We start from the raw sequence: 82,472 nt of genomic DNA on the forward strand, positions 1-82,472 counted from the left end.
CAGGTACGTCTGTCAGGGCAGAGGTACTTCGAAGTGCACGACCGACTGGCCGCCGCCGGGTTCCTCGCGCTCGTCGTGGACCGCCTTGCCCAGCGCACGCCAGAACGCCTCGGCGCCGGGCACCGCCGGGTCGGTGTGCAGATAGACGGAGCGATAGCCGCCGTCGGCCGCCGCGAAGCCGAGCAGCCCTCCGACGAGCCGCCGGGCCAGACCCTGCCTGCGGTTCTCGGGGCGGACGTACACCCGGCGCAGCTGGGCGGTCTCGCCGGAGGGGTAACGCTCGGCGACGTGGCGCGGGTTCGGCGGATGGGCCGGGCCGCGGGAGTCGAGCGCCGCGGTCGCGGCGACCGTCCCGTCCCGCTGGTCCACCGCGACCAGCAGGGTGTGGCGGGCGGGCGCGAGGTAGGCGCCGTGCAGGTCGATGATGTCCTGGTGCCAGCGAGGTACGTACCCGGTGCCGAAGTCCCGGTACACGGTGTCGAGCATCACGGATCGGGCGCCGTCGACGTCGTCGGGGGTCGCCTCTCTTATGCAGTATTCACGCACTTGCGCATCATATGCATTAAGGCTGGACGGGCCGGTGCGGGGTCAGATCTTGCGGGGTCAGATCTTGCGGGGCCGGGTCGTCCGAGGTCGGGGCGTCCCGGGGCGGGCCGTACGGCGTCAGGCCGTCCGGCGCCACGATCCCTTCCACACGACCCATACGTGGCCGTCGGGGCCGTGGTGCACGTTCAGTCCGTCGACGACGGCGAGCAGCGGCAGGTTCTTGGCGTCGACCTGTTCGCCCGCGTCCAGCGAGACCGCGACATCGTCGGTGGCCGCGACGGTGATGCCGGAAGGGTCCGCCGTGAGAACGATCCGGCAGGCGTCGGCGGCGCTGCGCGCCAGCAGGCATTTACTCGTGGAACAGCCCGCGTCGAGGACCGGGGAGACGAACGACAGCGGGGCGTCGATCACCCGCGTCACCGCCACGGCGGCCGCCTGGGCCGCGAACTCGCCGTCCGCGCGCGAGAAACGGGCCGTGAACTCCATCTCCCGGACGGGCTCCATGACCCCGTGCTCGGTGAGCAGCGGAGGGCCGTCCGAGGAAGCGTGTACGGGCGTTCCCACCGCCAACCCTCCTTGGCCAGACAGTCGTACGTACGAAGGTGCGGCCGGGGACTGAGGCAGCACGGCGACTGTACGGCCACAACCTGCCCATGAACAGGGCACGTTGCCCAAACACAAAGACCAAAAGTCAACAGCTACAGCCGAAATTCACTGAGTCGAGTGAACTGGATATTTCTCCTGAATATGCCCTGCCGGGTCTGCCGCGCCTGGCGACCCGGCAGGGCTCCAGACGACTCCTGGCGACTCCTGGCGACTCCTGGCGACAACGCCTCGCGACGACGCCAGGGCCGGCGGAGACGGCCCCACTCCGTCTCCGCCGGCCCCTGTTACGAGATCGCGTGGCACTCCGCGACGGGACTCGCACTCCCCATCCGCATCCGCGGGCCTCCGTCGACGCACTCGGAGAGCCGCGCGACCCCGGTCTCTCAGAACGTGAAGACGCTTGTCCCGTAGGAGTTCTTCACGCACTCGTTGGAGAAGGTCCGCTCATAGGAGACCCGCCGGCCCTGCCAGACGCCGTCGACCGTGACGACGACGGGATCGTGTTCGCGGGTGCACATGACGTCGGCTCCGGCCGACAGGGCGTCGAAGTCCCCGCCGGCCGCCCGCAGTTCGCCGCAGGCGGCGGTCGCGGCCGGGTGGGTCCCCGAAGCCGTCGGCGCACAGCTCAGGGTGACCGCGCGGTCAGGTGTGGCCTCGGCCGCGATCTCACCGTGCCCCGTGGTGAGCACCAGGGACGAGGGCGCGTACAGCGTGGGCGGCGCAGGGGTGGCGAGCGCGGTCCCGGTGAGGGGACCGCAGACGGCGGTGGCCGTCAGTGTGATCGTCGCTGCCCAGCGCGCGGTGTTCGGCATCGTGTGCATCCTTCCGCTCGGTCGGTCGCCGTACCGGCTCGGTGGTGCCGGTACGGCGAGCGCGAGTCTGCCGAGTTCGCGGCGCGAAGACACGTCGACCCCACGCGTTTCGGTAACCTTGCGTATTGAATCAGTGGCTTGAAGTGACGGAATTCGAACGTGCGAGCCTTGGAGCTGCGCGGGCTCCGAGCCGCCGCGGGGACTCGCTGGCCGAATATCCCCTGCTCAGCAATAGGCCGGAAACATTCCGCTGCCGGCGGCAACCGACCACGGCCATGGGTCACGCACGGCCGACGGCATCCTCCGTGATCTCCGTGATCTCCGTGATCTCCGTTCCGGCGGCTTCCGGTGACTCCGACGGCGAAAACCGGACAGCTCCCGCCGCACGGGCCGTCCGGGAACGCGGTCTTCGTAGACTGCCCCGCCATGGGAGAGATCTACGGGCTGGGCGAGATCACCTGTCCGTCCGGTGAGTTGGTGATCGTCGACGGTGGTCACCTCGGCATGTGGAGCGGGGAGGGTTCACCCGCGCTGGTGGACCCGGCGGCGTTCGGCGTCCGGGAGCCGGCGGTCGCCGCCGATGTGAGCGCGGCGACCGACTTCGTGGTCACCGGCCCCGACGCCGACACCGCGGCCCACTCCTTCGACCGGCAGCCCGGCCGGACGCTGCACGACATCCCGGCGTCCGGGGTCACGCGGCTGACCGAGCTCTTCGACGCGCACTGCCGGGAGCACGGCCTCGACGCCGCACTCGAAGCCTGTGCCGAGCGCGTACCGCACCGGGAACGGGTGCGGCGGTGCGCGGAGCGGGGCGGAGGCTGCTTCCTGATGCACGGCGTGCCGGTCGTGGCCCTCGGCGGACTGCCCCGGGACCGGCCGCTGCCGGTGCTGGCGACCGGCGCCGGCATCGTGGTCTCCGTCGACCCCGCCTCCGCCTCCGTCACCAAGTCCGTGGAGCTCGGGGAGATCCGCGTCGACTGGGCCCGCCTGCTCTTCGGGGACGCCGACGCGCTGACCGCGTGGCGGCACGACGAACCCGTCGACGGGCTGGCCGACGTCGCGTTCTGGGGCGCCGCCGAGGAGGCAGCCGCCGCGGAGTTCGCGGCTCCCGAGCTGGGCGAGCCCGGCGAGGACGGGGTGAAGGGATGGACGGGTCTGCCGATGCCGGACGCGATGCGGCTGGCCGGCGCGCTCTTCGACTGGAAGGACGCGGACCCGCGGCGGCGGCTGATGGTGGACTTCCGCCCGCACTCCCACCACTGGCAGGTCATGCGCGCGGTCCGCGCCTCCCCGGCGGAGGCCGGGACCGTCGAGGTCGGCGGCGCGCGCGTGCTGTGCGCGATGACCGGTCAGGGCGACGGCTGGTTCCCGGTGTCGGCGGAGCTCGACCCGACGGGCCGGCTGGTCGCCGTGCGCGTGTCGTTCCCGGCCTGACTGTCCGCCCGGACGAACCGCGCGCCCACAGTGGACGGATCTTGTCCCGCTCGTCAGGATCGTCGCAGCGACGACGTGGTGTCCGGCGGAAACAGGGCAGGCCGGGTGGCGGGACCGAGTGCGAGAGACGGGACGTACGGATGACGAAGCACTGGGCGGACTTCCAGTACGAGATCTATCTGAACGGGATGACGGGCACGGTGCCCCGGCTGCCCACCGATCTGACCCGGCTGGAGGAGCTGACCGAACAGCGGCTGGGGCCCGGCCCGGTGGGCTATGTGGCGGGCAGCGCCGGCAACGGCAGTACGGCGCGGGCCAACCGGGCCGCGCTGGAGCGCCGCCGGATCGTGCCGCGCATGCTGCGCGACGTCCACGAACGCGACCTGTCCGTAGAGGTGCTGGGCCGCCCGCTGCCCGCGCCCCTCGCGCTCGCACCGGTCGGCGTCCTGTCGATCATGCACCCGGACGCCGAGCCGGCCGCCGCCCGGGCAGCCGCCGCGCAGGGCGTGCCGTACATCCTGTCGTCGGCGTCCAGTACGCCGATGGAGCAGGTCGCGGAGGCGATGGGCGACGGGGAGCGCTGGTTCCAGCTGTACTGGGCCAAGGACCGCGAGGTCACGAAGAGTTTCCTGGACCGGGCGAAGGCGTCCGGGTTCACCGCGCTGTTCGTCACGCTGGACACGCCCCTGCTGGCCTGGCGGCCACGCGACCTGGACCAGGCGTACCTGCCGTTCCTGCACGGTGTGGGCACCGCCAACTACTTCTCCGACCCGGCGTTCCTGGCGGGCCTGGCCAAGCCGGTGCACGAGGACCCGAACGCGGCGGTCATGCACTTCGTCGGGATGTTCGCGGACCCCGCGAAGACGTGGCCCGACCTGGAGTTCCTGCGGGAGAGCTGGGACGGCCCGATCGTCCTGAAGGGTGTCCTCCACCCGGACGACGCCCGGCGGGCCGTCAACGCCGGGATGGACGGCGTGGTCGTCTCCAACCACGGCGGACGTCAGGTGGCCGGCGCCGTCGCCGCCGCCGACGCGCTGCCCAGGGTGGTCGAGGCCGCCGGGGACCGGCTGACCGTCTTCTTCGACAGCGGGATCCGCACGGGCGACGACATCTTCAAGGCCCTGGCGCTGGGCGCCGAGGCGGTGCTCGTCGGACGTCCGTACGCCTATGGGCTCGGCCTCGACGGACAGGCGGGCGTCGAGCACGTCATCCGCTGCCTGCTCGCCGAACTCGACCTCACCCTCGCCCTGTCGGGACACTCCGGCCCGGCGAGCGTCGGCGCCGAGGACCTGGAGGAGGAGCCCGCGTGAACGCCGTCTCAACACGCCGAGCGTGGTGTTGTCCGGTCACAGACCGAGGCCGGTGACCGGCCCGGCCGGCGGCGGGGGCAACGGCGTGGCGGAAGGCGGGCCGGTGCGCGGGCCGGCCGCCGCCGGGTCGGCGAACCGCGCGTCCCTGCCCGCTATCGACAGCGACTCGGGGGTCGCCTCGGCGGCGTCGGTGAGCCAGCGCTGCGCGTCTCCCCCGTCGCGGATCTTCACCACCACATCCGCCTCCGCCTCGTTCGAGGAGGGCGCGACGGCGAGTCCCGCCTGCCGGCGGGGCAGCAACTCGCCCTGCACGGTGAGGTCGTAGCGCACGTCGTCACCCCGCTCGGCGGACGCGCCGACGCAGCGGCCCAGGACGATCACACCGGCGTCCGCGTGGGAGTCCAGGCACAGCCCGGGGTCGGCGGCGCTGCGCAGCAGCCCGTCCTTCTCGTACGTCCACTTCTGGGTCCCGGCCGCCGAGCACGTGTCCAGCTCGGCGCCGACGCCGGCCTTCGCCGTGCCGCCCTTGATGTCGAGACAGAGGTCGGCGGCGAGATTGCGCAGCCGGGTCCGGACCGGTCCGTCGGGAAGTCCCACCGAGCCGGGCGGGGCCGACGACCTGGCGGGCGGTGCCTGCCCGCCGGGGGCGAGGCTGCCGGACGCCCCGACGGTGGCCGAGGGGCCGGTGCCTTCGTCGTCCCCCGACCCCAGCCCTGCGACCAGCACGGCCGCGAGCAGGGCCACCGAGACCAGTCCCGCGCCGGTGAGGAGCAGCTTCGAGCGCCGTGGGCCCGAGGAGGAGTGCCGCCCCTGCCCGGCGGCGAACCGGGGCAGCAGACGGGAGCGTCCGCCGCTGCCCCGGCGCCTGCTGCCGTAGCGGGTGGCACGGACTCCCGAGTGGCCACGGCTCGGCCGTGATTCGAGATAGCGACGGCCGCCCCAGCCGAGCACGCCTTCGGCGAGCAGACCACCGAGACCGCCTTCGAAATGGCTCAGCTGTTCGGCCGCATAACGGCAGAAACGGCACGCCAGCAGATGCTGCTGCACATCGGGGAGCAAGGCGCCGCCGCGCCGAATCGGAACATCCAGCAGACGGTTGTAGTGACGGCATTCCTTGTTCGGTGCGAGTTCACGGTGGGCCCGTACACAGCCCTCGCGGAATTTCTCGCGGGCCTGCTCCAGTGTCAGCGCCGCGGTGTCGGCATCCATACCCAGAAGACCAGCCGGTACGGAAATGTGCTCTGCCTCGACCTCGGTGTGCCAGAGCACGCACTGGGCGAGTCCCGGAAGGGCCTGGAAGGAACGTTCCGCGAGCTTGCGGTTTTCCGGTGTCATGGACTTCGTCACGCGCATACCGCGGCCGCCGGCCGGTTTCCGGAGATCGGGCAGCACCTCGGATATCCGGTCCTGCGCGGACCACACCGTGATGATGTCCCGTACGGCCACCAGGAACTGGGGGCGCAGCGCGGCGGTGGACCCGGCGCGCCGGAGGCGTGCCAGTACCTGCTGGAACGCGGCCGCGGTGACCATCGAGGCGACGTTCGCCGAGGAGGCGAGGCAGATGACCGCGTAGTCGTGGGTCGGCTGCCAGTGGCGTGCGAGCAACAGCGCGACGGAGTGGGTGAGTTCGCTCTCCGGCTGGGCCCTGAGGAGGGCCGCGAGGCTCTCGTCGGATTCTTCCGGAGCGGCACCGGAGCCAGGCGGATATGGCGGACGAGGGGGGTGAGGGGTGTGCACTGAGCGGTTTCCTTCCAAGGCACAAGGTGGCACACAGGAGTTCTGACCGCCGAAAAAGAAGCTCCTGGTTGGTGCGTACCTTTTGGGCTTGGCGCACGGAAAGCGGCCGGGACTTCGACCACTCGACATCCGTCGGCCGTGGGCTTTTTGGGCCCGGCGGCACGCTGAAATCCCGAACACCGAATCAGACCTGGCCATTGGCCATGTGCGGGGAGTTCACCCTTGCACATCACGCTCAGGCCCAACAAGGCACTTGAGCCACTTCGACGACATCCGCGTATTGACGGAAAGTCAGTGGTCATCGAGGTCGGTGACCGTCTCGGGCAAATGTTCACGCACACGTCTGTTTTCGGCATGCCATTTCCCGTCCTCGGCCGGCGGCCTTGAGGACGGGTCGGCGGAACGGCTCAGATCTGCCAGCCGCGCAGCCGGTCGGCGGCCACGAAGACGTCCGCCTTGCCGGACATCAGATCGCGGGCGAGGTCGACGAGGGCCCCGTACGGAGGGTCGATCCCGACACCGCTCACGAACATGTAAGAGACCGCCGCCGCGCAGGCGAACCGGGCGTTGGCGGAGGGCAGCGGCTTCAGCAGGGCCAGGGTGTGCAGCAGCGCGGCGGCACGCCAGGCCGGGTCCGAGTCCACACCGAGCCGGGGCGGGTCCACCCGGTGCCGGGCCACCGCGGCCACGAAGACCGAGAAGTCGTTGACGGTCGGCTGGTCGGGCAGCACCTCTTCATGGCGCTGGAGCAGCCAGGGCACGTCGATGTGAATCATGGGGGCCATGGGTCAGGCGGCCCGCCCTTCGCCCTTGGCGGGTGGTTCGTCGTCGGGGAAGGCCGCGGCGAACTCCTCGGCGTGTGCCGCGAAGAACCGGCGGAAGACGTCCGCGCCCTCCTGCAGCGCCCGGTGCCGCACGATGTCGGCCGCGGCCGCCTCACGCACCAGGGCTTTCATCGACGTACCGCGCTCCTTGGCGATCTGCCGCAGGTCCTCTAGCTCACGCTCGCTGAACTCCACGTTGAGAGCTGGCATGCCCTCACGGTACCGCGCGGGTACTCGCTGGTAAATACCGGCAGGTCAGGGCCGACAGCCGCCGGTACCGGAGGACGGTTTCCACACCGGCCCGCCGTTCCGGGGCGCACTGAGACCTGTGTCACATTCCGGCGCGGGCTGTCACATCCCGGGCCCCCGGAGCCCTCGCAGTAGTGAGCGCGCTACGGGAGGCACAGGCATGTCCGACATTCACCCACGTACACCCGGCGGAGAAGGAGGCGGACGCGTGACGACCACCGAACGGCCCGGCACGAAGGCGTCCTCCGGTCAGCGGGTCGCCGACTGGTTCGACGGCCGGCTCGGCACCCACACCATCGGCAGGAAGTACCTGCGCAAGGTCTTCCCGGACCACTGGTCGTTCCTGCTCGGGGAGATCTGCCTCTACAGCTTCGTCGTCCTGATCCTGACGGGCGTCTATCTGACCCTGTTCTTCCACCCGTCGATGAACGAGGTGACGTACCAAGGCAGTTACGTCCCGCTGAACGGCATACGGATGTCGGAGGCGTACGCGTCCACGCTGGACATCAGCTTCGACGTGCGGGGCGGTCTGCTGATCCGGCAGATCCACCACTGGGCGGCGCTGATCTTCATCGCCGGGATGCTCATGCACATGATGCGGCACTTCTTCACGGGCTCGTTCCGCAGGCCCCGTGAGATCAACTGGCTGTTCGGCTGGACGCTGCTGTTGCTCGGTCTGTTCGAGGGGCTCTTCGGCTACTCGCTGCCGGACGATCTGCTGTCCGGCACCGGCATGCGGTTCGTGGACGGCGCGATCCTGTCGGTGCCGATCGTCGGCACGTACCTGTCGTTCTTCCTGTTCGGCGGCGAGTACCCCGGGCACGACATCATCGCGCGCTTCTACTCGCTGCACATCCTGGTGATTCCCGGGATCATGGCGGCTCTGGTGGTCGCGCACCTGATCCTCGTCGTGTACCACAAGCACACCCAGTTCCCCGGGCCGGGAAAGACCGAACAGAACGTCGTGGGCACGCCGTTCATGCCGGTCTACCTGGCCAAGGCGGGCGGTTTCTTCTTCCTGGTGTTCGGGGCGATCACGCTCATCTCGGCGATCGCGTCGATCAACCCGGTCTGGTCGTACGGCCCCTACCGCGCCGACCAGGTCTCCACGGGCGCCCAGCCGGACTGGTATCTGGGCTTCGCCGAGGGGCTGGTACGCGTCATGCCGGGGTGGGAGATCACCGCGGCCGGGCACACCCTGGTCCTCGGCGTGCTGATCCCGATCGTCGTCTTTCCCCTGCTGCTGGTCTTCATCGGCGTGTATCCGTTCCTGGAGTCCTGGGTCACCGGCGACCGACGCGAGCACCATCTCCTGGACCGTCCGCGCAACCGGCCGATCCGTACGTCCATCGGCACCGCGTGGATCAGCCTCTATCTCGTCCTGCTCGCGGGCGGCGGCAACGACATCGTGGCCACCCGCTTCCATCTGTCGATCAACACGGTCACCTGGGCCGTACGGATCGCGTTCTTCGCCGTCCCGGTGATCACCTTCGTCGTCACCCGGCGCGTCTGCCTCGCCCTCCAGCTCCGGGACCGCGACCTGGTGCTGCACGGCCGCGAGACCGGCGTCGTCAAGCGGCTCCCGCACGGCGAGTACGTGGAACTGCACCGGCCCCTCTCCCCCGCCGAGCTGCACACCCTCACCCAGCACGAGCAGCCCCGGCCGCTCGACCCCGGCCCGGCCGAGGACGCGAACGGCGTGCCGAGCCCGAACCGACGGGTGCCGATCCTGCGGACCCGGCTCTCCCGGGCGCTGTACGGCGACGGCACCCAGGTGGCGAAGCCGACGGCCGAGGAGTACCGGGCGGCCCACCCCGAAGCCTGAGGCGTAAGCCCTTAGGCTGGAGGACCCAAGGCGTACGAATCCGGCAATCACCTCTTCAAGGAACGTCCCCTGAGCTCCACACTCGCGACCGTTCTCTCCGCCGTGCTGCTCGTGGCGGTCCTGGCCGGCGCCGTGGTCCGGCCGTTCGGCCTGCCGGAGGCCACCGTGGCCGTCCCGGCCGCCGGTCTGGTGCTGGCCACCGGCGCCATCTCCCTCGACCACGCGCGGGCCGAGGCCGAGCTGCTCGGTCCGGTCGTGGGCTTTCTCGCGGCGGTGCTCGTGCTCGCCAAGCTCTGCGACGACGAGGGGCTCTTCCAGGCCTGCGGCGCCTGGCTGGCCCGTACGTCGAGAGGCCGGCCGCAGCGCCTGCTGGCCGCCGACTTCCTGCTCGCGTCGGTCATCACGGCCGTACTGAGCCTGGACGCCACGGTCGTGCTGCTGACCCCGGTGGTGTTCGCGACCGTGGGCCGTCTCGGCGCCCGCCCCAAGCCCCATGTGTACGCGTGCGCCCATCTGTCGAACACGGCGTCGCTGCTGCTGCCCGTCTCCAACCTCACTAACCTGCTCGCCTTCACGGCCAGCAGTCTGAGCTTCCCCCGGTTCGCCCTGCTGATGGGTCCCGCGTGGACCGTCGCGGTCGCCGCCGAGTACCTGGTCTTCCGGCGCTTCTTCGCCGACGACCTGTTGGACGGCTCCCCGGGACGGTCCAGAGCCGGAACCAAAGCCGGAGCCGAGACCGAGGCCGAACCCGTCGACACGCCCGTGTTCGCGCTGGCCACGGTCGCCTGCACCCTCGCGGGCTTCGTCGTCGCGTCCGCGCTCGGTGTCGAACCGGCCTGGGCGGCGTTCGCGGGAGCCCTCGTCCTGGCCGGCCGCGCACTGGTCCGCGGGCGCACCACCCCGCTCGCCGTCGCACGGGCCACCTCGCTGCCGTTCCTCGCCTTCGTCCTGGCCCTGGGCATCGTGGTGCGGGCCGTGGTCGACAACGGTCTCTCGGACGCGCTCGGCCACCTGGTCCCGCACTCGGCGACCCTGCCCGCGCTGCTCGGCCTCGCGGTCCTCGCCGCGGCGCTGGCGAACCTCATCAACAACCTCCCGGCGGTCCTGGTCCTGCTGCCCCTGGCCGCGCCGGCGGGACCCGGGCCGATCCTCGCCGTCCTGCTCGGGGTGAACATCGGCCCCAACCTCACCTACGCCGGTTCGCTGGCGACCCTGCTGTGGCGGCGGATCGTCCACCGGCACGCCCACACCGTCGATCTCGGCGAGTTCACCCGCCTCGGTCTGCTCACCGTGCCCGCCACGCTGATCCCGGCCGTGGCGGCCCTCTGGGTCTCGCTGAGTGTGTTCGGGACCTGACGCACGCGCGGCTCGGCGAGGGCGCGCGCGGAGCATTGACGCTGTGGCATGGCCATGCAATGCTCCCGACCGGTGGGAGCGCTCCCACCGATCCCGTCCGACCGCTCCAGCCGGCATCCAGGACCCCATTCCAGGCACCGGGAGGCGCTCCATGCTCACGTTCCCGCACCCGCACCACCGCCGCAGCGCCCGCACGCGGCGCCGTACCGGAAGACGCGCCACGGCCGGCCTGCTGACAGCCGCCCTGCTGTCGGGCGGGCTGGTCCTCGCGCCGGGCGCGGCCGGGGCCCAGTCCGCCGCCCGCGATCTCGCCACCGCTGCTGCCGCCGCCGCGATCACACCCGTACGGGTCAACCAGGCGGGCTATCTCCCCGACGGCCCCAAGCGCGCCACCGTGGTCAGCGCGGCCACCGAGCCATTGACCTGGCAGTTGCGCGGCGCGTCGGGCGCCGTGGCCGCTGCCGGCCGGACCGTCGTACGCGGCGCGGACGCGGCCTCGGGCGAGGCGACCCACCTGGCGGACTTCTCCGCGTACCGCGGGACGGGCCCGGGTTACGTCCTGGTGGTCGACGGGCGGAGCAGCGCGCCCTTCGACATCCGCGCGGACCTCTACGACGGCCTGCGCTCCGACGCCATGGCCTTCTTCTACCACCAGCGCAGCGGCACCCCGATCGAGGCGTCACTGGTGGGGCCCGCCCACGCGCGGCCGGCCGGGCATGTCGGCATCGCCCCGAACCAGGGCGACACGAACGTGCCGTGCCAGGCGGGCGTGTGCGACTACACCCAGGACGTACGGGGCGGCTGGTACGACGCCGGGGACCACGGCAAGTACGTCGTCAACGGCGGGATCTCCGCCTGGCTGCTCGTCGACTCGTTCGCGCGGGCCCGGCGGGCGGGTACCGCGTCCGCGCTCGGCGACTCGACCCTGCGGATTCCCGAGCGCGGCAACGGCGTACCCGACGTCCTGGACGAGGCGCGCTGGGAGCTCGACTTCCTGATGCGGATGCAGGTGCCCGCGGGCAGGCCCTACGCCGGTATGGCCTTCCACAAGATCCATGACGCGGCCTGGACGGGCCTGCCGACCCGGCCCGAACTGGACGCCCAGCCGCGCGAGTTGCACCGCCCGTCCACCGCGGCCACGCTCAACCTCGCCGCGACGGCGGCCCAGTGCGCGCGGGTCTTCGCACCGTACGACTCCGCGTACGCGAAGCGGTGCCTGAGCGTGGCCCGCACGGCGTGGACCGCGGCACAGGCGAACCCCGCGCTGTACGCGCCGGACTCGGACAGCACGGGCGGTGGCGCCTACAACGACACGCAGGTCACCGACGACTTCTACTGGGCGGCGAGCGAGTTGTACGCGGCGACCGGGGAACGCGCCTACCGCGACGCGGTCACCTCCTCGCCCTGGCACACCTCGTCCGACGCGCTCACGCCGACCGGCTTCAACTGGGCCGACAGCGCGGCCCTCGGCCGGCTGACCCTGGCGACCGTCCCGAACAAACTGCCCGCCGCCGACATCGGGCGCGTACGGGCGTCAGTGACGGCCGCGGCCGACGGCCACCTCGCCACGATGGCCGGACAGGGCTACGCCGTGCCCATCCCCGCGAACGGATATGTGTGGGGCTCCAACAGCCAGGTCACCAACAACGCGATCGTCATGGCCACCGCCTACGCGCTGACCGGGCAACAGCGGTACCGGGCCGGGGTGTTGGAGACGATGGACTACCTGCTGGGCCGTAACACCCTGGATCTCTCGTACGTCACCGGCTACGGCGACACGTACGCCCGCAACCAGCACCACCGGTTCTGGGCGCACCAGTACGACACCTCGCTGCCGAACCCGCCGGCGGGCTCCCTCGCGGGCGGCCCCAACAGCGGTCTGCAGGATCCGGTGGCGCAGGAGCGGCTGGCCGGGTGCTCCCCCGCGGCCTGCTACATCGACGACATCGGCTCGTACTCCACCAACGAGGTGACGGTCAACTGGAACGCCCCGCTGGCCTGGCTGGCGGCGTTCGCCGCCGAGCGGCGCGCACCCAAGTCCTGACCCAGGTCCTGACCCGGAGCTTTTCGTCAGTGCCGCAGCAGTTCCGCCGCGCCCAGGTCGAGTACGCCGTCGTGCCAGGTCAGCCCGCGCAGATCGCGTACGACGACCGGGGCGTCGGTGTCCAGGCCGCGCGGCCCGACGCCGATTGCGTACGCACCGGCCGCGGCCCCCGCCGTGGCGCCCGCGGCGCTGTCCTCCAGGACGACGGTCCGTGCCGGGTCCACGCCGAGCCTGCCGGCCGCCGCGCGGTAGCCGTCGGGGGCGGGTTTGCCGTGGCTGACGTCGTCCGCGGTGATGAGCACCGGCGGCAGGGGCAGACCCGCGGCGGCGAGACGGGCCCGGGCCAGACCGGTGACCCCGGAGGTCACGACGGCCCAACTGCCGTGCGGCAGGCTCGTCAGGAGGTCTAGGGCCCCGGGCAACGCGGTCGTCGTGGCCGCCACCTCGATCTCCAGGCGGTCGATCTCGGCGAGGGCGGCGGGCCGTTCCCCGGCGTCGGTCACCAGCAGTGCCACGGTGTCGGCGGAGCGCCGTCCGTGCACCATCTCCGTGACGTGCTCGGCGGAAAGTCCGCGGGTCCGGGCCCACCGGCTCCACGCCTGGTCGACGCCGAGGTCGGAGTCGACCAGGACGCCGTCGTTGTCGAAGAGGAGGCCTTCGCAGGGGATCTTCATGTCGGGATGTCGGGCCCTTCAGGTGACGGGACGGTTGCGGTAGCGGCCGACGAGCTCACGGGCGGCGGTCTGCATACGGGCGGGCGGCAGCCCCTGGGCCAGCAGTGTCAGGTCGTCGACGACCATGTCGCCGATGCTCAGGAAGGCGTCGGGGATGCCGCCCGCGCGGTGGGCGGAGAGCACCAGGCCTTCCAGTGCGCGGGCCGGGTCGTCGGCGGTGACGGGTTCGTCGGGCCAGACGTCGATCCCCGCGAGGAGGCGGCCCTCGGCGACCCGGGCGAGCAGTGCGGGGAAGTCCACGACGGGTGCCCGGCTGACGAGGACCAGCCGGGCGCCGTCGGGCAGCAGTGCCAGTTCGCGCTCGCCGAGCAGATGGCGGCTGTCGTCGGTGACGGTGGCGAGCACGAAGACGAACGTGCTGCGGGCCAGGGTCTCGTCGAGCGTGGCCGGCACGAGTCCCTGCTCGCGCAGGACGGCGGGCGGCAGCCAGGGGTCGTACACCCGCAGGGTCGGGCGGAAGGGCGCGAGGAGCGGGTGGAGGCTCCGCCCGAGGTTCCCGAATCCGATGAGGCCGACGTCCGCGCCGCGCAGCAGTACGGCGTCGGCGTTGCCGTCGGACACGTACCGCTCCCGTCCCGCGCGGAAGGCACGGTCCTCGCGGCTGATGCCGCGGGCCAGGTCGAGGGCGAGCCCGAGGGCGTACTCGGCGACGGCCTGGGCGTAGGCGGGTCCGCAGCCCAGCACGTGGATGCCGCGCCGGAAGCACACCTCGTAGTCGACGTTCGGGAAGAAGTTGCCCTCGATGTTGAGCAGCGCCCTCAACTCGCCCGCGCGGGCCAGGCGTTCGGCAGGCAGGTCGGGCTGGCCGACGACGGCGAAGGCGTCCGGCAGGGCCCGGTCGAGGGCTTCCTCGGTGTCCGGCTCGACGACGGTGAAGCGGTCGTGGAGCCGGGCGAGGGCGTCCGGACGGAAGATGCGTTCCGGGGGATGCGGGTCGGCGCGCAGGATCACGAGCGGCTTGTGCGGGGTGCTCACGGCTCTCCTTGCATCCGACACGGTTGTCCAGGCATCCGTACCCGGCGGAAGTGTCCGTACGCGGCAGGCGCGCCCCGGCGCCACAGGTACGGCAGCACGGCCGGCCGGCATCCGCACTCGGGGATCGGGAACCTCTCACAGTGAGCGGTGAGCGGTGAAGCCGATTTGACGTGCGGCTTTTCGCAGGCTTTGATCACGACGTGCCGAGGCGCGCAGCCCGGCACCAGAGGTGCGCCCAGCCGACAGCGGACAAGGTTCTCCGCCCGGCCGAAGTCGCCAGGACCGGCACAGGGGTCCGAGGCGGGGTCGTACTCGCGAATCGATGGAGCGGACATGCCCGCCAAGCGAGACCCCCGCGCGGGATTTCTGAGGGCGGTCGCCGCCCTGGTCACCCTCGCGGCCCTGGCCTCCTGCACGTCGGACGGGGACGACAAGGGCCCCGACGACACCACGAAGCCGAGCCCCACGGCCGTGCGCCTACCGCCCGTGCACTCCGGTTTCGACTACCAGATCGGCGGCCCCTACGCCCCGCCGTCCGGTGTCCGCGTCGTCGCCCGCGACCGCGGCGCCGACCCCGCGCGCGGCCTCTACAACATCTGTTACGTCAACGCCTTCCAGGCCCAGCCCGGCGAACGGGACGACTGGCCCGACGACCTGCTGCTGCGGGACAAGAAGGGCAAGGTCGTGATCGACGCCGACTGGGACGAGCCGCTGCTCGACATCGGCACACCCGGCAAGCGCAAGCGGGTCGCGGCCCGGGTCGACCAGTGGATCGACGGCTGCGCGGACAAGGGTTACGACGCCGTCGAGCCGGACAACTACGACAGCTACTCCCGTTCCCATGGGCTGCTGAGCGCGGACGACGCCCTGTCCTTCATCAAGCTGCTCTCGGCACACGCGCATGCGCGGGGGCTGGCCATCGCCCAGAAGAACACCGTGGAACTGGCCGGGCAGCGCTCCCGCGCCGGGCTCGACTTCGCCGTGGTGGAGGAGTGCGGCGCGTACGACGAGTGCGGTGAGTACGCCGACGCGTTCGACGACCGGGTCGTGGTCGTGGAGTACACCGACAGCGGTATGAAGAAGGCGCTCGCGGGCTTCGGTGACCGGCTGAGCATCGTGCGCCGTGATGTGCAGGTGTCGACGCCGGACAGCGCCGACTACGTCCGCAGGACCCGCTGAGCCGACCGCGTCAGCGGGGCGGCGGACCCAGCAGGTCCAGTGCCTGTTCCCAGCGGAACCCGCCCTGCTCCGGACCGCCGAAGGCGTGCTCCCCGAACCGGACCCCCATCCCGCGCAGCCGTGCCAGGCTGTCCTGGTAGGCGGGGTGGGCCGTCAGCGCCTCGCTGACACAGGGCAGTACGGAGATCGGCACGCCCATTCCGTAGGCCTCGCAGAGCGTGCCGAGGGCGAGCGTGTCGGAGATCCCGGCCGCCCACTTGTTGAGGGTGTTGAAGGTCGCGGGCGCCACCGCGACGGCGTCCGGGTCCGGGAACGGACGCGGGTCCCCGGGCGACCGCCAGGCGGACCTGATGGGCCGGCCGGTCTGCGCCTCGACCGCCGCCGTGTCGAAGAAGCCCGTCGCGACCGGGGTCGCGACGACACCGACGTCCCAGTTCCGCTCCAGTGCCAGGGTGATCAACTCGCCGACGCCGTCGGCGACTCCGGCCGCGCAGACGACGACGTGGAGAAAGGGTTTCCGGGCCTGTTCAGTCACCCCGGGAACCCTACTGAACGGGGAACGACCCGCCTCGCTCGGACTCCGGCCGCGGGCCCCGGATGCGGCGCTCCTTCTCCTCGATCGCCACGTCGTTGATGCTGGCCTCGCGCCGGGCCATCAGACCGTGCTCGTCGAACTCCCAGAGCTCGTTGCCGTAACTGCGCCACCACTGGCCGTCGGCGTCACGGCACTCGTACTGGAAGCGGACGGCGATGCGGTTGCCGTCGAAGGCCCAGAGGTCCTTGCGCAGGGCGTACTCCTGCTCCCGGCGCCACTTCGCGGTGAGCAGTTCCACGATCCGGGCGCGGCCGGTGACGAAGGTGTCGCGGTTCCGCCAGACCGAGTCCTCCGTATAGGCGAGCGAGACCTTGTGCGGATCGCGGGTGTTCCAGGCGTCCTCGGCCGCCTGGACCTTCTGGGCGGCGGTCTCACGGGTGAAGGGCGGCAGGGGCGGTCGGTCGGTCATGACGGTTCCCTCGTGGACTCGGGCTGAGAACGTGCGTTCTCCGCGGTGGCTGTTAACGTAGAGAACGGTGGTTCTCACGTCAAGGCGGCAGGGAGTGAGCGGGTAGATGGACAGCGCGGTCGCCAGGGAACAGGCCCTGGACGCGGCGGAGACCCTGTTCTACGGGCGCGGCATACAGTCCGTCGGCATGGACGACATCCGAGGCACCTCGGGGGTCTCGCTCAAGCGGCTCTACCAGCTGTTCCCCGCGAAGGAGCACCTGGTGGTGGCCTATCTGGAGCGGCGCGACATCCGCTGGCGGCAGCGGCTCGCCGAGTACGTGGACGGAGACGTGCACGCGGACGGCGCCGGCCACGCGGGCGGTCACGAAGACCCGCGGCGGCGCGTCCTCGCGGTCTTCGACTGGCTGGGCCGGTGGTTCCGCGAGCCCGGTTTCCGCGGCTGCGCCTGGATCAACTCGTACGGCGAGCTCGGCGCCACGTCGGAGCCGGTCGCCGGCCAGGTCCGCGCCCACAAGCGGGCCTTCAAGGAATATCTGGCGGGGCTGGTGGGCGACGCCGGGCTGCCCGCGGAGTTGAGCGAGCAGCTGTATCTGCTGGCGGAGGGCGCCATGGTCACCGCCGCCGTCGAGCAGAGCGCGGAACCGGCCGCCCGGGCCGGGCGAGCGGCTCGCATCCTGGTCGACTCGTACGGTGCCACGGCCGGCGATTGACGGGGGGTGCGTCGGGTTGCAGACTCCCATCGAATACTTGACGGATAATTGTTCACCAGGCGAACGCGCGCGGTTCCATTCGCGCACCGTGTCGCGTCGCACGACGGGAAGAGCCGCGCATGACCCTCCATCGTGACCTGCTGATCGGCGGCAAGGACCTGCCCGCGGCCTCGGGCCGCACCGCCGAGGACGTGAACCCCTACAGCTCGCAGGTGTACGCCACGGTCGCCGCGGCCGGCGTCGAGGACGTCACCCGGGCCGTGGACGCGGCGGACGCCGCGTTCGCGGGCTGGGCCGCGCTCGGCCCGGCACAGCGCCGCAAGATCTTCCTCACCGCGGCCGACCTCCTGGAGTCCCGCACCGACGACGCGGTACGGATCATGGCGGGCGAGGTCGGCGGCACCCGGCCCTGGGCCATGTTCAACGTCGGTCTCGCCGCGAACATCCTCCGCGAGGCCGCCGCCGCGGTGACCGCGCCGCGCGGTGAGGTGTTGAGCGCGCAGGAGGAGGGCGCGCTGGGACTCGCGATCCGCGAACCCGTCGGTGTCGTGGCCGCCTTCTCGCCCTGGAACGCGCCGGTCATCCTGGGCGTCCGGGCCGTCGCCGCGCCGCTCGCCGCCGGCAACACCGTGGTGATGAAGCCGAGCGAGGACGCGCCGATCGCGTGCGGTCTGTTCATCGCGGACATCCTGCGCGAGGCGGGCCTGCCCGACGGCGTCCTGAACGTGATCACGAACGCCCCCGAGGACGCCGCGGCCGTCGCCGAGGCGCTGGTCGCCGACACGCGCGTACGGGCCGTCAACTTCACCGGCTCCACGGGCGTCGGCCGGATCATCGGCGTGCACGCGGCCCGGCACCTGAAGCCCGCTGTCCTCGAACTGGGCGGAAAGAACTCGGTGATCGTGCTGGACGACGCCGACGTCGACTACGCGGTCGACGCCGCCGTCTTCTCCGTCTTCATGAACTCCGGCCAGATCTGCATGTCCGCCGACCGGATCCTCGTGCACGAGAGCCTGGCCGAGGAGTTCACGGCCAAGTTCACCGCGAAGACCGAGTCGCTGGCGTCCGGTGACCCGGCCGACCCGCACACCGTCGTCGGCCCGCTCGTCACCCGGGACGCCGCCCACCGGGTCGCGGCGCTCGTGGCGGACGCCGTCGCCAAGGGCGCGACCGTCCTCACCGGCGGCGGCGCCCCCGACGGAGCCGTACATCCGGCGACCGTCCTGACCGACCTGCCGGAGGAGGCCGACCTGTACCGGGGCGAGGCCTTCGGCCCGCTCGCCGTGATCAGCACGTTCACCACGGACGACGAGGCCGTCTCCTTCGCCAACGCCACGGAGCACGGGCTGACCTGCGGGGTCATCACCGAGAACGGCACCCATGGGCTCAGGGTCGCCCGCCGGATCCGTACCGGCATCGTGCACGTCAACGACCAGTCCGTCGCCGACGAACCGAACGCGCCCTTCGGCGGATTCAAGAGCAGCGGGTACGGGCGGTTCGGCGGACGCTGGGGCATCGAGGCGTTCAGCAACACCCGCTGGGTGACGCTGGCCACGCAGCAGGCGCACTTCCCGTTCTGAGCAACCGGGCGCACCTGGGCAGGCGTGCGGGTGAAACGGCTCGTACGGGATGAACGGCTGGGGCCGACGTGTTGAATCCTTGAGTCCGTACGACGCATCGCACGCAACGACGACCGATGGGATGGATGCCATGCCTCTTGAGGGTGAGTACGAGCCCAGCCCCGCGCAGCAGGTACGCGAACAGGTGGAACTGTACGAGCGCTCCGGCGGTACCGAGGGAACGACGATGCGGGGGATGCCCGTGATCGTGCTGACCACCCGGGGCGCCAAGAGCGGCAAGATCCGCAAAACGCCGCTCATGCGCGTCGAGCACGAGGGCAGTTACGCCGTCGTCGCCTCGCTCGGCGGTGCCCCCAAGCACCCTGTCTGGTACCACAATGTCGTCGGCGACCCCCACGTGGAGCTCCAGGACGGACCGACGCGCCAGGACATGACCGCGCGGGAGGTGACCGGCGAGGAGAAGGCCCTGTGGTGGCAGCGCGCCGTCGCCGCGTACCCGGACTACGCCGACTACCAGAAGAACACCGACCGCGAGATCCCGGTCTTCGTCCTGGAGCCCGTCACCGGCGAGTAGTCCGCCGGAAAACAGTGTGCATGACCCGGGGAGCGCCGGGCACCCGATGTTCAGGTCCCGCCGCGCTCCCCCGTCGTGGCGGGGCCGCTCTCGTGTGCCGCGGCGCGGCGCGCGAGGCGGGCGTCCGTCACGTCGAGGTAGATCTGGTCGGCCGCCGGGACCAGGTGGGAGACGGACGCCTTGATGCGTACGGCGACGAGTTCCACCTCCTCGCTGTCCAGGCCGGGCGTGAGGTCGATACGGGCGGCCACCAGCGTCGAGTCGGGGCCCAGCTGCATGGTCAGCAGGGACTCCACGGAGTCGATCTCCGGCTGCGCGTCCAGCAGGGCGCGGATGCGGCCGCTCGACTCCTCGTCGGTGGCCTGGCCGATCAGCTGGTCGCGCGCGTCACGGCCCAGCCGGTACGCCACGTGGACGAGCAGCACCCCGATGGCCATCGAGGCCGAGGCCTCCCAGACGACCTGGCCGGTCACCATGTGAAGGGCCATGCCGGCGATCGCGAGGAGCACGCCCAGTACGGCGGTGCTGTCCTCCGCGACGACGGTACGCAGGGCCGGGTCGCGGACCCCGGCGAAGCCGCCACCCTGCTGGTGGACCTGGTGGAGCGCGCGCAGCAGGGACCCGCCCTCCGCGAGGAGAGCCACGCCCAGGACCACGAGCCCCGCCACGTATCCGCTGTGGGACTCCGAGGTCTCGCTGCCCAGGGCTTCGAAGCCCTGGAAGAAGGAGAAGCAGCCGCCCATCAGGAAGATGCCCACGGCGGCCAGCAGGGACCAGAAGAAGCGTTCCTTTCCGTAGCCGAAGGGGTGGCGGCGGTCGGCGGGCCGTCGGCTGCGGCGCAGGGCGGCCAGCAGGAAGACCTCGTTCAGGCTGTCGGCCACCGAGTGCGCCGCCTCCGAGAGCAGCGCGGGCGATCCGGCGAAGACGCCGCCCACGGCCTTGGCCACGGCGATGACGAGGTTGGCGGCCAGCGCCACCAGCACGGTGACGCGGGTCCGGCGGTCCGAAGGGGAGGAGGGCTTACGTCTCACCCCCGCCGACTGCCCCGTTCCCCCTGCCTCACACGAGGTGACAGGGGATTTAGGGGAACAACAACTCTCACCGAAGCACACGTACGGGTACGTAAGGACGACGTACGGAAGGGAGACGCGTCATGAGCGACACCGAGGGCGACAGCGCGGCCGAGGGCAACGCCGCGTACGGAAAGAAGTCCTTCAAGCGGTCGAAGAGCCACTTCTCGGACCGGGTGACGGCCGACGGGCGGGACGGCTGGCCGGTCGAGGCGGGGCGCTACCGGCTGGTCGTCAGCCGGGCCTGTCCCTGGGCGAGCCGCGCGGTGATCTCGCGGCGGCTGCTGGGTCTTGAGGAGGCCCTGCCGATGGCGATCACGGACCCGATCCAGGACGACCGCAGCTGGCGGTTCACGCTGGATCCCGGCGGGCTCGATCCCGTACTGGGCATCCGGTACCTCGCCGAGGCGTACGAGGCCCGGGAGCCGGGCCATCCGGGCGGCGTCAGTGTGCCCGCGGTGGTGGACGTACCCAGCGGGCGCCTGGTGACCAACGACTACCAGCAGCTCACCCTGGACCTCGCCACCGAGTGGCGGGACCTGCACCGCGAAGGGGCACCCGACCTCTATCCGGAAGCGCTCCGCGACGAGATCGACGAGGTCGCGGCGGGGGTGTACGAGGACGTGAACAACGGTGTGTACCGGGCCGGGTTCGCGACCGGCCAGAAGGAGTACGCGGCGGCCTGCGAGGGCGTGTTCGGCCGGCTGGAGCTGCTGTCGCAACGGCTGGCGCGGCGGCGGTACCTGGTCGGGGACACAATCACGGAGGCGGACATCCGGCTGTTCACGACGCTGGTCCGCTTCGACGCCGTCTATCACGGCCATTTCAAGTGCAACCGCCACAAGTTGACGGAGGATCAGGTCCTGTGGGCGTACGCCCGTGATCTTTACCAGACGCCCGGGTTCGGGGACACCGTCGACTTCGACCACATCAAACGGCACTACTACCAGGTGCACGAGGGCATCAACCCGACCCGCATCGTGCCGCTCGGTCCCGACCTCTCCGGCTGGCTGACCTCGCACGGCCGCGAGGAACTGGGCGGGCGCCCGTTCGGGGACGGGAGCCCGCCGGGTCCCGTCCCCGAAGGCGAAGAGGTACCGCCGGCGGGCCGGCCCTGAACCCGGCGGGCCCCCGACACCGGGCCGGGCGGGCGGAACAGCTCGCGGCCGGCCGCGTATCCGCCGTTGAACTGGACACTCGCCAGGGGCCCGCGAGAACACGAGCCGAAGGAGAGCCAGTGCAGAAGAAGAAGCTGCCCGTCGTCTACAAGCCGATCGGATTCCTGCTCGGCTGGACGAGCGGAACTCTCGCCGGGATGGCGTTCCGGGCGACCTGGAAGGCGATCCGCCACGAGGACGACGCGCCCGACGCGCTGGACAAGGACCGCGGCTGGGGCGAGGTGCTGTTCGCCGCGGCCGTGCAGGGCGCGATCTTCGCCGTCGTGCGCAGCGCGGTGGACCGTACGGGTGCGACAGCCATAGAGCGGTCCACCGGAGTGTGGCCCTCCGGTGAGAAGGGGGGCCGCGACTGACTCCCTTACGGTCCCGTACGGTTGGCCTTCACACAGGTGGCCGACAGGCATGGGCCGACAGGCACGAGCTGACAGTCAGGGGAGCCGGTCGTGACGAACCAGGCAGTGGTGGGCGACACCGTCGAGGACTTCACTCTCCCCGACGAGACCGGCACGCCCCGGCAGCTCTCGGAGCTGCTGGGCGAAGGGCCCGTCGTGCTGTTCTTCTACCCGGCGGCGCTGTCCGCGGGCTGCACCGCCGAGGCCTGTCACTTCCGCGACCTGGCCGCCGAGTTCGCGGCTGCCGGGGCGCGGCCGGTGGGGATCAGCGGCGACACCGTCGAGCGCCAGCAGGAGTTCGCGGACAAGCACACCCTCGGGTTTCCGCTGCTGGCCGACCCGGACGGCGCGGTCCGCGAGCGGTTCGGGGTGAAGCGCGGCCTCTCGCTCGCGCCCACCAAGCGGGTCACCTTCGTGATCGCCGAGGACCGGAGGGTACTAGAGGTGGTGCGCAGCGAGATCCGGATGAGCACGCACGCGGACCGCGCCCTGGCGGCCCTGCGCGCGCACCGCGGCTGAGCCGTCCGGCGGCCCGCCGAGGGCGACCGTCCCGACCGCGGCCGAGCCGTCCGGGGCGACGTGCGGGTGGTTCAGCCCTGCTTGGGAGCGGTGTCCGGCTCCAGGCGCAGGGTGAACGAGTGGCCGGACGGGTCGGCGTACCCCCGCTCCTCGTACGGGCTGCCCGGGTCCTTGGTCTCCAGCGGCCGTCCGCCGAGTCCGACGACCTTGCGTTCGGCCGTGTCCAGGTCCTCGACGCGGAAGTCCAGGTGGGTCTGGAGGGAGTTCTCGGGGCGCGGCCAGCTGGGCGGGGTGGCGTTCACGTCCCGCCGGAACGCCATCCTCATTCCCCCGGCTCCCTTGATCTCGACCCGGTTCGCCGTCGCGTCGGTCTCCTCGCCGTCGAGGAACTCCTTGTAGAACGCGGCGAGTTTCTCGGGCTCGGAACAGTCCAGGACCACGACGCCTGCCACTATCAGTGCCATATCTCCTCCGTAGGCCGACCGAGCGCGAACGGCGGTCCGCCCACTGCTCCGACGACCGGGTACCCCGTCCCGCGGAATCAGCACGTGAAAGCGCCCGAACAGGAGCCGACGCCCCGGATGTGACGCGAGGTCACCTCATGTCCGGCCCGAGACGGGCGACCGCAGCCCCCCGGGACGGCACGCGGCCCGCCGAGGTGACGCTCACAGCGGCTGCCCGAGCGTGAGTGCGCGCGGACCGAAGCCGTTGCGCTCGTAGAAGCGGACAGCGTCCTCGTTGGCCGCATAGGCCGTCACCTCCGCCTGCTGGGCGCCCTGTTCCCGCGCCCAGTCGAGAAACCCGGCCACGAGCCGCGCCCCGACCAGGGTGCCGCGATGCGCCGTGCGCACGTACAGGCTGAGCAGAGTGGCGACCTTCACGGGACGCACCGCGGAGCCCTCCGCGACCGTGCCCGCGAGATGACCCACGACCTCGCCCTCGTACTCGGCCACGAGCAGCAGCCGCGCCGGGTCGTCGAGCCCCGAGGCGAAGCGCTCCGCCCCGTGCGCGAGCGGCCAGTCGACGTCGACCGTCGGGTCGCGGGTTCCCGCGTCCTCGGCGAACAGGGCCGCGCTGGAGGCGACGAGCGCCGGGACGTCCTGCGGGCGGGCCCTGCGGACGGCTGTCTGGTCGTGGTTGTCGCTCATGGGGCGACGTTAGCGAGCGGGTCCGACAGTGGCTCGGTGACTTTCTGGACAGGTGTCCATGTATATTGGGCACCTGTCCAGGAAATCACCGAAGGAGATCACCTCGATGCAGACGCTCGCGAACGTACTGGTCGGGCTCGTCGCCGTCCTGCACGCGTACATCCTTGTTCTGGAGATGTTTCTGTGGGAGCGCAAGCCGGGGCGCGGGCTGCACGGGTTCGACGCGGAGATGGCGCGGGCCACCGCTCCGCTCGCCGCCAACCAGGGGCTCTACAACGGGTTTCTCGCGGCCGGGCTCGTCTGGGGTCTGATCGCCGGCGAGCCGACCGGTTTCCGCGCCCAGGTCTTCTTCCTCGTGTGCGTGGTCGTCGCGGGTGTGTACGGGACGGTCACCGCGAACCGGCGCATCCTGTTCGCGCAGGCCCTGCCCGGCGCGCTCGCCCTCGCCGCCGTCCTCGTCGCCCGGTGACCTCCGACCCCCGGGCCGAGCGCACCCGGGCCAAGCTGCGCCGGGCCCTCCTCGACGAGTGCGCCCGGCGGCCGCTCGCGGAGGTCGGCGTCGCGGCGCTGGCACGCGCCGCCGGGGTCGGCCGGGCCACGTTCTACCTCCACTACGCCGGCCTTGAGGCACTGGCCGTCGACGCCTGCGCCGATGTCGTACGCGACGCCGTGGACGCCCTGCACGCGTGGCGGGGCCGGCCCGACCCCACGTCGGCACCGGACGCGCTACTCGTGTTCTTCGCCGGGCTGCCACCGCATGCCCCGCTGTACCGTGCCCTGTTGAGTCCGGGCGGCGGCGGTCCGCTCGGCCGCGTGCTCCATCAGGACCTGCGCGCCCGCAGCCTCGCCGAACGCGAACTCGTCGGCGCGCCCCAGGCTCCCGTCGTCGCGTCCGCCGTCGCCGCGACCTTCGCGGGCGTCCTCGCCGACTGGCTGCACGGGCTCGTCGAGGGCACGCCCGAGGAGATCGCCCACACGGTGTGGCGCCTGCTCGTGGCCCTGCACGCCGTCCGGTGGGAGGCCACCCCGTAGGACAACCGGGGCACCTACGGGAGGAGTCATGGCCGGCGGCTCGCGTGGAACGTACGCCGGTACGCCTGCGGTGACACCCCGATCGCCGCGTGCAGATGCTGTCGCAGCGAGGTGCCCGTGGCGAAGCCGACCTCGCCCGCGATCTGGTCCACCGGCAGATCGCTGGATTCGAGCAACTGCCGTGCCCGCTCGACGCGTTGCTGGATGAGCCAGCGGCCGGGGCTCATCCCGACCTCGTCGCTGAAGCGGCGGGCGAAGGTCCGCAGGCTCATCCGGGCGTGGTCGGCCAGACCGGCCAGGGTCAGCGGCTCACCGAGGCGCTCCAGCGCCCAGTGCCGGGTGGCCGCGGTGCTCGTCGCCGTGGGTCCGGGCACAGGCTGCTCGATGTACTGCGCCTGGCCGCCCTCCCGCCAGGGCGGCACCACACAGGTACGTGCCACCCGGTTGGCCAGTTCGCTGCCGTGGTCCTTGCGCACGAGGTGCAGGCAGACGTCCACGCCCGACGCGGCGCCCGCCGAGGTGAGGAGATTGTCCTCGTCGACGAACAGCACGTCCGCGTCGAGGTCCACGTCCGGGTACATCTGCCGGAACAGTCCGGCCAGGCACCAGTGCGTGGTCGCCCGGCGGCCGGCCAGCATCCCGGCCGCCGCCAGTACGAAGGCACCCGTACAGATGGAGACGATCCGGGTGCCGGGACCGATGGCCTTGAGCGCCTCGGCCACCGCGTCGGGCAGGCCGGCGACGATGTGCGACACCGCGAAGGGCGGGATGACCACGGTGTCGGCCGTACGCAGCACTTCGGGGCCGTGCTCGACGGTGATCGAGAAGTCCGAGTCGCTGCGGACCGGCTGCCCGTCGACCGTGCAGGTCAGCACCTCGTACCGGCCCTCTGCGGAGCCGAACACACGCTGGGGGATGCCCAGTTCGAAGGGGTAGACCCCGTCCAGGGCGAGCACGACGACTCGCTCCACGGGTCCGTCGTATGTCTGCGGCATGGCACGATCCTATCGGACGATGGCAATCATGCCATTTCCCGGTCCGCCGGAATCGGGCAGGCTGAGTCACATGAGCACTGCGAACACGATGCGCGCGATCAGTCAGGACGTCCTCGGCGGTCCCGAGGTCCTCAAGGAAGTGGAGCGGGAGATCCCGAAGCCGGGGCCGAGCGAGGTGCTGGTCCGGGTGCACGCGGCGGGCCTGAACCCGACCGACTGGAAGCACCGGGCGCACGGCAACTTCCTCAAGCCCCCGTTCGTCCTCGGCTGGGACGTCTCCGGCGTCGTCGAGGCCGTCGGTCTCGGCGTCGTCATCCACGAGCCGGGCGACGAGGTCTTCGGCATGCTGCCTTACCCGTTCGGCGTAGGGGCGCACGCCGAATACGTCACCGCGCCCGCGCGGGCCTTCGCCCGCAAGCCGGCCGAGGTCGACCACACGCAGGCGGGAGCCCTGCCGCTCGCGGCGCTCACCGCCTGGCAGGCGCTGGTCGACACGGCGGACGTGCGGCCGGGACAGCGGGTGCTGATCCATGCCGCGGCCGGCGGGGTGGGGCACCTGGCCGTCCAGATCGCCAAGGCGCGGGGGGCGTATGTGATCGGTACGGCGAGCTCCGGGAAGCACGAGTTCGTGCGCGGACTGGGCGCCGACGAGCTCATCGACTACCGGGAGACCGACTTCACCGAGGCCGTGGGGGACGTCGACGTCGTCCTGGACACGGTCGGGGGCGACTACCGCTCGCGTTCGCTGCGGACGCTGCGTCCCGGCGGGCTGCTGGTGACGCTCCTGGTGTCCGGGACCTCGGAGCTCGCGGAGGAGGCGGAGGGGCTCGGGGTGCGGGCGGTGGAGATGCTCGTGGAGGCCGATCAGACCGGGATGCGGGCGATCGCCGAGCTTGTTGCCGAGGGGAAGTTGCGGGCCACTGTCGCGGAGGTGTTCCCGTTGGCCGACGCGGCGAAGGCGCATGCGGCGGGTGACACCGGGAGGACTGTGGGGAAGCTGGTTCTTCAGGTGCGGTAGGTCTTCGGGGTGCGTCTTCGGGGTGCCTCGCTCACATCCTGGGGGATGTGGACGGGGCACCCCTGCGTTGGTCGGCCGCGTTGTGTGGCTGCGTTGTTCGGCTGCGGGTTCGTCGTGGCTTGTCGCGCAGTTCCCCGCGCCCCTTAAGAGATGGGGGCGCCGGAGGTGTTGGGCCGCGAGCTCGTCGTGGCTTGTCGCGCAGTTCCCCGCGCCCCTGAAGAGGTGGGCGGGGTGGCCTTTCTTAAATCGTCGACATATGTCAATCGAACATGCTGAAATTCGCTCTAACGGGGGTAGCTTGCAGGGTGAGGGACGGGGCAGTGTTCGGGCCCTGGTGGCCCTTATGGAGGTGATGCGTCGTGGGTGGCAGCTCCAGACCGCTCTCCCCGCACCTGCGTGTCCACGAGGACCGCGGCCACACCGTGCTCGAATTCCACGGCGAGATCGACATCCTCGCCTCGCTGGACATCATCCCCGTGCTGGACGCGGCGACGGGACGCCCGGCCGCCGACGTCGTCCTGGACCTGCGGCACATCGAGTTCTTCGACTGCTCGGGCCTGCGTCTGCTGCACCGGGCCCGGCGCCGGGTCCTCGCCCGGGGCGGGCAGGTGCACCTGGTCTGCACCCATCCGCTGACCCTGCGCATCCTGCGCGTGACCGAACTCGCCGGGGTCATGCCACCGCTGGCGAGCATGGACGAAGCCCTCGGCCACCCCTCGACCGCCTCGGGCCTCAGGGGCCGGTGACCAGTTGCAGGTCCGTCTCGATACCGGCGGCGCACGCCTGGAGCCTGGGCACCATGTCCCGCAGCTCGTCGAGGCTGCGCATCCCCGCCCCGACGGCGATGTTCGCCGCGGCGATGACGGCACCCGAGCGGTCGTGCACCGGGACGGCCACTGCCCGCAGGCCCTGGTTCAGCTCCTGGTCCGCCACACAGAAACCGCTCTTGCGGGTCGCCTCGATGATCGTACGGAGTTCCGCGGTGTCGCGGACCGTCCGGTCGGTCAGCGGCTGGAGGTCGACCCGGCCCAGGTAGTCCAGGAAGGCGTCCTCCCCCAGGCCGGCGAGCAGTACCCGCCCCATGGCCGTGGCGTAGGCCGGGAAACGGGACCCCACGTTGATCGACACGGTGATGACGCCGCGCGCCGGCACGCGCGCCACGTGCACCACGTGGTCACCGTCGAGCACGGACAGCGCCGTGGTCTCCTGCACGTCGTGCATCAGGTCCTTGAGATGGGGCTCGGCGATCTGCGGGGTGGAGAGCGCCCGTAGATAGGCGTGTCCCAGTTCGAGGATCTTCGGGGTGAGCCCGAACAGCGCCCCCTCGCTGCGCACATAGCCCAGCTTCAGCAAGGTCAGCAGCGAGCGCCGGGTCGCGGCGCGCGAGAGTCCCGCCGCCCGCGCCACATCACTGAGCGACCGGGCCGGATGATCCGCGTCGAAGACCTTGATCACTTCCAGTCCGCGTGCCAGCGACTGGACGAAGTCCGGTTCTGTCGGCCCGACTTCGAGCGGTTCCATGTGCCATCTCCTGTCTCGGCGCGGTCGCGGCGCCCACTGTCCCACATTCCGTCGAGGCCGTGCGATCAGCAGTGTACGCACAGCGAACGATTGTGCGTGCGTCTAGCGCACACGTGTTCAGAAATGTATGGTCGCTCCCATCGCACCTCGGGTCCGGTCTTCCGGGCCCCCTTCCAGTGGAGGAACGATGGAGTTCCCGATCATGCGGAGAAGGACGGCTCTGGCCGCCGCGGCAGGGCTGGCCCTGTCACTCACCGCCTGCGGCAACGGCGGTTCCTCGACCGGTCTTGACCCCTCGTCCAAGACACCGGTGACCGTGCGGGCCGGGTTCATCCCGGTCATCGACGTGGCCGCGCTCTACCTGGGGCAGAAGCAGGGCTTCTTCGCCGACCACGGCATCAAGCTGGACATCAAGACCGCCCAGGGCGGTGCGGCTCTGGTGCCGCCGGTGGTCAGCGGTGAGTACCAGTTCGCCTTCAGCAACATCGTCTCGGTCCTGGCCGCCCGCGACAAAGGCCTGCCGTTGAAGGTCATCGCCTCCGGGTCCAACTCCACCGGCCACGCCGGCAAGGACGTCACGATGATCCGGGTCCCGAAGGACAGCCCGATCCGGTCGGCCGCGGATCTCGCCGGCAAGAAGGTCAGTGTCAACACGCTCAACAACCTGCTGCAGATGCTGGGCGAGGTGGCCGTCACCGCGGACGGCGGTGACCCGGACAAGGTCAAGTTCGTCGAGCTGCCGTTCCCGGACGCGGTCACCGCGCTGGGCAAGGGCGACATCGACGCCATGGTCACCGCCGAGCCGTTCGACACCATCGCCGCGGGTGCCGACACCAGGGTCGTCGCCTCGCCCTATCTGGAGATGGCGAAGACCAGCCTGACGACGTCGGTCTACTTCACCTCGGAAGACCAGCTGAAGAAGAACCCCAAGCTGTTCACCGCGCTGAAGGCCGCCATCGACGAGTCGCTCGCCTACGCGGAGGCCCACCCCCGCGAGACCAGGGCCCAGCTGGCGTCATTCATGAAGATCGAGCCGGGGGTGGCCCAGAAGGTCACCCTGCCCACGTTCTCGCCGACGATTCCGCAGTCGTCGGTCGAGGCGTTCGTCAAGGCCGCCCGCAGCCACGGCCTGCTCGACGGCGACATCTCCTACGACGACCTCGTGTGGTCGGGAACGGCCGGCTGACATGAGGACCACACTCCGCAGCGACCTGCCGGTGGGCAGCTCCCGCTGGGCCGTCCGCCGGGCCCAGTGGCGTTCCCTCGGCATCTCCGACGAGGAGATGACCCGGCCCAAGATCGCCATCGTCAACTCCTCGTCCGACCTCGCCGCCTGCTTCGCCCACCTCGACGACATCGTGCCGGTGCTCAAGGAAGCCATCCGCAAGGCGGGCGGACTGCCCTTCGAGATCCGCACCGCCGCCCCGGCCGACTTCATCACCAGCGCCGGCGCCGGCGGCCGGTACGTGCTTCCCACCCGCGACCTCATCGTCAACGACATAGAGGTCGTCGTGGAAGGCGCCCTGCTCGACGGCATGGTGTGTCTCAGCTCGTGCGACAAGACCGCGCCCGCCCACATGATGGCGGGCGGCAGGCTCGACGTACCCACTCTGATCGTCGCGTGCGGCTATCAGCGCAGCGCCCTGCACGAGGACGGCGGCGCCGACATCGAGGACGTCTTCCTGCACGCCGGCCACACCGCCCTGGGCCGTACGTCCGCCGAGGACCTGCTCGCCATGTCCGAGGACGCCATCCGCGGCCCCGGGGTCTGCGCGGGAATGGGCACCGCCAACACCATGCACATGGCCGCCGAGGCACTCGGCATGGCACTTCCCGGCACCACGCCGACCCGGGCCGACGGCGCCGTCATGTGGGACGCGGTCCGGGCGGCCGGCCGCGGCATCGTGGACATGGTCCACGAGGGACGGACGGCACGGTCGGTACTCACACCGGCCGCGATCCGCAACGCCGTCACCGTGATGCTCGCGATCGGCGGCTCGATCAACTCCGTCAAGCACCTCCAGGCCGTCGCCGTCGAGGCCGGTCTCGACGTCGACGTGTGGCGGACGTACGAGGAACTGGCCGACCGGGTCCCCGTCATCACCGCGGTACGGCCCAACGGCCCGCACCTCATCGAGCAGCTCGACGACGCCGGCGGCACCCGCGGCGTCCTCGCGGCCCTGGCTCCCCTGCTGGACCTGGACACCGTCGGGGTCACCGGCCGCCCGCTCGGCGAACTCGTCGCCGAGACACCGGCGCCCGGTGCGGAGTTCATCCGCCCACTCGCCGATCCGTTCACCCGCCGGCCCTCGATCGTGATCCTGCGCGGCTCCCTGGCCGCCGAGGGATCCATCGTCAAGCTGCCCGCCGACGAGGAACGGCCCACCGGATTCCGCGGCCCGGCCCGCTGCTACCCCTCCCGGGAGGCGGCCATCGCCGGCCTCGCGGCGGGTGAGGTGCGGGCCGGTGACGTGGTGGTGCTGCGCGGCATGGGGCTGCACGGCGGCCCCGGCATGGCCATGGCGTCGGCCTTCGTGTTCGCCCTCGACGGCGCCGAGCTCGGCGAGAAGGTCGCGGTCGTCACCGACGGCCAGCTCTCCGGTCTTGTCAACAAGGGCATCGTGGTCGGCGAGGTCTCCCCCGAGGCCGCCGTCGGCGGACCGCTCGGCCGGGTCCACGACGGCGACCTGATCAGCATCGACCTCACCACCCGCACCATCGACCTGGAGGTCGACCCGGACACCCTGGCCGGCCGCGAGCCCGTCGCCGCGGAGACCGTCCGTACCCCGGGATGGCTGGCCGCCTACGACCGGACCGTCACCAGCCCCGCCTGCGGCGCCGTACTCGCCCGCGAAGGCTGCGCGAACACCTGCGGCGGCGGGCGGGGCCACGGAAGCACCCGGACGTGGGGAGACGTACAGGCTCCCGACCAAGGCGCCCGGACCCACGGAGACGTACAGATCCGCGAAGACGTCCAGACACCCGGAGACGTCCAGGCCCGCGGAGGTGTCCGGTGAAAGTGCTCGACGCGACACGGCCGGGCAAGGCTCCGGCCGCCCCGGCCCCGCGCCGCCGCGCGGCCCGGCCCCGTATCGCCCCGCTGGTCGGCATCGTCCTCGCCGCACTCGCCGCCGAGATCGTTCCCCGTACGGGGCTGATCGCGGGCGACGCGCTGCCCCCGCTCAGCTCCGTCCTGGCCGAGCTCGGCCGGCAGGCGGGCGACGCCGCCCTGTGGGAGGCCCTGGGCCGCACGGTCCGTACCTGGGCCGTCGGCCTTGTGGTCGCCGTCGTCGCCGGCGTGGTGGTCGGCGTGCTCATCGGACTGGTGCCGATACTGCGCGCGATCACCGCGTCCACGGTGGAGTTCCTGCGCCCCATCCCCTCCGTGGCCCTGATCCCCGCGGTCATCCTGGTCTTCGGCACCGGCTTCGAGTCCGGAGTGGTGCTCATCGTCTACGCCGGTTTCTGGCAGGTGCTCGTGCAGGTGCTCTACGGCGTCCAGGACATCGACCCGGTCGCGCACGACACCGCCCGCTCCTACCGCTTCAGTGTCTGGGGCCGGGTGCGGTACGTCATCTGGCCGACCGCGCTGCCCTTCGTGTTCACCGGGATCCGGCTGGCCGCCTCGGTCGCGCTCGTCCTGGCCATCACCGGCGAGCTGGTGATCGGCACCCCGGGGATCGGGCAGCTCATCTCGGTGGCGCAGAGCAGCGGCGCGACGACCGAGATGTTCGCGCTCGTCCTGGTCACCGGTGTCCTCGGTGTCCTGGTCAACACGGGATTCCGGTACGCGGAGCGGGCCGTGCTCGGCTGGCATCCCTCGGTCCGGCGATCGGCGGGTGCGCGATGAACATCCTGAACTTCCTGCGCCGCGTCCTGTACGCGCTCGGTCTGCCCGCGGCTCTCGTGGCCCTGTGGTGGGTCACCAGCGTCAACAGCACCAGCTACTACTTCCCGCCGCTGCCGGACGTCCTCGACCAGTTCGGCCGGCTGTGGCTCGCCGGCCGGTTCGCCGACGACGTGGTGCCCAGCCTGGTCCGGCTGCTCACCGGGTTCCTCGTCTCCGCCGTGATCGGCGTGGCGCTGGGCGTCGCCCTCGGCCTGACCGACGTGCTGCGGCGCGGCGCCGAGCCGGTCCTCGAATTCCTCCGGGCGCTCCCGCCGACCGTGCTCGTACCGGTCATCGCGATCGTCGCAGGCATCGGCGACGGGGCGAAGATCCTGGTCATCGTCTCCGGCTGTGTGTGGCCGGTCCTGCTGAACACCGTCGAGGGCGTACGCGCCGCCGACGACGTCATGATCGACACCTGCCGCACCTACGGCATCACCCGCGGCGCGCGGCTGCGTCACATGGTGCTCCCCGCCGCCGCCCCGCAGATCGCGGCCGGACTGCGGCAGGCCCTGTCGATCGGGCTGATCCTGATGGTCATCGGCGAGATGTTCGCCGCCACCAACGGTCTCGGCTTCAGCATCGTGCAGTTCCAGCGGACCTTCGCGATCCCGCAGATGTGGAGCGGCATCATCCTGCTCGGCCTCATCGGATTCGCCCTCTCCGCGTTGTTCACCGTTGTCGAGAAGCGGGTCCTGGGCTGGTACCTGGGCCTGCGCGAGTCGCAGAAGAGGAACGGCTGATGACAGACATGGTCTCCGTCAAGGGCCTCAACAAGGTCTACGAGTCCGCCGGCCGCCGGGTGGAGGCGATAGGCGACATCACGTTCTCCGTGGCCCGGGGCGAGTTCGCCTGCATCGTGGGCCCCTCGGGCGCGGGCAAGACGACACTGCTGAAGTGCCTGGCAGGTCTCCTCACCCCCACGGCGGGCGAGGTGCTGCTCGACGGCGTCCCCGTGACCGGGCCGCCCCCCGGTATGGCCGTGGTGTTCCAGGAGTACGGCCGCAGCCTGTTCCCCTGGAAGACCGTGCGGCAGAACATCGACCTGCCGCTGCGGCAGAAGAAGCTGCCCCGCGCCGAGCGCGACCGGCTGGTCACCGACTCCCTGGGCGCGGTCGGACTCGCCGACGCCGGCGACGCGTACCCCTGGCAGCTCTCGGGCGGTATGCAGCAGCGGGTCGCCATCGCCCGGGCCGTCGCCTACGAGCCGCAGGTGCTGCTCATGGACGAGCCCTTCGCGGCCGTCGACGCGCAGACCCGGGCCGACCTCGAAGACCTCGTCCGGTCGCTGTGGCGGTCGCTGGGCATCACGACGCTGTTCGTCACCCACGACATCGACGAGGCGGTCTACCTCGGCGAGCGGGTCCTGGTCCTGTCCGCCTCGCCCACCTGTGTCCTGGACGACGTCCCCATCGGGCTGCCGGCCGAACGCGACCAGGTCACCAGCCGTTCGACGAGCGCCTTCGCCGAGCTGCGCACCCGGGTGCACCGCGGCATCCAGGACGCCAAGGCCGGCCGCCGCACCTCCGGGGCCGCCGCGTGACCGCGTACACCGACGAGGGCTCCGGACGGCCGGTCCTCCTCTCGGCCTCGCTCGGCACCACCGCCGCGATGTGGGCGCCGCAGCGCGCACGCCTGCGCGCCGGACGCCGGGTGATCGCGTACGACCACCGCGGGCACGGCGCCTCCCCGGCGCCCCCGGGACCGTACGACCTCGCCGGCCTGGTCCACGACGCCGTCACCCTGCTCGACACGCTGGAGATCGAATCCGCCGACGTCGTGGGAGTGAGCCTCGGTGGCACCGTCGGGCTCGCTCTCGCGGCCGACCACCCCGGGCGGGTACGCAGCCTCGTCACCGTCAACGCGCCCGTCGTCGCGGACGACCCCGGCTTCTGGCGGCGACGCGCCGCGGCGGTCCGCGAACAGGGCATGGCGGTGGCCACCTCGGGCCTGCTGGGCCGCTGGTACGCCCCCGCCGTGGCGGACGCACCACCACCGCTGGTGACGGACACCGTCGGCGGCGTCGGACGCCTCGACCCCGAGGGGTACGCGGCCTGTTGCGAAGCCATCGCCGGAACGGATCTCCGCGACCGGCTGGCCGGCATCCGGTGCCCCGTCCTCGTGGTGAACGGGCTCGCGGACGCCGTCGTACCCGCCCACCACGCGCGGACCGTCGCCGACACCGTGCCCGGCGCCCGGCACGTCGCCCTGCCCGGCGCCGGACACCTGCTGACCCAGGAGATCCCCGACCGGTTCCACGCGCTGCTGACCGAACACTGGACCGCCACCGTCGAGCGAAAGGCCACCCCGTGAACAGCTACGTCACCGAACCCACCCGGCAGACCCCGGTGCTCGGCGAGTGGGAAGTGGTCGTCCTCGGCGGAGGCCCCGCCGGGCTGGCCGCGGCCACCGCCGCCGCCCGCGCCGGTCGCAGCACCCTGCTGGTGGAGAAGGGCGGATACCTCGGCGGCGCCGGTACCGGCGGCGGCCTCTCCACCTTCTGCGGCATGTACTCCAACGTCCACGGCGAGCACGTCCTCACCGTCCGCGGGCACGCCACCGAACTCCTGGAGCGCATCGACCGCCTCGGCGGGCTGCGCGCCCCGCACCTGTCCTTCGCCGACCGCATCCAGGCGCAGGCCTACGACATCCCGGCCTACCGCAGCGCCGCCGACGAACACGTCCTCGCCGCCGGGGCCCAACTGCTCTACCACGCCTTCGCGGTGGGCGCGATCACCGGCCCGTCGGGGATCGAGGCGGTCGTCGTGGAGTCCAAGTCCGGCCGTGGCGTCCTGCGCGGCCAGGTCTTCATCGACTCCTCCGGGGACGGTGACCTGATGGCCTGGTCCGGTACGGGACACGAGAAGGCCGATCCGTACGGCGACATGCTCTTCCCGTCCACCATGTTCCGTATCAACGCGGTGGACGACGAGCGCGCCGGGCCCGCGTGGAAGACGCTGCCCCGGCTCATGGACGAGGCGGTCGCGGCCGGCCGGCCCCGCTTCCCCCGGCGCGGCGCCATCGTGCGCCCCCAGCGGGACGCCATCGAGTGGCGGGCCAACGCGACCCAGCTGCGCAACCCGGACGGCAGCGCCGTCGACGGCACCGACGTCTGGCAGCTCACCCACGGTGAGGTGCAGGGCCGCGCACAGGCCCAGGAGGTGTTCGGCTTCATACGCGAGAACCATCCCGGCTTCGAGCGGTCCTACATCGTCGACATCGGCCCCGAGATCGGTATCCGCGAGACCCGCCGGCTCCTCGGCCGGTACGTCCTCACCGAGGACGACGTCCGCTCGTGTGCCCGCTTCGAGGACTCGATCGGCCTCAACGGCTGGCCGGTGGAGGCCCATGTCGACGGCGACCTCGACATCCGCTGGCCCTACGGCGACGACCCGGTGGGCTACAACCAGCTGCCCTATCGCGTGCTCGTCCCCTCCGAAGGACCCGGGAACCTGCTGGTCGCCGGGCGCTGTGCGTCGATGACCCACGGCGGCCAGTCCGCCGCCCGCGTCGCGGGCCCCTGCTTCGCCATGGGACAGGCCGCGGGCACGGCCGCCCACCTGGCGCTCAAGGCCCGGAGCACGGTCGCCGAGGTCGACACCGGCGAGCTGCGCGCCGAACTCGAAGAGGAGGGCGCATGTCTGACGCTGTGAGGTCCTCATGATGCTGAGCCCCGCCGACGAGCGCATGCTGGCCGGCGAACAGGGCCCGGCGGTCGCCGCCCTCGAACTCCTGGTGAAGTACGGCGACCTGATGGGCGCGGAACACCTCATCGACACGGACAACGTGTGCGGCGCCAACCTGTTCGGGCCCCGGCACTCCCGGGTGCTGGGCACCACCGACCCGGCCGCGCTGTTCTCCCGCTTCTCGCTCGACCTGGAGGAGACGGTCGACGTGCCGCCGTTCCGCGCGCACAGCTGCCAGCTCATCGGGCCCCGGGACCGCGACCAGTGGGAGCTGCAGGGCATCGCGCCCACCGACGCCACCGCGATGGAGGACAGCGAACGCTATCTGGCGGACCGGGGCGTCGACCTGCTCTCCACCTGTACTCCGTACCAGGTGGGCAACGTGCCCCGGTTCGGCGAGCACTGCGCGTGGATGGAGTCCTCCGCGGTGGTGTACATCAACTCCGTGCTCGGGGCCCGCACCAACACCGAGGGCCGCGAGTCCTCGGCCGCCTCCATGCTGACCGGCCGGACCCCGTACTGCGGCTATCACCTGGACGCGCACCGGCGTGCCACGCACCTGATCGAGGTACGGCACCCCGTCGTGACCACCGAGGACTGGAACATCCTCGGCTACTGGGTGGGAGAGCAGGTGCAGGACGCCGTACCGGTACTCACCGGTCCCGGGCTCGCACAGGCACCGGGGGCGCCGACCCCGGTGCGGCTCAAGCAGTTCGGCGCGGCCGCCGCCTCCTCCGGGGACGTGGAGATGTACCACCTCCCCGGTGTCACCCCGGAGGCCCGGACGGTGGAGGAGGCGCTGGGCGGGCGGCGGCCCGCGGCGGTCTCGGTCTTCGACGCCGCCACGCGCGCCGCGACCGTGGCCTCGCTGTGCCGGACCGCGGTCGACCGCGAGGTGGACTTCGTGATGATCGGCTGCCCGCACGCCTCGCTGGAACAGGTCCGTGAGGTCGCCCGTCTGCTGGACGGACGGCGCCTCGCGGACTCCACGGCCCTGTGGGTGTTCACCCCCAGGGCGCTGCGCACGGTGGCCGAGCGCAGCGGCTACGTCGCGACCATCGAAAGGGCCGGCGGGCGCGTGCTGTCCGACACCTGTCCGGCGATCGGGCAGTTCCTGCCGCCCGGCACGAAGGTGTTCGCGACCGACTCGGCGAAGCAGGCGCACTACCTGCCGGCGATCACCGGTGTGCAGGGCTGGTTCGGCAGCGTACGGACCTGCGTCACGGCGGCTCTGGACGGCCGGTGGCCCGATGCCTGAGCTGCTCCGGGGCCGCGGCGTCGTCGCCGGACGGGCGAGCGGACCCGTGCTGCTGTGCACGGCGCCGGTGTCGGGCTGGGGCGGTATCGACCCGAGGACCGGCGTCATCGTGGAGAACCGTCACCCCCAGCACGGGCAGAGCGTCGCCGGCACCGTGCTGGTGCTGCCCGGCGCCAAGGGGTCGTCCGGCTGGTCGGGGCAGTTCCACCTCGCCAAACTGCAGGGCACCGCGCCCTGCGCCATTGTGTTCACGCGAATGAACAGCAAGCTCGCACTCGGCCTCGTCGTCCTGAACGTTCCGGCGGTGACCGGCCTCGAAACGACCGGCACGCTGCGTACCGGAGTCGTGGTGGACGTCGACGGGACGGCCGGCACCGTGCTCATCGAGCCGTGCTGATCACCGTGCTGATCAAACCGTGCTGATTCGAAGGGAAGACTGATCGATGGACACTCTGCACATCGACGGACAGGTGGTGCTGGTGACCGGCGCGGGCAGCGGCATCGGCCATGCCATCGCCCGTGCCTGCGTCGCCGAGGGCGCCACGGTGCACCTCGCGGACGTCTCGGACACCGTCCATGACGCGGCCGGGAAACTGGCCGAGGAATCGACCGGGGCCGGAACTGTGGTCTCGCACGTCTGTGACGTGCGGGACAAGGACGCGGTCCGCGTCCTCCTGGACGATGTCGTCGCGGCTTCCGGCCGTCTCGACATCTCCTTCCTGAACGCCGGCATCAACGGCGTGCCCTCCCTCCTCCAACCCGGCGGCGCGATCGACGAGTTGTCGTTCGAGGCGTGGCGAGGGGTCATGGACGTCAACCTGGACGGACTCTTCCACTCCCTCCAGCACAGTGCCCGGGTCATGAAGAAGCAGCGGTCCGGCAGCATCGTCGTCACCGCCTCCACCGCGGGCCTGCGCGCGGAGCCCCGCGTCAGTTATCCCTACGTCGCGTCGAAGTCCGCCGTGGTCGGCCTGGTGCGCCAGGCCTCGCTGGAACTCGCACGGTTCAACGTCCGGATCAACGCCCTGGCGCCGGGTCCGGTGGTCACCAACATCGGTGGCACGGGGCCCCGGCCCGCCGCCGCCGTGGCCGCCTGGGAGGACTCCGTCCCGATGCGTCGCTGGGGCCGGCCCGACGACGTCGCGGGGCTGGCACTCCTGCTGGCTTCCGGCGCCTCGTCGTGGATGACCGGCGGCATCCACGTCGTGGACGGCGGCGCGTCGGCTCTCACCCAGATCCCCAGCGCCGCGCTCCCCGCTCCCGACACCACCGCACTGTAAGTGGCCGTACCGGCGACGGCCGCGGGGCGAAATTCGGTTGCGGCCGGCCCGTACGCACGGGACATGATGGCCACGGACCACTCCCGAACCCTCGCAGGAGCTCGCATGCGCCGATTCCTCGGAACCTCTCGCCCCCACCGGACGACCGTTCTTGAGGACTCGACCACTCATGCACTTCCTGAACACCGCGCGCCCTTCGCGCACCCTGAACATCGGCATCCTGGCGCACGTCGACGCGGGTAAGACCAGCCTCACCGAGCGGCTGCTCTTCGACTCCGGCGTCATCGACCGGCTCGGCAGCGTCGACGCCGGTGACACCCGTACGGACGACGGCGCGATCGAGCGGCAGCGCGGGATCACCATCCGTTCGGCCGTCGCCGCCTTCACCGCCGGGGACGTACAGATCAACCTCATCGACACCCCCGGGCACTCCGACTTCATCGCCGAGGTCGAACGTGCCCTGGAGGTCCTCGACGGAGCGGTGCTGCTGCTGTCCGCAGTGGAGGGCGTACAGGCCCAGACCCGGGTGCTGATGAAGACCCTGCGGCGGCTCAGGCTGCCCACGCTCGTCTTCGTGAACAAGATCGACCGCGCGGGCGCACGGGAGGAGGGCCTGCTCGACGACATCCGGCGGCGGCTGACTGGGCACATCGTCCCGCTCACGGGCGTACGCGGCATCGGCACCGCGCACGCCGAAGTCGTACCGCGTCCCCTGGACGCACCGCGTACGACGGAGACGCTCGCCGAGGCCGACTCCGGCATCCTCGCGGCGGTCGTGGACGGCCCGCCGCCGACTCCGGACGCACTGCGCGCGGCGCTGGCCGCCCGGACCGCCGACGGCTCCCTGCATCCGGTCCTCTTCGGGTCGGCGCTCGGCGGCCAGGGCATCGCCGAACTCGTCGAGGCCCTGCCCCGGTTGATCCCCGTATCCGGGGTGAGCACCTCGCCGGTCCCGGTCGAGCCACGCGGCACGGTCTTCGCCGTACGCACCCGGCCCGACGGTGCGCGAACGGCCTATCTCCGTTTGTTCGAGGGGGCGGTGACGCAACGTCAGCGCCTCACCTTCCTGCGGCGGGAGGCGGACGGCCGGGAGTCGGTGGTGCCGGGGCGGGCTCTCGGGCTCGACGTGGTGGGCCGGGCGGGACCTCTCACCGCCGGGAACATCGCCGCGGTGACCGGACTGCACAACATCCGGGTCGGCGACCGGCTCGGCCGGGGCCCGGACCGCGCCCCGCAGTTCGCCGCTCCCACCCTGGAAACACTGGTCCGGGCCCGGGAGTCCGACCGGGCGGCGCCGCTGCGCTCCGCCCTGCTGGCCCTGGCGGACCAGGACCCGTTGATCCACGCGCGGCCCGGCCCGTCCGGCAGCACCGCGCTGCTCCTGTACGGCGAGGTGCAGAAGGAGGTCCTCGCCGCGACGCTCACCCAGGACTTCGGCATCGAGGCCGAGTTCGAGCCGAGCCGCGTCCGATGTCTGGAACGTCCGGTGGGCACGGGCGAGGCGTACGAGGAGATCCAGCGGCACGGCCACACCGGGTTCTGGGCGACGATCGGCCTTCGTGTCGAGCCGGGGCCGCACGGCCGCGGCACGGTCTTCGCGTACGAGACCGAACTCGGCGCCCTGCCCCGCGCGTTCCACCAGGCCGTCGAGGACACGGTGCACGCCACGCTGCTGGGCGGCGGCCCGCACGGTTGGCCCGTGACGGACTGCCTCGTCACACTCGTCCGCTCCGGTTTCGTCGCGCCGACGAGCACGGCGGGCGACTTCCGGGGGCTCACGCCGGTGGTGTTGCGCCGCGCCTTGGAGCACGCGGGAACGCGGGTGTACGAGCCGTACCACTCCTTCGAGACCGAGCTGCCCCTCGACGCGCTCGCCGCCGTCACCGCCCGACTCGCCGCCTGCGGAGCGGAGTTCGGGGAGACGACGGGCGGCGACGCCTCGTGGCTGGTCACGGGCGAGGTCCCCGCTCGCCACGTGCGCGACCTCGAACTGCGGCTGCCCGGTCTGACCCACGGCGAGGGCGTCTGGTGGTCGCGGCCCTCGGGGGACCGTCCGGTCCGGTAGCCGGCCACTCGCCCGACAAGGCTGTCTGTTCCGGTATTTGAGGGGCATGAGGAAGGAGGAAGGAGGACGGTCCACATGACGACGTCCCTTGAGCGCCTGCCCGGATGGGCGAAGATCGTGAGTGCCGTCGTACTGGTCCTGGCAGTGCTCTTCGCCGGTCTGCGGTGGAGCCTGCTGCCCGGCCTTGGCGACGTGTTCCGCGAGGACACCCACGACCGGACGGGGCCCACGCTCCTCAAGTCCATCCAGGACATCAGCCGTTACGACGCCGCCTCGGGCAACTTCCAGGTGGTGGTCGATCTGGAGAAGGACACCAAGTACCTGCCGGACGCGGTCCGCGGCACCCGCACCCTGTACGTGGGCGCGGGCACCGTCGACTCCTACGTCGACCTCGCGAAGATCCGTGACAAGGACGTGAAGGTCGACAAGGACCGCACGTCGGCCACGCTCAGGCTGCCCCACGCCGCCCTGGGCAAGCCCGCACTCGACCCCGACCACTCGTACGCCGTCTCCAAGCAGCGCGGTCTCCTCGACCGGCTCGGCGATGTCTTCTCGGACAACCCGAACGACGAGCGGGCCGTGCAGCGGCTCGCCGCCCGGCACATCGGTGACGCCGCGAAGGACAGCGAACTGACCGCCCGCGCCGAGGAGAACACCACCGGCATGCTCAAAGGGCTGCTGGGCTCGCTCGGGTTCAAGGAGGTGCACGTGACCTACGGGACCTGAGCCTCCGGCAACGACGGAGGCTGAGCCCACACCCGGACGGAGCCCATGTCCAGCAGGGCCGACGCCCTGGGCAGGGGACGCGCCCGCGAGCAGCCGAGCAGTCGAGCGCGGCTCGCGGGCGCGCCCCTGCAAGGCGATTGCCGGCGGCATCTTCGGCCACTCCCCGGGTAACCGGCTTGCACCGGACCACAGTTGAACACTGGAGGGTTACATGGCACGCGAAGCGCTACGTCCTCGTACCGCCTTTCGTTTCCGCTCCGCGTCGGGCTCCGGCGCCAAGAAGTCGAACCCTCGCAGCACCGAGCCGCGCCCGCGCGGCGGGACGTCCGGCCGTCGCTCGGCCAAGGCTCCGCGCGAACGGCAGCGGCCCCCCTTCGTCGTACGCCTGCTGGTCACGCTCCTCGCCTTCGCCGCCATGGTGGCGTTCGCCGCCGTACTGGCCCGGCTCACGCTCCAGCCGTCACCCGCCTCCGAGGCGCTGACGCACAGCAATCTGCATCCGGGCCGCTCCCTGCGTGCCTATCTGGATCAGCCCGAACTGCGCGACGCGGTCAAGCAGATCGGCGGCAATCTCGTCCTGGGCATCCCCTTCGGCATACTGCTGCCCCTCCTCGTACCGGGGACGCGCGGCATTCTGCGGGTGATCCTGCTGACCGCGGCAACCATGCTGCTGGTCGAACTGGTGCAGGGGGCGCTGGTCACCGGGCGCGCCTTCGACATCGACGACGTCATCCTCAACACCACCGGGGCCCTGATCGGCTATCTGCTCCTCGGCCGACGCCTGAGCCAGGCGGTGCATCCACGCCGGCGCGACCGCAAGGCTGAGGCGTGAGGCCCAAGATGTGAACGGATGGTCCGGACCAAGGTCTTGACGCCTTCTTACTTCACTTCTTAAATCAAGAGTCGAAGCACGCACCCCCCACATCAGTCGGCTCCTCCCCCACGAGGATCCGCCGGAAGGGAGAGACGTGGCCTCACCACGCCTGCTCCGCAGTTGTCTTTTCGCCGCCCTGTCCTCCGTGCTCCTCGCATCCGCCGCGGTCGGACCCGCGCAAGCGGATCCGGTGCGCGCGGACCGCACACAGGCGGCCCCCGCACCGAGTGCCGCCGCGGCGGTGACGTTCTCGGACACCTTCGACGGGCCCGCCGGCTCGGCCGTCGACTCCTCGAAATGGCAGATCGAGACCGGCGACAACGTCAACAACCACGAGCGCCAGTACTACACGGCGGGCAACAACAACGCGGCCCTGGACGGCCAGGGCAACCTGGTGATCACGGCCCGCCGCGAAAACCCGAACAACTACCAGTGCTGGTACGGGCGTTGCGAGTACACCTCGGCCCGCCTCAACACCTCCGGCAAGTTCACCACGACCTACGGACGGGTCGAGGCCCGGCTGAAGGTTCCGCGCGGGCAGGGCATGTGGCCCGCCTTCTGGATGCTCGGCAACGACATCGGACAGGTCGGCTGGCCGAACTCGGGTGAGATCGACGTCATGGAGAACGTCGGCTTCGAGCCCTCGACCGTGCACGGCACCCTGCACGGCCCCGGCTACTCCGGCTCCGGCGGCATCGGCGCCGGCTACTCGCTGCCCGGCGGACAGGCCTTCGCCGACGGCTTCCACACCTTCGCCGTCGACTGGTCGCCCGACGCGGTCACCTGGTCCGTGGACGGCACGGTCTACCAGCGGCGGACGCCCGCCGACCTGAACGGCAACCAGTGGGTGTTCAACAAGCCGTTCTTCCTGATCCTCAACCTCGCGGTGGGCGGTTACTGGCCGGGCGACCCGGACGGTTCGACCACCTTCCCGCAGCAGCTCGTCGTGGACGAGGTGAAGGTGACGACGGGCTGACGCGGCCCACCACGCGTGTTCGGTCGGCCGAGTGGGCAGGACGCACGACCGAACGCGGGAACAGCCGGCCGACGCGGAAGGCCGGCTGCGGAAGAGCCCGGCCGGGGCCACCCTGCCGGGCTCTGCTCGTTCCTGCTCCCGCGGCACGCACCACCGTGGCCCGTGTGTCACGCGGCACGCCCGCCTCCGTCGGGCGTGCCACTCCCCTCCTCGGGCCCCCGGGTCATACACCCGCCGCGGGTCCGGACGCTGCCAGCCGTTCTGTCAGCAGTCCGTCAGCAGTTCATCGCCCAGGTGTGGGAGTCCCCGCGATCGTTGGCCACGCCGTTGTAGTCGACCTCCTGACCCGGGCTGAGACAGATCGTCATGTCGCCGCCCTGCCAGGCGTCCTCGTACACCCGGACGTGGTCCTTGACGCCGGGGCCCGAGATGCCGTGGTTGGCCCAGGAGGAGTCGGAGTCGGCGATCCAGCCCTCCCACCAGCCGTCGTCACCCGACCAGTTGGCCCGCTGACCGGCGAAGTTCGCGTTCTCCCAGACGCAGAACTCACCGCTGGGGCAGTCCGCGGCGCCGGCGGGCGCGGCCAGGGCCAGGCCGCCGCTCAGGGCGAGGAATGCCGCGGCGGCGGAGACTGCGAAGCGCTTGATGATCACGAAGGGGTACTGCCTTTCTCTCGGTTCTTCTGAACGGTCCGTGCGGCGTACAGATCCGCCGCACGGTGCAGTGCGCGTGTGCGCAGCTGCCGGTAGGTGGTCAACTGGTCGCGCCGCTCGGTGCGGACCCGGGCCAGCAGGACCGGTTCGAGCCGGGCGCGCACCGTGTCGAGGCCGCTCTCCCGGGCACACCGTGCCGCCGTTTCCGGGTCGGGGCGCTCGGGCCTGGGCCCGTCGGCCGGTGTGACGCAGCGGACCCAACGGCCGTGTGCCACGCGGTAGTCGGGGTCGTGCTTCATCCGCTGCCGGGCCTCCGTACGGAGGTTGTCGACGACGACCTGGGTACGGAACCAGCGCCGCTCGTCCCCGTACAGCTCGCGTCGGGCGGCGGCCAGGCAGCCGTCGGTGTGTGCCTTGACCGTGTAGCCGGTGGGGAGGGTGACGGCCAGCTCGGCACGGCCCCTGCCGAAGAGGGCGCCCTGGAGCCGCCGGTCCTCGGCACCGGGCCCCTTCGAGGACAGTCCCTGCCCGGCCAGGCACCGTTCGACGAGCACCTGTTGGGCAGCCTTGACGAGGTCGTCCCGCTGCCGCTCGCCGCTCGGCAGGGAGGGGCCCGCGCGGGCGGCATCCGTCGTGGTGCCACATCCGCCGAGCGCCGGCACGGCCAGCACGAGCAACGCGGCCAGCACGACCGGCGCGGCGGCGCGCAAGGTGCGCAGGGTGCGCAAGGTGCGGGAAGGTCGCACGGCTCGCACGGCTCAGCCGACCTCGCAGCCCATCGTGGTGTCGGACACCCCGTCGAGTCTGGCGCCCCAGGCCCAGTTGTCGGCCAGGTCGTGCGCGCGGATCAGGCGGTGGTAACAGGTGTCGCGGGCCCAGTCGATGGCGTACACGGCGGTGTCCGCGTCCGACCGGAAGGAGGCCGCCTTGTCGTGGAGGAACTCCGGAACGTCCGTATAACCGGGTGGTGTGTAGCACCAGGACGTGCCGTGCTGCCCGGCGCCGGTCCAGAAGCACACGGAGCCCGCGGCGGGGGCGGCCGCCGCGGGGGCGGTGCCCAGGGCGGCGACGGCGGCGAGCAGGGCCGCGGGCAGGGCGAGGCGGCGGAACATGACGACTCCTGTCGTACGAGGGAGGGACAAGCCGTGGAGGAGCTGGCCGGGACGTGGTCACCGGCGACCGGCAAGATCAAACTTCCCTCGTGGAGACGGCCCCATGCGCGGCCGTGCTCGATTCCCGGAGTACGACGATGCGTGGGCCCGCGCCGTGCGCGACGGCTCACCACGGCGCGAAAGTGCAGGTCAACGCGCCCCCCACGCGATTCACCCGAACGTGCCGTCAGCGCACCGGAGCGCCGGGTGGACGGCTCACCGCGGCGGCTGAGGTCGGCCGTCCCCCGCCCGGAAGGACCGGCGCAGATGCCAGGTGAGTTTGTCGCCGCCGACCCAGCGGACCACGGCCGGGTCGTCGGCGTCGTGCACCGGAATGCCGTACGCCGCGGCGGCCATCAGGACGTCCGTGAAACTCCTGGCCTCGCCGATGACGGCACCGTCGATCTCCACGAGGCGGAAGGGCGGATCGCCGGGCTGCACGCCCAGGACGGTGATCCGCGGGTACGAGATGTGCGGGCTGGCGCTTTCAGTCATGGTCCCACCGGTTCCACACGCGTGCCGCCGATAAGCCTGCCCGGGCGGCGCGGTATTACGAGGTTCGCAGTTCATGGTGGCACAGGGCGCCCTCGTCCGCCGCCGTGCGGAGCCGGGCGGGCTGGGCCACGCTGGAGGCATGGACCCGGCCGAGGCCCTGGACCGTATCGCCTTCCTGCTGGAGCGGTCCCAGGCGCCCACCTATCGCGTACGGGCGTTCCGCACGGCGGCGGACGTCGTGACGGGACTGCCCGCCGACGAGGTGGCCCGGAGGTCTGCCGAGCGGTCGCTGGAGTCGCTGAAGGGCGTCGGGCCGAAGACCGCCCAGGTGGTGCGCGAGGTGCTGGCCGGAGAGGTCCCCGGCTATCTGGAGAAGCTGGAGCAGGAGGCCGCGGGCCCCCTCGTCCAGGGTGGCGAGGAGCTGACGGCCCTGCTGCGCGGTGACTGCCATCTGCACTCGGACTGGTCGGACGGTGGCAGCCCCATCGAGGAGATGGGCCGTACCGCGGCGCGGCTCGGCCACGAGTGGGCGGTCCTCACGGATCACTCGCCGCGGCTCACGGTGGCCCGCGGCCTGTCTCCCGAGCGGCTGCGGGAGCAGTTGGACGTGGTGGCGGAACTGAACGAGCGCTGGGCTCCGTTCCGGCTGCTCACCGGCATCGAGTGCGACATCCTCGACGACGGTTCGCTGGACCAGGAGCCGGCACTGCTGGACCGGCTCGACGTCGTGGTGGCGTCGGTGCACTCCAAGCTGCGGATGGACGCGGCCGCGATGACACGCCGGATGGTCGCCGCCGTACGCGATCCCCGGTCCGACGTACTGGGGCACTGCACGGGGCGGCTGGTCACCGGACGGGGCCGGCCCGAGTCGGAGTTCGACGCGGACGCGGTGTTCGAGGCCTGCGCCGAAACGGGCACGGCGGTCGAGATCAACAGCCGCCCCGAACGGCTCGATCCGCCACGCCGGCTGCTCCGCCGGGCCGTCGCGGCGGGTGTGCTGTTCTCCGTGGACACCGACGCGCACGCACCCGGACAGCTCGGCTGGCAGGCGTACGGATGTGCGCGGGCCGAGGAGTGCGGGGTGCCGCCGGAGCGTGTGGTCACTACTTGGTCGGTGGAGGAGCTGCTGGCCTGGACACGCGATCGCGTGACTCCGCCGGGCGTGCGGGCTCCGTGACGCGGTACTCGGAGACGCCGTACTCGGGGACAGCGCGGTGCCCGCCACCGTGACACCGCGCGACATCGCTGCGAAGGGACGACGTATGGAGCGGGCGGCCGTGTTCGACGTGGACGGCACTCTTGCCGACACCAATCACCTTCATGTGACGGCCTGGTGGGAGGCGTTCCGGCAGGCGGGACACGACGTGTCGATGCACGCCGTGCACCGGGCGGTCGGCCTCGGTTCCAGTGACCTGATCGCGCATCTGCTGGGCGACAAACGGGATACCGAGGAGGACGACACGATCAGCGCCGCGCACAAGGCCGTGTACGGCACGTACTTCGAGCGGCTGAAGCCGTTGCCTGGCGCCGGGGATCTGCTGCGGCGTCTCGACCGCGACGGGTGGATGGTCGTGCTCGCCACCTCCGCCGGCGGACCGGAGCTGACGGCGCTCCGGCGGGCCATCGACGCCGACGACGTCATCAGGGCGACGGCGAGCGCCGACGACGTGGACGCCGGGAAACCCGCGCCCGATCCCGTGGAGCACGCCCTGGAACTCGTCGGGGCCGTCGCCGAGCACTCGGTCTTCGTCGGTGACACGGTCTGGGACATGCGCGCGGGCACCCGGGCGGGCATCCCCTGCGTGGGGGTGCTGTGCGGCGGCATCCCGCGCGCGGACCTGGAGGCGGCCGGGGCGAGCGCCGTCTACCGGGACCCGGCCCACCTCCTCGCGTCACTGTCGGGAAGCCCCCTCGCGTAAGCCAATTGCATATAGGTAAAGCATGCCTTAACGAGCATGCACTTGTTGTTAAGTCTCCTGGTCACTAGCCTTTTCCGCATGGACCTCATCATTCTCGCGGCGTCCGGCAGGACCGGGCTCGCGATCACTCGGCAGGCGCTGGAGCGCGGCCACACCGTCACCGCGATAGCGCGTGACCCCGAACGCGTCACCCTTCCCGGCCACGCCGCGCTGCGTGTGGTGGCGGGCGACGTGCACGATCCCGCGAGCATCGCGGCCGTCATCGACGCGGATTCCGTCGTGCTGTCCGCCCTCGGCACCGAGCAGGCGGGCGTGCTGCTCGCCGGCGCCGAGGCGGTCGTCGCCGCCGGGCCGGGGCGCGTCATCTGGCTCGGCGCGTACGGCACGGGCAGGTCCGCCGCGGTGGCGGGAGAGGCAGCGGGCATCCTCGGGAAGCTGCTGGGCGACCGGCTGGCGGACAAGGTCGCGGCCGACGACATCGTGCTCGCGGCGGGCGGCACCGCCTTCCATGCCGGGGTGCTCGCCGACGGACCGGAGAGCCCGGCCCGTCGCACGGTCGGCCTGGAAGCCGCGCCCCCGTTCGACCTCACCGCGACGGTCACCCGTGACACGGTGGCGGCGGCCATGCTCGACGAGGCGGAGACGCCCCGCTTCACCGGCACCGTGGCCCTGCCGCTGACCGGCTGAACCAACCAGCTGACTCCAACCGTCCAACCGGCTAACCGGCTAACCGGCGAGGATCTCCGCGAACACGGCCTGGACCTGGGTGCGGAGCCAGGCGTGGGCGACATCGGAGTCGTAGCGCTGGTGCCAGTTGCAGTTGATGACCGCCGCCGGAAAATCGACGGGCAGCGGCCGGGTGACCAGACCGAACGCTTCGACGAGCGGGCGGCTGAGCAGCGCCGTGGTCGTGACCAGCACATCGCGTCGGCTCGCCACCTGGAGGGCCATCGGGACGGTCGCCACGGCCGCGACGACCCGGCGGCGCAGGCCTTCGGCGGCCAGCACGTCGTCGATCGGCGCGCTGAGACGGCCTCGCCGGGAGACGAGCACATGCGGCCACGACGCGTACGAGCGCAGATCAAGGCTGTCGGCACAGGGATGGCCGGGCCGCATCGCCACGACGAGGGAATCGTGGCCGAGGGTCTCGGACCGGAACTCGGGAAGGCTCGGTCTGTCTCCGCTGAGTTCGAGGTCGACCTGACCGTGGCGCAAGCCGTCGGTGTCGGTGGAGGTCTCGGCCAGCACCCGTAGCTGCACGCCCGGGGCCTGCTCCTGGATCCTGTCGATCAACGCGGGTACGAGCGACGCGGCCAGCGCGTCATGGCACTGGAGCGTGAACGTACGGTCCAGCCCGTCGAGGTCCAGCTCGCGGCTCGGCGAGAGCACCTCGTTGCCCTGCCTGACCAGCCGGTGGACGTCGTCGCGGATCGCCGCCGCGTACGGCGTGGGGGTCATGGTGTGGCCGGTGCGCACGAGGATGTCGTCGCCGGTCAGCCTGCGGAGCCGGCCGAGCGTACGGCTGACCGCCGGTGACGACACGTGCAGCCGCTCGGCCGCGCCCATCACGCTGCCCTCTTCCAGCAGGGCGTCGAGCACCGTCAGAAGGTTCAGATCCACTTGCACGCCAGTAAACCCCGACCACGCCTAGTTCCACGTTCCACCGAATCGATCAGGAGAACATGATGACAGTGCTGGGAAACGAAGCGCACGGAGACGAAGTACTCGCGGCCGCGGGAGATGCCATCCGTCGCGCCGGCACGCTGCTGCTGAAGCGCTACTCCACAGAGAACCGCCCGGCCGGGCTCAGCGAGCTCCTCGCGGACGTCGGCGCCCATCACGTGGCCGTCACCGACGTGCTGCGGCCGGCCCTGACCGAGATCCTGCCGAGCGCGGGCTGGCTCGACGACGAACACGGGGCGGGTGCGCTGGCCGGGGGCGAATGGTGGCTCATCGACCCCATCGGCGGCAACGTCAACGCCGTGCACGGCATGACGGACTGGAACGTCGGCGTCAGTCTGGTGCGGGACGGACGTCCGGTGCTGGCTGTGCTCTACTTCCCGCTGCTCGACGAGATGTTCACGGCCACGGCGGGCGGCGGGGCGTTCCTCAACGGCGTCCCGCTGCGGGTGTCCGCCAAGACGTCGCTGGACGGCGCGATGGTCGGTACCGGCCAGGCGAAACCCGGCCAGAGCACCGCTGTCCTGGAGCGGATCGGCTCTTCCTTCACGGCGATGATGAAGGAAGTCATCTATGTACGGATCTCCGTCCCGGTGACCCACCAGCTCGCCCAGGTCGCCGCGGGCCGCATGGATCTGCACTGGCAGTTCGACAACGTGCGCGCTCATGTGGCCGGCGTGCTGCTGGTCCGGGAGGCGGGCGGTGTCGTCACCGACCTCGACGGCGAACCGTGGAAGGTGACCAGCGAGAGCTACCTCGCCGCCGCACCCGGCGTGCACGCCGCCGCGCTCGCCGTACTCACCGCCTGACCCCGGAGGCCGGGGCCCGTGACGTCCTGCCGCAGCGAGCCGTGACGCAGATCACGACTAGCACCTTCCCGACCAGGGAACACCCGCCAGTAGTTTCCCGTTAAATCGACTGTGGGTGCGGATGGGACAGTGTCCCCGGGCCTCACCTTCCGCCCACAGGGACGATCGTTCGGCTGAAGCCCTGTGGAGCATTCCGCCGAGAGGCGACCGCCCATCCGTGGCCACCCACAAACGGCCCCGACCGTGATTCCCCCGTCCGGTCGGGGCCTTTCCCTTGCCCGGCTCAAGTCCGTCTGCCCCGCTCAGGCGGGCGACTCCTCCGGTCCCGGGTCCTCCGGGTGCACGGTGCTCGTATGCGGGGCGCCCTGCCTGCCGGTGCCCGCCTCGTCGGTGTCGGGGACGTCCGCGGCGTCGGCGTCGGCGTCGGTGTCCTGCTCCGACTCCGGGGCGTCCTCGTCCGAGCCCTCGCGCCGCCCGGTCACGGCCGGCGCGACGTCCCAGGGGTCCTCGCCTTCCCGCACCTGCTGGTCCGGCAGGTCCCGGGGCACGGGGCCGTCGTTCTCCTCGGGCGTCGTCCTGCTCCCGTAGTCACTCACGATGTGCACCCCTCCTCTGCGGGCGAAAACTCCTTGTCGGACAGGGTCCGGGTACCTGCCGGGACGCCTCGGCAAACCCGCGCAGGGCGTCAATGAGGGGCGCGTTCCTCCAGAGCCGCGCGCCAGGCGGGAAGCGGCGCGTCCCCCGATCCGGAGCCCGATCCCCCGCCCGAGCCCACGCCCGTGCCCACGCCCGGACGTCGTCCACCGCGTGCGAAGAAGTCGGCCAGCGGCAGGATCGCCGCGCCGACCGTCACCGCGTCGGGGCCGAGGGCGCCGAGCTCGATGGTGACCCGCTCGGCCGGGTGGCGCAGCGCGTACGAGACGGCGTGGGCGCGGACGGCGGGCAGGAAGCGGGAGCCCAGCTGGAGTCCTGCCCAGCCGCCGATGAGGATGCGTTCCGGCTGGAAGAGGTTGATCAGGTCGGAGAGACCCGCGCCCAGGTACTCGGCCGTCTCCTCCAGCACGGCCAGCGCCACGGGGTCGGGCACCGGATCGGTCACGGGATCGGTCACGGGGCCGGCCAGCGGGTCGGCCCCGGCGCCGTCGGCGGAGGGCGCAGAGTACGCGGAGCTCGTGGAGTGCGCTGGGTAGGCGGCGGCCAGCATCGCCGTGAGCGCGGTCTCCTCGTCGACCCCCTTCGGCGGTCGTCCCCCCGCCTCCTCCCAGCGCTCAAGGAGCGCCTCCGCCCCGGCGTACGCCTCCAGACAGCCGAGCGCACCGCAGCGGCAGCGGCGCCCCCTGACCCGTACCGTGAGGTGGCCCCATTCCACCGCCCGGCCCAGTTCCACGTCGTCCGAGACGAGGCTGGCGCCGACGCCCGAGCCGAAGAGGACCACGACCGCGTTGTGCGCGCCCCGTCCGGCGCCGAACCACATCTCGGCCTGGCCGAGGGTCTTGGCGCCGTTGTCGGTGAAGTACGGGACGGAGTCCGGGAGCCCGCAGGCGGCACGCAGCAGGGACTCCAGCGGGACGGACGGCCAGCCGATGGTCTGGCCGTGCACCACGGCGCCCTCGGTCTCGGTGCGTTCCACGATGCCGGGCACGCCGATGCCCACCCCGAGCAGCCGCTCGGCGGCGATGCCGGCGGCGGCGAGGACCTCGGCGACGCCGTCGCGGATGTGGCCGACGATGACGCCGACGTCGTAGTCCTGGTGCTCCAAGGGCCGTTCCGTGCGGGCGAGTTCGGTCAGGGCCAGGTCGAAGAGCTCGACGCGGACGCGGGTCTCGCCGACGTCCACGCCGATCATGTGGCCGCTGGCGGGGGCGACCCGGAGCAGGGTGCGGGGCCGGCCGCCGTCCGACTCGACGCTGCCCGCCTCCTCCACCAGACCGTCCGCGACGAGTTCGGCGACCACGTTGCTGACGGAACCGGAACTCAGTCCGGTGGCAGGACCGAGTTCGAACCGGCTCATCGGTCCGTCGAAGTACAGCCTCCTCAGCACGGCGGTGCGATTGCCCCGCCGCAGGTCACGCACCGTGCGCCCGTTCCGCCCCGCCATGTGGTTCCTTCCCGCCGGACCCCCGACCTGCAAGATACCGCTGCGCCATCCCTTGACGCGACTTTCTTCCGGGTCTTAACTCACGTCCTAAATTAAGCCGTGAGTAAGTCGTGGGAGTCGTTCGGGAAATGAACGCACGACGCCTCCCGGCCTGCCCTCCGGAAGGGACGCCTGACGTCATGCGCAGAACCCGAGCCGCTGCCGCGAGCGCGGTCACTGTCTCCCTGCTGGCCGCCGTGACCGCCTGCGGCGGTGGCTCGTCGACGGACGGCGGGTCCAACGACTCGCCGAAGACGCTCACCTACTGGGCCTCCAACCAGGGCGCGAGCATCGAGGCCGACAAGAAGATCCTCACGCCCGAGCTGAAGAAGTTCGAGGAACAGACCGGCATCAAGGTCAAGTTGGAGGTCATCCCCTGGTCCGACCTGCTCAACCGCATTCTGGCCGCGGCCACTTCGGGCCAGGGCCCGGACGTCCTCAACATCGGCAACACCTGGTCCGCCTCGCTGCAGGCGACGGGGGCCCTGCTGCCCTGGGACGCCAAGAACTTCGGCAAGATCGGCGGCAAGGACCGGTTCGTCGAGTCGGCGCTCGGCTCGGCGGGTGCGACCGGCTCCGACCCGGCGGCGGTCCCGCTGTACTCGATGGCGTACGCGCTCTACTACAACAAGAAGATGTTCGAGGACGCGGGGATATCCGGACCGCCCGCCACCTGGGACGAACTGGTCGCCGACGGGAAGAAGATCTCCAAGGACGACAAGTGGGCGCTGGGCGCCGAGGGTGCGAACCCGTCGGAGAACATCCACCATGTCTTCGTCCTCGGCAAGCAGCACGGCGCCGACTTCTTCGACGCCGACGGCAAGCCCGACTTCACCTCCGACGGGGCCGTGGCGGCGGTCAAGCAGTACGTCGACCTGATGGGCAAGGACAAGGTCGTCGCGCCCGGCAACGCCGAGTACGCGCAGAACCAGTCCCTCCAGGACTTCGCCAAGGACAAGACGTCGATGGTGCTGTGGCAGACGGCCTCGGCCACGCTCAAGGCCCACGGCATGAGCGACGACGAGTGGGGCGTCGCGCCGGTACCGGTCCAGTCCGGTACCCCGGGCGCCGGTGAGGCCGTCAACTCGATGGTGGCGGGCATCAACATGGCCGTCTTCAAGAACACCGACAACATCGACGGCGCCCTGAAGTTCGTCAAGTTCATGACGAGCGACGCCGAGCAGAAGGCGCTCAACAAGACCTACGGGTCCATCCCTTCGGTCAAGGCCGCCCAGGAGGACCCCGCCTTCAACACGCCCGCGCTGAAGGTGATCCGCGAGACGCTCGCGAAGAGCGCGGCCCCGCTGCCGCAGGTGCCGAACGAGTCGCAGTTCGAGACCGCGGTCGGCACGGCCGTCAAGGAGCTCTTCGCGGAGGCGGCGGCCGGCCGGCCGGTGTCCACGGCCGCGGTCAAGGAGAAGCTCGACGAGGCCCAGCAGCAGATGCCGAAGAAGTGAGCGTTCGATGACCGTGACCGCCAGTCCCGCGGTCGGGAAGGAGACACCGCCCGGTGCCACGGGGCCTGCCCCGCGCCGCCGCACCGGGCGGGTACGTCGGATCGCCCTGCCGTATCTGCTCCTGCTGCCCGCCCTGCTCCTCGAACTCCTCGTCCATCTGGTGCCGATGGTGATCGGCATCGTCATGAGCTTCAAGGAGCTCACGCAGTTCTACATCCGGGACTGGGGCGCCGCGCCCTGGACCGCCTTCGACAACTACAGCCTGTCCGTGGACTTCGACGCGCCCATCGGCAAGGCGCTGCTCCACTCGTTCTTCGTCACCTGCGCGTTCACCGTGCTCTCCGTGGGCCTGTGCTGGCTGCTGGGTACGACGGCCGCGGTGTACATGCAGGAGAACTTCCGCGGGCGTGGGTTCCTGCGTGCCGTGTTCCTCGTCCCGTACGCGCTTCCGGTGTACGCGGCCGTCATCACCTGGGCGTTCATGTTCCAGCGGGACAACGGCCTGGTGAACCATGTGCTGCACGACCAGCTGGGCCTCACCGACAGCCCGTCCTTCTGGCTGATCGGCGACAACAGCTTCGTCGCGCTGCTCGTCGTGTCGGTGTGGAAGGGCTGGCCGTTCGCCTTCCTCATCGTGATGGCGGGTTTGCAGAACATCCCCAAGGAGCTGTACGAGGCGGCGGCGATCGACGGGGCCGGGCTGCTCCAGCAACTGCGCCGCATCACCCTGCCGTCGCTGCGCCCGGTCAACCAGGTGCTGGTGCTCGTGCTCTTCCTGTGGACGTTCAACGACTTCAACACGCCGTACGTGCTGTTCGGCAAGTCGGCGCCGGAAGCCGCCGACCTGATCTCGATCCATATCTACCAGGCGTCGTTCGTGACGTGGAACTTCGGGACAGGATCCGCGATGTCCGTACTGCTCCTGCTGTTCCTGCTGGTCGTGACGGGCGCCTACCTCGCCCTGACCTCACGCGGACGGAGGGCCGCCGATGTCTAGGACCCTGACGGCGACGCGGCGGTCGCCGATGGCCGCGCCGCGTTCCTTCGTCTGGTCGCGCCGGATCTTCCTCACCCTGCTCACCGGCTTCGTCCTGCTGCCGGTGTACGTGATGCTGTCCAGCTCGCTGAAGCCGCTGGAGGACGTGTCGGGCAAGTTCCGCTGGTGGCCCAGCGGGCTGACGATCCGTCCCTACATCGACATCTGGTCGACCGTTCCGCTGGCGAAGTACTTCCTCAACTCGCTGATCGTGGCGGGCGCGGCGACGGTCTGCTCGGTGGTGATCGCGATCTTCGCCGCGTACGGGGTGAGCCGCTACCGCTTCCGCGGCAAGCGCCTGTTCACCGTGACCGTGCTCTCCACCCAGATGTTCCCCGGTATCCTCTTCCTGCTTCCGCTGTTCCTCATCTACGTGAACATCGGCAACTCCACGGGCATCGCGCTCTTCGGCTCGCGGCTCGGCCTGATCCTCACGTATCTGACGTTCTCGCTGCCGTTCTCCATCTGGATGCTGATCGGGTACTTCGAGTCGGTGCCGCGCGATCTGGACGAGGCGGCGATGGTGGACGGCTGCGGGCCGCTCGGCGCGCTCTTCCGGGTCGTGGTGCCCGCCGCGGTACCCGGCATCGTCGCGGTCGCGGTGTACGCGTTCATGACGGCGTGGGGCGAGGTGCTGTTCGCGTCGGTGATGACCAACGACACCACCCGCACCCTCGCCATCGGCCTCCAGGGCTACGCCACCCAGAACGACGTGTACTGGAACCAGGTCATGGCCGCCTCACTCGTGGTGAGCGTTCCCGTGGTCGCCGGCTTCCTGCTGCTCCAGCGCTATCTGGTCGCCGGACTCACCGCCGGCGCCGTCAAGTGACCACTCCACTCCCTTCTCACTGCCCAACTCCCCCGGACCGGAAAGGACTTCTGTGACCATCGATCTCGCCGCACTCCCCCAGGACTTCGTGTGGGGCACGGCCACCTCGGCGTACCAGATCGAAGGTGCCGTGGCCGAGGACGGCCGTTCGCCCTCCATCTGGGACACCTTCTCGCACACACCGGGGAAGGTGGACGGCGACGACCACGGGGATGCCGCCTGCGACCACTACCACCGGTGGCGCGAGGACATCGCCCTGATGAAGGAGCTGGGCACCAACGCGTACCGGCTGTCGATCGCCTGGCCGCGGGTCGTGCCGGGCGGCGAAGGACCGGTGAACGCCAAGGGGCTCGACTTCTACGACGCGTTGATCGACGGCCTGCTGGCGGCCGGCATCACACCGTCGGTGACGCTCTACCACTGGGACCTTCCGCAGGTGCTGCAGGACCGGGGCGGCTGGGCCGAGCGCGACACGGCGTACCACCTGGCGGCGTACGCGGCGGTCGTGGCCGAACGCCTCGGCGACCGCGTCCAGCACTGGACGACCCTCAACGAACCGCTGTGCTCGGCCTGGATCGGTCACCTGGAGGGCCGGATGGCCCCGGGCCTGACCGACCTCCCGACAGCGGTACGCGCCTCCTACCACCTGCTCCTCGGCCACGGCCTCACCACCCAGGCGATCCGCGCCGCGGCGCCCGGCGCCCAGGTCGGCATCGTCAACAACCTGTCCTACGTCGAGGCGGCCACCGAGCGCCCCGAGGACGTCGCGGCGGCCCGGCGCATGGACGGCCACTCCAACCGCTGGTGGCTCGACCCGGTCCACGGCCGGGGCTTCCCGGCGGACATGCGCGAGGTGTACGGCGTCGAACTCCCCGAGCGGGAGGGGGATTTGGCGACCATGGCCCAGCCACTCGACTGGCTGGGGCTCAACTACTACTTCCCTTCGGCCATCGCGGACGACCCGAGCGGACCGGCCCCGTACGCCGCCGCCGTCCACCGGCACGGTGTGCCGCGCACGGCCATGGACTGGGAGGTCGACGCCGCCGGGATCGAGAGCCTGCTGCTGCGCCTCACGGACGACTACGGCGCCCGGAGGCTGTACGTCACCGAGAACGGCTCGGCCTACCCGGACGTCGTACGCCCGGACGGCACGGTCCACGATCCCGAGCGCACGCGGTACCTCGAACAGCACCTGGCGGCGTGCGCCTCCGCGGTACGCAAGGGGGCTCCCCTCGCGGGCTACTTCGCCTGGTCGCTGCTGGACAACTTCGAGTGGGCGTACGGCTACGACAAGCGGTTCGGCCTCGTCCACGTCGACTACGAGACGCAGCGGCGCACGGTGAAGGGGAGCGGGCGCCGGTACGCGGAGATCATCCGGGAGCACGGCGGCAGGGCGCGCAGGGCCGCCTGAGACTCAGCGGGCCGCGCCGAGGGGGCCCAGTTCGTCCAGGGCCGCGACGAGCTCCGGGGCCACCACGTCCCGGAGCCAGGCGGCATGCCGCTCCCCCATGTCGCGCGGGATCGTCTCGATGAGCATGATCAGGTAGAGATAGCTGCGGTAGAGGGCGAGACGAAGGCGGGCCGAGCGGCCGAACTCGGCTCGCCCGCCCGCCTCCTGATAGCCACTCAGAAAGTCGCGGTCCTTCTCGATGTCGTCGAGCACCGCCAGGGACACGAAGTCCGCCAGGGGGTCGCCCCAGAACATCCGCTCACCGTCGACCAGCCCGCCGATCCTGGGCTCACGACCGCTCTCCGGGCCGCCTCCCGGGCGTTCGACCATGATGTTCCCCCGCCACAGGTCGAAGTGCACCAGGCACGGGACGACCACCTCGTCGAGGGCGTCGTACGCGGACGCGGCCGTGCGGGCCACCTCGTCCACCGGGCGGGGCAGCCACGCACCGTACCGCCGGGCGTCGTCCAGGACGGCGGCGTACATGGCGGTGAAGGCCGAACGCCAGTCGGCGGACAGCGGCCCGAGCGCGCCGGACGGATATCCGAAGCCGGGGCCGGTCACTTGGTGGAGGCGGGCCACGTGGCGCCCCAACTCCTCGCGGAGGCAGGCCTGTTCGTCCGCCGTGTAGCGGCCGTCCCACATGTCGCCGGGACAGGCCGTCATCAGCAGATGCCGACCCGTCGGCGCGGACGCCGCGAAGGAGACGGCCACCACGCGCGGCACGGGCACGTCGACCGTGGCGGCGGCACGGTAGAACTCGACCTCGGCGACGAGAAGATCACGCTCGTGGCTCAGACCGGGGGCGTCCGCCGGAGGCGGGGTCTTCAGTACGTACCGGTCGTGCCGGCCGCCGTCGATGAGGAGCAGCTCCTCGACGGTGTTGTACGTCCCGCCGCTGAGCGCACGGCAGCGCACGAGGCGGCCCGCCGAAATCCCGGCCGCCTCCAGAACCCGCCCGACCCGCTCCTCCGGCACGCCCCCACCCCCGTCTCGCCACGCGCCGCCAGCGTACGGACCACCAAGGGCGACGGGCAACGGCGCGGTCTTTCGCCTGTAAGGGGCGCGGGGAACTGCGCGTCCAGCCCCCACCAACCCGCGCCGGGCCCGCTACGCCCGCTCCCACCAATCCGCCCCCGACCCGCAACGCCCGCTCCCCATCCGCGAACAAGCCGACCGCATAAGCTCCCCGCATGGAACAGAGCGAGATCATCCTCCGAGCGATCGGCGTCCTGACCGAGACCCAGGAAATGGTACGCAGGCTCAACGGCGACGCCGAGGTCGACATAGACGCCGGCGAGGCCCAGCTGGGCAGGCTGGTGACCGAGGTCTTCCCGGCGGTCGAGGTCCCCGGCGACGCGACCCCCGCCGAGGCGGGCCAGGCCGTCGTCGACTCGCTGATGCCCGCGGCCATCTCCCTGGTGGGCGCGTTCGCCTTCCTGTTCTCCGAACTCGCCGACATCCACGACACGGGCCGTTCCGAGATCAAGAGCACCGAACTTCTGCGCACTCTCGCCCTCCGCCTGTCGAACACCGACTCGAACGACGGCCCCGACTCGGACCTCGACGACGACGCGTAGCACTCCTCAAGCGCCTCACACATACCTCCCCAGCGCCCCCGAAGGCCTCCCCCGGAAATCCATTGGCTCTCCCCAGATCGGCTACGTAGCCTAGGCCATAACCTAGTAACCCTAGGTTTGGCTTTTTTCGCTGCCCGGCCCACATCCGTCAGGAGACACCCATGAAGCCGCTCACCGAACAGGACATCCGCAGCTCCTTCGTCAATTGCTCCAAGGGGGAGGCCAAACGGCTGGCCGTGCCGCGCGACCTGGCGGACCGGCCCTGGGCGGACCTGGACTTCCTCGGCTGGCGTGATCCGGGGGCGCCCGACCGCAGCTATCTGGTGACCGAGCGGTCCGGCCGGCCCGTCGGCGTGACCCTGCGCTTCCCCTCCCAGCAGCGGGGCTTCCTGCACCGCAGCATGTGCTCGCTCTGTCTGACCACCCACCCGGGAAACGGCGTCTCCCTGATGACGGCCCGCAAGGTGGGCCCGGCAGGCCGCGAGGGCAACTCGGTCGGCGTCTACATGTGCGCCGACCTCGCCTGCTCCCTCTACGTACGCGGCAAGAAGCTCCCCGAGTCCGGGTCCCGGTTCGAGGAGAGCCTCACCGTGGAGGAGCAGATCGCCCGTACGACCGGTCATCTGGCGGCCTTCCTGGACCGTCTGCACGCCTGACCCGCCACCGGACGGTACGAGCGGTACGAGCCGCCGGCGCAGCCGCACCCTCCGGATGTGTTCGACGGGGCTGCCGAACGGGAAGTGGCCAAGGATGCGAGATGTACGTGAGGCCTGGGCCGCCGGTACTGCCCAGGTGAGGAAGTGGCGCGGGCAGCCCGTGATCGTCCAGACGGTCCGGGCGGCGGCGGCCGCGACGGTGGCGTACGTGGTGGCGCTGCGCTTCAGCCCCGAGGCCGCCCCCCTCACCGCTCCCCTGACCGCGCTCCTCGTCGTCCAGGTCACGCTCTACTCCACCCTCACCACCGGCATACGGCGTGTGAACGCCGTGGTGGCCGGCGTCCTCGTGGCCATCGGTTTCAGCGTCCTGGTGGGGCTGACCTGGTGGAGCCTGGGACTGCTCATCCTGGCCTCGCTGGCCGTCGGACACCTCGTACGGGTCAGCGAGTTCGTGCCCGAGGTGGCGATCAGCGCCATGCTGGTCCTCGGCGTCACCCGGATCGGGGACACGGCCTGGGCACGCATCCTGGAGACGGTGATCGGCGCCGTGGTCGGGCTGGCCTGCAATCTGCTGCTCGCCCCGCCGGTGTGGGTCGGCGCGGCCGGTGAGTCCATCGAGGATCTGGCGCGCCGGATGCGACGTCTGATGCGGCGCGTCGGCGAGGAGGCGGCCGACCGCACACCCGTGACCGTCACGGCCGACCGACTCCACGAGGCGCGGCGGCTCGACCACGACATCGTCGACGTGGACGCGGCCCTCACCCAGGCCGAGGACAGCCTGCGGCTCAATCCGCGCGTACGGGAAGGGCTGCTGCACCGGGTCGTCCTGCGCACCGGGCTCGACACCCTGGAGATCTGCACGGTGGTCCTGCGGGTGCTCACCCGCACCCTCACCGACCTCGCCAGGACGCGACACCAGGAGCCACTGTTCGCGTCCCACATCGGTGTGACGTTCGAGCGGCTCCTGTCCGAGGTCGGTGACGCCGTGGTCAGCTTCGCCGTGCTGGTCACCACCGACGTCAGCCGGAGCGCCGAGTCGGCCGAGTCCCGGCTCGCCTCGGAGCTCACCGCCGCGACGGCCACCCGCGACAAGCTCGCCCAGCTCCTGCTGGAGGAAGTACAGCGGGACGCGCACCAGTGGCAGCTGTACGGTGCCATGGTGACCGAGGTCACCCGGATACTCGACGAACTCGACATGGAGCACCGCTCCCGCCGGCTTCTGGAGGAGCTGGACCGCTGCACGCGCGAACAGCGTGAGCGCATGCCGCGGCTCGACCGGCTGAACCGACGCCTGCGCTCCGCGCGACGGAACCGCTCGGCCCCCGAGAGTCGTGCTGAGTGACGTACCGGGCGTCGTGCGGCCCACCGACACGGCGACGGCAGGGCGACAGAGGGAGTTCGGATGGGGATGGCCGGCGGCACCGTGCGGATCGACGGGGATTCACTGCTTCTGCCGGGCGGTGTGCGGGTGCGGTTCATCCGTACCCTGCGCCTGCCCGAGACGGGCACGCACGCGCTGCCTCCGGGGCTCGGCACGTTCCCGCTGCGGCGCGTGGAGGACTACCCGGACACGGTGCCCGCCGAGTGGTCGGCCCGCGGCGGAGTGCTGCTGCCGGTCCACCTGCGCGAGGCGATGTGGCTGAGCTTCGGCGGCACGACGCAGCCGGCGGCCCTGCAAGTGGGCGTCGGCAAGGTGTGCGCGGTGTCCGGCAAGCCGTGGAGTCCCCGGCCGGCGCGGGAGCCGCAGAACTACGTGGTGCTGCCCCGTCAGCCGTGGCTCGACGGCATCAACTCCGGGAAGGGCACGGTCCGTCAGTTCGTGGCGGTTCCGCTCGGTCTTGGTGCCACGGTCGAGGGCCAGGTCACCGGCGAGGAGGTGTGGGGCGGCGTACAGCTGCAGTCGTTCCCGCTGACCGACGTCGCGCTGCGCGCGTGGCGCGAGGAGCAGCGCCTGCTGGCGGAGGCGGCGCGGCGCAACCGGAGCGGGACGGCCTACGGCGCCGCGGCTCCGATGATGTCCGCGTCCGGGGCGGCGCCGCAGCCGGGCGGTGCGGTGCCGCCACCGGCTGCCGCGCCCCGGGCCTCGGCGGCGATGGGCCTGGGGGTGGGCGGTTCGATGCGCCAGGAGGTCTACCAGGACGACCGCCCGCTGTCCGACTGGTCGACCACCGCGGCCGGGCGGGTCTTCGTCCATCTCGTGACGCCGCCCGAGTGGCGGCGCATCACGGGTGAGGCTCCCCCGCCGTCGCCGGTCGACCGCGCGGCGTACACGCGCGCCGGGCTGCCCTGGTTCGACTACTACGACAACGACGCCGCGGATCTCGATCCCACGGAGGCGCTCGGCGCGGTGAAGCCGGTCGGTGACTGGATCGGTGACGACCACACACCGTGGCAGCCGCCCTCGCCCGGCCAGGTGAAGCCGCTGGGCGACTCACCGGGCGAGCCGGTCGGTGACGGGGACTGGTGAGCGAGCCCGGCCCCGGTTCGGGGCGGGCGCGTCGGGCGCATGGGCGCGCTGGGCTCAGCCGTCGCCTTCCGTGCGCCGGCGCTGACTCTGTCCCTGCCGCTGTCGTTGTCGCTGAAATGTGCGCGGGCAGTTCGCGGCGCTCGCCTGGGTGAGCAGGACGTGCATGCGCTCGGTGAGCTGTCCGACGTCGTCCGCGGGCCGGTGGAAGGGCAGTCGTACGTCGCCGTGGCCGCGGGCCTGCTCGATGCGCAGGGTCAGCCCGTGGCGGTCGACGGCGAGCGGCTGCACCCGGACGGCGCCGTGCAGGCTCTCCGGCTCGACGAGGCGGGTCAGCCGCCCGACGGCGTCCGGGTGGGCGTCGGCGAGGTGGGTGAGCAGTTGCGCCTCCGCGAGGGCCAGCGGGTCGGGCTCGGCGGCGGCGTACTCGTCGAGGTCGACGACGACGGCCCCGCCGGGCTCGCGCAGCACGGCGCGGGTCGGATGGAACGTCAGGTGTCCGTCCCCTGGCGCGAACCAGCCCGCCATCCACAGGCGCGCGCGGATACGGTTGCGTACGGGGACGGGCGCGACGTCGGCGAACTCCAGTACGGCGGACGGCTCCCCGCGGGGCGCGCAGATCGCGGCCGTGGTGAGCATGCTGTCGTCCGGCAGGTGCAGCAGCACCCGGCCGTCCTCCGCGACGGTGTGTACGCCGATGAACTCCTCCCGGCCGCCTTCCGCGGTCACCGCGCAGGACCATGCCGCGGCGAGCACCGACCGGGCACGTTGTGCCGTGGCCGGCGCGGCCGTCCAACTGTGATGGTCACCCATCCGAACCTCCATTAGGTAAGCCTTGCCTAACCTATCGAAGATCGGGGTGTACGCCAACCACGCGGCGTCGGTCACGACACCTTTGTGCCGGCGAGTTCACGCCGTCCAGTGACCGGGGCGGGTGAACGACGCCGGAAGCCTGGTGCCGGCGCTGCCCTTGGCCGCGTTCAGCTGCGGCTGGGTGAGGAAGAGGACGCCGGTCAGGTCGGCGTCCGTGAGGTCGGTGTCCCGCAGGTCGGCGCCGATCAGATCCGCGCCGCGCAGGTCGGCGCCCGTCAGGTCGGCCGCGATGAGGAAGGCGCCGCGGAGATTGGCGCCCCGCAGATCGGCGCCCTTGAGCCGGGCACCCATCAGGTCGGCGCCCCGGCGCTCCTTCTTCCTGCCCCGGCCGAGACCGGCACGGGCCAGCTCACTGGTGCGCAGCAGCAGGACGTTGACGTCGCCACGGACCGCCGCCACGTCCAGCTCGGCGAGTTCCTCCGGGGCCCGGCGGGTGAGCGCCTCGGTACGGTCGAGAGCGCGGCGCAGCTCGGCATGGACGGGGCGGGCCGCCGGCAGGTCGAGCGCCTCGGTGAGGTACCGGAGCAGCTCCTGCAGTTGCCGTACGACGGGGAACACGTCGAACATCAGCCGGGCGCGGTCCCCGGAGCCCGAGCGCCAGTTCTCGCCGCCGAAGGTGATCTGCGAGACCTTCTGGCCCGCGCCGAAGCAGTCGTACACCGTGCAGCCGTTGAAGCCCCGCTGCCGCAGCTCCGTGTGGATGCCGCAGCCGAAGTCGGTGCGCAGGTTGCGGCACGGGCTGCCGGCGGCCTTGTCGACCGCGAAGTCCGCCGAGGCGGCGAAGGGCAGCGCGACACAGCACAGCCCGAAACACCGGGCACAGTCCGCCTGCAGTTCACTACGGGCGGGCGCCGCGCCACCGGGTTCGTCTCGCATGTCCCCCACCCTACGCAGCACCCACCCGTACCGATGACCGGCCACTCGCCCGGCCCCACGGCCGCCGCCCCGCCCTACGACATGGAGCGGAGCATCGCCAGGTTGCTCACCAGCAGACCGCCGTCGACCGGCAGTGTCACTCCGGTGATCCAGGCCGCGTCCGCCGAGGCGAGGAAGGCGACGGCGGAAGCGATGTCGTCGGGTTCACCGACCCGCCCCAACGGGTAATGGGCGGCGGCGCGTTCGAGAGCGTCGTGCCGGCCGTCCCAGGCGTTGGTGCGGACGGTGCCGGGCTCGACGAGGTTCACCCGGACTCCCCTCGGGGCGGACTCGACGGCGAGGGTGCGGGTGAGCGAGGCCAGTGCGGCCTTCGCCGCGCTGTACGCCTGGGCGCCGAAGTGCTGCTCGGCGTTGACCGAGCCGATGTTGACGATCGCGCCTCGACCGCCGGCCGCCACCAGATGCGGCAGGGCGGCGCGGATGCAGCGGTACGCGCCGTGCAGCGTGATCTCGAAGTCCTCGTACCAGGGCCCGTCCTCGTACTCCTCGAAGGCAGCGGGATCGGCATGGCACGCGCACGCGTTGTTGACCAGCACGTCCAGGCCGCCGAAGGAGTCCACCGCCCGGGCGACGGCCGCCTCGACCGCGGCGCGATCGGCGACGTCGCACGCGTACGGTTCGGCCGTGCCGCCGCTCGCACGGATCGCGTCGGCCACCCGCGTGGCACGTGGCAGGTCGCGGTCCGTGACGAGCACGGACGCGCCCTCTGCGGCGAAGCGGCGGGCGGTCGCCTCGCCGATGCCCTGGCCGGCACCCGTGATCAGTACTCCGTAGCCGTCGAATCGCGTCATGGACTCACCCCGAGCATTCTTGATCCGCGGGTCCGTCAGGCCTCGTCGCGTGCCAGGGCGAGGAGGCGGTCCAGGACTCGTGGGCCGCCCGCTCGTACGCCGTCGTGCTCGAACTCGTCGGTGACGTACGTGCGCAGGCCGCGGATCGTGCGGGCCGTGTGCAGGGAGTGCTCGGTGTCGACGTACATGTCGTCGTGGTAGACGGCCGCGGCGACGGGGACCTCGTTGGCGGCGAGGCGGGCCGGGTCGTAGAGCGGGGCCCAGTCGGTGCGCTCGGCGAGGAGGTCCGCGGTGTCGCGCAGAGGGCGCAGGGCGGGGTCGCAGTCGAAGGTCCAGGGGTGGACGGTCTCACCGGTGAACAGGACGGGGCCGTCGCCCGCGAGGGACTTGGCCGCGTCGAACTGGGGGAAGTCCGCGCGGACCCGCTCGGCGGACCAGGCGGTGGGGCGGTCGCCCTGCGCGTAGCAGGCCTCGTGGACCAGCGCGTACAGGGGATGCCCGGCATAGGAGAGGAGGGCCTGGACGTCCTCCTGGAAGGCGTCGGAGAGGGCCGGGCCCTGGGCGGTGCGGACGAACGCGTGCTCCAGGAGGTAGTGCAGGCGGTGGCTGCCGTCGCCCCTGCCGAGCATGGTGCCCAGCGACTGGAAGGCCTCGACGGTGAGCCGGTAACCACCGTTCAGGACGGGCTCGTTGCCCAGGACGTACTCGGCGATCCGCCGGGCCCGCTCGATGTCCTGGGGGTAACGCGCGTAGTGTGCGACGACTTTGCGCTCCATGCGCGGGTACGCGGCCCGGTAGACGTCGTCGGCGTGCCGGTCGAGGGTGGGCAGTCCGCCGGTGATCAGGGCCGTGCTGAGGCCCTCGGGCGCGGTGGAGAGGTAGTTCGTCGCGCAGAAACCGCCGAAGCTCTGGCCGAGGACCGCCCAGGGGGCACCGCCCGTGACGGCCGGGCGGATCGCCTCGCAGTCGCGGACGATGGAGTCGGCGCGGAACAGCGCGAGGTGGTCGGCCTGTTCGCGGGGCCCGCCGCGCAGCGGGAGCGTCTGCCGGTTGACGGGCGTGGAGCTGCCGGTGCCGCGCTGGTCGAGGAGCAGGACGCGGTAGTCCTCCAGGGCGCGGCCGAGCCAGGCCTCCTTGCCGACGAAGCGGTTGGCGCCGAAGCCGGGCCCTCCCTGGAGGTACACCAGCCAGGGCAGGTCCCGGTCCACCCGGTCACTCGCGGCCACTTCACGGGCGTACAGCTCGATCGTCTCCCCGGTGGGGGCGTCGTGATCGAGGGGCACGGTGAACCGGCGGTCGCTGAGGACGACACCGGGCTGACGGTAACTGGTGCTCAAAAGAGGCTCCTGAGACGGACGGATTCCTGACCGCGAACCAGTTCAACACAAGTTCTCCGGTGAGCCGAGCCCGGGAATCAAGAAAACCGTACTGACCGGCCGATCAGGCCGGGCAGCTCGAACGTACTGAACGACCGCTCAGCGCGGCGGGAGGCTGGAGCGCCGCACCACCAGTTCCGGCTGGAGCACCACGCGCCGGTGCGCGTGCGCGACGGGCGCCGTGTCGGCCTCGGTCTCCTCCAGGAGGAGTTCCGCGGCGAGCGCGCCCATGGTCACCGCGGGCTGCCGGACCGAGGTCAGCGGGACGGCCGCCGCGGCCGCGAACTCGATGTCGTCGTAGCCGACGATCGCGAGGTCGTCCGGGACACTCACGCCGGCCGCGAACATCGCCTGCAGTACGCCGAGGGCGAGCAGGTCGTTGGCGCAGAAGACGGCGGTCGGGCGGTCGGCGAGGCCGAGCAGCCGGGCTCCCGCGTCGCGGCCCGCGGCCACGTCGAGGCGCTCGGTGGGCAGCTCGCGCAGCCGCTCAGGACCGAGTCCCGCCTCGTCGAGGGCGTTCAGGGCGCCCGTGCGGCGGTCGATGACCTGGTTGAGTCCGGGCGGCCCGCTCACGTACGCGATGGACCGGTGACCCGCGTCGATGAGATGCCGTACGGCCAGGGCGCCGCCCGCCACGTCGTCGACGGACACCGAGCACTCGGTGGTGCCCTCGGCGACCCGGTCCACGAGGATGAAGGGGATGCCATGGCGGCGGAACGCGTCTATGTTGCGGCCGGTCGCGTCGGCCGGGGTCAACAGGACGCCCCGTACGCGCTGCTCGGCGAAGAGCGACAGGTAGTCGGCCTCCTCGCCGGGGCTCTGCGCGCTGTTGCAGACCATCACACCGAGTCCGGCCTCGCGGGCCGCCCGCTCGGCGCCGCGCGCCACGTCGACGAAGAAGGGGTTGCCCATGTCGAGGACCAGCAGGCCCACGATGCGGCTGCGGCCGACGCGCAGCTGCCGTGCCGACTCGCTGCGGACGTAGCCGAGACTCTCGATGACCGACTGCACCCGCCGGCGGGTCTCCTCGGAGACCATGTCGGGCCGGTTGATCACGTTCGAGACCGTTCCCACCGACACCCCGGCGTGTCGTGCCACGTCCTTGATGCCGACCATGTGTCTCACGTGCTCCGTCCTGCCGTCCTGCCCCTTCGGGCCGAGAGTGCCAGCGTATCCGCGTGGCAGCCCGCCACGCCCCTTCCCGTGGGAAGCGGTCAGCCGGTCACCTCCACCAGTTCCAGGTTCGTGAGCTCCGCGACGGCCCGCAGCTCCGGCAGCAGACTGCCGGTGGCCAGAGCCCAGTGGTGGCCGACGCCGCTCGCGCTCCACGCGTCGGTCCACTCGCCCGGGTCCACGCCGAAGTCGACGCGCGAGGTGGTGTTGCCGATCTTCAGCAGCGGTCCCCCGACGACCTGGCCCTCGGACGCGATCAGCTTGTACCGGCCGTCGCGGGTCTGGCCCAGGCCGATCAGCGTCACCGGTCCGTGCCTGACGTCGAACTCGACGGACACGCCCCAGCCCCGCTTGCCGTGGTAGACGCCCAGCCCGCGCAGCAGGGGCTTGCGTTCGCTGATGGCGAGGTGGCCCGGCCCGTCGTGCCCCATCTCGACCACGCCGTCACGGAAGTTGAGGGCCTGCAGCTCGGTGAAGGAGCCGCCCGCGCCGAGCCGGTCGGCGATCAGCATGGCCAGCGACGTACGCAACTCGTACTCGCCACAGGCCGGGATGCCCCGTGCGGTGAGCAGCGACGAGCCGAGGATCATGCCGGCGCCGAGCCGTTCGTGGACCTCGCCGTCGAGGCCCCGGTGGTAGTAGGCCAGCGAGTCCAGGTCGAAGTCGGCGACGAGCTGGTCGAGTCCGGCGGAGACCCGGGCCGCCCAGACCAGGTCGTCCTCGACGACGGAGTCCGCGAGTTCGAAGGTCTCGCGGGTCTCGGCGAGCTTCGCCGCCACCTGGTCGTCCCCGACCTTCTCGACCCGGACCCGCAGGTCGTCGAACTCCAGGACCTCGACGTGGCCGCCCGTGTTGCCGGTCACCATGGTCAGGTCGGTGGAGACGTCGTACATGCCGGGATACAGGTGCCCCATCAGACCGTGCCGGCCGTGGTTCAGCACCGACCGGACACCCGCGGCGCGGATCCAGCGGCCGATGCGCTGCCAGGCCCGCTCGTCCTCCACGTACCCGGACACCGAGCGGAAGGGGACGCCGACCCGCTCGAAGGCGTTGGCCATCTCGGGCAGCGGACAGGCACCGCAGTACGCGAGCCAGGCACCGGTGTCGAAGGAGGCGTGGTCCATCGACTCGGTGGGCTGGAGGTTGATGAGCAGCACGGGAGCGCCGCTGCGCCGGGCGATCGGGACCAGCATGGTCGCGGTCATGTACGTGGTGAGGAAACCGACGATGAGGTCGCAGTCGGCCGCGCGCAGCTTCTCGGCGGCGGCGGCGCCCTCCTCGGCGTCGGAGACGAAGCCCACGTCGATGACCTCGGCGTCGAACTCCCGCATCCGTTCGGTGACCCGGGCGGCGGACCGCTGGAGTTGCGGCAGCAGTTCGGGGAACTGGGGCCAGTAGGCGCCGAGTCCGCCCGCGACGAGCCCGATACGGGGCTTGCGGGCGACGGCGGGGGTGCGTACGGCGGTCATGGTGGTCCCTCCGGTCACGGGGCCGTTCGGTCGGGCAGGTCAGGACGTGTGCGATGCGTGGGACGACCTTGCCACTGCGGGGTGGTCGATCGGCGATCCTGCTGACCGCCGGGTGGTGGCCACCACCGCGGCGGTCAGGGATCGTCTTCTCGTGCTCGTGCTCGTGCTCCGGTGCGGGGGAACACGGGCGACGCGAACCCCTCGGTCAGGCGAGGTGGAACACCTCGGTGAGCGGTTTCATCGCCTCGTCGGGGCGGACCCCGTCGAGCGCTTCGAAGAAGCCGGCCATCTCGGCCTGCCAGCGGGCGTTGACCTCGGTCCCCGCCATGGCGGCCTGCGCCTCGGCGAAGTCCTCGGTCTCCAGGTGGCCCACCAGCAGGCCGTCCTCACGCAGGAACAGCGAGTAGTTGTGCCAGCCGCTGGCGGAGAGCGCGTCGAGCATCTCGGGCCAGACGGCCGCATGCCGTTCGCGGTACTCCGCCAGGCGGTCCTGCCGGACCTTCAGCAGGAAGCAGATACGTTGCATGGTGCGGTGCTCCCGGACAGGGCCTAGAAGTCGAAGTCGTCGACGTTGTCCTTGTTGAAGACGGTGGGCGGGCCGAGGATGACCTCGCCGTCCTTGCCGACCGTGTAGTCACCGAGCTCGCCGGCCTTGAACTTCTCGCCCTCGGCGCCGGTGATCTGACCGGACGCCAGGGCCGCCGCCGCGTACGCGCCGAGGTAGCCGAGCTTCTTCGGGTCCCACAGCGAGAACTGCTCGACGGTGCCGTCCTTGACGTACTTCTTCATCTGGTTGGGCGTGCCGAGGCCGTTGACGACGACCTTGCCCTTGTACGAGGAGGAGCTGATGTAGCGGGCGGCGGCGGCAATGCCGACCGTGGTGGGCGAGATGATGCCCTTGAGCTTCGGGTACGCCTTCAGCAGGCCCTGGGTCTCCTGGAAGGACTTCTGGTCGTCGTCGTCACCGTAGGCGACCTTGACCAGCTTCATGTTCTTGTAGGCGGGCTTCTTCAGCTCGTCCTTCATGAAGTCGATCCAGGTGTTCTGGTTGGTCGCGTTCTGGGTGGCCGACAGGATCGCGATCTCGCCCTTGTTGCCGAGCTGCTTGGCGATGTGCTGGACCTGGCTGCGGCCGATTTCCTCGGAGCTGGCCTGGTTGATGAAGAGCTGGCGGCAGTCCTTGGCGGTGTCCGAGTCGTAGGCGACGACCTTGATGTTCTGCTTCATCGCGTTCTTCAGCGGGGTGCAGACCGCGTTGGGGTCGTTGGCCGCGATCAGGATGGCGTCCTGCCGCTGCTGGATCAGGGTGTTGATGTACGAGACCTGGGAGGAGGCGCTGGAGTCGGAGGGCCCGACCTCCTTGCCGGTGCCACCGAACTCCTTGGTGGCCGCGATGCCGGCGTCGTCGACGATCTTCTCGTAGGGGTTGTTGATCTGCTTGGGCAGGAAGGCCAGCTTGAGGTCCTTCTTCAGCTCCGCGTCGGGGTTCGCCTTCGCGTTGCTGCCCTTGGACTTCGTGTCGCTCTTCGCGGAGTCCTTGGTGGTGCCGCTGCACCCGGCCAGGGTGATGGTGAGTGCGCAGACGGCGGAGGCGGCGGCGAGCACGCGGCCTCGGGTACGGGCGTGGAGTTGCATCAGGGTGCCTTTCAAGGACGTACGACGGTGTACGAGGTGGAAAAAGCGCGGCCTATGAAACGGGTTGTGAGGCTTTGGGACCCGGTGTCGTCGCGGCACGCCGATGTCGGCGTTCGGAGACCACGGAGACGATGCGCGGGGTCAGTACCGAGGCGATGAGGAGCAGCCCGGTGACCACGACCTGGATCTCGCTGGAGATGTCGTTGAGGGTGAGCAGATTGCGCAGCAGCCCGATGAGCAGGACGCCGGCGACCGCGCCGCCGAGGGTGCCCTTGCCGCCGTCGAAGTCGATGCCGCCGAGCAGGACGGAGGCGATGACGACGAGTTCGAGACCGAGGCCGTTGTCGGCGCGGGCGCTTCCGTACCGCAGGGTGTAGACGATTCCGGCGAAGGAGGCGACCACTCCGGAGACGACGAACAGCGCCAGCTTGATGCGCTTGACCCGGATGCCGGCGAAATAGGCGGCGTCCTCCTGGGCGCCGATGGCGAACAGGGAGCGCCCGAAGCCGGTGCAGTGCAGCACCACCGCGGTGATCACCGCGAGCACGATGAACAGGGCGACCGGGTACGGGATGAACGTGCCGGGCACGGTCTCGGTGTACGTGGCCCACTGGGCGTACGTCTCCGGGAAGTCGGCGACGGCCTTGGTGCCGAGGACCACCGAGGCCAGGCCCCGGAAGAGGGCGAGGGTACCGATGGTGACGGCGAGGGAGGGCAGTCCGACGCGGGTGACCAGCCAGCCGTTGAGCAGTCCGCCGAGCGCGCCGACCAGCAGACAGATCGGCACGACCATCTCGAAGGCGTAACCCGCGTCCCACAGCGAGCCCGCCAGGGCGCTGGACAGGCCCAGCATCGAGGCGACGGACAGGTCCACCTGCCCGGCGACGACCAGCAGGGTCATCGGCAGGGCGATCAGGGCGACTTCGGCGATGTCGTTGAGCGCGGCGGAGAGGTTGGCGGTTTCCGCGAAGCCCTCGGTGCTGCCGGTGCCGACGAGGAACACGGAGATCAGCAGGATGCCGACGACGCTGTCCCAGCGCAAGAACTTGGTGAGCGCGGTCATCGCCTGCTCCTCTTCCTCAGGGCGTTGGTGGTGCGGACCTGCACGAGACGGTCGGCGGTGATGGCGAGGATCAGCAGGGCGCCGGTGATGGCCTGCTCCCAGAAGGGGTCGACCTTCAGGACGATCAGGGCGCCGGAGATGGTGGTGAGCAGCAGGGCGCCGAGCGCCGCGCCCCACACCGAGCCGACGCCGCCGGTGATCGCCACGCCGCCGACGACGACGGCGCTGACCACGGTGAGTTCCCAGCCGCTGGCCGCGTTGGCGACGACGGTGCCGAAGCGGGCGAGCCACAGCGCTCCGGCGAGGCCGGCGATGGCGCCCGAGAACACGTAGGCGACGAGGACCCGGCGGCGGATCGGGATGCCGGCGAGCCGGGCGGCCTCGGGGCTCGACCCGATGGCGTACAGCTCACGGCCGCTGCGGTAGGTCCGCAGGAAGTAGGCGGTGGCCGCGAGTACGGCGACCGAGATCAGCGGCAGGTAGGGGATGCCGAGGATGCTGCCGCTGCCGAGCGAGAGCACCGGGTCGGGCAGGTTGACGGCGTTGATCTGGCCGCCGTCCGCCAGGGCGTAGTCGATGCCCTGGACGACGTACAGCATGCCGAGGGTGACGACCAGCGCGGGCACTTTGCCGATGCTGACGAGGGCGCCGCTGACGAGGCCGCACAGGGCTCCGATGGCGATGCCCAGGAGCATCACGGTCAGTGGTCCGTGGCTGGTGCCGGAGACGAAGTCGCCGCAGGTGAAGGCGGTAAGGCCGACGACGGAGCCGACCGACAGGTCGATGTTGCGGGTCGCCACGACGACGGACTGGCCGACGGCGAGGAGTACCAGGATCGAGGAGTTGAGCAGGAGGTCCTTGACGCCCTGGCTGTCCAGGAAGGAATGGTTGGTGAGCCAGGTGCCCAGGATCAGCAGGACGAGCGCGCCGCCGATGCTGAGCTCGCGGGCCCGGAAGACCGCGTCGACGAGATTGCGGGCGTCGCTCTTCTCCGGAGCCGGGGCGGCGGAGGGTTTTTCGAGTGCCGACAGTGCCGTCTTCATGCCGCCCTCTCCTTTCCGTTACGTCCTGTCGCCGCGGCCATCACGGATTCCTCGGTGGCCTCGGTGCGGGGGAGCTCGGCGACGAGCCGGCCCTCGTGCATGACGAGGACGCGGTCTGCCATGCCGAGGACTTCGGGCAGATCGGAGGAGACCATCAGCACGGCGAGCCCCTCCGCGGCGAGTGAGGAGAGCAGCCGGTGCACCTCGGCCTTGGTGCCGACGTCGATGCCGCGGGTGGGCTCGTCGACGATGAGCACGGAGGGCTCGGTGGCGAGCCACTTGGCGAGGACGACCTTCTGCTGGTTGCCGCCCGACAGGACGCCGACACTGTCGGACAGTTTGTTGTACTTGAGCTGCAGCTTGACCGACCAGTCGGCAGCCCGGCCCTGTTCGAGCGAGCGGCGCACGAGCCCGCCCCTGCGGACCTGGTCGAGGCCGGTGAGGGCGATGTTGCGCTCGATGGACATCTCCATGACGAGCCCGCGCTGCCTGCGGTCCTCGGGGACGAGGGCGACGCCGGCGTCCATGGCGGCGGTGGGCGAGCCCACGGTGAGGCGCTTGCCGTCCACGTGCACCTCGCCCGCGTCGGCACGGTCCACGCCGAAGACGGCCTGGACGACCTCGCTGCGTCCGGCGCCGACGAGTCCGGCCAGGGCCACGATCTCGCCGCGCCGCACGTCGAAGGAGACGTCCCGGAAGACGCCCTCCCGCGTCAGGCGCCGCACGGACAGCGCGGCTTCGCCGATCTCGGTCTGCTGCTTGGGGTAGAGCTCGCCGAGGTCGCGGCCGACCATCCGGCGGACGAGGTCGTCCTCGGTGAGGTCGCCGATCGGATCGGAGGAGATCCAGCGGCCGTCCCGCAGCGTCGTGACGCGCTGGCAGAGCTGGAAGATCTCCTCCAGCCGGTGCGAGATGAACAGCACCGCGGCGCCCTCGGCGCGCAGCGTCTCCACGACGGAGAAGAGACGCGCGGTCTCGCTGCCGGTGAGGGCGGCCGTGGGCTCGTCCATGATCAGTACGCGGGCGTCGAAGGAGAGCGCCTTGGCGATCTCGACGATCTGCTGGTCGGCGATGGACAGACCGCGCGCGGGCCGCTGCGGGTCGAGGGCGACGCCGAGCCGGGCCATCAGTTCCGCGGTGGCCGCGTGCACCGCCTTGCGGTCGATGCGGCCGAGCGCGCGGCGCGGCTGGCGGCCCATGAAGATGTTCTCGGCGATCGAGAGGTCGGGGAACAGCGTCGGTTCCTGGTAGATCACCGCGATTCCCGCGTCCCGGGCGTCGGCCGGGCCGTGGAAGGTGACAGGTGAGTCGTCGAGCAGCACCTGGCCGGTGTCCGGCCGGTGCACGCCCGCGAGCGTCTTGATGAGGGTGGACTTGCCCGCCCCGTTCTCCCCGGCGAGCGCATGGGCCTCGCCCGGGAAGAGCTGCAGCGAGACATCCTGCAGGGCCCGCACGGCACCGAAGGACTTGGAGACGTCCTTCAGGGCCAGGACAGGGGCCGGACCCGCGTCGGAGTCGTTCATGAGGGCTCCTCAACGTCGACGGTGTTGTCTCGACGTCGTGAAAGGTTTCAATGAGGTTTCACGGAAGCTAGACGCGACAGCCCGGCGGAGTCAATGGGTCTGAGTCCGAAACTTTCGCTGTTGGGTCATATAACGCCCCGGTCACGCGGCCCTCACCGCTCACCCCCTTGACAGCCCAGGTGGCCACGCCTAGCTTCACGGCGATGAAACGATTCATACTTCTGTCGGCAAGCCACCCGCTTGACCGACCGAATGGCATACAGGAGCGCTGACGATGACGAGCCGATCCGACGTTTCCGCCGTGAAGGCCGCCCTCAGGACCCAGGCCATCGAGACACCTTCATGGGCGTACGGGAACTCGGGGACCCGCTTCAAGGTGTTCGCGCAGCCCGGAGTCCCCCGTAATCCTTTCGAAAAGCTGGACGACGCGGCGAAGGTGCACGAGTTCACGGGGGCCGCGCCGACCGTGGCGCTGCACATCCCCTGGGACAGGGTCGAGGGCTCCGGCGGATACGCGAAGCTGGCGAAACACGCCGAGGAGCGCGGCCTGACCCTCGGCGCGATCAACTCCAACACCTTCCAGGACAACGACTACAAGCTGGGCAGCGTCTGCCACCCGGACGCGGCGGTGCGCCGCAAGGCCGTGGACCACCTGTTCGAATGCGTGGACATCATGGACGCCACGGGTTCGAAGGACCTGAAGCTGTGGTTCGCGGACGGCACGAACTATCCCGGCCAGGACGACCTCCGTGACCGCCAGGACCGCCTCGCCGAGGGTCTTGCCCGGGTGTACGAGCGGCTCGGGGACGACCAGCGGATGCTCCTTGAGTACAAGTTCTTCGAGCCGGCCTTCTACGCGACCGACGTGCCGGACTGGGGCACCGCGTACGCCCACTGCCTCAAGCTCGGCCCCAAGGCCCAGGTCGTCGTCGACACCGGGCACCACGCGCCGGGCACCAACATCGAGTTCATCGTCGCCACGCTGCTGCGCGAGGGAAAGCTCGGCGCGTTCGACTTCAACTCACGGTTCTACGCGGACGACGACCTGATGGTGGGCGCCGCCGACCCCTTCCAGCTGTTCCGGATCATGTACGAGGTCATCCGGGGTGGCGGCCTCGCCTCGGACGTGGCGTTCATGCTCGACCAGTGCCACAACATCGAGGCGAAGATCCCGGCGATCATCCGCTCGGTGATGAACGTGCAGGAGGCCACGGCGAAGGCGCTCCTGGTGGACGGCGAGGCGCTGGCCGCCGCGCAGCGGGCCGGTGACGTGCTCGCCGCGAACGCGGTCGTCATGGACGCGTACAACACGGATGTGCGGCCGCTGGTCGCCGAGGTCCGGGAGGAGTCGGGGCTGCACCCCGACCCGATCGCGGCGTACCACGCCTCCGGCTGGGCGGGGAGGATCGCCGCGGAGCGGGTGGGAGGCGAGCAGGCGGGCTGGGGCGCGTAGTCGTTGCACTTGGCTCTGGCGGGGCTACTCGCCGTGGGACCGGAGGCCGGTGGCGGGCTGCGGGTCGTATGTGGCTGGTCGCGCCGTTCCCCGCGCCCCCCGGCCGGGGCCGAGCCTCGGCGGCCTCCTCGCCGTTGGGGCGGAGGGCGGTGGCCGGGTGGCCGTCGTATGTGGCTGGTCGCGCCGTTCCCCGCGCCCCTCACGGGGCACGAGCATTTGTTCACACTCTCTCTTTAAGGACCAGGTACATGGCACCCCATCCCGAAGCCGCTGCTCTGTTGGGTCGGTCCAATCGGCTTGGCGTCGATCCTCGTAACACCAACTACGCGGGCGGCAACACCTCCGCGAAGGGCACCGACACCGACCCCGTGACCGGCGGTGACGTCGAGTTGATGTGGGTCAAGGGGTCGGGGGGCGACCTCGGCACCCTGACCGAGGGCGGGCTCGCCGTGCTGCGGCTCGACCGGCTGCTCGCCCTCAAGGACGTCTACCCGGGCGTCGAGCGCGAGGACGAGATGGTCGCCGCGTTCGACTACTGCCTGCACGGGAAGGGTGGCGCGGCACCGTCCATCGACACCGCCATGCACGGGCTCGTGGACGCCGCGCATGTGGATCACCTGCACCCCGACTCCGGGATCGCGCTCGCCTGCGCGGCCGACGGGGAGAAGCTGACCGCCGAGTGCTTCGGGGACAGTGTCGTGTGGGTGCCGTGGCGGCGGCCGGGCTTCCAGCTCGGTCTCGACATCGCCGCCGTCAAGGAGGCCAACCCGCAGGCGATCGGCTGTGTCCTCGGCGGGCACGGCATCACCGCCTGGGGCGACACCGCCGAGGAGTGCGAGCGCAACTCGCTGCACATCATCCGTACCGCCGAGAGGTTCCTCGTCGAGCGCGGGAAGGCCGAGCCCTTCGGCCCCGTACTGGAGGGATACGCGGCCCTCGGTGACGCCGAGCGGCGGGAGCGGGCCGCGGCGCTCGCCCCCGTTGTCCGGTCGCTGGCTTCGCAGGACCGGCCCCAGGTCGGCCACTTCACCGACTCCGAGGTCGTCCTCGACTTCCTCGCGAGCGCCGAGCACCCGCGGCTCGCCGCCCTCGGCACCTCCTGCCCCGACCACTTCCTCCGTACGAAGGTCAGGCCGCTCGTCCTCGACCTGCCGCCGACGTCGTCGCTGGACGAGGCGGTCGCGCGGCTGAAGGAGCTGCACACCGAGTACCGCGAGGAGTACGCCGCCTACTACCAGCGGCATGCCCTGCCCGACTCCCCCGCGATGCGCGGCGCCGATCCGGCGATCGTGCTCGTTCCCGGGGTCGGCATGTTCTCCTTCGGCAAGGACAAGCAGACCGCGCGCGTGGCCGGCGAGTTCTACGTCAACGCGATCAACGTGATGCGCGGCGCGGAGTCCGTCTCGACGTACGCGCCGATCGAGGAGTCCGAGAAGTTCCGCATCGAGTACTGGGCCCTCGAAGAGGCCAAGCTCCGGCGGATGCCCGCGCCCAAGCCGCTCGCCACGCGGGTCGCGCTCGTGACGGGCGCCGGCAGCGGTATCGGCAAGGCGATCGCCGAACGGCTCGTCGCCGAGGGCGCCTGTGTCGTGATCGCGGACCTCGACGCGGAGAACGCGGCCGAGGTCGCCACCGCGCTCGGCGGTCCCGACAAGGCCGTCGCCGTCACCGTCGACGTGACTTCCGAGGAGCAGATCGCCGAGGCCTTCAAGGCGGCGGTCCTCGCCTTCGGCGGCGTCGACCTGGTCGTCAACAACGCCGGCATCTCCATCTCCAAGCCGCTCCTGGAGACCACGGCGAAGGACTGGGACCTCCAGCACGACATCATGGCCCGCGGCTCCTTCCTCGTCTCGCGCGAGGCGGCCCGGGTGATGATCGCGCAGGAACTCGGCGGGGACGTCATCTACATCGCGTCCAAGAACGCCGTGTTCGCCGGTCCGAACAACATCGCCTACTCGGCCACGAAGGCCGACCAGGCCCATCAGGTGCGGTTGCTCGCCGCCGAGCTGGGCGAGCACGGCATCCGGGTCAACGGCATCAACCCCGACGGCGTCGTCCGCGGTTCGGGGATCTTCGCGGGCGGCTGGGGCGCCCAGCGCGCGGCCACCTACGGCATCGAGGAGGAGAAGCTCGGCGAGTTCTACGCCCAGCGGACCATCCTCAAGCGCGAGGTCCTCCCCGAGCACGTCGCGAACGCCGTGTTCGCCCTGACGGGCGGCGACCTCACCCACACCACCGGACTGCACGTCCCGGTCGACGCCGGTGTCGCCGCCGCGTTCCTCCGATGACGAACGTGACCCGCCGGGCGGCTGTGAAGTCGTACGCCGCGGTCGACCTCGGCGCGTCCAGCGGGCGCGTCATGGTCGGCCGCGTGGGCCCCGACTCGCTGGACCTGACGGAGGCGCACCGCTTCCCGAACCGGCCGGTGCGCACCCCCGAAGGACTGCGCTGGGACATCCTCGCGCTGTACGCGGGGGTCCTCGACGGGCTGCGCGCGGCCGGGCACGTCGACTCGGTCGGCATCGACAGCTGGGCCGTGGACTACGGCCTGCTCGACGCCGACGGGGCGCTGCTCGGCAACCCGGCGCACTACCGGGACCCCCGCACGCAGGGCGTCGCGGAGCAGGTGTGGGCCACCGTGCCCGCCGCCGAGCTGTACGCGGCCACCGGACTCCAGTACGCCCCCTTCAACACGCTGTACCAGCTGGTGGCGGCCCGCTCCACGGCCCAACTGGCCCACGCGAAGCGGCTGCTCCTCATCCCCGACCTGCTGGCGTACTGGCTCACGGGCGAGGCGGGCACGGAGCTCACCAACGCCTCCACGACCCAGCTGATCGACCCACGCACCGGCGACTGGTCGTACGACGTCGCGGCGCGCCTCGGCATCGACCTGGAGCTGTTCGCACCGCTGCGGCGGCCCGGCGACCCGGCCGGTCTGCTGCGGCAGAGCGTCCTGGAGGAGACCGGGCTGACCGGTCCGGTACCGGTGACGACGGTCGGCTCCCACGACACCGCCTCGGCGGTCGCCGCCGTCCCGGCCGCGGGCGAGCGGTTCGCGTACATCTGCACCGGCACCTGGTCCCTCGCGGGCCTGGAGCTGACGGCACCCGTCCTCACCGAGGCGAGCCGCGCGGCGAACTTCACCAACGAACTGGGCCTGGACGGCACGGTCCGCTACCTGCGGAACATCATGGGGCTCTGGCTGCTCCAGGAGTGCGTACGGGAATGGGGGCACCCCGACCTGGGAGAGCTGCTGTCGGCCGCCGCCGAGGTGCCGGCGCTGCGGTCCGTGGTGGACGCGGGCGACGCGGCGTTCCTGGCCCCCGGCCGGATGCCGTCCCGGATCGCCGACGCCTGCCGGGAGTCGGGGCAGCCCGTGCCCGGGTCCCGGGCCGAGATCACCCGCTGCATCCTCGACTCGCTGGCGCTCGCCCACCGCCGGGCGGTCTTCGAGGCACAGGAGCTGGCCGGCCACCCGGTCGACGTCGTGCACATCGTCGGCGGGGGCGCCCGCAACGCCCTGCTGTGCCGGCTCACGGCCGACGCCTGCGGGCTGCCCGTGGTGGCGGGCCCGGCGGAGGCGGCGGCACTGGGCAACGTCCTGGTGCAGGCGCGGGCCCACGGCCAGGTCGGCGACCGCGCGGAGATGCGCGAACTCCTGTCCCGTACCCAGCCACTGACCCGCTACGAGCCACAGGGCACCACGGCGACCTGGCAGGCAGCCGAGGACCGCCTGACCGCCCGATGACAAAAGTTCCCGCCCCCGGCACCGGCGCGCCCCGAAAGGGGCGCGGGGAACTGCGCGACCAGCCACACCCGACCCGCAGCCAACACTCAACAGTCACCGCCGCTCATTCCGGCCAAGCCCAGCGCCGCGTACCGTGCAGTCATCCGACCACCAACCCCAAGGAGCCGCGATGCGTGTCGCCCTGTTCCTGACCTGTGTCAACGACACGCTCTATCCGGACACGGGCCGGGCCGTGGTGAAGCTGCTGACCAGGCTGGGCGTCGAGGTCGACTTCCCGATGGCGCAGACCTGCTGCGGGCAGGCGCACTACAACACCGGGTACCGGCACGAGGCCGAGCCTCTGGCCCGGCACTTCTCCGAGGTGTTCGGTGGGTACGAGGCGATCGTGACCCCCTCCGGGTCGTGCGGCGCGATGGTGCGCGAGCTGTATCCGCGGATGGGCGAGCGGGCGCGCGCCGAGGGACGCGGGGACGGCCTCGCCGCCACCCTCGCACCGGTCGTGCCGAAGACGTACGAGCTCACCGAGTTCCTGGTGGACGTGCTGGGCGTGACGGACGTGGGCGCGTACTACCCGCACACCGTCACCTACCACCCCACCTGTCACGGACTGCGCAGTCTCGGTCTGGGCGACCGGCCGCTGCGGCTGCTCAGGTCCGTCAAGGGACTTGAGCTGAAGGAGCTGCCGGGCGCCGACGAGTGCTGCGGCTTCGGCGGCACCTTCGCCCTCAAGAACGCCGACGTGTCGGCGGCGATGGGCGCCGACAAGGTCCGCAACGCCGAGTCGACGGGCGCCGACGTGCTGTGTGCCGCCGACAACTCCTGTCTGATGCACATCGGCGGCACGATGACCCGGCTCAGCACGGACATGCGCCCGGTGCACATCGCGGAAATCCTGGCGAGTACGGAAGCGAGTACGGAAGAGGGGCCGACGGCATGAACAGGGACAGCGGACAGGAGCCGGGCGCATGAGCGGTGGCACCTATCTCGGGATGCCGGCCTTCCCGAAGGCCGCGCACGAGGCCGTCCACAACGAAACCCTGCGCGGCAACCTGCGGCACGCGACGCACACCATCCGCGCCAAGCGGGAGAAGGCGGTCGCGGAGGTCTCCGACTGGGCCGAGCTGCGCGAGGCCGGCAAGCAGATCAAGGACCACACGCTCCGCCATCTCGACCGGTATCTGGTGCAGTTGGAGGAGTCGGTCACGGCGGCGGGCGGCACCGTGCACTGGGCCGCCGACGCGGACGAGGCCAACCGCATCGTCACGTACCTCGTCAAGGCGACCGGCGAGAGCGAGGTCGTCAAGGTCAAGTCGATGGCCACGCAGGAGATCGGCCTCAACGAAGCGCTGGAGGCCGAGGGCATCAGCGCCTACGAGACCGACCTCGCCGAACTGATCGTGCAGCTGGGCAAGGACCGGCCCTCGCACATCCTCGTCCCGGCCATCCACCGCAACCGCGGCGAGATCCGCGACATCTTCGCCAGGGAGATGAGCGAGTGGGGGCGGCCGGCTCCGGAGGGACTGACCGACACGCCCGCCGAGCTGGCCGACGCGGCGCGCCTGCATCTGCGCGAGAAGTTCCTGCGCGCCAAGGTCGGCGTGTCGGGCGCCAACTTCATGGTCGCCGAGACCGGCACCATGGTCGTGGTCGAGTCCGAGGGCAACGGCCGGATGTGCCTCACCCTCCCCGAGACGCTGATCTCGGTCGTCGGCATCGAGAAGATCGTGCCGACCTGGCAGGACCTGGAGGTCTTCCTCCAGACCCTCCCCCGCTCCTCGACGGCCGAGCGCATGAACCCGTACACGTCGACGTGGACGGGCACGACGGACTCCGAGAGCGCCGACGGCCCCCGCACCTTCCACCTGGTCCTCCTCGACAACGGGCGCACCGACACGCTCGCCGACGAGGTGGGCCGCCAGGCCCTGCGGTGCATCCGCTGCTCGGCGTGTCTCAACGTCTGCCCGGTGTACGAGCGGGCGGGCGGCCACGCGTACGGCTCGGTCTACCCGGGCCCGATCGGCGCGATCCTCAGCCCCCAGCTCCGGGGCACCGGCAGCGAGATCGACGCCTCCCTGCCGTACGCGTCGTCGCTGTGCGGTGCCTGCTACGACGTGTGCCCGGTGGCGATCGACATCCCGGAGGTGCTGGTGCACCTGCGGGAACGGGTCGTGCAGGGCGGTGCCGTGACCCGCGAGGGCGCCAAGGTCGTGCTCAAGCCCGCGAAGGGGCACGCCGCCGAGCGTGCGGCGATGCGCGCCGCGCGGTGGGCGTTCAGTCATCCGGGCGTGCTGCGCACGGGCCAGCGGGCCGCGTCCCGCACGCGCCGCTTCCATCCACGGACGCTGCCCGGTCCCGGCAAGGCGTGGAGCGAGACGCGGTCGCTGCCGGCGGTTCCCGCGGAGCCGTTCCGCGACTGGTGGCAGCGGACACAGGGCGGAAAGGACGCGTCGAAGTGAGCAGCAGGGATCTGATCCTGGCCCGGGTGCGGCGTGCGATCGCCGACGTCCCGCGGGACGACACGCCGTACGAGCAGGCCTTCGAGCGCGGGTATCTGCGCGAGCACGGGGACCGGAGTGTCGCGCGGACGGTGGATCTGCTGGCGGAGAACCTGGCGGACTACCGGGCTCTCGTGCACCGCTGTACGGCCGGTGAGCTGGCCGCGACGATCGCCCGGCTGCTGGACGGGCGGGGTGCGGCGTCGGTCGTCGTGCCGGCGGGCCTCGACCCGCACTGGCTGGCGGCCACGGAGGTCACGCGGGTGCCCGACCGTGCCGCGGACACCCCGGCCGAACTGGACCGCGTCGACAGCGTGGTCACGGCGTGCGCCGTCGCCATCGCCGAGACCGGCACCATCGTCCTCGACGGCGGCCCGGACCAGGGCCGCCGCCGGATCACGCTGGTCCCGGACCACCACATCTGCGTCGTACGCGTCCCCGGCCAGGTCGTGTCCTCCGTGCCCCAGGGCCTGGAGCGCGTCGACCCGGCCCGCCCGCTGACCTGGATCTCGGGTCCGTCGGCCACCAGCGACATCGAACTCGACCGGGTCGAGGGGGTGCACGGTCCCCGCACCCTTGAGGTGGTGCTGGTGAGCGGAGAGTGACAGGCGCGGTTAGCGTGAGGCAATGATCCGGTTCGAGCAGGTCACCAAGCGGTATCCGGACGGCACGACCGCCGTGGACGGGCTCTCCTTCGAGGTGGCCGAGGGTGAACTCGTCACGCTCGTGGGGCCGTCAGGCTGCGGGAAGACGACGACCATGATGATGGTCAACCGTCTCATCGAGCCGACCTCCGGCCGGATCCTCGTCGACGGCGAGGACATCGCGCGGGTCGACCCGGTGCGGCTGCGGCGACGGATCGGTTACGTCATCCAGCAGGTGGGCCTCTTCCCGCACCGCACGATCCTCGACAACACGGCGACCGTGCCCACCCTGGTCGGCTGGAAGAGGGCGAAGGCGCGGGCGCGGGCCGCCGAGTTGCTCGACCTGGTGGGCCTGGACCCGAAGACGTTCGGCCCGCGCTATCCGGACCAGCTGTCGGGCGGCCAGCGCCAGCGGGTCGGCGTGGCGCGCGCGCTGGCCGCCGACCCGCCGGTGCTGCTGATGGACGAGCCGTTCGGGGCGGTCGACCCGGTGACGCGGGACCAGTTGCAGGACGAGTTCCTGCGGATGCAGGCGGCCGTGCGCAAGACGGTGCTGCTGGTCACGCACGACATCGAGGAGGCCGTACGGCTCGGCGACCGCATCGCCGTGTACGGGCAGGGCCGTATCGAGCAGTACGACACGCCCGGGGCGGTGCTGGGTACCCCGGCGTCCCCGTACGTCGCCGAGTTCGTGGGCGCCGACCGGGGCCTGAAGCGGCTCTCGGTCACCGCGATCGAGCCCGACGACCTGGAACAGCCGCCGGTCGCCCGTCTCGACGAGAGCGCCGGCCGGGCCGCGGCCCGGC

Annotated in this window: 82 protein-coding genes and 1 pseudogene; 49 read left to right on the forward strand and 34 right to left on the reverse strand. The window is 71.2% G+C overall.

Annotation, left to right across the window (positions count from 1 at the left end):
- Positions 1 to 12 precede the first annotated feature (12 nt).
- The 3 genes from AOK01_RS03830 to AOK01_RS03840 all read right to left on the reverse strand — a co-directional run bounded on the left by AOK01_RS03830 (position 13) and on the right by AOK01_RS03840 (position 1,964).
- The gene (locus AOK01_RS03830) at positions 13 to 546 is read right to left on the reverse strand and encodes a GNAT family N-acetyltransferase (RefSeq protein WP_055508368.1); all 534 of its coding nucleotides are present in this window, start codon (positions 544 to 546) and stop codon (positions 13 to 15) included.
- Positions 547 to 663: 117 nt separating this feature from the next.
- Positions 664 to 1,110, reverse strand: a complete 447-nt coding sequence (locus tag AOK01_RS03835) for a hypothetical protein (protein ID WP_055508370.1) — start codon at positions 1,108 to 1,110, stop codon at positions 664 to 666.
- Between the two features lie 425 nt (positions 1,111 to 1,535).
- Positions 1,536 to 1,964, reverse strand: coding sequence for a protease inhibitor (locus tag AOK01_RS03840; RefSeq protein WP_055508372.1), 429 nt, complete (start codon positions 1,962 to 1,964; stop codon positions 1,536 to 1,538).
- A 426-nt stretch (positions 1,965 to 2,390) separates the two neighbouring features.
- Between AOK01_RS03840 and AOK01_RS03845 the strand changes: the two genes are divergently transcribed.
- Positions 2,391 to 3,398: a hypothetical protein gene (locus AOK01_RS03845; RefSeq protein WP_055508374.1), complete on the forward strand. Its 1,008-nt coding sequence runs from the start codon at positions 2,391 to 2,393 to the stop codon at positions 3,396 to 3,398.
- 140 nt (positions 3,399 to 3,538) lie between these two features.
- Entirely contained in the window at positions 3,539 to 4,708 is a 1,170-nt protein-coding gene (locus tag AOK01_RS03850) for a lactate 2-monooxygenase (RefSeq protein WP_055508376.1), read from the forward strand.
- Between the two features lie 36 nt (positions 4,709 to 4,744).
- Here the strand turns inward: AOK01_RS03850 and AOK01_RS03855 are convergent, their stop codons facing one another.
- The 3 genes from AOK01_RS03855 to AOK01_RS03865 form a co-directional block, all read right to left on the reverse strand.
- Positions 4,745 to 6,445: an RICIN domain-containing protein gene (locus AOK01_RS03855; RefSeq protein WP_063792710.1), complete on the reverse strand. Its 1,701-nt coding sequence runs from the start codon at positions 6,443 to 6,445 to the stop codon at positions 4,745 to 4,747.
- A 407-nt stretch (positions 6,446 to 6,852) separates the two neighbouring features.
- A complete protein-coding gene (locus tag AOK01_RS03860) occupies positions 6,853 to 7,230 on the reverse strand; it encodes a hypothetical protein (RefSeq protein WP_055508378.1) in 378 nt (125 codons plus the stop codon).
- Positions 7,231 to 7,233: 3 nt separating this feature from the next.
- A complete protein-coding gene (locus AOK01_RS03865) occupies positions 7,234 to 7,479 on the reverse strand; it encodes a hypothetical protein (RefSeq protein ID WP_055508380.1) in 246 nt (81 codons plus the stop codon).
- A gap of 247 nt (positions 7,480 to 7,726) precedes the next feature.
- Between AOK01_RS03865 and qcrB the strand changes: the two genes are divergently transcribed.
- The 3 genes from qcrB to AOK01_RS03880 all read left to right on the forward strand — a co-directional run bounded on the left by qcrB (position 7,727) and on the right by AOK01_RS03880 (position 12,743).
- The gene (gene qcrB / locus AOK01_RS03870; protein WP_055508382.1) at positions 7,727 to 9,343 is read left to right on the forward strand and encodes a cytochrome bc1 complex cytochrome b subunit; all 1,617 of its coding nucleotides are present in this window, start codon (positions 7,727 to 7,729) and stop codon (positions 9,341 to 9,343) included.
- A 102-nt stretch (positions 9,344 to 9,445) separates the two neighbouring features.
- A complete protein-coding gene (locus tag AOK01_RS03875; RefSeq protein WP_425424717.1) occupies positions 9,446 to 10,699 on the forward strand; it encodes an SLC13 family permease in 1,254 nt (417 codons plus the stop codon).
- Positions 10,700 to 10,850: 151 nt separating this feature from the next.
- Positions 10,851 to 12,743 carry a glycoside hydrolase family 9 protein gene (locus AOK01_RS03880; RefSeq protein ID WP_055508385.1) on the forward strand — a complete coding sequence of 631 codons (1,893 nt, stop codon included), beginning with the start codon at positions 10,851 to 10,853 and terminating at the stop codon, positions 12,741 to 12,743.
- Positions 12,744 to 12,769: 26 nt separating this feature from the next.
- On the opposite strand, the gene AOK01_RS03885 is transcribed toward AOK01_RS03880, so the two are convergent.
- Together AOK01_RS03885 and AOK01_RS03890 are read right to left on the reverse strand one after the other, a co-directional pair.
- On the reverse strand, positions 12,770 to 13,417 hold the full coding sequence (locus AOK01_RS03885) for an HAD-IA family hydrolase (protein WP_055508387.1): 648 nt from the start codon (positions 13,415 to 13,417) through the stop codon (positions 12,770 to 12,772).
- An 18-nt stretch (positions 13,418 to 13,435) separates the two neighbouring features.
- Positions 13,436 to 14,452 carry an NAD(P)-dependent oxidoreductase gene (locus tag AOK01_RS03890; protein WP_063792711.1) on the reverse strand — a complete coding sequence of 339 codons (1,017 nt, stop codon included), beginning with the start codon at positions 14,450 to 14,452 and terminating at the stop codon, positions 13,436 to 13,438.
- Between the two features lie 333 nt (positions 14,453 to 14,785).
- Here AOK01_RS03890 and AOK01_RS03895 point away from each other — a divergent pair, with 333 nt between their 5' ends.
- Positions 14,786 to 15,631, forward strand: a complete 846-nt coding sequence (locus tag AOK01_RS03895; protein WP_055508393.1) for an endo alpha-1,4 polygalactosaminidase — start codon at positions 14,786 to 14,788, stop codon at positions 15,629 to 15,631.
- Between the two features lie 10 nt (positions 15,632 to 15,641).
- Here the strand turns inward: AOK01_RS03895 and AOK01_RS03900 are convergent, their stop codons facing one another.
- Together AOK01_RS03900 and AOK01_RS03905 are read right to left on the reverse strand one after the other, a co-directional pair.
- Positions 15,642 to 16,166, reverse strand: a complete 525-nt coding sequence (locus AOK01_RS03900) for a flavoprotein (protein ID WP_055508395.1) — start codon at positions 16,164 to 16,166, stop codon at positions 15,642 to 15,644.
- A 10-nt stretch (positions 16,167 to 16,176) separates the two neighbouring features.
- Positions 16,177 to 16,635 carry a nuclear transport factor 2 family protein gene (locus AOK01_RS03905; protein ID WP_055508397.1) on the reverse strand — a complete coding sequence of 153 codons (459 nt, stop codon included), beginning with the start codon at positions 16,633 to 16,635 and terminating at the stop codon, positions 16,177 to 16,179.
- A gap of 106 nt (positions 16,636 to 16,741) precedes the next feature.
- On the opposite strand from AOK01_RS03905, the gene AOK01_RS03910 reads away from it, so the two are divergent.
- The 3 genes from AOK01_RS03910 to AOK01_RS03920 all read left to right on the forward strand — a co-directional run bounded on the left by AOK01_RS03910 (position 16,742) and on the right by AOK01_RS03920 (position 19,501).
- Positions 16,742 to 17,347, forward strand: coding sequence for a TetR/AcrR family transcriptional regulator (locus AOK01_RS03910; protein ID WP_055508399.1), 606 nt, complete (start codon positions 16,742 to 16,744; stop codon positions 17,345 to 17,347).
- 119 nt (positions 17,348 to 17,466) lie between these two features.
- Positions 17,467 to 18,927, forward strand: a complete 1,461-nt coding sequence (locus AOK01_RS03915) for an aldehyde dehydrogenase family protein (RefSeq protein WP_055508401.1) — start codon at positions 17,467 to 17,469, stop codon at positions 18,925 to 18,927.
- Between the two features lie 130 nt (positions 18,928 to 19,057).
- Positions 19,058 to 19,501: a nitroreductase family deazaflavin-dependent oxidoreductase gene (locus AOK01_RS03920; protein ID WP_055508517.1), complete on the forward strand. Its 444-nt coding sequence runs from the start codon at positions 19,058 to 19,060 to the stop codon at positions 19,499 to 19,501.
- A gap of 50 nt (positions 19,502 to 19,551) precedes the next feature.
- Here AOK01_RS03920 and AOK01_RS03925 read toward each other — a convergent pair whose 3' ends face one another.
- Positions 19,552 to 20,532, reverse strand: coding sequence for a cation diffusion facilitator family transporter (locus AOK01_RS03925; protein WP_107099720.1), 981 nt, complete (start codon positions 20,530 to 20,532; stop codon positions 19,552 to 19,554).
- 122 nt (positions 20,533 to 20,654) lie between these two features.
- Here AOK01_RS03925 and AOK01_RS03930 point away from each other — a divergent pair, with 122 nt between their 5' ends.
- The 3 genes from AOK01_RS03930 to AOK01_RS03940 all read left to right on the forward strand — a co-directional run bounded on the left by AOK01_RS03930 (position 20,655) and on the right by AOK01_RS03940 (position 22,660).
- Positions 20,655 to 21,689: a glutathione S-transferase family protein gene (locus AOK01_RS03930; RefSeq protein ID WP_055508405.1), complete on the forward strand. Its 1,035-nt coding sequence runs from the start codon at positions 20,655 to 20,657 to the stop codon at positions 21,687 to 21,689.
- A 119-nt stretch (positions 21,690 to 21,808) separates the two neighbouring features.
- Positions 21,809 to 22,102: a DUF4235 domain-containing protein gene (locus AOK01_RS03935; RefSeq protein WP_055508407.1), complete on the forward strand. Its 294-nt coding sequence runs from the start codon at positions 21,809 to 21,811 to the stop codon at positions 22,100 to 22,102.
- Between the two features lie 90 nt (positions 22,103 to 22,192).
- Positions 22,193 to 22,660: a peroxiredoxin gene (locus AOK01_RS03940; protein ID WP_055508409.1), complete on the forward strand. Its 468-nt coding sequence runs from the start codon at positions 22,193 to 22,195 to the stop codon at positions 22,658 to 22,660.
- A 71-nt stretch (positions 22,661 to 22,731) separates the two neighbouring features.
- On the opposite strand, the gene AOK01_RS03945 is transcribed toward AOK01_RS03940, so the two are convergent.
- Together AOK01_RS03945 and AOK01_RS03950 are read right to left on the reverse strand one after the other, a co-directional pair.
- Positions 22,732 to 23,124 (reverse strand): VOC family protein, encoded by a 393-nt coding sequence (locus tag AOK01_RS03945; RefSeq protein ID WP_055508411.1) that lies wholly within the window; start codon positions 23,122 to 23,124, stop codon positions 22,732 to 22,734.
- Between the two features lie 201 nt (positions 23,125 to 23,325).
- On the reverse strand, positions 23,326 to 23,808 hold the full coding sequence (locus AOK01_RS03950) for a GNAT family N-acetyltransferase (RefSeq protein ID WP_055508413.1): 483 nt from the start codon (positions 23,806 to 23,808) through the stop codon (positions 23,326 to 23,328).
- Positions 23,809 to 23,914: 106 nt separating this feature from the next.
- Between AOK01_RS03950 and AOK01_RS03955 the strand changes: the two genes are divergently transcribed.
- Together AOK01_RS03955 and AOK01_RS03960 are read left to right on the forward strand one after the other, a co-directional pair.
- Positions 23,915 to 24,277 (forward strand): DUF1304 domain-containing protein, encoded by a 363-nt coding sequence (locus AOK01_RS03955; protein ID WP_055508415.1) that lies wholly within the window; start codon positions 23,915 to 23,917, stop codon positions 24,275 to 24,277.
- On the forward strand, positions 24,274 to 24,840 hold the full coding sequence (locus AOK01_RS03960) for a TetR/AcrR family transcriptional regulator (RefSeq protein WP_055508417.1): 567 nt from the start codon (positions 24,274 to 24,276) through the stop codon (positions 24,838 to 24,840). Before AOK01_RS03955 ends, AOK01_RS03960 begins: the two co-directional genes overlap by 4 nt.
- 26 nt (positions 24,841 to 24,866) lie before the next feature.
- Here the strand turns inward: AOK01_RS03960 and AOK01_RS03965 are convergent, their stop codons facing one another.
- Positions 24,867 to 25,835: a GlxA family transcriptional regulator gene (locus AOK01_RS03965; protein WP_055508419.1), complete on the reverse strand. Its 969-nt coding sequence runs from the start codon at positions 25,833 to 25,835 to the stop codon at positions 24,867 to 24,869.
- Between the two features lie 70 nt (positions 25,836 to 25,905).
- Here AOK01_RS03965 and AOK01_RS03970 point away from each other — a divergent pair, with 70 nt between their 5' ends.
- The gene (locus AOK01_RS03970) at positions 25,906 to 26,853 is read left to right on the forward strand and encodes an NADP-dependent oxidoreductase (protein WP_055508421.1); all 948 of its coding nucleotides are present in this window, start codon (positions 25,906 to 25,908) and stop codon (positions 26,851 to 26,853) included.
- 359 nt (positions 26,854 to 27,212) lie between these two features.
- A complete protein-coding gene (locus AOK01_RS03975) occupies positions 27,213 to 27,599 on the forward strand; it encodes an anti-sigma factor antagonist (RefSeq protein ID WP_055508422.1) in 387 nt (128 codons plus the stop codon).
- Here the strand turns inward: AOK01_RS03975 and AOK01_RS03980 are convergent.
- Positions 27,586 to 28,374, reverse strand: a complete 789-nt coding sequence (locus AOK01_RS03980; RefSeq protein WP_055508424.1) for an IclR family transcriptional regulator domain-containing protein — start codon at positions 28,372 to 28,374, stop codon at positions 27,586 to 27,588. The genes AOK01_RS03975 and AOK01_RS03980 overlap by 14 nt on opposite strands.
- Positions 28,375 to 28,561: 187 nt before the next feature.
- On the opposite strand from AOK01_RS03980, the gene AOK01_RS03985 reads away from it, so the two are divergent.
- The 14 genes and pseudogenes from AOK01_RS03985 to AOK01_RS04050 form a co-directional block, all read left to right on the forward strand.
- The gene (locus AOK01_RS03985; protein ID WP_055508426.1) at positions 28,562 to 29,560 is read left to right on the forward strand and encodes an ABC transporter substrate-binding protein; all 999 of its coding nucleotides are present in this window, start codon (positions 28,562 to 28,564) and stop codon (positions 29,558 to 29,560) included.
- A 1-nt stretch (position 29,561) separates the two neighbouring features.
- Positions 29,562 to 31,391 (forward strand): dihydroxy-acid dehydratase domain-containing protein, encoded by a 1,830-nt coding sequence (locus tag AOK01_RS44675; protein WP_063792712.1) that lies wholly within the window; start codon positions 29,562 to 29,564, stop codon positions 31,389 to 31,391.
- Between the two features lie 74 nt (positions 31,392 to 31,465).
- Positions 31,466 to 32,224, forward strand: coding sequence for an ABC transporter permease (locus AOK01_RS03995; protein WP_055508520.1), 759 nt, complete (start codon positions 31,466 to 31,468; stop codon positions 32,222 to 32,224).
- Positions 32,221 to 33,006 (forward strand): ABC transporter permease, encoded by a 786-nt coding sequence (locus AOK01_RS04000; RefSeq protein WP_055508428.1) that lies wholly within the window; start codon positions 32,221 to 32,223, stop codon positions 33,004 to 33,006. Before AOK01_RS03995 ends, AOK01_RS04000 begins: the two co-directional genes overlap by 4 nt.
- An 8-nt stretch (positions 33,007 to 33,014) precedes the next feature.
- Positions 33,015 to 33,806, forward strand: a complete 792-nt coding sequence (locus AOK01_RS04005) for an ABC transporter ATP-binding protein (protein WP_382033169.1) — start codon at positions 33,015 to 33,017, stop codon at positions 33,804 to 33,806.
- Positions 33,803 to 34,576, forward strand: a complete 774-nt coding sequence (locus tag AOK01_RS04010; protein ID WP_055508432.1) for an alpha/beta fold hydrolase — start codon at positions 33,803 to 33,805, stop codon at positions 34,574 to 34,576. The genes AOK01_RS04005 and AOK01_RS04010 overlap by 4 nt, the downstream gene beginning before the upstream one ends.
- A complete protein-coding gene (locus tag AOK01_RS04015) occupies positions 34,573 to 35,916 on the forward strand; it encodes an FAD-dependent oxidoreductase (RefSeq protein ID WP_055508434.1) in 1,344 nt (447 codons plus the stop codon). The genes AOK01_RS04010 and AOK01_RS04015 overlap by 4 nt, the downstream gene beginning before the upstream one ends.
- 7 nt (positions 35,917 to 35,923) lie before the next feature.
- Positions 35,924 to 37,207, forward strand: coding sequence for an aconitase X (locus AOK01_RS04020; protein WP_055508436.1), 1,284 nt, complete (start codon positions 35,924 to 35,926; stop codon positions 37,205 to 37,207).
- Positions 37,200 to 37,604 (forward strand): aconitase X swivel domain-containing protein, encoded by a 405-nt coding sequence (locus AOK01_RS04025; protein WP_055508438.1) that lies wholly within the window; start codon positions 37,200 to 37,202, stop codon positions 37,602 to 37,604. Before AOK01_RS04020 ends, AOK01_RS04025 begins: the two co-directional genes overlap by 8 nt.
- A gap of 46 nt (positions 37,605 to 37,650) precedes the next feature.
- Positions 37,651 to 38,487: an SDR family NAD(P)-dependent oxidoreductase gene (locus tag AOK01_RS04030; protein WP_055508440.1), complete on the forward strand. Its 837-nt coding sequence runs from the start codon at positions 37,651 to 37,653 to the stop codon at positions 38,485 to 38,487.
- Between the two features lie 169 nt (positions 38,488 to 38,656).
- Entirely contained in the window at positions 38,657 to 40,552 is a 1,896-nt protein-coding gene (gene otr(A), locus AOK01_RS04035; protein ID WP_055508442.1) for a tetracycline resistance ribosomal protection protein Otr(A), read from the forward strand.
- A gap of 75 nt (positions 40,553 to 40,627) precedes the next feature.
- On the forward strand, positions 40,628 to 41,278 hold the full coding sequence (locus tag AOK01_RS04040; RefSeq protein ID WP_055508444.1) for a DUF4230 domain-containing protein: 651 nt from the start codon (positions 40,628 to 40,630) through the stop codon (positions 41,276 to 41,278).
- Between the two features lie 211 nt (positions 41,279 to 41,489).
- Positions 41,490 to 42,110: a VanZ family protein gene (locus AOK01_RS04045; protein WP_055508446.1), complete on the forward strand. Its 621-nt coding sequence runs from the start codon at positions 41,490 to 41,492 to the stop codon at positions 42,108 to 42,110.
- A 136-nt stretch (positions 42,111 to 42,246) separates the two neighbouring features.
- Positions 42,247 to 43,125: pseudogene (locus AOK01_RS04050) on the forward strand (glycoside hydrolase family 16 protein); the annotation flags it as partial.
- Positions 43,126 to 43,403: 278 nt separating this feature from the next.
- Here AOK01_RS04050 and AOK01_RS04055 read toward each other — a convergent pair.
- The 4 genes from AOK01_RS04055 to AOK01_RS04070 all read right to left on the reverse strand — a co-directional run bounded on the left by AOK01_RS04055 (position 43,404) and on the right by AOK01_RS04070 (position 45,427).
- On the reverse strand, positions 43,404 to 43,775 hold the full coding sequence (locus AOK01_RS04055; RefSeq protein ID WP_107099722.1) for a peptidase inhibitor family I36 protein: 372 nt from the start codon (positions 43,773 to 43,775) through the stop codon (positions 43,404 to 43,406).
- Positions 43,776 to 43,777: 2 nt separating this feature from the next.
- Entirely contained in the window at positions 43,778 to 44,527 is a 750-nt protein-coding gene (locus AOK01_RS04060; protein ID WP_157871178.1) for a hypothetical protein, read from the reverse strand.
- A gap of 12 nt (positions 44,528 to 44,539) precedes the next feature.
- The gene (locus AOK01_RS04065; RefSeq protein ID WP_055508454.1) at positions 44,540 to 44,893 is read right to left on the reverse strand and encodes a hypothetical protein; all 354 of its coding nucleotides are present in this window, start codon (positions 44,891 to 44,893) and stop codon (positions 44,540 to 44,542) included.
- Positions 44,894 to 45,148: 255 nt separating this feature from the next.
- Positions 45,149 to 45,427, reverse strand: coding sequence for a hypothetical protein (locus AOK01_RS04070; protein ID WP_055508456.1), 279 nt, complete (start codon positions 45,425 to 45,427; stop codon positions 45,149 to 45,151).
- Positions 45,428 to 45,566: 139 nt separating this feature from the next.
- Here AOK01_RS04070 and AOK01_RS04075 point away from each other — a divergent pair, with 139 nt between their 5' ends.
- From AOK01_RS04075 to AOK01_RS04085, 3 genes are all read left to right on the forward strand, one after another.
- A complete protein-coding gene (locus AOK01_RS04075; RefSeq protein WP_055508458.1) occupies positions 45,567 to 46,604 on the forward strand; it encodes a PHP domain-containing protein in 1,038 nt (345 codons plus the stop codon).
- Between the two features lie 85 nt (positions 46,605 to 46,689).
- The gene (locus tag AOK01_RS04080; protein ID WP_055508460.1) at positions 46,690 to 47,346 is read left to right on the forward strand and encodes an HAD family hydrolase; all 657 of its coding nucleotides are present in this window, start codon (positions 46,690 to 46,692) and stop codon (positions 47,344 to 47,346) included.
- A 78-nt stretch (positions 47,347 to 47,424) separates the two neighbouring features.
- Complete coding sequence (locus AOK01_RS04085; protein ID WP_055508462.1) at positions 47,425 to 48,033, forward strand: NAD(P)-dependent oxidoreductase; 609 nt, start codon at positions 47,425 to 47,427, stop codon at positions 48,031 to 48,033.
- A 39-nt stretch (positions 48,034 to 48,072) separates the two neighbouring features.
- Here AOK01_RS04085 and AOK01_RS04090 read toward each other — a convergent pair whose 3' ends face one another.
- Positions 48,073 to 48,972, reverse strand: coding sequence for a LysR family transcriptional regulator (locus AOK01_RS04090; protein ID WP_055508465.1), 900 nt, complete (start codon positions 48,970 to 48,972; stop codon positions 48,073 to 48,075).
- A gap of 56 nt (positions 48,973 to 49,028) precedes the next feature.
- Between AOK01_RS04090 and AOK01_RS04095 the strand changes: the two genes are divergently transcribed.
- On the forward strand, positions 49,029 to 49,835 hold the full coding sequence (locus AOK01_RS04095; RefSeq protein ID WP_079103150.1) for an inositol monophosphatase family protein: 807 nt from the start codon (positions 49,029 to 49,031) through the stop codon (positions 49,833 to 49,835).
- A gap of 302 nt (positions 49,836 to 50,137) precedes the next feature.
- Here the strand turns inward: AOK01_RS04095 and AOK01_RS04100 are convergent, their stop codons facing one another.
- Entirely contained in the window at positions 50,138 to 50,431 is a 294-nt protein-coding gene (locus AOK01_RS04100) for a hypothetical protein (RefSeq protein WP_055508522.1), read from the reverse strand.
- A gap of 89 nt (positions 50,432 to 50,520) precedes the next feature.
- Entirely contained in the window at positions 50,521 to 51,933 is a 1,413-nt protein-coding gene (locus AOK01_RS04105; RefSeq protein WP_055508469.1) for an ROK family transcriptional regulator, read from the reverse strand.
- 179 nt (positions 51,934 to 52,112) lie between these two features.
- Between AOK01_RS04105 and AOK01_RS04110 the strand changes: the two genes are divergently transcribed.
- Genes AOK01_RS04110 through AOK01_RS04125 form a run of 4 tightly spaced genes read left to right on the forward strand, consistent with a single transcriptional unit; the run spans position 52,113 to position 56,705 of the window.
- Complete coding sequence (locus tag AOK01_RS04110) at positions 52,113 to 53,429, forward strand: ABC transporter substrate-binding protein (protein ID WP_055508471.1); 1,317 nt, start codon at positions 52,113 to 52,115, stop codon at positions 53,427 to 53,429.
- A gap of 7 nt (positions 53,430 to 53,436) precedes the next feature.
- Positions 53,437 to 54,426 (forward strand): carbohydrate ABC transporter permease, encoded by a 990-nt coding sequence (locus tag AOK01_RS04115; protein WP_055508473.1) that lies wholly within the window; start codon positions 53,437 to 53,439, stop codon positions 54,424 to 54,426.
- Positions 54,419 to 55,294 (forward strand): carbohydrate ABC transporter permease, encoded by an 876-nt coding sequence (locus AOK01_RS04120; protein WP_079103151.1) that lies wholly within the window; start codon positions 54,419 to 54,421, stop codon positions 55,292 to 55,294. The genes AOK01_RS04115 and AOK01_RS04120 overlap by 8 nt, the downstream gene beginning before the upstream one ends.
- Positions 55,295 to 55,346: 52 nt before the next feature.
- A complete protein-coding gene (locus tag AOK01_RS04125; RefSeq protein ID WP_055508477.1) occupies positions 55,347 to 56,705 on the forward strand; it encodes a GH1 family beta-glucosidase in 1,359 nt (452 codons plus the stop codon).
- Between the two features lie 3 nt (positions 56,706 to 56,708).
- Here AOK01_RS04125 and AOK01_RS04130 read toward each other — a convergent pair whose 3' ends face one another.
- The gene (locus tag AOK01_RS04130) at positions 56,709 to 57,722 is read right to left on the reverse strand and encodes a phosphotransferase family protein (protein ID WP_055508478.1); all 1,014 of its coding nucleotides are present in this window, start codon (positions 57,720 to 57,722) and stop codon (positions 56,709 to 56,711) included.
- A 215-nt stretch (positions 57,723 to 57,937) separates the two neighbouring features.
- Between AOK01_RS04130 and AOK01_RS04135 the strand changes: the two genes are divergently transcribed.
- The 4 genes from AOK01_RS04135 (at position 57,938) to AOK01_RS04150 (ending at position 61,447) form a co-directional block, all read left to right on the forward strand.
- Positions 57,938 to 58,324 carry a hypothetical protein gene (locus AOK01_RS04135; RefSeq protein ID WP_055508480.1) on the forward strand — a complete coding sequence of 129 codons (387 nt, stop codon included), beginning with the start codon at positions 57,938 to 57,940 and terminating at the stop codon, positions 58,322 to 58,324.
- 161 nt (positions 58,325 to 58,485) lie between these two features.
- The gene (locus AOK01_RS04140) at positions 58,486 to 58,980 is read left to right on the forward strand and encodes an FBP domain-containing protein (RefSeq protein WP_055508482.1); all 495 of its coding nucleotides are present in this window, start codon (positions 58,486 to 58,488) and stop codon (positions 58,978 to 58,980) included.
- Positions 58,981 to 59,074: 94 nt separating this feature from the next.
- Positions 59,075 to 60,322, forward strand: a complete 1,248-nt coding sequence (locus AOK01_RS04145; protein ID WP_055508484.1) for an FUSC family protein — start codon at positions 59,075 to 59,077, stop codon at positions 60,320 to 60,322.
- Between the two features lie 66 nt (positions 60,323 to 60,388).
- The gene (locus AOK01_RS04150) at positions 60,389 to 61,447 is read left to right on the forward strand and encodes a hypothetical protein (RefSeq protein ID WP_055508524.1); all 1,059 of its coding nucleotides are present in this window, start codon (positions 60,389 to 60,391) and stop codon (positions 61,445 to 61,447) included.
- A gap of 54 nt (positions 61,448 to 61,501) precedes the next feature.
- Here the strand turns inward: AOK01_RS04150 and AOK01_RS04155 are convergent, their stop codons facing one another.
- The 11 genes from AOK01_RS04155 to AOK01_RS04205 all read right to left on the reverse strand — a co-directional run bounded on the left by AOK01_RS04155 (position 61,502) and on the right by AOK01_RS04205 (position 73,326).
- On the reverse strand, positions 61,502 to 62,257 hold the full coding sequence (locus AOK01_RS04155) for a DUF2470 domain-containing protein (RefSeq protein ID WP_055508486.1): 756 nt from the start codon (positions 62,255 to 62,257) through the stop codon (positions 61,502 to 61,504).
- Between the two features lie 96 nt (positions 62,258 to 62,353).
- On the reverse strand, positions 62,354 to 63,193 hold the full coding sequence (locus AOK01_RS04160; RefSeq protein WP_055508488.1) for a pentapeptide repeat-containing protein: 840 nt from the start codon (positions 63,191 to 63,193) through the stop codon (positions 62,354 to 62,356).
- Between the two features lie 74 nt (positions 63,194 to 63,267).
- Positions 63,268 to 64,044 carry an SDR family NAD(P)-dependent oxidoreductase gene (locus AOK01_RS04165; RefSeq protein ID WP_055508490.1) on the reverse strand — a complete coding sequence of 259 codons (777 nt, stop codon included), beginning with the start codon at positions 64,042 to 64,044 and terminating at the stop codon, positions 63,268 to 63,270.
- Between the two features lie 35 nt (positions 64,045 to 64,079).
- Positions 64,080 to 65,381 carry an alpha/beta fold hydrolase gene (locus AOK01_RS04170; protein WP_055508492.1) on the reverse strand — a complete coding sequence of 434 codons (1,302 nt, stop codon included), beginning with the start codon at positions 65,379 to 65,381 and terminating at the stop codon, positions 64,080 to 64,082.
- Between the two features lie 138 nt (positions 65,382 to 65,519).
- Positions 65,520 to 66,545 carry a LacI family DNA-binding transcriptional regulator gene (locus AOK01_RS04175; protein ID WP_107099721.1) on the reverse strand — a complete coding sequence of 342 codons (1,026 nt, stop codon included), beginning with the start codon at positions 66,543 to 66,545 and terminating at the stop codon, positions 65,520 to 65,522.
- 89 nt (positions 66,546 to 66,634) lie between these two features.
- Positions 66,635 to 68,062 carry an L-fucose/L-arabinose isomerase family protein gene (locus AOK01_RS04180; RefSeq protein WP_055508496.1) on the reverse strand — a complete coding sequence of 476 codons (1,428 nt, stop codon included), beginning with the start codon at positions 68,060 to 68,062 and terminating at the stop codon, positions 66,635 to 66,637.
- 205 nt (positions 68,063 to 68,267) lie between these two features.
- A complete protein-coding gene (locus AOK01_RS04185) occupies positions 68,268 to 68,588 on the reverse strand; it encodes an L-rhamnose mutarotase (protein WP_055508498.1) in 321 nt (106 codons plus the stop codon).
- Between the two features lie 23 nt (positions 68,589 to 68,611).
- Positions 68,612 to 69,697 carry a rhamnose ABC transporter substrate-binding protein gene (rhaS, locus tag AOK01_RS04190; RefSeq protein ID WP_055508500.1) on the reverse strand — a complete coding sequence of 362 codons (1,086 nt, stop codon included), beginning with the start codon at positions 69,695 to 69,697 and terminating at the stop codon, positions 68,612 to 68,614.
- 52 nt (positions 69,698 to 69,749) lie between these two features.
- A complete protein-coding gene (locus tag AOK01_RS04195) occupies positions 69,750 to 70,760 on the reverse strand; it encodes an ABC transporter permease (RefSeq protein WP_055508502.1) in 1,011 nt (336 codons plus the stop codon).
- The gene (locus AOK01_RS04200; RefSeq protein WP_055508505.1) at positions 70,757 to 71,803 is read right to left on the reverse strand and encodes an ABC transporter permease; all 1,047 of its coding nucleotides are present in this window, start codon (positions 71,801 to 71,803) and stop codon (positions 70,757 to 70,759) included. The genes AOK01_RS04195 and AOK01_RS04200 overlap by 4 nt, the downstream gene beginning before the upstream one ends.
- A complete protein-coding gene (locus AOK01_RS04205) occupies positions 71,800 to 73,326 on the reverse strand; it encodes a sugar ABC transporter ATP-binding protein (RefSeq protein ID WP_055508507.1) in 1,527 nt (508 codons plus the stop codon). Before AOK01_RS04205 ends, AOK01_RS04200 begins: the two co-directional genes overlap by 4 nt.
- Positions 73,327 to 73,600: 274 nt before the next feature.
- Between AOK01_RS04205 and rhaI the strand changes: the two genes are divergently transcribed.
- From rhaI to AOK01_RS04240, 7 genes are all read left to right on the forward strand, one after another.
- A complete protein-coding gene (gene rhaI / locus AOK01_RS04210) occupies positions 73,601 to 74,779 on the forward strand; it encodes an L-rhamnose isomerase (protein WP_055508509.1) in 1,179 nt (392 codons plus the stop codon).
- A 248-nt stretch (positions 74,780 to 75,027) separates the two neighbouring features.
- Complete coding sequence (locus AOK01_RS04215; RefSeq protein WP_055508511.1) at positions 75,028 to 77,067, forward strand: bifunctional rhamnulose-1-phosphate aldolase/short-chain dehydrogenase; 2,040 nt, start codon at positions 75,028 to 75,030, stop codon at positions 77,065 to 77,067.
- Between the two features lie 23 nt (positions 77,068 to 77,090).
- On the forward strand, positions 77,091 to 78,527 hold the full coding sequence (locus AOK01_RS04220; protein ID WP_055508526.1) for a rhamnulokinase: 1,437 nt from the start codon (positions 77,091 to 77,093) through the stop codon (positions 78,525 to 78,527).
- Between the two features lie 169 nt (positions 78,528 to 78,696).
- Positions 78,697 to 79,464 carry a (Fe-S)-binding protein gene (locus AOK01_RS04225; RefSeq protein WP_055508513.1) on the forward strand — a complete coding sequence of 256 codons (768 nt, stop codon included), beginning with the start codon at positions 78,697 to 78,699 and terminating at the stop codon, positions 79,462 to 79,464.
- A gap of 28 nt (positions 79,465 to 79,492) precedes the next feature.
- A complete protein-coding gene (locus AOK01_RS04230; RefSeq protein WP_245702077.1) occupies positions 79,493 to 80,983 on the forward strand; it encodes a LutB/LldF family L-lactate oxidation iron-sulfur protein in 1,491 nt (496 codons plus the stop codon).
- Positions 80,980 to 81,627 (forward strand): LutC/YkgG family protein, encoded by a 648-nt coding sequence (locus AOK01_RS04235; RefSeq protein WP_055508515.1) that lies wholly within the window; start codon positions 80,980 to 80,982, stop codon positions 81,625 to 81,627. The genes AOK01_RS04230 and AOK01_RS04235 overlap by 4 nt, the downstream gene beginning before the upstream one ends.
- 22 nt (positions 81,628 to 81,649) lie before the next feature.
- Positions 81,650 to 82,472 (forward strand): ABC transporter ATP-binding protein (locus AOK01_RS04240; RefSeq protein WP_245702079.1); only part of this gene is annotated, 823 nt, incomplete at its 3' end.

The sequence above is a fragment of the Streptomyces aurantiacus genome (genome assembly GCF_001418335.1).
In the GTDB taxonomy this organism is placed as follows: domain Bacteria; phylum Actinomycetota; class Actinomycetes; order Streptomycetales; family Streptomycetaceae; genus Streptomyces; species Streptomyces aurantiacus.

Coding starts and splice junctions, on each gene's coding strand:
- AOK01_RS04215 (WP_055508511.1), top strand. CDS start 75,028: ATGGCACCCCATCCCGAAGCCGCTGCTCTGTTGGGTCGGTCCAATCGG.
- AOK01_RS03950 (WP_055508413.1), bottom strand. CDS start 23,808: ATGAGCGACAACCACGACCAGACAGCCGTCCGCAGGGCCCGCCCGCAG.
- AOK01_RS04135 (WP_055508480.1), top strand. CDS start 57,938: ATGGAACAGAGCGAGATCATCCTCCGAGCGATCGGCGTCCTGACCGAG.
- AOK01_RS04205 (WP_055508507.1), bottom strand. CDS start 73,326: ATGAACGACTCCGACGCGGGTCCGGCCCCTGTCCTGGCCCTGAAGGAC.
- AOK01_RS04020 (WP_055508436.1), top strand. CDS start 35,924: ATGATGCTGAGCCCCGCCGACGAGCGCATGCTGGCCGGCGAACAGGGC.
- AOK01_RS03895 (WP_055508393.1), top strand. CDS start 14,786: ATGCCCGCCAAGCGAGACCCCCGCGCGGGATTTCTGAGGGCGGTCGCC.
- AOK01_RS04180 (WP_055508496.1), bottom strand. CDS start 68,062: ATGACCGCCGTACGCACCCCCGCCGTCGCCCGCAAGCCCCGTATCGGG.
- AOK01_RS04165 (WP_055508490.1), bottom strand. CDS start 64,044: ATGACGCGATTCGACGGCTACGGAGTACTGATCACGGGTGCCGGCCAG.
- AOK01_RS04005 (WP_382033169.1), top strand. CDS start 33,015: ATGGTCTCCGTCAAGGGCCTCAACAAGGTCTACGAGTCCGCCGGCCGC.
- AOK01_RS04225 (WP_055508513.1), top strand. CDS start 78,697: ATGCGTGTCGCCCTGTTCCTGACCTGTGTCAACGACACGCTCTATCCG.
- AOK01_RS03970 (WP_055508421.1), top strand. CDS start 25,906: ATGAGCACTGCGAACACGATGCGCGCGATCAGTCAGGACGTCCTCGGC.
- AOK01_RS04160 (WP_055508488.1), bottom strand. CDS start 63,193: ATGCGAGACGAACCCGGTGGCGCGGCGCCCGCCCGTAGTGAACTGCAG.
- AOK01_RS04150 (WP_055508524.1), top strand. CDS start 60,389: ATGGCCGGCGGCACCGTGCGGATCGACGGGGATTCACTGCTTCTGCCG.
- AOK01_RS04145 (WP_055508484.1), top strand. CDS start 59,075: ATGCGAGATGTACGTGAGGCCTGGGCCGCCGGTACTGCCCAGGTGAGG.
- AOK01_RS04045 (WP_055508446.1), top strand. CDS start 41,490: ATGGCACGCGAAGCGCTACGTCCTCGTACCGCCTTTCGTTTCCGCTCC.
- AOK01_RS04080 (WP_055508460.1), top strand. CDS start 46,690: ATGGAGCGGGCGGCCGTGTTCGACGTGGACGGCACTCTTGCCGACACC.
- AOK01_RS04095 (WP_079103150.1), top strand. CDS start 49,029: ATGATGACAGTGCTGGGAAACGAAGCGCACGGAGACGAAGTACTCGCG.
- rhaI (WP_055508509.1), top strand. CDS start 73,601: ATGACGAGCCGATCCGACGTTTCCGCCGTGAAGGCCGCCCTCAGGACC.
- AOK01_RS44675 (WP_063792712.1), top strand. CDS start 29,562: ATGAGGACCACACTCCGCAGCGACCTGCCGGTGGGCAGCTCCCGCTGG.
- AOK01_RS04110 (WP_055508471.1), top strand. CDS start 52,113: ATGCGCAGAACCCGAGCCGCTGCCGCGAGCGCGGTCACTGTCTCCCTG.
- AOK01_RS03945 (WP_055508411.1), bottom strand. CDS start 23,124: ATGGCACTGATAGTGGCAGGCGTCGTGGTCCTGGACTGTTCCGAGCCC.
- AOK01_RS03860 (WP_055508378.1), bottom strand. CDS start 7,230: ATGGCCCCCATGATTCACATCGACGTGCCCTGGCTGCTCCAGCGCCAT.
- AOK01_RS03910 (WP_055508399.1), top strand. CDS start 16,742: ATGGACAGCGCGGTCGCCAGGGAACAGGCCCTGGACGCGGCGGAGACC.
- AOK01_RS04155 (WP_055508486.1), bottom strand. CDS start 62,257: ATGGGTGACCATCACAGTTGGACGGCCGCGCCGGCCACGGCACAACGT.
- AOK01_RS03905 (WP_055508397.1), bottom strand. CDS start 16,635: ATGACCGACCGACCGCCCCTGCCGCCCTTCACCCGTGAGACCGCCGCC.
- AOK01_RS04140 (WP_055508482.1), top strand. CDS start 58,486: ATGAAGCCGCTCACCGAACAGGACATCCGCAGCTCCTTCGTCAATTGC.
- AOK01_RS03915 (WP_055508401.1), top strand. CDS start 17,467: ATGACCCTCCATCGTGACCTGCTGATCGGCGGCAAGGACCTGCCCGCG.
- AOK01_RS04120 (WP_079103151.1), top strand. CDS start 54,419: ATGTCTAGGACCCTGACGGCGACGCGGCGGTCGCCGATGGCCGCGCCG.
- AOK01_RS04075 (WP_055508458.1), top strand. CDS start 45,567: ATGGACCCGGCCGAGGCCCTGGACCGTATCGCCTTCCTGCTGGAGCGG.
- AOK01_RS04000 (WP_055508428.1), top strand. CDS start 32,221: ATGAACATCCTGAACTTCCTGCGCCGCGTCCTGTACGCGCTCGGTCTG.
- AOK01_RS03955 (WP_055508415.1), top strand. CDS start 23,915: ATGCAGACGCTCGCGAACGTACTGGTCGGGCTCGTCGCCGTCCTGCAC.
- AOK01_RS04040 (WP_055508444.1), top strand. CDS start 40,628: ATGACGACGTCCCTTGAGCGCCTGCCCGGATGGGCGAAGATCGTGAGT.
- AOK01_RS04030 (WP_055508440.1), top strand. CDS start 37,651: ATGGACACTCTGCACATCGACGGACAGGTGGTGCTGGTGACCGGCGCG.
- AOK01_RS04185 (WP_055508498.1), bottom strand. CDS start 68,588: ATGCAACGTATCTGCTTCCTGCTGAAGGTCCGGCAGGACCGCCTGGCG.
- AOK01_RS04085 (WP_055508462.1), top strand. CDS start 47,425: ATGGACCTCATCATTCTCGCGGCGTCCGGCAGGACCGGGCTCGCGATC.
- AOK01_RS04230 (WP_245702077.1), top strand. CDS start 79,493: ATGAGCGGTGGCACCTATCTCGGGATGCCGGCCTTCCCGAAGGCCGCG.
- AOK01_RS04105 (WP_055508469.1), bottom strand. CDS start 51,933: ATGGCGGGGCGGAACGGGCGCACGGTGCGTGACCTGCGGCGGGGCAAT.
- AOK01_RS03930 (WP_055508405.1), top strand. CDS start 20,655: ATGAGCGACACCGAGGGCGACAGCGCGGCCGAGGGCAACGCCGCGTAC.
- AOK01_RS04025 (WP_055508438.1), top strand. CDS start 37,200: ATGCCTGAGCTGCTCCGGGGCCGCGGCGTCGTCGCCGGACGGGCGAGC.
- AOK01_RS04065 (WP_055508454.1), bottom strand. CDS start 44,893: ATGTTCCGCCGCCTCGCCCTGCCCGCGGCCCTGCTCGCCGCCGTCGCC.
- AOK01_RS03850 (WP_055508376.1), top strand. CDS start 3,539: ATGACGAAGCACTGGGCGGACTTCCAGTACGAGATCTATCTGAACGGG.
- AOK01_RS03885 (WP_055508387.1), bottom strand. CDS start 13,417: ATGAAGATCCCCTGCGAAGGCCTCCTCTTCGACAACGACGGCGTCCTG.
- AOK01_RS03920 (WP_055508517.1), top strand. CDS start 19,058: ATGCCTCTTGAGGGTGAGTACGAGCCCAGCCCCGCGCAGCAGGTACGC.
- AOK01_RS03845 (WP_055508374.1), top strand. CDS start 2,391: ATGGGAGAGATCTACGGGCTGGGCGAGATCACCTGTCCGTCCGGTGAG.
- AOK01_RS04115 (WP_055508473.1), top strand. CDS start 53,437: ATGACCGTGACCGCCAGTCCCGCGGTCGGGAAGGAGACACCGCCCGGT.
- AOK01_RS03865 (WP_055508380.1), bottom strand. CDS start 7,479: ATGCCAGCTCTCAACGTGGAGTTCAGCGAGCGTGAGCTAGAGGACCTG.
- rhaS (WP_055508500.1), bottom strand. CDS start 69,697: ATGCAACTCCACGCCCGTACCCGAGGCCGCGTGCTCGCCGCCGCCTCC.
- AOK01_RS04195 (WP_055508502.1), bottom strand. CDS start 70,760: ATGACCGCGCTCACCAAGTTCTTGCGCTGGGACAGCGTCGTCGGCATC.
- AOK01_RS03980 (WP_055508424.1), bottom strand. CDS start 28,374: ATGGAACCGCTCGAAGTCGGGCCGACAGAACCGGACTTCGTCCAGTCG.
- AOK01_RS03965 (WP_055508419.1), bottom strand. CDS start 25,835: ATGCCGCAGACATACGACGGACCCGTGGAGCGAGTCGTCGTGCTCGCC.
- AOK01_RS03840 (WP_055508372.1), bottom strand. CDS start 1,964: ATGCCGAACACCGCGCGCTGGGCAGCGACGATCACACTGACGGCCACC.
- AOK01_RS04070 (WP_055508456.1), bottom strand. CDS start 45,427: ATGACTGAAAGCGCCAGCCCGCACATCTCGTACCCGCGGATCACCGTC.
- AOK01_RS03985 (WP_055508426.1), top strand. CDS start 28,562: ATGGAGTTCCCGATCATGCGGAGAAGGACGGCTCTGGCCGCCGCGGCA.
- AOK01_RS04200 (WP_055508505.1), bottom strand. CDS start 71,803: ATGAAGACGGCACTGTCGGCACTCGAAAAACCCTCCGCCGCCCCGGCT.
- AOK01_RS03880 (WP_055508385.1), top strand. CDS start 10,851: ATGCTCACGTTCCCGCACCCGCACCACCGCCGCAGCGCCCGCACGCGG.